General features: G+C 64.1%; 99 protein-coding genes and 3 tRNA genes (2 of these 102 running past the window's edge). 34 read left to right on the top strand and 68 right to left on the bottom strand.

Annotated features, from left to right (window positions below):
* On the bottom strand, positions 1–831 hold the 5' portion of the coding sequence (locus RIT73_RS02240) for a metallophosphoesterase (RefSeq protein WP_309130422.1). 816 nt of this gene lie to the left of the window's left edge; only the first 831 of its 1647 coding nucleotides appear in the window; it begins with the start codon at positions 829–831; the stop codon falls past the left edge of the window.
* Positions 832–922: 91 nt separating this feature from the next.
* On the opposite strand from RIT73_RS02240, the gene RIT73_RS02245 reads away from it, so the two are divergent.
* Positions 923–1945 (top strand): adenosine deaminase, encoded by a 1023-nt coding sequence (locus RIT73_RS02245; protein ID WP_309130423.1) that lies wholly within the window; start codon positions 923–925, stop codon positions 1943–1945.
* A 38-nt stretch (positions 1946–1983) separates the two neighbouring features.
* Here the strand turns inward: RIT73_RS02245 and RIT73_RS02250 are convergent, their stop codons facing one another.
* Genes RIT73_RS02250 through RIT73_RS02260 form a run of 3 tightly spaced genes read right to left on the bottom strand, consistent with a single transcriptional unit; the run spans position 1984 to position 3937 of the window.
* On the bottom strand, positions 1984–3057 hold the full coding sequence (locus RIT73_RS02250; RefSeq protein WP_309130424.1) for a UDP-N-acetylmuramate dehydrogenase: 1074 nt from the start codon (positions 3055–3057) through the stop codon (positions 1984–1986).
* Complete coding sequence (locus RIT73_RS02255) at positions 3054–3491, bottom strand: MaoC family dehydratase (RefSeq protein WP_309130425.1); 438 nt, start codon at positions 3489–3491, stop codon at positions 3054–3056. The genes RIT73_RS02250 and RIT73_RS02255 overlap by 4 nt, the downstream gene beginning before the upstream one ends.
* Positions 3488–3937, bottom strand: coding sequence for a MaoC family dehydratase N-terminal domain-containing protein (locus RIT73_RS02260; protein ID WP_309130426.1), 450 nt, complete (start codon positions 3935–3937; stop codon positions 3488–3490). The genes RIT73_RS02255 and RIT73_RS02260 overlap by 4 nt, the downstream gene beginning before the upstream one ends.
* Positions 3938–4269: 332 nt before the next feature.
* Between RIT73_RS02260 and RIT73_RS02265 the strand changes: the two genes are divergently transcribed.
* Together RIT73_RS02265 and RIT73_RS02270 are read left to right on the top strand one after the other, a co-directional pair.
* Complete coding sequence (locus tag RIT73_RS02265; RefSeq protein WP_309130427.1) at positions 4270–6321, top strand: biotin carboxylase; 2052 nt, start codon at positions 4270–4272, stop codon at positions 6319–6321.
* 173 nt (positions 6322–6494) lie between these two features.
* Complete coding sequence (locus tag RIT73_RS02270) at positions 6495–7733, top strand: serine hydrolase (RefSeq protein ID WP_309130428.1); 1239 nt, start codon at positions 6495–6497, stop codon at positions 7731–7733.
* Here RIT73_RS02270 and RIT73_RS02275 read toward each other — a convergent pair.
* From RIT73_RS02275 to RIT73_RS02335, 13 genes are all read right to left on the bottom strand, one after another.
* Complete coding sequence (locus RIT73_RS02275) at positions 7705–8841, bottom strand: FAD-dependent oxidoreductase (protein WP_309130429.1); 1137 nt, start codon at positions 8839–8841, stop codon at positions 7705–7707. The two genes, RIT73_RS02270 and RIT73_RS02275, sit on opposite strands and share 29 nt — an antisense overlap.
* Positions 8842–8851: 10 nt before the next feature.
* Positions 8852–10252, bottom strand: a complete 1401-nt coding sequence (locus tag RIT73_RS02280; RefSeq protein WP_309130430.1) for an FAD-dependent oxidoreductase — start codon at positions 10250–10252, stop codon at positions 8852–8854.
* A gap of 9 nt (positions 10253–10261) precedes the next feature.
* On the bottom strand, positions 10262–10582 hold the full coding sequence (gene fdxA, locus RIT73_RS02285) for a ferredoxin (RefSeq protein ID WP_309130431.1): 321 nt from the start codon (positions 10580–10582) through the stop codon (positions 10262–10264).
* A complete protein-coding gene (gene cobA, locus RIT73_RS02290) occupies positions 10579–11400 on the bottom strand; it encodes a uroporphyrinogen-III C-methyltransferase (RefSeq protein ID WP_309130432.1) in 822 nt (273 codons plus the stop codon). Before cobA ends, fdxA begins: the two co-directional genes overlap by 4 nt.
* Before the next feature lie 12 nt (positions 11401–11412).
* Positions 11413–12279 carry an ABC transporter permease gene (locus tag RIT73_RS02295; protein ID WP_309130433.1) on the bottom strand — a complete coding sequence of 289 codons (867 nt, stop codon included), beginning with the start codon at positions 12277–12279 and terminating at the stop codon, positions 11413–11415.
* The gene (locus tag RIT73_RS02300; RefSeq protein ID WP_309130434.1) at positions 12266–13018 is read right to left on the bottom strand and encodes an ABC transporter ATP-binding protein; all 753 of its coding nucleotides are present in this window, start codon (positions 13016–13018) and stop codon (positions 12266–12268) included. Before RIT73_RS02300 ends, RIT73_RS02295 begins: the two co-directional genes overlap by 14 nt.
* The gene (locus tag RIT73_RS02305; protein WP_309130435.1) at positions 13018–14040 is read right to left on the bottom strand and encodes an ABC transporter substrate-binding protein; all 1023 of its coding nucleotides are present in this window, start codon (positions 14038–14040) and stop codon (positions 13018–13020) included. The genes RIT73_RS02300 and RIT73_RS02305 overlap by 1 nt, the downstream gene beginning before the upstream one ends.
* A gap of 1 nt (position 14041) precedes the next feature.
* Complete coding sequence (locus RIT73_RS02310) at positions 14042–15352, bottom strand: GTP-binding protein (protein WP_309130436.1); 1311 nt, start codon at positions 15350–15352, stop codon at positions 14042–14044.
* Positions 15352–16272: a sulfate adenylyltransferase subunit CysD gene (gene cysD / locus RIT73_RS02315; RefSeq protein WP_309130437.1), complete on the bottom strand. Its 921-nt coding sequence runs from the start codon at positions 16270–16272 to the stop codon at positions 15352–15354. Before cysD ends, RIT73_RS02310 begins: the two co-directional genes overlap by 1 nt.
* The gene (locus RIT73_RS02320; RefSeq protein WP_309130438.1) at positions 16269–16985 is read right to left on the bottom strand and encodes a phosphoadenylyl-sulfate reductase; all 717 of its coding nucleotides are present in this window, start codon (positions 16983–16985) and stop codon (positions 16269–16271) included. The genes cysD and RIT73_RS02320 overlap by 4 nt, the downstream gene beginning before the upstream one ends.
* Complete coding sequence (locus RIT73_RS02325; protein ID WP_309130439.1) at positions 16982–18697, bottom strand: nitrite/sulfite reductase; 1716 nt, start codon at positions 18695–18697, stop codon at positions 16982–16984. Before RIT73_RS02325 ends, RIT73_RS02320 begins: the two co-directional genes overlap by 4 nt.
* Before the next feature lie 155 nt (positions 18698–18852).
* Positions 18853–19590: a sirohydrochlorin chelatase gene (locus RIT73_RS02330; protein ID WP_309130440.1), complete on the bottom strand. Its 738-nt coding sequence runs from the start codon at positions 19588–19590 to the stop codon at positions 18853–18855.
* Positions 19590–20417: an aldo/keto reductase gene (locus RIT73_RS02335; protein ID WP_309130441.1), complete on the bottom strand. Its 828-nt coding sequence runs from the start codon at positions 20415–20417 to the stop codon at positions 19590–19592. Before RIT73_RS02335 ends, RIT73_RS02330 begins: the two co-directional genes overlap by 1 nt.
* 39 nt (positions 20418–20456) lie before the next feature.
* Here RIT73_RS02335 and RIT73_RS02340 point away from each other — a divergent pair, with 39 nt between their 5' ends.
* A complete protein-coding gene (locus RIT73_RS02340; protein ID WP_309130442.1) occupies positions 20457–20831 on the top strand; it encodes a TraR/DksA C4-type zinc finger protein in 375 nt (124 codons plus the stop codon).
* 48 nt (positions 20832–20879) lie between these two features.
* Here RIT73_RS02340 and RIT73_RS02345 read toward each other — a convergent pair whose 3' ends face one another.
* Positions 20880–21227 (bottom strand): metalloregulator ArsR/SmtB family transcription factor, encoded by a 348-nt coding sequence (locus RIT73_RS02345; RefSeq protein ID WP_309130443.1) that lies wholly within the window; start codon positions 21225–21227, stop codon positions 20880–20882.
* A gap of 87 nt (positions 21228–21314) precedes the next feature.
* Here RIT73_RS02345 and RIT73_RS02350 point away from each other — a divergent pair, with 87 nt between their 5' ends.
* Positions 21315–22670 (top strand): FAD-dependent oxidoreductase, encoded by a 1356-nt coding sequence (locus RIT73_RS02350; RefSeq protein WP_375294968.1) that lies wholly within the window; start codon positions 21315–21317, stop codon positions 22668–22670.
* A complete protein-coding gene (locus tag RIT73_RS02355) occupies positions 22667–23764 on the top strand; it encodes an NAD(P)/FAD-dependent oxidoreductase (RefSeq protein ID WP_309130445.1) in 1098 nt (365 codons plus the stop codon). The genes RIT73_RS02350 and RIT73_RS02355 overlap by 4 nt, the downstream gene beginning before the upstream one ends.
* A gap of 61 nt (positions 23765–23825) precedes the next feature.
* Here RIT73_RS02355 and RIT73_RS02360 read toward each other — a convergent pair.
* The 3 genes from RIT73_RS02360 to RIT73_RS02370 form a co-directional block, all read right to left on the bottom strand.
* Positions 23826–23899, bottom strand: a tRNA-Met gene (locus tag RIT73_RS02360).
* A gap of 33 nt (positions 23900–23932) precedes the next feature.
* Positions 23933–24005 (bottom strand) — tRNA-Thr (locus RIT73_RS02365).
* A 113-nt stretch (positions 24006–24118) separates the two neighbouring features.
* Entirely contained in the window at positions 24119–24919 is an 801-nt protein-coding gene (locus RIT73_RS02370) for a glycerophosphodiester phosphodiesterase family protein (protein WP_309130446.1), read from the bottom strand.
* A gap of 241 nt (positions 24920–25160) precedes the next feature.
* Between RIT73_RS02370 and RIT73_RS02375 the strand changes: the two genes are divergently transcribed.
* The 3 genes from RIT73_RS02375 (at position 25161) to RIT73_RS02385 (ending at position 28617) form a co-directional block, all read left to right on the top strand.
* Positions 25161–26333, top strand: coding sequence for a hypothetical protein (locus tag RIT73_RS02375; RefSeq protein ID WP_309130447.1), 1173 nt, complete (start codon positions 25161–25163; stop codon positions 26331–26333).
* Positions 26330–27553, top strand: coding sequence for a M20 family metallopeptidase (locus tag RIT73_RS02380; protein WP_309130448.1), 1224 nt, complete (start codon positions 26330–26332; stop codon positions 27551–27553). The genes RIT73_RS02375 and RIT73_RS02380 overlap by 4 nt, the downstream gene beginning before the upstream one ends.
* 101 nt (positions 27554–27654) lie before the next feature.
* Complete coding sequence (locus tag RIT73_RS02385; RefSeq protein ID WP_309130449.1) at positions 27655–28617, top strand: alpha/beta hydrolase; 963 nt, start codon at positions 27655–27657, stop codon at positions 28615–28617.
* A gap of 109 nt (positions 28618–28726) precedes the next feature.
* Here RIT73_RS02385 and RIT73_RS02390 read toward each other — a convergent pair.
* A tRNA-Tyr gene (locus RIT73_RS02390) sits at positions 28727–28808 on the bottom strand.
* Positions 28809–28972: 164 nt separating this feature from the next.
* Between RIT73_RS02390 and RIT73_RS02395 the strand changes: the two genes are divergently transcribed.
* The gene (locus tag RIT73_RS02395) at positions 28973–29464 is read left to right on the top strand and encodes a YajQ family cyclic di-GMP-binding protein (protein WP_309130450.1); all 492 of its coding nucleotides are present in this window, start codon (positions 28973–28975) and stop codon (positions 29462–29464) included.
* On the opposite strand, the gene RIT73_RS02400 is transcribed toward RIT73_RS02395, so the two are convergent.
* Genes RIT73_RS02400 through RIT73_RS02410 form a run of 3 tightly spaced genes read right to left on the bottom strand, consistent with a single transcriptional unit; the run spans position 29455 to position 32483 of the window.
* Entirely contained in the window at positions 29455–30978 is a 1524-nt protein-coding gene (locus RIT73_RS02400; protein WP_309130451.1) for a tripartite tricarboxylate transporter permease, read from the bottom strand. The genes RIT73_RS02395 and RIT73_RS02400 overlap by 10 nt on opposite strands.
* Positions 30979–31467, bottom strand: coding sequence for a tripartite tricarboxylate transporter TctB family protein (locus RIT73_RS02405; RefSeq protein ID WP_309130452.1), 489 nt, complete (start codon positions 31465–31467; stop codon positions 30979–30981). It abuts the gene before it with no gap.
* Positions 31468–31475: 8 nt separating this feature from the next.
* Positions 31476–32483, bottom strand: a complete 1008-nt coding sequence (locus RIT73_RS02410) for a tripartite tricarboxylate transporter substrate binding protein (RefSeq protein WP_309130453.1) — start codon at positions 32481–32483, stop codon at positions 31476–31478.
* Positions 32484–32695: 212 nt separating this feature from the next.
* Here RIT73_RS02410 and RIT73_RS02415 point away from each other — a divergent pair, with 212 nt between their 5' ends.
* From RIT73_RS02415 to RIT73_RS02435, 5 genes are all read left to right on the top strand, one after another.
* Entirely contained in the window at positions 32696–34405 is a 1710-nt protein-coding gene (locus RIT73_RS02415; protein WP_309130454.1) for a sensor histidine kinase, read from the top strand.
* A complete protein-coding gene (locus tag RIT73_RS02420) occupies positions 34402–35073 on the top strand; it encodes a response regulator (RefSeq protein WP_309130455.1) in 672 nt (223 codons plus the stop codon). The genes RIT73_RS02415 and RIT73_RS02420 overlap by 4 nt, the downstream gene beginning before the upstream one ends.
* A 174-nt stretch (positions 35074–35247) precedes the next feature.
* A complete protein-coding gene (locus RIT73_RS02425) occupies positions 35248–36279 on the top strand; it encodes a methylenetetrahydrofolate reductase (protein WP_309130456.1) in 1032 nt (343 codons plus the stop codon).
* 92 nt (positions 36280–36371) lie between these two features.
* Entirely contained in the window at positions 36372–38693 is a 2322-nt protein-coding gene (metE, locus tag RIT73_RS02430; protein WP_309130457.1) for a 5-methyltetrahydropteroyltriglutamate--homocysteine S-methyltransferase, read from the top strand.
* A 251-nt stretch (positions 38694–38944) separates the two neighbouring features.
* Positions 38945–40462, top strand: coding sequence for an MFS transporter (locus RIT73_RS02435; protein ID WP_309130458.1), 1518 nt, complete (start codon positions 38945–38947; stop codon positions 40460–40462).
* Positions 40463–40535: 73 nt separating this feature from the next.
* On the opposite strand, the gene RIT73_RS02440 is transcribed toward RIT73_RS02435, so the two are convergent.
* The 8 genes from RIT73_RS02440 to RIT73_RS02475 all read right to left on the bottom strand — a co-directional run bounded on the left by RIT73_RS02440 (position 40536) and on the right by RIT73_RS02475 (position 49525).
* Positions 40536–42062 carry a LuxR C-terminal-related transcriptional regulator gene (locus tag RIT73_RS02440; RefSeq protein ID WP_309130459.1) on the bottom strand — a complete coding sequence of 509 codons (1527 nt, stop codon included), beginning with the start codon at positions 42060–42062 and terminating at the stop codon, positions 40536–40538.
* Positions 42063–42258: 196 nt separating this feature from the next.
* On the bottom strand, positions 42259–43092 hold the full coding sequence (locus RIT73_RS02445; RefSeq protein ID WP_309130460.1) for a polysaccharide deacetylase: 834 nt from the start codon (positions 43090–43092) through the stop codon (positions 42259–42261).
* Positions 43089–44288, bottom strand: a complete 1200-nt coding sequence (locus RIT73_RS02450; RefSeq protein ID WP_309130461.1) for a C45 family peptidase — start codon at positions 44286–44288, stop codon at positions 43089–43091. The genes RIT73_RS02445 and RIT73_RS02450 overlap by 4 nt, the downstream gene beginning before the upstream one ends.
* Complete coding sequence (locus RIT73_RS02455) at positions 44285–45589, bottom strand: MFS transporter (protein ID WP_309130462.1); 1305 nt, start codon at positions 45587–45589, stop codon at positions 44285–44287. The genes RIT73_RS02450 and RIT73_RS02455 overlap by 4 nt, the downstream gene beginning before the upstream one ends.
* Positions 45590–45718: 129 nt before the next feature.
* Positions 45719–46795, bottom strand: a complete 1077-nt coding sequence (locus RIT73_RS02460; RefSeq protein WP_309130463.1) for a tartrate dehydrogenase — start codon at positions 46793–46795, stop codon at positions 45719–45721.
* Between the two features lie 76 nt (positions 46796–46871).
* Positions 46872–47258, bottom strand: a complete 387-nt coding sequence (locus tag RIT73_RS02465) for a thioesterase family protein (protein ID WP_309130464.1) — start codon at positions 47256–47258, stop codon at positions 46872–46874.
* Positions 47259–47292: 34 nt separating this feature from the next.
* Positions 47293–48186, bottom strand: coding sequence for a nitrilase-related carbon-nitrogen hydrolase (locus RIT73_RS02470; RefSeq protein ID WP_309130465.1), 894 nt, complete (start codon positions 48184–48186; stop codon positions 47293–47295).
* Positions 48187–48337: 151 nt separating this feature from the next.
* Entirely contained in the window at positions 48338–49525 is a 1188-nt protein-coding gene (locus RIT73_RS02475) for an FAD-dependent oxidoreductase (RefSeq protein WP_309130466.1), read from the bottom strand.
* 181 nt (positions 49526–49706) lie between these two features.
* Here RIT73_RS02475 and RIT73_RS02480 point away from each other — a divergent pair, with 181 nt between their 5' ends.
* A complete protein-coding gene (locus RIT73_RS02480) occupies positions 49707–51380 on the top strand; it encodes a helix-turn-helix domain-containing protein (RefSeq protein ID WP_309130467.1) in 1674 nt (557 codons plus the stop codon).
* 59 nt (positions 51381–51439) lie between these two features.
* Here the strand turns inward: RIT73_RS02480 and RIT73_RS02485 are convergent, their stop codons facing one another.
* The 3 genes from RIT73_RS02485 to RIT73_RS02495 are packed head-to-tail and all read right to left on the bottom strand — an operon-like array spanning position 51440 to position 54919.
* Positions 51440–52960: a class I adenylate-forming enzyme family protein gene (locus RIT73_RS02485; protein ID WP_309130468.1), complete on the bottom strand. Its 1521-nt coding sequence runs from the start codon at positions 52958–52960 to the stop codon at positions 51440–51442.
* Positions 52961–52997: 37 nt separating this feature from the next.
* Positions 52998–54053, bottom strand: a complete 1056-nt coding sequence (locus RIT73_RS02490) for a nitronate monooxygenase (RefSeq protein WP_309130469.1) — start codon at positions 54051–54053, stop codon at positions 52998–53000.
* Positions 54050–54919, bottom strand: coding sequence for a citryl-CoA lyase (locus tag RIT73_RS02495; protein WP_309130470.1), 870 nt, complete (start codon positions 54917–54919; stop codon positions 54050–54052). Before RIT73_RS02495 ends, RIT73_RS02490 begins: the two co-directional genes overlap by 4 nt.
* A gap of 233 nt (positions 54920–55152) precedes the next feature.
* Between RIT73_RS02495 and RIT73_RS02500 the strand changes: the two genes are divergently transcribed.
* A complete protein-coding gene (locus tag RIT73_RS02500; RefSeq protein WP_309130471.1) occupies positions 55153–55647 on the top strand; it encodes a MaoC/PaaZ C-terminal domain-containing protein in 495 nt (164 codons plus the stop codon).
* Between the two features lie 12 nt (positions 55648–55659).
* Positions 55660–56502: a polysaccharide deacetylase gene (locus RIT73_RS02505; RefSeq protein ID WP_309130472.1), complete on the top strand. Its 843-nt coding sequence runs from the start codon at positions 55660–55662 to the stop codon at positions 56500–56502.
* A gap of 87 nt (positions 56503–56589) precedes the next feature.
* Here RIT73_RS02505 and RIT73_RS02510 read toward each other — a convergent pair whose 3' ends face one another.
* The gene (locus tag RIT73_RS02510; RefSeq protein WP_309130608.1) at positions 56590–57864 is read right to left on the bottom strand and encodes an FAD-dependent oxidoreductase; all 1275 of its coding nucleotides are present in this window, start codon (positions 57862–57864) and stop codon (positions 56590–56592) included.
* A gap of 219 nt (positions 57865–58083) precedes the next feature.
* Here RIT73_RS02510 and RIT73_RS02515 point away from each other — a divergent pair, with 219 nt between their 5' ends.
* Positions 58084–58866, top strand: coding sequence for an SDR family NAD(P)-dependent oxidoreductase (locus RIT73_RS02515; RefSeq protein ID WP_309130473.1), 783 nt, complete (start codon positions 58084–58086; stop codon positions 58864–58866).
* A 107-nt stretch (positions 58867–58973) separates the two neighbouring features.
* Here the strand turns inward: RIT73_RS02515 and RIT73_RS02520 are convergent, their stop codons facing one another.
* The 5 genes from RIT73_RS02520 to RIT73_RS02540 all read right to left on the bottom strand — a co-directional run bounded on the left by RIT73_RS02520 (position 58974) and on the right by RIT73_RS02540 (position 64752).
* Entirely contained in the window at positions 58974–59351 is a 378-nt protein-coding gene (locus tag RIT73_RS02520) for an MmcQ/YjbR family DNA-binding protein (protein ID WP_309130474.1), read from the bottom strand.
* Between the two features lie 4 nt (positions 59352–59355).
* Positions 59356–60414 (bottom strand): alpha/beta hydrolase fold domain-containing protein, encoded by a 1059-nt coding sequence (locus RIT73_RS02525; RefSeq protein ID WP_309130475.1) that lies wholly within the window; start codon positions 60412–60414, stop codon positions 59356–59358.
* A gap of 5 nt (positions 60415–60419) precedes the next feature.
* Positions 60420–61640: a betaine/proline/choline family ABC transporter ATP-binding protein gene (locus RIT73_RS02530; protein ID WP_309130476.1), complete on the bottom strand. Its 1221-nt coding sequence runs from the start codon at positions 61638–61640 to the stop codon at positions 60420–60422.
* Between the two features lie 9 nt (positions 61641–61649).
* Positions 61650–63305, bottom strand: a complete 1656-nt coding sequence (locus RIT73_RS02535) for an ABC transporter permease subunit (protein WP_309130477.1) — start codon at positions 63303–63305, stop codon at positions 61650–61652.
* A gap of 418 nt (positions 63306–63723) precedes the next feature.
* Positions 63724–64752, bottom strand: a complete 1029-nt coding sequence (locus tag RIT73_RS02540; RefSeq protein ID WP_309130478.1) for a glycine betaine ABC transporter substrate-binding protein — start codon at positions 64750–64752, stop codon at positions 63724–63726.
* Positions 64753–65004: 252 nt separating this feature from the next.
* On the opposite strand from RIT73_RS02540, the gene RIT73_RS02545 reads away from it, so the two are divergent.
* Positions 65005–67311 (top strand): molybdopterin-dependent oxidoreductase, encoded by a 2307-nt coding sequence (locus RIT73_RS02545; RefSeq protein WP_309130479.1) that lies wholly within the window; start codon positions 65005–65007, stop codon positions 67309–67311.
* A gap of 27 nt (positions 67312–67338) precedes the next feature.
* On the opposite strand, the gene RIT73_RS02550 is transcribed toward RIT73_RS02545, so the two are convergent.
* The 19 genes from RIT73_RS02550 to RIT73_RS02640 form a co-directional block, all read right to left on the bottom strand.
* A complete protein-coding gene (locus tag RIT73_RS02550) occupies positions 67339–68121 on the bottom strand; it encodes a tyrosine-protein phosphatase (RefSeq protein ID WP_309130480.1) in 783 nt (260 codons plus the stop codon).
* Positions 68122–68174: 53 nt separating this feature from the next.
* Positions 68175–69320, bottom strand: coding sequence for an ABC transporter ATP-binding protein (locus RIT73_RS02555; protein WP_309130481.1), 1146 nt, complete (start codon positions 69318–69320; stop codon positions 68175–68177).
* Complete coding sequence (locus RIT73_RS02560) at positions 69298–70956, bottom strand: iron ABC transporter permease (RefSeq protein WP_309130482.1); 1659 nt, start codon at positions 70954–70956, stop codon at positions 69298–69300. The genes RIT73_RS02555 and RIT73_RS02560 overlap by 23 nt, the downstream gene beginning before the upstream one ends.
* A gap of 137 nt (positions 70957–71093) precedes the next feature.
* Positions 71094–72233, bottom strand: coding sequence for an ABC transporter substrate-binding protein (locus tag RIT73_RS02565; protein ID WP_309130483.1), 1140 nt, complete (start codon positions 72231–72233; stop codon positions 71094–71096).
* A gap of 91 nt (positions 72234–72324) precedes the next feature.
* Positions 72325–73041: a response regulator transcription factor gene (locus tag RIT73_RS02570; protein WP_309130484.1), complete on the bottom strand. Its 717-nt coding sequence runs from the start codon at positions 73039–73041 to the stop codon at positions 72325–72327.
* Positions 73034–73840 carry a HAMP domain-containing sensor histidine kinase gene (locus tag RIT73_RS02575; RefSeq protein ID WP_309130485.1) on the bottom strand — a complete coding sequence of 269 codons (807 nt, stop codon included), beginning with the start codon at positions 73838–73840 and terminating at the stop codon, positions 73034–73036. Before RIT73_RS02575 ends, RIT73_RS02570 begins: the two co-directional genes overlap by 8 nt.
* Positions 73841–73908: 68 nt before the next feature.
* The gene (locus tag RIT73_RS02580) at positions 73909–75459 is read right to left on the bottom strand and encodes an APC family permease (RefSeq protein WP_309130486.1); all 1551 of its coding nucleotides are present in this window, start codon (positions 75457–75459) and stop codon (positions 73909–73911) included.
* 96 nt (positions 75460–75555) lie between these two features.
* Positions 75556–76350: an alpha/beta hydrolase gene (locus RIT73_RS02585; RefSeq protein WP_309130487.1), complete on the bottom strand. Its 795-nt coding sequence runs from the start codon at positions 76348–76350 to the stop codon at positions 75556–75558.
* A gap of 167 nt (positions 76351–76517) precedes the next feature.
* On the bottom strand, positions 76518–77771 hold the full coding sequence (locus RIT73_RS02590; RefSeq protein ID WP_309130488.1) for an alcohol dehydrogenase family protein: 1254 nt from the start codon (positions 77769–77771) through the stop codon (positions 76518–76520).
* The gene (locus tag RIT73_RS02595; RefSeq protein ID WP_309130489.1) at positions 77674–79122 is read right to left on the bottom strand and encodes an aldehyde dehydrogenase family protein; all 1449 of its coding nucleotides are present in this window, start codon (positions 79120–79122) and stop codon (positions 77674–77676) included. Before RIT73_RS02595 ends, RIT73_RS02590 begins: the two co-directional genes overlap by 98 nt.
* 159 nt (positions 79123–79281) lie before the next feature.
* A complete protein-coding gene (locus RIT73_RS02600) occupies positions 79282–80070 on the bottom strand; it encodes an SDR family NAD(P)-dependent oxidoreductase (protein ID WP_309130490.1) in 789 nt (262 codons plus the stop codon).
* A 49-nt stretch (positions 80071–80119) separates the two neighbouring features.
* Complete coding sequence (locus tag RIT73_RS02605; protein ID WP_309130491.1) at positions 80120–80875, bottom strand: SDR family NAD(P)-dependent oxidoreductase; 756 nt, start codon at positions 80873–80875, stop codon at positions 80120–80122.
* Positions 80876–81036: 161 nt separating this feature from the next.
* Complete coding sequence (locus tag RIT73_RS02610) at positions 81037–82290, bottom strand: helix-turn-helix domain-containing protein (protein ID WP_309130492.1); 1254 nt, start codon at positions 82288–82290, stop codon at positions 81037–81039.
* Between the two features lie 326 nt (positions 82291–82616).
* Positions 82617–83483 (bottom strand): alpha/beta fold hydrolase, encoded by an 867-nt coding sequence (locus RIT73_RS02615; protein WP_309130493.1) that lies wholly within the window; start codon positions 83481–83483, stop codon positions 82617–82619.
* 40 nt (positions 83484–83523) lie between these two features.
* Positions 83524–84492 carry a zinc-binding dehydrogenase gene (locus RIT73_RS02620; protein WP_309130494.1) on the bottom strand — a complete coding sequence of 323 codons (969 nt, stop codon included), beginning with the start codon at positions 84490–84492 and terminating at the stop codon, positions 83524–83526.
* Positions 84493–84497: 5 nt separating this feature from the next.
* On the bottom strand, positions 84498–85763 hold the full coding sequence (locus RIT73_RS02625; protein ID WP_309130495.1) for an ATP-binding cassette domain-containing protein: 1266 nt from the start codon (positions 85761–85763) through the stop codon (positions 84498–84500).
* The gene (locus RIT73_RS02630) at positions 85760–87667 is read right to left on the bottom strand and encodes a dipeptide/oligopeptide/nickel ABC transporter permease/ATP-binding protein (protein ID WP_309130496.1); all 1908 of its coding nucleotides are present in this window, start codon (positions 87665–87667) and stop codon (positions 85760–85762) included. Before RIT73_RS02630 ends, RIT73_RS02625 begins: the two co-directional genes overlap by 4 nt.
* 59 nt (positions 87668–87726) lie before the next feature.
* On the bottom strand, positions 87727–88668 hold the full coding sequence (locus tag RIT73_RS02635) for an ABC transporter permease (RefSeq protein WP_309130497.1): 942 nt from the start codon (positions 88666–88668) through the stop codon (positions 87727–87729).
* A 67-nt stretch (positions 88669–88735) separates the two neighbouring features.
* Entirely contained in the window at positions 88736–90313 is a 1578-nt protein-coding gene (locus RIT73_RS02640) for an ABC transporter substrate-binding protein (RefSeq protein WP_309130498.1), read from the bottom strand.
* 321 nt (positions 90314–90634) lie between these two features.
* Here RIT73_RS02640 and RIT73_RS02645 point away from each other — a divergent pair, with 321 nt between their 5' ends.
* From RIT73_RS02645 to RIT73_RS02670, 6 genes are all read left to right on the top strand, one after another.
* Positions 90635–91627, top strand: a complete 993-nt coding sequence (locus RIT73_RS02645) for a thiamine pyrophosphate-dependent dehydrogenase E1 component subunit alpha (RefSeq protein ID WP_309130499.1) — start codon at positions 90635–90637, stop codon at positions 91625–91627.
* A complete protein-coding gene (locus RIT73_RS02650; protein ID WP_309130500.1) occupies positions 91627–92634 on the top strand; it encodes an alpha-ketoacid dehydrogenase subunit beta in 1008 nt (335 codons plus the stop codon). Before RIT73_RS02645 ends, RIT73_RS02650 begins: the two co-directional genes overlap by 1 nt.
* Positions 92631–94349 (top strand): thiamine pyrophosphate-binding protein, encoded by a 1719-nt coding sequence (locus RIT73_RS02655; RefSeq protein WP_309130501.1) that lies wholly within the window; start codon positions 92631–92633, stop codon positions 94347–94349. Before RIT73_RS02650 ends, RIT73_RS02655 begins: the two co-directional genes overlap by 4 nt.
* Before the next feature lie 107 nt (positions 94350–94456).
* Positions 94457–95161 (top strand): hypothetical protein, encoded by a 705-nt coding sequence (locus tag RIT73_RS02660; RefSeq protein WP_309130502.1) that lies wholly within the window; start codon positions 94457–94459, stop codon positions 95159–95161.
* Positions 95162–95279: 118 nt separating this feature from the next.
* Positions 95280–96959: a choline dehydrogenase gene (locus tag RIT73_RS02665; protein ID WP_309130503.1), complete on the top strand. Its 1680-nt coding sequence runs from the start codon at positions 95280–95282 to the stop codon at positions 96957–96959.
* A 51-nt stretch (positions 96960–97010) separates the two neighbouring features.
* On the top strand, positions 97011–97391 hold the full coding sequence (locus tag RIT73_RS02670; RefSeq protein ID WP_309130504.1) for a RidA family protein: 381 nt from the start codon (positions 97011–97013) through the stop codon (positions 97389–97391).
* Positions 97392–97430: 39 nt separating this feature from the next.
* On the opposite strand, the gene RIT73_RS02675 is transcribed toward RIT73_RS02670, so the two are convergent.
* Together RIT73_RS02675 and RIT73_RS02680 are read right to left on the bottom strand one after the other, a co-directional pair.
* Positions 97431–98345 carry a RelA/SpoT domain-containing protein gene (locus RIT73_RS02675; RefSeq protein WP_309130505.1) on the bottom strand — a complete coding sequence of 305 codons (915 nt, stop codon included), beginning with the start codon at positions 98343–98345 and terminating at the stop codon, positions 97431–97433.
* A gap of 129 nt (positions 98346–98474) precedes the next feature.
* Entirely contained in the window at positions 98475–99890 is a 1416-nt protein-coding gene (locus RIT73_RS02680; protein WP_309130506.1) for an FAD-dependent oxidoreductase, read from the bottom strand.
* Between the two features lie 93 nt (positions 99891–99983).
* On the opposite strand from RIT73_RS02680, the gene rarD reads away from it, so the two are divergent.
* Complete coding sequence (gene rarD, locus RIT73_RS02685; protein ID WP_309130507.1) at positions 99984–100904, top strand: EamA family transporter RarD; 921 nt, start codon at positions 99984–99986, stop codon at positions 100902–100904.
* Between the two features lie 39 nt (positions 100905–100943).
* On the opposite strand, the gene RIT73_RS02690 is transcribed toward rarD, so the two are convergent.
* Genes RIT73_RS02690 through RIT73_RS02700 form a run of 3 tightly spaced genes read right to left on the bottom strand, consistent with a single transcriptional unit; the run spans position 100944 to position 104002 of the window.
* A complete protein-coding gene (locus RIT73_RS02690) occupies positions 100944–101954 on the bottom strand; it encodes a polyprenyl synthetase family protein (RefSeq protein WP_375294970.1) in 1011 nt (336 codons plus the stop codon).
* A gap of 54 nt (positions 101955–102008) precedes the next feature.
* Complete coding sequence (locus tag RIT73_RS02695) at positions 102009–103313, bottom strand: geranylgeranyl reductase family protein (protein WP_309130509.1); 1305 nt, start codon at positions 103311–103313, stop codon at positions 102009–102011.
* Positions 103310–104002: a demethylmenaquinone methyltransferase gene (locus RIT73_RS02700; protein WP_309130510.1), complete on the bottom strand. Its 693-nt coding sequence runs from the start codon at positions 104000–104002 to the stop codon at positions 103310–103312. Before RIT73_RS02700 ends, RIT73_RS02695 begins: the two co-directional genes overlap by 4 nt.
* 149 nt (positions 104003–104151) lie before the next feature.
* On the opposite strand from RIT73_RS02700, the gene RIT73_RS02705 reads away from it, so the two are divergent.
* Both RIT73_RS02705 and RIT73_RS02710 read left to right on the top strand, forming a co-directional pair.
* Complete coding sequence (locus tag RIT73_RS02705) at positions 104152–105516, top strand: isochorismate synthase (RefSeq protein ID WP_309130511.1); 1365 nt, start codon at positions 104152–104154, stop codon at positions 105514–105516.
* Positions 105517–105703: 187 nt separating this feature from the next.
* Positions 105704–107200: an HNH endonuclease gene (locus tag RIT73_RS02710; protein WP_309130512.1), complete on the top strand. Its 1497-nt coding sequence runs from the start codon at positions 105704–105706 to the stop codon at positions 107198–107200.
* Positions 107201–107226: 26 nt separating this feature from the next.
* Here RIT73_RS02710 and RIT73_RS02715 read toward each other — a convergent pair whose 3' ends face one another.
* Positions 107227–109278: a thiamine pyrophosphate-binding protein gene (locus RIT73_RS02715; protein ID WP_309130513.1), complete on the bottom strand. Its 2052-nt coding sequence runs from the start codon at positions 109276–109278 to the stop codon at positions 107227–107229.
* A gap of 59 nt (positions 109279–109337) precedes the next feature.
* Here RIT73_RS02715 and RIT73_RS02720 point away from each other — a divergent pair, with 59 nt between their 5' ends.
* Together RIT73_RS02720 and RIT73_RS02725 are read left to right on the top strand one after the other, a co-directional pair.
* Positions 109338–111032, top strand: a complete 1695-nt coding sequence (locus RIT73_RS02720; RefSeq protein ID WP_309130514.1) for an alpha/beta hydrolase family protein — start codon at positions 109338–109340, stop codon at positions 111030–111032.
* Entirely contained in the window at positions 111029–111745 is a 717-nt protein-coding gene (locus RIT73_RS02725; protein WP_309130515.1) for a hypothetical protein, read from the top strand. The genes RIT73_RS02720 and RIT73_RS02725 overlap by 4 nt, the downstream gene beginning before the upstream one ends.
* Positions 111746–111838: 93 nt before the next feature.
* Here the strand turns inward: RIT73_RS02725 and RIT73_RS02730 are convergent, their stop codons facing one another.
* Entirely contained in the window at positions 111839–112942 is a 1104-nt protein-coding gene (locus RIT73_RS02730) for an o-succinylbenzoate synthase (protein ID WP_309130516.1), read from the bottom strand.
* A 43-nt stretch (positions 112943–112985) separates the two neighbouring features.
* Here RIT73_RS02730 and RIT73_RS02735 point away from each other — a divergent pair, with 43 nt between their 5' ends.
* The 3 genes in view from RIT73_RS02735 to RIT73_RS02745 are tightly spaced (at most 36 nt apart) and all read left to right on the top strand, a layout consistent with a single transcriptional unit that may run on beyond the window.
* Positions 112986–113903 (top strand): 1,4-dihydroxy-2-naphthoyl-CoA synthase, encoded by a 918-nt coding sequence (locus RIT73_RS02735; protein ID WP_309130517.1) that lies wholly within the window; start codon positions 112986–112988, stop codon positions 113901–113903.
* Between the two features lie 19 nt (positions 113904–113922).
* Complete coding sequence (locus tag RIT73_RS02740) at positions 113923–115179, top strand: AMP-binding protein (RefSeq protein WP_309130518.1); 1257 nt, start codon at positions 113923–113925, stop codon at positions 115177–115179.
* A 36-nt stretch (positions 115180–115215) separates the two neighbouring features.
* Positions 115216–115343: the beginning of a 1,4-dihydroxy-2-naphthoate polyprenyltransferase gene (locus RIT73_RS02745; RefSeq protein ID WP_309130519.1), read on the top strand. Its footprint extends 805 nt past the window's final position; 128 of the gene's 933 nt are visible here — the first part of the coding sequence; the start codon lies at positions 115216–115218; its stop codon lies off the right edge, out of view.

Below are 115343 nucleotides of genomic sequence, written 5' to 3' on the forward strand. Positions count from 1 at the left end.
CAGACCGCGGGCCGACCAGTTGCCGGTCAGCGGTCGCTCGTCCCATTGGGCGTGGAGGTCGGTGATCGCCCCGCCGTAGAACTCGTCGTTCTTCGCGGCGAAGTCCTCGACCGCTTTGACGCCCGTGTCGATCACCCCGCCGAGGCGGCCGGTGAGCTGTCCGCCCTCGAGCGGAGTCCCGGCGAAGGCAGGATCGGGCACGAGCGGGTCGGGCCGGTTGAGGGCGGCGACGCCGAGACCTCCGAAGGCGAGGACTGTGACGACTCCGATCGCGATGAGCTCGCGGCCTGCCAGCACCCGCCAGACATCACCGGGGCGGATGGGGCCGAAGGCGAAGGCGAGCGCCACCCCGACGCCGCTGAGGACGGCCACCGCCAACGCCCAGCGGGTGAGGACATCGCGAGTGAGCCCCTCGACGATCTGGTCGATCTGAGTCTGCGGGGAGGAGAAGAGCAGCGCATAGGAGGCGACGTCGCCGCCGAGGGCGTCGAGGGTTCCTCCGCTCGGGTCGTCCGGTCCGGCGTCCTTCGCGGTTCGACGCTCGGAGGCGGCGGCCGGCGATTCCTTGTCCGAATCCCCGGCGACGGGGATCTCACCGACCTCGATCGCCAGCCCGAGACCGGCCGGCAGATGCTTCTCGGCGGGCAGGAGCAGCTTGCCCAAGGGGCCGAAGTCGAGCGTCAGCCGCGAATCCGCGGTGACCTCGTAATGCGCTTCGTGCGGGCCGAAGGTGAGATCGGCTTCCGCACTCAGCACCGCCCAGGGGAGGCTGATGACGGCCGTCGTGGCGAGCAGGACGAGCAGGGCTGAAAGTCTCCGTGGAACCGACACGGGCGCCATTCTAGAGATGTCGCTCGAGACGTGGCCATGCCGTCCGGGACGTGACCGTGTCCACCGGGACGTGACCGCTAAGGTTGGAGTGATGACGGATCACATCGAGTCTCTGCCCAAAGCGCACCTGCACCTGCACTTCACCGGGTCAATGGCCGTCGACACGTTGCGCGAGCTCGCCGCCGAGGCGGGTGTGTCGATGCCCGAGCAGCTGCTGGGCTCCACCCCTCTGGACCTCAGCCCCGACGAGCGCGGATGGTTCCGCTTCCAGCGCCTCTACGACATGGCTCGCGGGGTCGTGCGCGGGGAGGACGTCATGCGCAGGCTGGTCCGGGAGGCCGCCGCGGCCGATCGCGCGGAGGGTTCTCGGTGGCTCGAGCTGCAGGTCGACCCGACCTCGTATGCCCCGTTCGTCGGAGGCATCACCCCGGGCCTGGAGATCATCCTCGACGAGGCGGCCGCGGTCAGCGACGCCGATTTCGGGATGGCGATCATCGTCGCCGCGTCACGCACGCGCCATCCCCTCGATGCCCGGACGCTGGCCCGCTTGGCCGTTCGGTTCGCCGGCGAGGGCCCGGGCAGCGTGGTCGGATTCGGTCTGTCCAACGATGAGCGGCGCGGGGTCACAGCAGAGTTCTCCCGCGCGTTCGCCATCGCTCGCCGAGGCGGCCTGCGGTCTGTGCCTCACGGTGGCGAGCTTCTCGGTCCCACCCATATCCGCGAGGTCGTCGCGGCGCTGGATCCGCACCGCCTCGGGCACGGGGTCCGCGCCGTCGAGGATCCGCGGCTGCTCGCCGAACTGGTCGAGGCCGACGTCGGGTTCGAGGTCTGTCCCGGCTCGAACGTGTCCCTCGGCGTGTACCCGGACATCACCGAGGTGCCGCTCTCGGCTCTGATGAGGGCGGGTGCGAAGGTGGCGCTCGGGGCCGATGACCCGCTCATCTTCCGATCGCGCCTGGCCGATCAGTATCGGTTCGCACAACGGCTGGGGCTGGGCCCGTCCGATCTGGCCCGGCTGGCCTCGGAGTCGTTCGACATCTCCGCCGCGCCCTGGGACATCAGGGCCCGGGCACGGCGGGACCTCGACGACTGGCTGCGCACCGCCGGCGCTTGAGTCGGACAGGCGCTGAGCGCACCCGATCAGCGACCCTCTCAGAGTGAGCAGGCGATGAGCGTCGGCTCGGGTTCGAGGGTGATGGCGTATTTGTCCTCGACCCCGGCGACGATCGTGCGCGCGAGTTCGAGCACATCCTCGGTGCTCGCCCGGCCGCGGTTCGTCAGCGCCAGCGTGTGCTTGGTCGACAGGCTCGCGCGGCCCTCACCGACGCTGTGGCCCTTGGAGAATCCCGCGTGCTCGATCAGCCACGCGGCCGAGGTCTTCGTCTTCCCCTCGATCGTCGCTCCGCTCAGGGGGTCGATGACGGGATAGCGGGGAGCCTCGACGGGCAGGACGTCGGCGTCGGAGACGATGGGGTTGGTGAAGAACGACCCGGCCGACCAGGTGTCGTGGTCCGCCTCCTCGAGCACCATGCCCTTGGACTTCCGGAGCGCGATCACGGTGTCGCGGACGAGGGAGGCGGGCGCCGTCTGACCGATCTCCAGGTCCAATGCGGAGGCGAGCTGGGCGTAGCGGACCGGCAGCGACTGCGCATCTCGGCGGAGTCCGAAGCTCACGGAGAGCACCAGGTACTGAGTCATGCCCGAGGTCTGCTGAGCACGCTTGAGCGCCGAGGTGCGGTAGCCGAACTCCAGCTCGGCGGCGGTCAGGGTGCGCACCTGACCGGCGATCCGGTCGTAGACCTCGATGGAGATGATGAGCTCTCCGACCTCGGTGCCGTAGGCTCCGACGTTCTGGATCGGGGTGGCACCGACCGAGCCGGGGATCCCGGACAGGGCCTCGAGGCCGCTGAGTCCGCGGGCCAGCGTCAGCGCCACGATCTCGTCCCAGTTCTCCCCCGCCTCCACGGTGACGATGGCTTCGGTCTCCGAGGTCTCCTCGACGACGACTCCGGTGGTGGCCACGAGGCACACGTGTCCGTCGAAGCCGGCATCGGAGATGAGCAGGTTCGATCCGCCGCCGATGAAGAGCACGTCGGTGTCGCTCGGCGTCGACAGGCCGAGAGGGTGGGCACGGCAGAACTCGATCAGCTCGCCGCGGGTCCGCGCGGGGGTGAGGCTCTGCGGCGGGCCGCCGAGGTGGAAGGTCGTGAGTTCGGCCAGTCTCACCGGGCGGCTCGAATCTGTGTGCGGCTGAGCACTTCCGACTCTCCTGCCCGCACCGTGGCGTCGATGCGCAGGGTGCCGGCCTCGGCGTCGACGGCGCCGATCTTCGCCTCGAGGGTGAGCGAGGCGGTGGGGGTGGCGGGCGAGCCCGATTCGGCGTCGGGGACGAGCACGGGGGCGGAGAACCGGGTGCGGTAGTCGACGATCGCGCCGGGATCGCCGAGCCAGTCGGCGATGGGGGCGACGACGAGCGCCATGGAGAGCATTCCGTGCGCGATGACCCCGTCGAGCCCGACTTCGGTGGCGAACCGCTCCGACCAGTGGATGGGGTTGTGGTCGCCGGAGGCGGCGGCATAGTCGATGAGGGAGGCGCGGGACAGCGGGATCTCCTCGGTGAGGATGGTGTCGCCGACGCTCAGCGTCGTCAGGTCATTCATGCGGCGTCTCCTCTCACGACGATGGTCGAGGTCACGGTGACCACCGGCGCCTCGGCGTCGTCCGTGATCTCCGTGCGGGTGGTGATCATGGCGTTGGTGCCCGCTGCCCGCACGCCGTCGACGTGGGTCGTCGCCCTCAGCCGATCGCCGGCGACGATGGGGCGGGTGAAGCTGAACTGCTCGGAGCCGTGGACGACCTTGGAGAAGTCGATGCCCGATTCCGGGTCGGTGATGTAAGCGGATTCGCTCTTCTGCGCGATGATCACGGCGAAGGTGGTCGGGGCGATGACGTCCGCGTAGCCGAGGGCGGCGGCCGCCTCGGCGTCGAAATGGCAGCTGGCGCCTGCTCCGGTGGCGTGCGCGAATTCCGCGATCGCCTCCCGCGACACTTCGTAGGGTCGAGGCAGGGAGTAGCTGGCCCCCTGCTTGTCCGTGTTCACCGGCATCGTCGTACTCTCCTTCGCAGATCTGGGTGGCTCCAAGCCTAGCCGCCCCTCCCCCGCGCCCGGGAATCGGCGCCGACTGCCGGGCGCGGTCGCCACCGCTGCCGGGCGCAGGCCGCAGCTGTGCTGATCAGAGGTCGGGAGAACACCAGGTGTCATGGTCCGCAACATTCGGTGGAGCGTCGTGCACGGGTGGGGGAACTGGTATATGTTGTCCACTACACATCTTTTGAGGTGCCGAAGCGCTCTCACGCAGCGCTGCGGAACCGGGAGCGGATGTGGACGCGGACATCAATGAGGATGAGACGCTTGACGTCTTCACAAGGAGAAGTGCGATGACGAACGACTCGTCGGCCCCTGCCCCAACGACCACTGCCCCCGAGACGACAGCGAGCCGCGGTGGAACACCGCCGAAGAAGACCGGCACCCCCGCATCGACCTCGACCTTCGGACCGGCCGTGACCGTCGCTGCGCCGAACAAGAACTCCGCACCGAGCAGCGGATCGGGTGCGAGCAAGGGCTCTGTCCCGACCAAGAGCTCTGCGTCGGGCAAGAAGGCCGATGGCAAGAAGGCAGACGGCAAGAAGGCAGTGAAGGCCGCCGAGGTGAAGAAGGCCGCGGCCGCCAAGCCGGAGACGAAGAAGCCCGACGCGAAGAAGCCCGACTCGAAGAAGCCTGCGGCATCCGCACCCGCCGCGTCCGCCGGACCAGCACCTGCCCCCGCGGCATCCGCACCCGCCGCGACCTCGGCCCCTGTCGAGACCCCCGCGACCCGCGCGGCCCAGGCAGCCACTCTTGTCTCTGCCGCGACGCCGAGCGCACCGGTCCCGGTCGCCGGCCAGCCGGTCACCGCCGGTGAGGTGGCAGTGGGCACCGATGCCGCCTACACGGGCGAGGAGGCGGATCGGGTCCAGCTCAAGCGACCGCTGCGCAATGTCTCCGAGGTCCGGCACTTCTTCCGCACCAACCAGACGCCGATCTACTTCATCGGGGCGACCCCGTTCAACCTCCTCGGCCTCGACCGCTGGGTCCGCAACTTCTCCTATGTCACGTACTATGACGGCTGGGACGGTGCGCATCCGCGCGTGTTCTCGCCCCGGTACAAGCCCTTCGTCGAGTTCGACAGCGGTGAGGCGATCAACAACTGGCTGCTGCTCAACGCCGAGGTGCGCGCGCACATGACCCGCAACGTCCCGCATGGCGAGCGGCCCAAGGTCGCGATGGTCTTCTTCGACGAGGAGACCGAGAGGATCTGCCGCGAGCTCGGATACGATCTCATCCTGCCCTCGGCCAAGCTGCGCAATCTGCTCGACTCGAAGATCGAGACGACGAAGCTCGGCAACGAGGCCGGAGCCTTCTCCGTCCCCAACGTGCTCACGACCGCGGACACCTATGAGGAGCTCAACGCCGAGGCCACGAAGGCCGGCCTGGGCACCGATCTCGTCGTCCAGACCCCCTACGGGGACTCCGGCAAGACCACCTTCTTCATCTCCTCCGAGGCGGATTGGGACCGCCACATCGAGGACATCATCGGCGAACAGCTGAAGATCATGAAGCGGATCAACAACACGCCGGTCGCCGTCGAGGCGGTGCTCACCTCAAGCGGCACCGTCGTCGGACCGTTCCTCACCGAGCTCGCGGGCTTCCCCGAACTGACCCCGTACAAGGGCGGCTGGTGCGGCAACGAGATGACCCCCGACGTGCTCACCTCCGACCAGCGGCATCGCGCCCGCGACCTCGTCCGGCGCGTCGGTGACGGCCTGCGCAGCCGCGGGTACCGCGGGTTCTTCGAGGTCGACGTGCTCGTCGACCTCGACTCCGACGACGTCTACCTGGGCGAGCTCAACCCGCGCATCTCCGGCGCCAGTGCCATCACCAACGTCACCGCCGGCGCCTACGCCGATGTGCCGCTGTTCCTCTTCCACCTGCTCGAGTACCTCGACGTCGAATTCGATCTCGACATCGACGAGATCAACGAACGGTGGGAGGAGCTCTCCGGCGCCGACGAGTGGAGCCAGATGATCATCAAGGAGACGGCTCCGATCACCGAGTACATCACCCACTCGCCGATGACCGGTCAGTACTACCTCGATCAGTACGGCACGCTGACCTACAAGCGGGCTGCCCTCGACTGGCACCCGCTGCAGAACGGCAACGAGGTCTTCTTCCTGCGCATCTACGGAGCCGGTGAGTACCGCTGGAAGGGCGCCGACCTCGGCGTGCTCGTGACGAAGAACCCGCTGCAGACGAGCAACGGCGATTCGAAGGCGCTGAGCATCAGGGCCAAGCACTTCATCGATTCGATCAGGGCGATGTACGCCGGTGTCCCCGTCACCGCGGAGGATCCGTCTCCGGCGATCGGCGGGCCCGGCGCCAAGGGCGACTGACCCGACCTCCTGCGGACCCCCGGCGGCTGTGCCGTCCGGGGGTCCGAACGATTCCAACCGCGTGATCCTCGGCACCGGACGCATCGCGGTGATAATCTGCAACGAACCGCACACCCGGGCCGGCACGAGTTCCCGGGCCATCGAGCACACTTCCACGATCAAGAGGGCAGACCGTGACTGAGACTTCGTCGGCGCAGGCCGTGAGCATCATCGACAAGGACAACTGGCAGGATGCCGACAACGTCCGGTGGTCGTTCCAGAACCTGTCGCAGATCCTGCCCACCACTCCGATCTCCCGCGGCGCCGGACCTGTCGCCGAGCTTCCGGTCGCTCTCCAGGACCTCGGGGAGATCGAGATCCCGAAGACTCCCTACAGCGAGCCCCGCAGCGTCCGCAGCGTCATCGAGTCCACCGACACGGACGGTTGGCTGGTGCTGCACAGGGGAACCGTTCTCGCCGAGGAGTACTTCGCCTCGATGCGGCCCGACTCGCAGCACCTCCTCATGTCGGTGAGCAAGTCACTCGTCGGAACCGTCGCCGGGATCCTGGTCGGGGCCGGCGATCTCGACCCCGAACGGCCCATCACCGACTACATCCCCGAGATGGCGGGGTCCGGCTATGCCGGCGCCACGGTCCGTCATCTCCTCGACATGCGGTCGGGAATCCGGTTCTCGGAGAACTACCTCGACCCGAACTCCGAGGTCCGGCAGATCGAGGCCTCGATCGGGTGGTCCGAGGACGAACCGGAATCCCCCGGCCTCGGCATGTACCGCTACCTCACCACTCTGGAGAAGAAGTCGGAGCACGGCGGTCCCTTCGAATACCGCTCCTGCGAGACCGATGTGCTCGGGTGGGTGTGTGAGAAGGTCGCCGGGGAGCCGATGCAGACGCTGATGTCGCGCGTGCTCTGGGCCCGCATCGGCGCGGAGCACGATGCCCTCATCGCCACCGACCAGTACGGGGTGGGGATGTTCGACGGCGGGATCAATACGACCTTGCGCGATCTCGCCCGGTTCGGCTACCTCTATGCGAATCGGGGCCTGTCCCTGACCGGCGAGCAGGCGGTTCCGACCTCCTGGATCGGCGACACGCTGACCGGCAGCGCGGACACGCGGCAGGCATTCGCCGACAGCCCCGGAGACAACCGGATGCCCGGCGGCATGTACCGCAACCAGTTCTGGTTCCCCTACCCGGATTCCCACGCGTTCCTCGCGCTCGGAATCCACGGGCAGATGATCTACATGAATCCGGGCGCCAGCTTCGTCGGGGTCAAGCTCTCCTCCTGGGGTCTGCCGCAGGATGCGACGAAGCTGTTCCCCACCATCCGCGCCTTCGATGCGATCGCGAACGCCGTCTCCGGCACCGTCGCGAAGTCGGGGCCCCTCAAGCAGACGTCGAAGGTGACGGGCTGAGCCCCAGCGCCGCGATCTCCGGGGCCGGTTCGCCGAGGAGTGCGCAGGCGATGCCGTCCCCGATGAGTGGTCCCATCGTCAGTCCCCCGGCGCCGAATCCCGACGCCAGCCACAGCCCGGGCGAGCCTGGCACCTGACCGGCGAACGGCAGACCCGATGAACGCAGGGACATCGGTCGGATCCCGACTCTGGTCTCGAGCAGGGTGGCGTCGGCGAGTCCGGGAGCGATCGACAGCGCGTCGTCGAGCACCTGCTTCTGCCCTGCCGCGGTGGGCCGCACGTCGAACCCGGTGCCGTCCTCACGGGTGGCTCCGATGACGATCCGACCGGAGTCGAAGGGCGTGATGTAGTGGTGGCCGAGCGGGTGCACCGTCGGCCACACCGCGGTGTTCGCCCCGCGCAGGGACAGATGGATCAGCTGCCCGCGCTGTGGGCTGATCGCCACGGTGTGGCCCAGCCGCGCGAGGATCTCGGCACTGCAGGCCCCCGCCGCGACGACGACGGCGTCGACCCCGATCCTCGCCGAGGTGGTGGTCACCGTCCATGTTCCCTGCGACGGCGTGAGACCGACGACCGAGTCGCGGACGAGCTCGGCCCCGCACACCACCGCTGCGGTGAGCAGTCCGTCGCACAGCATCCGTCCGTCGACGCGCCCTCCCCCGGTGACGAGCAGCCCCGACATCTCGCGGTCGATGGGAGGGAAGGCGAGCCGGAGATCGGACGGGTCCAGTTCCACGACGTCACCGGCTACCCGGCCTGCGGCCGCTGCCCTCTCGCGGACGAGCACGGCCGCCTCGGCGAGCTTCCCGGGGTCCCGGTCGACGATGATCGCTCCGGTCCTGCGGTAGCCGACGTCGGTGACGCCGAACTCCGCCAGGCGGCGCAGCAGCTCCGGATAGAAGCTGCCGCCGGCCGCGTACGCCTCGTAGTAGGCGCCGGTGCTCGTCGACACCCAGGGGGCGACGATGCCGGCACCGGCGGCGGTCGCCTGTCCGGACATGCTGTCGTCGATGACAGTGACCCCCGCCCCGCGGGAGGCGAGGCCGAAGGCCACTGCGGCACCGGCGATCCCGCTGCCGATGACGGCGACGCGTGAAGTGGGTGACATAGAAGTCACCTTACTGGGAATCGGCTCCGATCCGCGTCCGGGCCTCGGCGAGCATTCCCTCGCGGGTCGGGATCTTCTTCCGCTCCCGGCCTTCGGCCTCGCCGAGGGCGATCTCGGCTGCTTCGAGCAGCCGGTAGCCGTCCCAGTCGACGTATTCGACGCCACGATCCTCGAGCAGTTCGACGATCGCCGACTCCTCGGGGTACACCGGTTCGGTCAGCGCCCCGGCGGCGCGGTCCTCGAGGATGTGGGTGATCGTCTCCAGGGCATCGCCCTTCGTGTGCCCGATCAGCCCGACAGGTCCGCGCTTGATCCAGCCCGTCGCGTACACGCCCTGGACGACGTCGGCCTCAGGAGCTTCGGCCTGGTCGACCGAGTCGACGACCCGTCCTTCGTGGTTGGTGATCACACCGCGGCGCGGGTCGAAGGGCAGCTGCGGCAGGGCCGTGCCGGTGTAGCCAACAGCGCGGTAGATCTCGTCGATCTCCCAGTGGACGAACTCGCCCGTGCCCTCCACTCCGCCGTTGCCGTCGAGGCGCTGCCTCTCGGTCCGCAGGCCGGTCACCTTGTCGGATCCGAGGACCTCGACGGGGGCGTGGAGGAAGTGCAGGTGCAGGCGCCGAGGTGCGCCCTTGGGATCGCGCAGCGTGAAGTCGGTCAGGGTCTTCGTCACCTGCTTGACCTGGTTGTTCGAGTGGATCGAGGTCATCGAGGCCTCGTCGAACTCGAAGTCCTCCGGGTAGACGATGATGTCGACGTCCTTGACATGTCCGAGCTCGCGCAGCTCCAGGGGCGTGAACTTCGCCTGCGCAGGCCCACGCCGGCCGAAGACGTGGACATCGGTGACCCTCGACGACTTCAGACCCTGATAGACGTGATCGGGGATCTCGGTGGTGAGCAGGTCGTCGGCCTGCTTCGCCAGCACCCGGGCGACGTCGAGGGCGACGTTGCCATTGCCGATGACAGCGACCTTCTCGTTCTCCAGCGGCCAGGTCTGAGGCACATCAGGGTGGGCGTCGTACCAATTGACGAAATCAGCGGCGCCGTAGGAGCCGGGCAGATCGATTCCGTCGATGGCGAGGTCGGCGTCCCTGATGCAGCCGGTGGAGAAGATCACCGCGTCGTAGCGGTCGGTGAGGTCTTCGAGATGCAGGTCGGTGCCGTAGTCGACGTTGGAGAAGAGGCGGATGTCGCCGCGGTCGAGGACCTTGATCAAGGCATTGATGATGCCCTTGATCCGCGGGTGATCGGGGGCGACGCCATAGCGGACGAGGCCGAAGGGAGCGGGCAGCCGCTCGAACAGGTCGATGCTGAGCTCGAAGTCGCGCTCGGCCTTCGTCAGGAGGTCGGCGGCATAGATTCCGGCGGGTCCGGCTCCGATGATGGCGACACGGAATGGGTGGGTGGTCATGGGTGATCCTTACGTGTTCTGGGGCGGAAGCTTGGCAATGAACGGGTGGTCGAAGTCGCTGACTCCGTGGGCGGCGGCGCCCCCGGGCGATCCGATCGTGTCGAAGAACTCCACGTTGGCCGAGTAGTAGCTCTCCCACTCCTCTGGCACATCGTCTTCGTAGTAGATCGCCTCAACGGGGCACACCGGTTCGCAGGCGCCGCAGTCGACGCACTCGTCCGGGTGGATGTAAAGCGAACGCTGGCCCTCGTAGATGCAGTCGACCGGGCACTCTTCGATGCACGCGCGGTCCTTCACGTCGACGCAGGGCTGGGCGATGATGTAGGTCATGGATTCCTCGTGAGTACTGGACTGGTGGTGGCAGGGGCCGTCTCCGGGATCTGCTGGGTCTCGAAGACGCCGTTCGCGTAGGGGCTCAGGGTGACGACCTCACCGACGACGACAACGGCCGGTGAGCGCACCTGCCGGCGTGCGGCCTGGAACGCTATCGTCTCCAGGGTTCCGATCGTCACTCGCTGGTCGGGTCCGTACCCGTCCTCGATGATCGCCACCGGGCAGTCGCCGCGCCGGGCGCCGCGGGCGAGGATCATCGCCGAATGGGCGAGCGTCCCGATCCCCATGAGCACGACGACGGTGTGGTCGCGGCCGCCGCCGAGTTCGGTGAGCTGATCGTGGCCGGTGATGACGGTGTACGTCGTCGCCAGTCCCCGGTGGGTGAGCGGGATCCCGGCCACAGCGGGCACCGAGTTCGCGCTCGTCACCCCGGGCACGACCTGGACGTCGACGCCTGCGGCATGGCAGTGGGCCACTTCCTCGCCGCCGCGGCCGAACACGAAGGGGTCTCCGCCCTTGAGCCGGACCACGCGGCGTCCGGCCTTCGCCTGTTCGACGAGGATCTCGTTGATCCGCTGCTGCGGCACCGGGTGGTGGCCGGGCAGTTTGCCGACGTCGATGATCTCAGCGTCGAGCGGGCGTCCGCGTTCGGCCTCGAGCTGGTCGATGACTGATCTGGCGCCGAGGCGGTCCGCCACGATGACCTCGGCCGACTCGAGGGCGCGCAGTCCCTTGACGGTGAGCAGCCCCAGATCGCCGGGGCCGGCTCCGACGAGCAGCACGCTGCCGTCAGCGGTGTGGGTGAAGATGCTCATGTTGTGCCTTTCTTAACGCAGTCCGCGGCGCACCGCGACGAATCGTTCGAGGGGGCCGAAGACGGCGATCTCGATGAGGACCCCGACGACGAGGATGAGGACGATGGCGGTGAAGACCCCGGCCATGTCGGCCAGCTGCCGCCCCTGGTCGAGCAGGGCGCCGAGGCCGAAGCCCAGTGTCCCGCCGGTGGCGATGATCTCCGCCGCCATCAGCGAGCGCCACGCGAATGCCCACCCCTGTTTGAGTCCGCCGATGAAGTTGGGCAGGGCCGCCGGGATGACGATGAGCTGGAGGCGCTCGCGACGGCTCGCACCCAGGACCCGGGCCACCTGATTGAACTGCGGCGGCACCTGGGACATGCCGGTGACGAGTCCGTTGATGATCGAGGGCACGGCGCCGAGGAGGATGACCGTGAAGACGGTGGCGTCCGTGAGGCCGAACCAGATGATCGCGACCGGCACCCATGCCACCGAGGGGAGCACCTGCAGGCCCGTGACGAAGGGGCCGAATGCCCGCCGCAGCCAGGGGGTCTCGGCGAGCACGAGTCCGATCGGGACCGCGATGAGCACGGACAGTCCGAATCCAAGAACCCCCCGCTGCAGGCTGGTCGTCACGGCCTCGGTGATCGTGCCCGCTTCCCAGGCGCTGACGAAGGCGGCCACTGCCTCGGCCGGCCCCGGGTACAGGTCCGGGCGCGGGTCGATGAGCAGCACGAACACCTGCCACAGCGCGATGAGGCCTGCGAACACGAGCACCGGCGGCAGCAGCACCGAAAGGATCCGCGAGCGCCGGGTGCCCTGGTCCCGCCCGGGGGTCGTCACCTCGGCGAGGATCCGGTCCGGGGCACTCGGCGCCCGATCGAGTTCAGTGGCGCTCATGTCCCATCTCCTTTCGCAGTCTGTCTGTGATCTCGGCGGTGGTCGACACCACCCGGGGGTCGTCGGCCGCGCGGGGGCGGTCGATGTCGATGCGCCATTCGGCGACCACTCCGCCGGGCGTGGGCGCCATGAGGAGGATCCGGTCGCCGAGGCGCATCGCCTCGCGCACATTGTGGGTGACGAACACGATCGTCCGGCCGGTCTCCTTCCACACCCGTTCGAGTTCGGAGTGCAGGGAGTCGCGGGTGATCGCGTCGAGGGCGGCGAACGGTTCGTCCATCAGCAGCACCGAACGCTCCTGCGCCAGGGCCCGGGCGAGCGCGACTCGCTGCCGCATCCCGCCGGAGAGCTCGTGCGGTCGGCGATCGGCGGCCGCGCTGAGGTGGACCATGTCGAGCAGCTCATCCGCGATCGCCCTCCGGTCCCGCTTGGGCACGCCGCGCAGCCGCAGCGCGAGCTCGACGTTGTGGCGGGCGCTCAGCCAGGGCATGAGCGCCGAGTCCTGGAACATCATGGCCGCCCCGTCACCGGGCAGCATCAGGGTCCCACCGGTGGGCAGGTCGATGCCGGCGATGAGGTTGAGCAGGGTCGACTTGCCGCAGCCGGAGCCGCCGAGGAGGCAGACGAATTCGCCCGGCTCGACGTCGAAGCTGACGGAGTCGAGGACACGCGGTCCGCCCGGGACGAAGGTCTTGTCGACGTTCGTCGCGGAGATGATGGGCGCCGAGGCGGTTCTCATCACTGACCTTCCCGTTGCGTCGAGCGGACCTGGTCCAGCGGTGCGGTGACGGTGAGACCGGCCAGCGAGCCTTCCGGCTGCAGCCGGGTTCGGACCGCTTGGTGGTGGTAGGCCTCCAGACCGGCGGTCGGGATGTCGGCGTCGAAGTCGAGGTTCTTCCAGGCCCGTGAGAGGACCTCGGCGCTCAGGGCGGCTCCCGTGTCCGTCTCCAACTTGTGGTTGGCTGTGTCCGCGGCCGCCTCGGGTTGGGTGTGGATGAAGTCGATGGCGGTCAGGTGCGCGCGCAGCAGGGCGGCCACCTGCTCCGGCTGCTCGCGGAGGAAGTCCTGGTTGACGGCGAGGACCGCCGAGGGGTGGGTGCCGCCGGGCCAGAGCTCGGCTTCGTCGAGCAGCTGTGTGCCGCCGCCGTCGACGACGAGCCGCGACGCCCAGGGTTCGGCCAGCCAGGCCGCATCGATCGAACCGGTGGTGAAGAGGGTGAAGATCTGGGAGTTGGACATCGGTGCGATCGACACGTCCCCGTGCCCGGTCAATGACGGTTCGAGGCGCTGATCGGCCAGCCAGGAGCGCAGGGCCACGTCCTGGGTGTTGCCCAGCCCGGGGGTGGCGAAGCGGAGGTCGCGAAGCGCTGTCCTCCCGGCTTCGAGGTCCTCGGCCCGGCCGGGGTCGACGACGAGTCCCGCTCCCCCGTTCGTCGCTCCCGCCACGACGACGGCCGACCGCCCCTCGCTGCGGACGTAGCTGTTCGCGATCGGGGCGGCCCCGATGTAGGCGGCGTCCACGGCTCCCGCCGAGAGCGCCTCGATCGCGGCGGGACCGGCGGTGAATCGCTGCTCGCTCACCGGTCCGTCGAGCTCGTCGGAGTAGAGTCCCTGCTCCAGTCCGATGAGGGCCGGTGCATGCGTGAGATTCGCGAAATACCCCAGGCGCAGACCACCGTGCGCCTCGGCGGCAGGGGTGCACGCCGAGGCGAGGCCGACCACGGCGGCCAGCCACACAGCGAGGATGACATGGGTGCGCATGTCAGTCGGCAGGGGTGTGGATGCCGGCGGCCAGGGTGCCGCCGGTCTGCGGGTCGATGACGAGGAATCCGCCGCTGCGGCCATGGGTGCGGTAGTCGGCCAGAGGCAGTTCGGCGCTCAGCTTCACCTCGGCGATGCCGATGTCGTTGCCGGCGAGCACCTCGGCGGCTTCCGGTTCGGAGGTGTCGAGATTGCGCTTCGACTCCACGGTGACGATGCCCTTGACCGTGGCGGTGCCGGCCTTGACCAGCACCCGGTCCCCGGTCCGCAGACCTTCGGCGGTGAAGGGGAACACCTCGGCGCGGATGATCCGCCGGGGTACCGGGAGGGTGCCGGCCGCGGCCAGCACGCTGCCCCGGGAGGTGTCGATGTCGTCGGCCAGACGCAGGGCCACCGACAGTGGCACCCCGGCGGTCTCGAGCGGGCCGTCGGCGGTGTCGATGCCGACGACGGTGGTCCGCAGGCCGGCCGGGTGGACATCGATCTCGTCACCGACGCTGACCCGGCCCGCGGTCACCTGCCCGGCCACGGCCCGGTAGTCCCGGAACTTCTCCGGGTCCAGGCCCGGGGCCAGCCCGCCCTGCGGGCGGATCACGGTCTGGACGTCGAGGCGGAACGGTTCGAGGTCGGCGGTGTCCTCCTCGCTGCTCGGCAGGGTCTCGAGGAGCTCGAGCAGTGCCGGACCGTGGTACCAGGGGGTGTTGGCCGAGGGTTCGACGATGTTGTCCCCGGCCAGGGCCGAGACGGGAATGAGATGAGCGGTGTCGAGGCCGATCTCGGCAGTCAGGGATTCGACCTCCGCTTCGACGGCCGCGAACGCGTTCCGGTCGTAGTCGAGGAGATCGATCTTGTTGATCGCGACGATGACGTGCCGGATGCCGAGGCGGTGGACCACGGTGAGGTGCCGGCGCGTCTGCTCGGTGACCCCGTTGCGGGCGTCGATGAGGACGACGACGGCATCGGCGGTGGTGGCCCCGGTGACCATGTTGCGGGTGTACTGAACGTGGCCGGGGCAGTCGGCGAGGATGAACGAGCGCCGGTCGGTGGAGAAGTACCGGTAGGCGACGTCGATCGTGATGCCCTGTTCGCGTTCGGCCCGCAGGCCGTCGGTGAGCAGCGCGAAGTCGAAGGCTCCGCCGAGGAAGCCGCGCTCGGCACTGGTCCGGGTGACGGACTCGAGCTGGTCGGCCAGGATCGCTTTGGCGTCGTGGAGCAGGCGGCCCACGAGCGTCGACTTCCCGTCGTCGACGGAGCCGGCAGTGGCGAAGCGCAGCAGCGTCTTCGTCTGGGTGGTCGTCGGTGTCGTCGTCATCAGAAGTATCCGTCCTTCTTCCGGTCCTCCATCGCGGCGGCGGAGATCCTGTCATCGGCGCGGGTGGCGCCACGTTCGGTCACGGTGGTCACAGCCACCTCGGCGAGGACGGCATCGATGTCGGCCGCCTCGGACGCCACGGCTCCGGTGCAGCTCATGTCGCCGACCGTGCGGTAGCGCACCGACTTGGTCACGACGGTCTCGTCCTCCCGCGGCGCGGAGAACTCCCCCGTCGCCCACCACATGCCGTCGCGTTCGAAGACCTCGCGTTCATGGGCGTAGTAGAGCGAGGGGAGTTCGATGTTCTCCCGGGCGATGTAGCTCCACACGTCGAGCTCGGTGAAGTTCGAGATCGGGAACACGCGCACGTGCTCGCCGGGAACGTGGCGGCCGTTGTAGAGGTTCCACAGTTCGGGGCGCTGGTTGTTCGGATCCCACTGGCCGAATTCGTCGCGCAGGGACAGGATGCGCTCCTTGGCGCGGGCCTTGTCCTCGTCGCGGCGGGCTCCTCCGAATACGGCGTCGTAGCCGCCCGCGGCGATCGCGTCGATGAGGGGCTGGGTCTGCAGGACGTTGCGGGTGCCGTCCGGGCGTTCGCGCAGCCGTCCGTCGTCGATGTAGTCCTGGACCTTGGCCACGCTCAGGTCGATGCCGTACTTCTGCGCCGTGCGGTCGCGGAAGTCGAGGATCTCGTCGAAGTTGTGCCCCGAATCGACGTGGAGGAGCCCGAACGGGACCTTGGCGGGCCAGAATGCCTTGGCTGCCAGGTGGAGGACCGTGACGGAGTCCTTGCCGCCGGAGAACAGGAGGACCGGCTTCTCGAACTCGGCGACGACTTCACGGATGATGTGGATCGCCTCGGATTCGAGGGCGTCGAGGGTGGACAGTGGTGCTCGGGTGTCGATCTGATCGATGCTCATACGTGAAGTCCGCATTCTGTCTTGGAGGAGCCTGCCCACCGGCCGGCCCGGGGATCTTCTCCTTCGGCCACGGGGCGGGTGCAGGGTTGGCAGCCGATGGACGGGTAACCCTGGCTGAGCAGGGGATTGACCGGCACATCGAAGGCGCGTGAGTAGTCGAGGAGGTCGTCGAAGGTCCATGCCGCCAGTGGGTTGATCTTGACCAGGCCGTTCTTGGCGTCGAAGGTCACGAGCGGAGTGTTCGCCCGGGTGGGCGCCTCCTCCCGGCGAACCCCGGTGAACCAGAGTTCGTAGCCGGCCAGGGACTTCTGCAGGGGTGCGACCTTGCGGCGCGCGCAGCACAGCCCCGGGTCGCGGGCGAAGAGCTCGGAGCCGAACTCGGCGTCCTGGTCTGCGACCGTCTGCTCGGGCAGGACGTCGACGATGCGCACCTCGAGGCTCTGTGCCACGACGTCACGGGTCCGGTAGGTCTCCGGGAAGTGATAGCCGGTGTCGAGGAAGAGCACGTCGACGCCGGGCAGGTACTGGGCGACGAAGTGAGGCAGCGCGGCGTCGGCCATCGAGCAGGCGACGGCGCAGGCGGACGTGTCGAAGTTCTGCGACACCCAGCGGATGACGTCGGCCGGGCTCGCCTCGGCGTCAGTGTCCCCGGAGAGTTCCCGCGCGCCTGCCTCGGCGATGGCCTTGAGCTCATCGATGCTTCGCTTGGTCATACCAGCTCCTCGTCCTCGACCCGGTGGGCCCACTGGGAGAACGTCTCGTCGTCGCCGCGTCCGGCGAGGAAGCGACGGACGAGCTTCTCGACATAGTCATTGAGCTCGTCGACCGTGACCTTGAGTCCGCGCACGGTACGGCCGAGGCCGGCTTCGTCCCGGTCGCTCGACGCCAGTCCCCCGCCGACGTGGACCTGGAACCCGGGCACCTGCTCCCCCTCGGCCGTGGTCACGAGCTGACCCTTGAGCCCGATGTCAGCGGTCTGGATGCGGGCGCAGGAGTTCGGGCAGCCGTTGAGGTGGAGGCTGATCGGGTGCGGCAGGTCGATGCCGGCCAGCCGTTCCTCGAGGACGGCCACGGCGTCGGCGGCGGTCTGCTTCGTCTCGACGATCGCGAGCTTGCAGAATTCGATGCCCGTGCATGCCATCGTCGACCGGCGGAACAGGTCCTTGCGGCTCGAGAGCCCGAGCGCGTCGAGCCCGGCGACGACCGCATCGAGGTCTTTCTCCTCGATGTCGAGCAGCAGCACCTTCTGGTGCGGAGTGGTGCGCAGCCGGGTGGACCCGAACCGCTCCGCCAGGTCCGCGAGCTGGGACAGGAGAGTGCCCGAGGCGCGGCCGGCGATGAGGCTGACGCCGATGTAGTACCTTCCGTCGACCTGCCGGTGGATGCCGACGTGGTCACCGGCGGTGACGGGCTTCGTCGGCGCCGGGCCGTCGGCGAGGCGATAGCCGAGGTATTCGGTCTCGAGGATGTCGCGGAACTTCTCCGGACCCCAGTCGGCGAGGAGGAACTTCAGCCTGGCCTTGTTGCGCAGGCGCCGGTAGCCGTAGTCACGGAAGATCTCGGTGACGCCCAGCCAGGTCTCGACGACTTGGTCGGGGGCGACCCAGGCGCCGAGGCGCTCGGCGAAGCGGGGCACCGTCGAGAGCGCGCCTCCGACCCAGAGGTCGTAGCCGATGCCGTGCTCGGGGTGCTCGACGGCGACGAAGGAGCAGTCGTTGATCTCGTGGACGACGTCCTGGCTGGGGTGGCCGGTGATCGCGGTCTTGTACTTCCGCGGCAGGTTCGCGAGGCTCTCATCGCCGATGTAGCGACGGGAGATCTCCTCGATCGCGGGAGTCGGGTCGATGAGCTCGTCGGCGGCGATTCCTGCCACCGGGGAGCCGAGGATGACACGGGGGACATCGCCGCAGGCTTCGGTCGTCTGCAGGCCGACGGCTTCGAGGCGGCGCCAGATCTCGGGCACGTTCTCGATCTCGACCCAGTGGAGCTGGATGTTCTGCCGGTCGGTGAGGTCCGCGGTGCCGCGGGCGAAGTCATTGGAGATCTCGGCGATCGTCCGCAGCTGTTCGGTGGTGAGCTTGCCACCGTCGATGCGGACGCGGAGCATGAAGTACTCGTCCTCGAGCTCGTGGGGTTCGAGGGTGGCGGTGCGTCCGCCGTCGATGCCGGGTTTGCGCTGGGTGTAGAGGCCCCACCACCGGAAGCGACCGTGCAGGTCGTCGGGGTCGATCGAGGCGAATCCGCCCTTCGCGTAGACCTCCTCGATCCGGGCGCGCACGTTGAGTCCGTTGTCCTCGGCCTTGTCGATCTCATTTTTGTTCAACGGTTCAGTGCCGTCGACCTTCCATTGCCCATTGGACTTCTTGGGGCGGGGAGGACGCTTGTCCCTTGTCTTTGGGGGTATCTCTTCCACGGATGTGGCCATGGTCGTCTCCAAACGCTGCGGTGAAGCTTTGAAACGACACGCTACAAGAAGAACGGATTGCTCAACAACTCCATCTCGAAAAATGCGTCACTTGATGACATGAGAAGCGATGTGAACGTGGATGACGAATCGAGACGGCCGGCTTGACGCAGACGTCAGAGAGATGTCAGGACACGATCGCGGGCGATGTCGACCAGCAATGGCGGGGTTCCCGTGCCCTCATGCAGAAGCGGGAGGGTCAGGACGTCGTCCGAATCGGCGATGATCCGCTGCGCCAGATCCTGGAAGAAGCCGGGGGCGAGCAGGTAGCTCGAGAGCACGACGCGCCCGCCGAGCGCCCGTTTTTGTTCAACAATATCGGCCAATCGGGCTCCCCCGCCGGCGTGGAAGCCGGTGGCGACGGTCCGGTCGAGCTCGTCGGCGAGCGAATCGGCGAGTTCGAGGCAGGCGAGGTTGGCCCTCTCATCGCTCGACCCTGCCGCAGCGAGGACCACGTGGTCGTCCTCGTGCAGCTCGGGCAGCCGGTCGGCGAGTATCCGGGCCAGCCGGGGGTCGGGACCGAGCGTCGGGCTCATCCTGATGTCGCGGGCACCGGGCTGCCCGGTCGCCCCTGCTGCGGTCAGGGCCTCGGTCAGGTCGACGTGGACATGGTAGCCCGGGGAAAGCAGGAGGGGCACGAGAATCACAGGACGATCGGCCGGCAGCGCGGAGAGCACCTCGGCGACATCGGGAGTCTGGACGTCCACGTGACCGAGCATGACCTCCTCGGCGATGCCGCGCTGCCTGAGGTCGACGGTGACGGCTGCGGCGAGCGCCTCGATGACCCTCTGGCCCTCCGGCGACGCGGTTCCGTGCGAGATCAGGGCCACCGACGGCTGCGGAGACGTTGGCATCAGAGGATCTCGAGCGGCTGGGGCGAGCTCGGTGCGGGGAATGCGCGGTCGATGTCGGCGAGGTCGTCAGCGCTCAGCCGCAGTGCCGCCGCCTCGGCGTTGGCCTCGACGTGCGCGACGGAGGAGGCCTTCGGGATCGCGACGACGTCGCCGCTGCGGATGGCCCAGGCCAGCAGGATCTGAGCGACGGTGGCGTCGTGGCGGTGCGCCACCTCGGCGAGAGCGGGATGATCGAGCAGGCGGCCCTGTTCGATCGGCGAGTACGCCATGGTGGTGATCGGCGGGCGTGAGTGCCGATGGGCGGGGATGAGGTCGAATTCGGGCCCGCGCCGGGAGGGGTTGTAGAGGATCTGGTTGACCTGCGGCGCGGTGGGCAGGGCGACGATCTCATCGGCGTCGAAATTGCTCACACCCCAGGCGCCGATGAGGCCGCGGCCGATGAGTTCCTCGAAGGCCTCGATCGTCTCGTCCTCCGGGTGGGGGCCGGGCCAGTGGAGGAGGTAGAGGTCGATGAAGTCGGTGCCGAGGACGTCGAGGGACCGCTGGCAGGCTTCGATCGTGCCGCGCTTCGCCGCGTTCATCGGCAGGACCTTGTCGACGAGGAAGACCTCGTCGCGCACCGGCGCGATGGCCTCGCCGACGAGGTTCTCCGAGCGCCCCGAACCGTACATCTCCGCGGTGTCGACCAGCGTCATGCCCGCCTCGATGCCCGCCCGGATGGCAGCGATCTCTTCGGACCGGCGCCCAGGGTCGTCGCCGATGTGCCAGGTCCCCTGGCCGAGGACGGGAATGCTCGCGCCGGATGCCACAGTGGTCGTCGGAATCATCCGGCCATGATAACGGCTTCCGGGCTAGGCTTGAGGGCTATGGCGACTCCCGACGACATACTGCCCCACCTCGGTGAACTCCGCCACCTCCTCGTCGAGGCGCGCCGGACCACCGAGGCCCGGATCGCCGCGCTCGAGCGCGACTTCGGCTCGATCGTCGAGGCGACAAGGGAGACGGCGACCGACGACGAGCACGACCCGGAAGGGTCGACGATCGCCTATGAGCGGGCCCAGGTCCAGACCCTGGCCGCCGAGGCGCATGAGCAGCTGGCCGAGATCGCCGCGGCCGAGCAGCGGTTCGCAGACGACGACTTCGGTCGCTGCGAAACCTGCGGCGAGGCGATCGCCCTGGTTCGCCTGCAGGCCCGGCCGATGGCGAGAACCTGCATCAGGTGCGCGAGCGAGCGACGATGAGGGCGCGGGAACCTGTGAGGGTGCGGGAGCCGGAAACCCTGACGTCGATCAGGAGATGATCGCCTTCACGGCCTCGGCGAGAACTCCGGTGGTGGGCCGGTAGTAGGCCCATCGTCCCCGCTGCTCCCTGGCCACGAGGCCGGCTTCGACGAGCAGCTTCATATGATGCGAGACAGTCGGCTGCGACAGACCCACCGGGCCCGTCAGGTCGCACACGCACATTTCGCCGGTGCCGCTGCCGACGATCATCGACATCAGCTTGACCCGGGTCGGGTCTCCCATCGCCTTGAATACGCGCGCCAGATCGCGGGCGACATCGTCATCGAGGACCTCACCGGAAGCACAGCACGATGAGGTGGAGGGCGCGGCCTGAGCGGTGTGGTCGACAGCATTCATGCTGCCATTCTCTCCCATCCATTGACATTTGTCGATACGTCGGAGAGACTTCAATCCATTGAAGAACATCAATGTATGGAGGTTGACATGAAACGCGTCGTCGTCATCGGGGCCGGACCCCAAGGCCTGGCAGCTGCTGCCCATCTGCTCGAGCGCGGGCTCACCCCGCTCGTCCTCGAAGCGGGCCCGAGCCCGGCGTCGGCCGTGGCCGAATGGGCTCATGTGCGGCTGTTCTCCCCGTGGCCGGAGCTCACGGACGCCGCATCCCGGCGCCTGCTGGAGCAGTCGGGGTGGTTGGAGCCGACCGGCGCCATTCCGACCGGAAGGCAATGGATCGACAACTACCTCGCTCCACTCGCCGACGCCCTCGGTGAGCACGTCCATTACGGGACGAGGGTCGTCGGCGTCGGCCGGAAGAGTCGCGATCTCACTGTCGACTCGGGACGCGCCAAGCAGCCGTTCACCATCCACCTCGACCGCGATGGTGGTGGCGAGGAGCGGATCGAGGCCGACGCGGTCATCGACGCGTCCGGCACCTGGGGCTCCCCCAACCCTGCGGGCGCCGACGGGCTTCCCGCACTGGGCGAGACGGCCGCCGCCGCTGCCGGTGTGCTCGTTTCCGCGATTCCAACGATCGACGACGCAGCGCAGCTGTCGGGGCGGCACTCGGTCGTCATCGGAAGCGGCCACTCGGCGGCAACTGCCATCGGCCTGTTCGCCCGTGCGGTCGAGCGCGATCCTCACACGCGGGTGACGTGGGTTCTCCGCCGCGAATCGGTCGCCACTGCCTTCGGCGGCGGCGCCGCCGACGAGCTGCCCGAGCGCGGCGCACTGGGGCAGCGGGCGAAGAAGGCCGTCGACGACGGCCTCGTGGACCTGGTCACCGGTTTCCGCACCGCGGAGGTCGAGCTCGCCGGTGAGCGCGCCGTCATGGTCGCCGAGGACGGCCGCAGGATCGCTGAAGCCGACAAAGTCTTCGCACTGACAGGATTCCGACCGGACCTGTCCTTCCTGTCCGAAGTGCGCCTGAACCTCGATCCCCGACTCCAGGCGCCGCCGAAGGTGGCCCTCGAAGTCGACCCGAACATGCACTCCTGCGGATCGGTTCGCGCGACCGGCGCCGCCGATCTCGCCCACCCGGAGCCGGGCTTCTACATCGTCGGGGCGAAATCCTACGGACGAGCACCGACATTCCTCGCCCTCACCGGGTACGAGCAGGTGCGCAGCGTCGTCGCGGAGCTCGCCGGCGATCGGGAAGCGGCCGAACGCGTCGACCTCGTCCTCCCCGACACCGGCGTCTGTGGCGGCTCCGGCCAGTTCGACGCGCCGACGGAGTCCCTCGCCGCCCCGACGGAGGTCCTGGACGCCCCGACGGAGATCGAGAGCTCATGCTGCACACCGGGACCTCGGACCATCCGGCTCGATTCGGGGAGGCCACGATGAGTCGCGGCCGCCTTCTCATCATCGGCGGCGGCCAGTCGGGGCTGGCTGCGGCCCGCGCCGGGCTCGAGAGCGGGTGGGATCCCCTGGTCCTCGAAGCGGGACCGGCGACCGAGGGCTCGTGGCCACGCTATTACGACAGTCTGCGGCTGTTCTCGCCCCGTCGCTTCTGCGGCTTTCCCGGGCGCCCCTTCCCGGGTGATCCCGCAGGGTATCCGAGCCGCGACGAGGTCGCCGCATTCCTGCGCGGCTATGCCGATCGGCTCGGCATCGAGGTGCGCACCGGTGCTCGCGTCCTTGCAGTCACCGTCGATGGCCCCGGCTTCGTCGCCGAACTCGCCGACGGCGGACAGGTGACAGGCGACGCGGTGATCGCAGCGACCGGGTCATTCGCCCGCCCCCATCTTCCACACCTTCCCGGACAGGACTCCTATGGCGGGAGGCTTCTGCACGTCGCCGACTACCGCTCCCCCGAGAGATTCGCCGGGCAGCGAGTGCTGGTGGTGGGAGCCGGCAACTCCGCCGTCCAGGTCGGCTGCGAGCTCGCCGAGGTCGCTCGAACGTCGCTGGCGGTGCGCAGCCCGATCCGATTCGCACCCCAGGTGATCGGCGGCCGTGATCTGCACTGGTGGTTGGCGCGCACCCGCGCCGACTTCCTGCCGCCGGTGGTGATCAATCGCCTGGCACCCGGCGTTCCGGTGATCGATTCCGGACGGCTGCGCGAATCGGTGGACGCCGGGAGACCGGACCAGCGCCGACTGTTCTCCTCGTTCACCTCGGATGGCGTGGTTTGGGACGACGGTGCAGACGAACGAGTCGATTCGGTGGTCTTCGCGACCGGCTACCGACCGCATCTGCCCTATCTGTCCGCTCTCGGGGTCCTCGACGAGTACGGCCTGCCACGACATCGCCACGGAATCTCAACCGACCGCCCCGGGCTGGGATACCTCGGCCTGGAGTTCCAACGGTCGATCTCGTCGAACACGCTGCGCGGCGTCCATCGCGATGCGTTCGGCGTCATCGGCGCGTTGACCGGCCAACGGCGGCGGACGAGGATCGGCCAGCCATTGCGGATGAGGACCGGCCGGTTCCGGTGACCGGAGAGATCGTGAATGAGAAGAACCCCCACCCATTGGGTGGAGGTTCTTCCGACTCGAGTAGCGGGAGGGAGGCTCGATCTCCCGACCTCACGATTATGAGTCGTGCGCTCTAACCAGCTGAGCTACCCCGCCTCGATATCGTGTGCCGTTTTCACGCGGCACGAGAGCCCCGAAAGGGAATCGAACCCTTGACCTTCTCCTTACCATGGAGATGCTCTGCCGACTGAGCTATCGGGGCAACAGGTAAGAATTTACACGCTCGGATGCGAACAGGGCAAATCGGTCTCCGGTGACGTCCGTCACAGGTTCGCCGATGTCCGCAGCACCGCCTGGCGCACCGGGTCGAAGCGGTCAGCGCACCGGGTCGAAGCGGCTCGCGAGGTACCCCTGGAGCCTGCCCGGATGATTGGTGATGACACCGTCGACCTCGGCGTCGAGGAGCTCGCGCCATTTGTTCATCGCATCGACGGTCCAGACGAACACGCCGAGGTCGTTGTCCCGGATCTCGGAGACGACGGACTTGCGCATCGTGAATCCCTTGTACGAGGGGTTGACTGCCACGGCGCCGAGTTCCCTGGCGATCTCGATGTCCTCGGGCCGTGGCACCATCCGGAGCAGGAACCGGGCGACCATGGGCAGGAGGTCGCGACAGGCGGCCAGGGTCTCGGTGCGGAACGACTGGACCACCATCCGGTCGGCGGTCCCCGTCTCGACAACGAGCTCGGAGATCCGGGCCACCGCACCTGGCGACCACTCCCCTTTGAGCTCGAGGAGGAGCTCACCGCCGTGGTGCTGGAAGCTGCGCATCACGGCGGCCAGCGTCGGGATCCTGATCCCGGTGTAGCCTGGCCCCATCCACGAGCCCGCGTCGACGAAGGAGAGCTCCTCGGCGGTGAGGTTGACGACGGGACCCTTCCGGTTCGTCGTCCGGTCGAGGTCGGGGTCATGAAGGACGATCGGCACGCCGTCGGCGCTCGTCGAGGCGTCGATCTCGATGAAGTCGACATCCAGTGCTCGCGCGGCGTCGACGGCGGCCAGACTGTTCTCGGGAACCACCGCCGAATAGCCCCGATGGGCGATGACGAGCGGGCGGGTGGTCGTGCCGGGCCGCTCGCTGATTCCTCGTTCGAGCAGGAACTGACGAAAACTCATACACCCACACTATGCCCTGCCGGTTCGCCCCTGCGCTGCTCTGCCGCTTCATCTCTGTGATGCCCTCAGAACCTCCCCTCCCGCGTCTTGGATTCTGAGAAGCACATGGTCATATGGCGTATGCAGGCAATAGCCTCTACCCCAACGAGTTTCTTCTCCTCTTCCAGCGAAGCCTGGGAATCTTGCCGGTGAAGCCAGGGAACCGAGACTTGCGACCAATGACTTCTTCGAAAGGTCACCCATGGAAGCGATATTCGCCGCCGCCGTCATCCTCGCCTTCATCGCCCTCGGCGAACTGGTGTCGATCTGGTCCAAGGCCCGCATCCCCAGCCTGCTCGTGGCGATGCTGGGAATCTTCATCTTCGCCAAGATCGGCGTCGTCCCGACCTCGGTCGTCGACGATTCGATGCTCGTGCAGATCTACACGATCCTCGTGGCGCCGCTGCTCTTCCACATGGGGTCGCTGATCCCCCTGCGCACAATGCTCAAGCAGTGGCGCTCCGTGATCATCACGGTCTCCGGCATGCTCGTCGCCGTCCTCCTGCTCCTCCTCGTCGTCGCCCCGCTGTTCGGCTTCGAGACCTTCGTCGCCGGGGCCGGGCCCTTGGCCGGCGGCATCGTCGCAACCAGCCTGACCACGGAGGGCCTGACCGCCACAGGAGCGGCCTCGGCGGTCATCGTCCTCCCGGCGCTGGTGCTCATGCTCCAGTCCCTGCCGTCGATGCCGCTGACGAACTTCCTCCTCCGCCGGTTCGCCACGAAGCTGCGCGACAGCGGCGAGCTCCACGCCCTCGCCCTCCAGCATCACCGGGACGAGGAGGTGGCTGCGAGCAAGAAGAAACTCGTCACCCTCCCCCACTATCTCGTCGACAACCAGCTGTTCATGCTCTTCGCGATCCTCGTCGGCGGTTCGGCCGCCACACTTCTGGCGATCCCGACCCACATTCCCGCCTCGATCCTCGCCCTCATCCTCGGCATCGCCTCGACGACCATCGGACTGACGCCGGAACGGGTGATGGAGAAGTCGAGCTCCTTCGGCATCGCCATGGCCGGCGTCATCGCCATCGTCATGGCTCCCCTGGTCACCGCCTCGGTGCAGGACGTCATCACTGCGTTCCTGCCCACGCTCACGATCCTCGTCATCGGCGGCACGGGCATCGTCATCGGTGGTCTCCTCGCGACGAAGCTGCTGCACTGGAGAGCTCCCCTGGGCATGTCTGTGGCACTGACGGCGATGTACGGCTTCCCCGCCGACTACCTGCTCACCCATGAGGTCGCCCGCTCGGTGGGCCGCGACCGGGACGAGAAGGAAGCCCTCCTCAACGTCATGCTGCCACCGATGCTCGTCGGCGGCTTCACCGCCGTCAGCAGCGGCTCCATCGTCATCGCCAGCGTCCTGGTCGGATTGCTGTGAGACCGGATCTCCTCGCCGAGGCGGCCGAACTCCTGCCCGAACTGCAGACCCTGCGCCGGCAGCTCCACGCGGAGCCCGAAGTCGGCCTCGACCTCCCCCGCACCCAGGCGATGGTCCTTGAGGCGCTCACCGGACTGGATCTCGAAGTGAGCACGGGGACGGGGACCACCTCGGTGGTGGCGGTGCTGCGGGGCACACATCCAGCACGAGCCCGCGCGGGGGCACCGGCGGTGCTGCTGCGCGGAGACATGGACGCGCTGCCCGTCGAAGAGCTCACGGACGAGCCGTTCCGGGCGAGGAACGGGATGATGCACGCCTGCGGCCACGACCTGCACACGGCAGGGCTCGTCGGTGCGGCCAGGCTCCTCCACGCCCGGCGCGCAGAGCTCACCGGTGACATCGTGTTCATGTTCCAGCCCGGCGAGGAGGGGTACAACGGTGCCTCGGTGATGATCGCGGAGGGAGTCCTCGACGCCGCCGGTCCACGCGTGAGCGCGGCCTATGGAGTGCACGTCCACGTCGGCGAGCGCGGAGTCGTGTCGACGAAGCCGGGCACACTGCAAGCCGGGGCGAACGAACTGCACGTCACCATCCACGGCCGCGGCGGGCACGGATCCCAGCCGCAGACCGCCGTCGACCCTGTCCCCGCGCTGGCCGAACTCGTCACGGCCCTGCAGAACATGGTCAGCCGGCGCATCGACGTCTTCGATCCGATCGCCCTGTCCGTCACCCAGCTGCGAGCTGGTGACGCGATCAACGTCATCCCCGCCTCGGCGTCCCTGGGGGCCACGGTCCGCACCCTCTCGCCGGAGTCCGTCGACATCGTGCGCACGCAGTCGCAGCGTCTGGCCCGGGGCATCGCGGAGGCCCATGGCTGCACCGCCGAGGTGGACTTCGAGGTGAAGTACCCGGTGACGGTCAACGACGACGCCGAGACCGCATGGGTGCTCGAGGAGCTGCGAGGGCTGCTCGGTCCCGAGAGGGTTGAGGTCGCCGCGCAGCCGATCATGCCCAGCGAGGACTTCTCGTTCGTCCTCCAGGAGGTGCCGGGCACGTACATGATGCTCGGGGCCGAGCGCACGGACGTGCCCGCGGAGAGGCAGGGGAACAACCACTCCCCGTTCGTCGTCTTCGACGACTCCGTGCTCGGCGATCAGGCCGCGCTGCTGGCGCACCTGGCGATCGAGCGGCTGCGCCGCACAGGTCCGGCCGGCGCCTGAGGCGCGGTTCAGTTCACTCCCTGCGTCGCTCGCGCCAGTGCGCCACCTCCGCCTCGACAATGCGAGGCGGGGTGAAGACGGGAGGACCTTGGCGCAGGTCAATGGCTGCCGCCCGCACGCGTGCGTTGAAGCCGGCGAAGTCGCCGCGGACGATGGCGTCCTCGAGCGCGGAGAGGACGATCGCATTCCTCCCTTCCGAGCGACGACGGGCTGCGAGTCTGGCCCCAGAGGAGTCGTTGTGGACATGGGGCGATCATGATGTCCACATCGCGCGGGCACGGCGGCCGCAGGCCGCGGCACGGCTGCTCGTCGTCCACGGCGCGGGCGGTCACAGCGGCGCCCTGTGGCCCCTGGCTGCGCTGCTGGCCGAGGACGGTCTCGATGTCACAACGCTCGATCTGCCCTTGTACGGCCGCACGATCTCGCGGGATCCGCGGGGAGTGCGTTACGACGACTGGGTCCGGCTGCTCGGCGACCTGGTTGCCGCCGAGAACGACGGCCGGCCGCTGATTCTGCTCGGTGCGAGCATGGGTGGGATGCTCGCGTATGAAGTCGCCGCACGGTCCTCCCACGTGGCCGCAGTCGTCGCCACCTGCCTGCTCGATCCCAGGGACCCTCGGGCCCGAGCGCACATGACCCGCTACGGACGGCTGGGGGCCGCGGCCGGTCCGTTGGCGTCCCTCGTCCGCGGTCCACTGAGGGGGGCGATGGTTCCGATGGCGCTGGTGGCGAAGATGTCGAAGATGAGCCGAGATCCCCAACTGTCGAAGCTCTGCGCCGCCGACCCAGCGGGAGGCGGAGCGCGTGTCCCGCTGGGATTCCTCGCCTCGTACCTGCAGTATCGGCATGTCGCTCCCGAGAAGATGCGAACACCTCTCACCCTTGCCCACCCGGAGCTGGATGACTGGACGCCGCTGTCCCTCAGCCTGCGCGTGGCGCAGCGAACATCGGATGGGAGCACTGTCGTCGTCCTCCGCGAATGCGGTCACTTTCCGATCGAAGAGCCTGGGATCTCGGACCTCCGTGAGGCCATCTCGGAAGTTGCGAACCAGCTGGCGGAATGACGACCGCTCACTCCCGCCGAGGGCACAGTGCCTTGGATATGGAAGAAGCAGACATGAAAGAAGCCCTGTGATCAACGTTTCCGCCGATCACAGGGCTTCTTCGTTCCCGTGGCAGATGCAGGATTCGAACCTGCGAAGGCAATGCCGGCTGATTTACAGTCAGCTCCCTTTGGCCGCTCGGGCAATCTGCCGGGATTCGTGCGCTGGGCACTCGAAAAAGAATACTAGGACTTTCGCCGATTTCCAAAAGAGAATCCGGGCCCCACGCCATTTTTGGACGCAGATCACATTTGCGGGTCTCGACTAGACTTGAGGACCAGAAATGCAAGAGGTCCGCCCAATCGAAGGAGTATCCGTGGCCAGCGAGTCATCGTTCGACATCGTCAGCAAGGTCGACCGGCAGGAGGCCGACAACGCGCTCAACCAGGCAGCCAAGGAGATCAACTCCCGCTACGACTTCCGTGGCACGGATGCCTCGATCGCCTGGAGCGGCGAGAAGGTGCTGATGAAGGCCAGCAGCGACGACCGGGTCGCAGCGATCCTCGACGTGTTCCAGTCGAAGCTGGTCAAGCGAGGCATCTCACTCAAGTCCCTCGACCTCGGTGATCCCTATCCCTCCGGCAAGGAGTACCGCCAGGAGGCGACCATCAAGGAGGGCATCGACAAAGAGAACGCGAAGAAGATCTCGAAGATCATCCGCGACGAGGGACCCAAGGGAGTCAAGGCCCAGATCCAGGGCGATGAGCTGCGCGTGAGCTCGAAGAAGCGCGACGACCTCCAGGAGGTCATCGCGCTTCTCAAGGGCAAGGATCTCGACGTCGACCTGCAGTTCACGAACTACCGCTGAGACACCTCGGCGGACGCAGGCGACGACGCCGGACGGTAGCGGCGGACCAGTTTCCAGACCAGCGGGAACGCGAGCACCAGCACGACGATGAGGTAGACGACCACGGCCACCGGCTCACTCCACAGACCGGAGACGCTGCCGGCTGACAGCTGCAGGCTCTGCCGCAGCTGGGTCTCGATCATCGGCCCGAGGATGACGCCGAGGATGAGCGGAAGCACCGGCAGCCCGAAGCGCCGGAGCGCGAAACCGAGGATTCCGATGCCGAGCAGCAGCACCAGGTCCGCCGTCTGCAGGTTGACCGCGTACGCCCCGAGAGTCGCGAAGAACAGGATCCCCGCGTAGAGGAACGGGCGCGGGATCTTCAGCAGCTTCGCCCAGGCCGGGGCCAGGGGCAGGTTGATGAGCAGCAGCATCGTGTTGCCGATGAACAGACTGGCGATCATCGTCCAGACGAGGGCCGGCTCGTTCTCGAACAGCAGCGGTCCCGGCTGGATCCCGTACTGGACGAGAGCTGCCAGCATGACAGCGGCCGTCGCATTGGTCGGCAGACCCAAGGTGAGCATCGGAGTCAGCGTGCCGGCGGCCGAGGCGTTGTTGGCCGCTTCCGGTCCAGCCACGCCTTCGATGGCCCCGTGCCCGAATTCCTCGGGATGCTTCGACAGCTTCTTCTCGGTCACGTAGGACAGGAACGTCGGGACTTCTGCCCCGCCAGCCGGCAGCGCACCGAATGGGAACCCGAAGGCGGTGCCGCGCAGCCAGGGTTTCCACGACCGCTTCCAGTCCTCCTTGCCCATCCACGGACGGCCGACCGGAATGGTGCGCATCGGAGTCCTGCGCAGGTGAGCGGCGATCCACAGGGCCTCCCCGATCGCGAAGATCGCGACAGCCACGACGACGATGTCGAGTCCATCGACCAGCGGCGCCCACCCGAAGGTGAGGCGGTTCTGGCCCGAGACGGGATCCATGCCGACGAGACCGAGCGCAAGCCCCAGCCCCAAGGCAGCGAATCCCCGGATCTTCGACGACCCGAGCACCGCGGTCACCGCGATCAGCGCCAGGACCATGATCGCCAGGTAGCTGGGAGCGCCGAGGCTGACCGCGAACTTCACGACGAGCGGAGCGAATGCCACGAGCAGCGCGGTGCCGATGGTCCCGGCGATGAATGAACCGATCGCCGCGGTCGCCAGTGCCTGCGCGGCTCGTCCGGCCTTCGCCATCTTGTGGCCCTCGATGGCTGTGATGACGGTCGCGGACTCACCGGGAGTGTTGAGCAGGATCGAGGTCGTCGACCCGCCGTACATTCCGCCGTAGTAGATGCCGGCGAACATGATGAGCGCACCCGTCGGCTCCATCCCGTATGTCAGCGGCAGCAGCAGCGCCACAGCCATGGCCGGGCCGATGCCGGGCAGGACACCGACAGCGGTTCCCAGCATGACGCCGACGAAGGCGAACAGCAGGTTGAGCGGCGTCAGCGCCGAGGCGAATCCCTCGGCGAGGAGATTGAGAGTGTCCATCTAGAGCACTCCTTCCAGGAGTCCCGCCGGCAGCGCGATGCCCAGTCCCAGGTAGAAGCCGTAGAAGGACCCCAGCGCCAGGAGCAGGGAGATGACGAGGGTGAGCACATAGCGCCTGCCTCCCAGAGCGACGACGCATCCGAAGAACAGGATCGTCCCCGAGATCACCCAGCCGGCCCAGTCGATGAGGAGGATGTTGACGATGACGATCGCCACCAGGGGCACCAGAGTCTTCCAGTCCGACGGGTGGCTGAGGTCCACGTCCTCACCCTCCTCCCCCTGCGCGAGGTTGCCGCGCATCACGGTGACCGCCAGAGCGAGGCTCGAGACGACCAGGAGCCCGGCCACCAGATACGGGACTGCCTTGGGCCCGACCGGATCGGCTTGGGAGTAGGACACCTCGAGTGTCGAGGCGTTGAGGAACACGACGATGCCCACGATGAGAAGAAACGCGGCGAACAGAAGTTCGACGCGCTTCTTCGGTGTCACTGCCTGATTCACGCCAGTCCCAGGGACTTGAGCGTCTTCGCCACGCGGTCATCCTGTTCGGAGAGGAAGGTGGAGAACTCGTCGCCGGTGAGGAATGCATCGGTCCACGCATTCGTCTTCAGCGCTTCCTCCCACTCCGGAGTTCCGTGCATCCGGGCCACGGCGTCGATCCACTTGGCCTTGTCCTCCTCGGAGATCCCGGGCGGAGCGACGAGACCGCGCCAGTTGGAGAAGACCAGATCGATGTCCGATTCCTTCAGGGTCGGAGCATCGACACCCTCGAGGGGCTTCTCGCCGCTGGTCGCGAGCACCCGGATCTCACCGGATTCGATCTGCTGCATGAATTCGCCGGCTCCGGAGGCGGCGAAGTCGAGCTTGCTGCCGAGGATCGCGGGGAGAAGGTCGCCTCCACCGTCGTAGGACACGAAGTTCACGTCCTTCGGATCGATCCCGACCGCCTCGGCGAGCTGCATCGGCAGGAGGTGATCGGGTCCGCCCGGGGACGATCCTCCACCCACCGAGAGCTTGCTCGGATCCTTCTTCCACGCGGCGACGAGGTCGTCGATCGTCTTGTACGGGGAGTCCTTGGGCACCATGATCGCTCCCGGCTCCTCGATGAGCTTCGCGATCGGGGTGGTGTCGGTGAGTTTGGCCTCGGACTCATTCGTGTAGCTGGCTCCGACCACGCCGAGGCCCATGAGCATCGCCAGGTCTCCATTGCCCTTTTCGTTGACGAGGCGGGCCAGGCCGACGGTTCCCCCGGCACCGGCGAGGTTGTAGACCTCGGGGCTGGTGGCGATCTCCGTGTCTTCCATGACCTTTGCGGCCACTCGCGCCGTCGTGTCGTATCCGCCGCCCGCGGTGTTGGGGACCATGATCCGCAGCCCGGATACGGGTCCGCTGGCTTCGGATTCGCTGGGGGCCGACTCCGAGCCGGTCACTCCGCAGCCGGCCAGGGTCAGAGCCGCAGCCGTCATCGCCGCCGCGACCATCGTCAGGGGTTTGAGAGTTCTCATTGATTCCTGCCTCATTGCTTTCATCAGTGTTCAGGTGCTCTGGAGCCTAGGGGCCGCGGGGAGGATCCGTCACCCTTGTGTACGCAGAGTAAATAGTGTTCATTGTGTAACCGGCCGCATCGGCGCGGAGGCGGTGGAAACTTCGTTAGTCTTGGATCTGCCCCAAGGCACTGCCGACCTCGGCAGGCTCGACGATGAGCGGATGAACGGACATGGAGAAGACTGAGAACCGGATGACGACAGCGCTGCCCCAGCGGCGCAGGTTCCGCAGGCATCTGTCACTCGCCGGGCAGTACCTGGTCATGCAGCTGCTGATCATCGGAATCGTGCTCACCGGAGTCATCGTCGTCTCCGTCCACCAGGCCACGGAGAGCTTCGAGACGGTCGAGAGCCGCCGCAGTCTGTCGGCGGCGGAATCGCTGGCTGCGAACGGTCTCCTGCGCACTCTGCTGCCCGACGCCGCACCGGAGATGGGTGCAGCCCTTCCGGCGATGGCGGAATCGGTGCGCAGCGTCTCGGGGCTCAGCGTCGTCGCCATCGCCGATGCCGACGGGACGATCGTCACGTCCAGCCACCCCGCCGAGGTGGGCACCTCGATCCTGCACGAGGGCACGACCGTGATGCAGGGCCGTGCGTGGCGAGGAGTCGTCGATCACGACGGCACGAAAGCCCTCCAGGCGCAGGTCCCGGTCCTCGACGACGGCGGGGACATGATCGGCGTCGTCGCAGCCGGTCAGACCTATCCCTCGACGGCCGAGATCGTCCGCGACATCGCCCCGAACGCCCTGTTCACGCTCCTCGTCTGCGTGATCCTCGGGGCCACCGGTTCGGTCCTGCTCGCCCGCCGGGTCAAACGCCAGACGCGCGGGCTGGAACCACGCGAGATCGCCGAGCTCTTCGACCACCGCGAAGCTCTGCTCCACGGAGTCAAGGAGGGCATCATCGCGATCGGACCCGATGGCCGGGTCTCACTGGCCAACGACGTCGCCAAGGAGCTCCTGCACCTTCCCGACGACTGCCTCGGCAGGACGCTGCCCGAACTCGCGGTGGAGCCGCAGGTCACGCATGCTCTGATGACAGCCCAGCCCGACCCCGACCGCCAGTTCCTCATCGGCGAGAAGGTCCTCGTGTTCAACCGGATGTCGGTCACCAGCGACGGCCTCGACCTCGGATCCGTGACGACCTTCCGCGATCGCACCGAGCTGACGCTGCTCGAGCAGGAGCTGGGAGACACGAAGGCCACGAGCGACATGCTGCGCGCCCAGACCCACGAGTTCGCGAACCAGCTGCACACCATCTCCGGGCTCATCCAACTCGGCCATCATGACGACGTGGTCGGATTCATCGATGGGGTCAGCTTCAGCCGGAGCAGGATCTTCGGCGACGTGTCGAGCCAGGTCTCCGACCCGACGATCTCTGCTCTCCTCATCGCCAAGGCCAGCGTCGCCGCGGAGAGGGGGATCGCGCTCAACCTGTCGGCCAATTCGCATCTGCCGCCCTGCGACGACCCGCTTGCCCGCGACCTGACCACGGTGCTCGGCAACCTCGTCGACAATGCGATCGACGCCGTCGCCGGGACTCCGACGCCGAGCATCACCGCCACCGTCAGAGACGATCGGGGAACGATCACGGTCATCGTCGACGACAACGGTCCCGGAATCGACGACGCGGTCATCGAGGAGATCTTCACCCAGGGCTTCTCCACCAAGGACTCGGCGGTGTCGGGCGGTCGGGGCTTCGGCCTGGCCCTGACCCGGCTCGTGTGCAACCGCCGGTTCGGTGACGTCCACGCCGTCAACGAGGACGGCGCCCGATTCATCGCCACACTCAAGCGCGACGAGGCGATGCCGACCGATCATCCCGCTGCCGTCCCGCACTTCGATGAGCGGTCGACCATCCTGGTGGATGGAGGCAGTCGATGATCTCGGTCCTCGTCATCGATGACGACTTCATGGTGGCCAAGGTCAATTGCGGCTTCGTCAACAGCGTCGAGGGCTTCTCCGTCGTGGGCGCAGCCCAAACGGCCGCCGAGGCGATCGCGGCGGTGCGGGATCATGACCCCGATCTCGTGCTGCTCGACATCCACCTGCCCGACATGAATGGCCTCGACCTGCTCCAGCGCCTGCGGGAGATCAAGCCGGACCTCGACGTACTCGTCATCAGCGCGGCCAGGGAGATGGAGACCGTGCGACGGGCGCTGCGCGGAGGCATCGTCCACTATCTGATGAAGCCGTTCTCCCATGCTGACCTGCACGAGCGGCTCGAGCACTATCGCCAGACGTACGCACCGCTGGGCGCCGCGGACAAACAGCTGGAGCAGGCAGACGTCAATCGCCTCCTGGGGGTGAGCAGCCAGGACCGGCGCCCCCTGCCCAAGGGCTGCAGCGTGGAGACCCTCGACCGGGTCACAGTGATCGTTCGCAGCGCGAGTGGGCCGATCTCCGCGACGGAGACGGCGGAGAAGCTCGGCACCTCGCGAGTCAGCGCGCGCCGCTACCTCGAGTACCTCGCCGAGGAGAAACAGGTCAATGTGGTCCTCAAATATGGTGGAGTCGGGCGCCCCGAACGACGTTACGAATGGTCGGCGTAACGGACCCGGACTTTCCCCGGCCCCATACACCCACCTCCACCAGAATCGGCCATGATGACGAAAACAGTCGTCGATTGACCTCCGCGAACGGCGGTTGACCGCTCCATGACGGGCCGTGACGCAAACCGGCTACTTCTGGCGTCCTGCATCTCGGACTGAGAACAGGATGGGCGCATGTCCACCACCACCGTTCCCAGAAAAGCCGCAGTTCCCAAGAACGCGGCGAGCCCCCGGATCTCCGCCTCGGCGCCGGCGAGCGCATCCGACTCACCCGGGAGTGCCGCGGAGTCAGCGGCTCCGCGACATCGGCTGCGGCGAGCCCTGTCCTTCGAGGTCATCCCTCCTCGCTCCGAGGCGCAGGCCGCGCGCATGCCCGAATTCCTCGCCAACCTCGACTCTCTCGGACCCGACTATCTGGCAGTGACGAGTTCGGCGAACAGCAGGTGGCTGCACGGCACCGCGGAGCTCATCCGCTTCATCGCCGAGCACACCTCCCTCAAGCCGCTCGCCCACCTGGCCTGCACGGCCGGAACCGAAGCCGAGCTCATCTCGTGGATCGACCACCTCCTCGGCGTCGGTGTGCGCGGGTTCCTCGCCATCCGCGGGGACTTCCCCGACGGCACCACGCGTGCCCCGGCCGGGCACCTCGCCCATGCCGATGAGCTCGTCAGCCTGCTGCGGCGGATCGAGTCCGACAACGTCGCTCGGCTGGCCGCCGGCCGGCTCGGCATCGGGGTCGCGGCGTATCCGTCGGGCCATCCGGAATCGGCGGGTCCCCACGAGGACCTTGACGTGCTCGCCGCCAAGCAGCGCAATGGGGCGGACTTCGCGATCACCCAGCTCTTCTTCGACCCCGCCGCCTATGCCCGGCTCCGCCTGCGAGCCGAGCACGCGGGCATCCGGATTCCGATCATCCCCGGCATCCTGCCCATCACCAGTCTCAAGCGTCTGCACACGATGGGCCGGCTCTCAGGGCTCCCGGTTCCCGATGGGCTCCTGCGCCGGTTCGACGGCGTCTCCAGCGAGGAGAGCATTCGCCGAGTCGGCCTCGAGATCACCGCCGAGCACACGGCCGCGATCCTCGACTCGGGCGCCGACGGCCTCCATTTCTACACCTTCAACGACCAGGCGACGACGTTCGATCTGCTCGCCGCCCTCGACACCGCGGGCGTCACCCTCAGTTCGCTGCAGCCGCGGCCCCGCTGAGCAGCCGCGGCCCGGCTGAGCAGCCGCCGCCCCACTGAGCAGCCGTAATCCACCCGACCATCCAGACCAACCACCACCGAAGGAGAAGCACCATGACCACGCCGTTTCCCACCGCCACGATCACCGGCTACCCCCGCATCGGCCCCAACCGCGAACTGAAGAAGGCCCTCGAGAGCCTCTGGGCGGGACGCATCGACCCAGGCGAGTTCGCCCAGTCCGTCCACACGCTCCGCCTCGACACCTATCACCGACTGCGCGAGCTCGGCCTGAGCGAGGACTATGCGATCCCCGCCTCCTACAGCCACTACGATCACCTCCTCGACACCGCGTTGACCGTGGGCCTCATCGAGTCGAAGACCACCGGGACCGACTTCGACCTCGATGAGTACTTCGCCCTGGCCCGCGGCACGACCGACCGGTCTCCCCTGGAGATGACCAAGTGGTTCGACACCAACTACCACTATCTCGTCCCCGAGATCGAGGATGCGACCGCCTTCCGTGCCCACCCGCAGCACCTGCTCTCCCTCGTCGCCGAGGCGAAGGCCGCCGGTCACCGCATCCGTCCCGTTCTCGTCGGCCCCGTCACCCTGCTCGCGCTGGCGAAGTCCGCGCCGGGCACCGCGACCTCGCCGCTCGAGCGTCTCGAGGAGCTCACTGCCGTCTACGTCGACGTGCTCGGCGTGCTCGCCGCTGCCGGGGTCGACTGGGTCCAGTTCGACGAGCCGGCGCTCGTCGCCGATCTCGCGGGCTTCACCGATGAGCAGCTCGCCGAGGCGGCAGCGAGCGCCTATGCGACGCTGACGGCGCCGAGCACCCGTCCGCAGATCGTCGTCGCCGCCCCCTACGGCACACTGCAGGCGGGTCTGCCGGCCCTGGCGCACTCCGGCGTCGAGGCCCTCTCCGTCGACCTCTCCGCAGCGACCCGCGCTCTCGACCCGGGCTATGTGCAGAGGCTGCGCGAGCACGTTCCCGCCTCCGTCCACCTCGTCGCCGGGGTCATCGACGGGCGCACCATCTGGGCCGATGATCTCAGCGGCAGCCTGTCCGTGCTCGCCGAGCTGGATCGGGAGAACCTGAGCGTGTCGACGTCGACGACCCTGCTCCATGTTCCCTACACGGTGGCCAGTGAGACGAAGCTGCCCGTCGATGTCGCCTCCTGGCTCTCCTTCGCCGAGGAGAAGGTCGTCGAGGTCGAAGCACTCGCGGCCGCCCGCACTCACGGCGCCGAGGCCCGCACGGAGGCCTTCGCCCGTGCCGAGCGGGCCCGGCGCACCCGCGCGGAGTCGACCCGCGTCCACAGCGCCGAGGTGAAGGCCCGGACCGCGGCCCTGGCCGGCCACGACGGGTTCCGGGAGGATTTTGAGACCCGCAGGCAGGCTCAGCTGTCCCTCGGCATCCCCCGGCTGCCGACGACGACGATCGGGTCGTTCCCGCAGACGCCTCAGGTGCGCAGAGCGCGGGCCGACCACCGCGCCGGTCACATCGGCGACGCGGCATACACGGCCGCGATGAGGGCCGAGATCGACCGCGTGGTGCGACTGCAGGAGGATCTGGGACTCGACGTCATCGTCCACGGAGAACCCGAACGCAACGACATGGTCCAGTACTTCGCCGAGAACCTCGACGGATTCGCCACCACCGAGGCCGGTTGGGTTCAGTCCTACGGCTCACGCTGCACCCGCCCGCCGATCCTCTTCGGCGACGTCTCCCGCCCGGAACCGATCACGGTTGGCTGGTCGGCGTACACGGCGGAGCGGACCAGCCGCCCCGTCAAGGGCATGCTGACCGGACCCGTGACGATCCTCGCCTGGTCGTTCACCCGTGACGATGTGCCGTTGGCGGAGTCGGCGAACCAGATCGCCCTGGCCCTGGCCGACGAGGTGCGCGACCTCGAGGCCGCAGGCATCGGCATCATCCAGGTCGATGAGCCGGCGCTGCGCGAACTCCTGCCTCTGCGGGAGGTCCATCGACCCGACTACCTCGAATGGTCCGTGCGTTCGTTCCGGCTCGTCTCCACCGAGGTGGCTCCGGCGACGCAGATCCACACTCATCTGTGCTATTCCGAGTTCGGTCAGATCATCGATGCGATCAACGCCCTCGACGCCGATGTCACCAGCATCGAAGCCGCTCGGTCCCGGATGGAGGTGCTCGACGACATCGCCGACTTCGACTTCGTCCGCGGAATCGGACCCGGACTCTACGACATCCACTCCCCCAGGGTGCCCTCGGTCGCGGAGCTCACCGAGCTCATCGAGGCTGCACTGGTCAACGTCCCGGCCGAGCGCCTGTGGGTCAACCCCGATTGCGGTCTCAAGACCCGTGGCTACGCCGAGGTGACCGCAGCGCTCGCCAATCTCGTCACAGCCCGCGACGCGGTGCTCGCTGCGAGAACCACCATAGCGGCACTGGTCTGAGATGAACCGTCATGGAACTCTCCACCACGAACGGTCGTGGTGGAGAGTTCCTTTGTGGAGACCGACATGAATGTGTTCGTCCTGTCTCACTAACTCCAATGTGTCACATCCTTTCACTCCCTTAGCGTGACATTCACGGTTGCCTGGGCCGGAACGAACGAAAGGGGATCTGAATAATGGTTCGAGGATCATCAAGCAGACACAGCACAGCGGCTATCATCGCCGGAGACATTGAGTTCCGCCGAGCGAGATTGAGTACCGAGGATGTTCGGATTGTCCACCCGGAGCGTCTCGGCAGAGCGCTTCGTGGATCGGCCGTCGGCAACATCATCGAATGGTACGAGTTCGGAGTGTTCGGCTTCCTCATCACTGTCATGGGCCCGGTGTTCCTTCCTCAAGCGGACCCCACGGTGCAGTCCTTGTACCTCTTCGGGACGTTCGCGGTCACTTTCGTCGCACGTCCTCTGGGAGGTGTCTTCTTCGGCTGGCTCGGCGATCGTCTGGGGCGTCGAAAGGTCCTCACCCTCACCCTGCTTCTCATGTCGTTCGCAACGCTGCTCACGGGGCTTCTCCCGGGTTACGCCCAAATCGGAATCTGGGCACCGATCCTCCTCGTCCTGTTGCGCTTGATCCAGGGATTCTCCGCCAGCGGTGAATACACCAGTGCGGCGACCTTCCTCAGCGAGTTCGCTCCAGATCGCGAACGCGGGCGATACACGGGAATCCTGGCGTCCATGATCTACATCGGCTTCGCCTTCGGTGCGGGACTTGTCGGTGTCCTGCAGCTGAGCACCTCGGCGGAATTCATGCAGGGATGGGGGTGGCGGATTCCCTTCCTCGTTTCGCTTCCGATGACCGCCATTGCGCTCTACATTCGATACCGCGTCGAGGAATCTCCTGCCTTCGTGGCAGTGATGAGAGACCGAGAGGCCCTCGAACGCAAGCTTCAACAGACCGAACGGAATCCGGGAATCGTCGCGGTCGTTGCCACCCAATGGCGAGCGCTGCTTCCTGTCATCGGCATCGCCGCCGCGGGCAATGTCATCGCCTATACGATGTTCAGCTATGTCCCGACATACCTGAGCCAGACGCTCGGATTCGCCTCGGAGGTAAGCAACCTCGTCTTGTTCCCACTCTACGTCGTCGCTGTGTTCTGCACGATCGGCGCCGGAATGCTCTCCGATCGGATCGGTCGCCGGCGCACGCTGCTCATCGGCGCCACCATCGCCCTGCTGTTCGCGGTCCCGGCCTTCCTTCTCATGGGCACCGGCCTCGCCTGGTTGGCCATGATCGGCGCTCTTTTCGTCATGGTCGCTTCGTCGTTCTTCTCCCAAAGTTATGCCTCGACTCTGCCCGAGCAGTTCCCGACTGCATCTCGCAATACCGCCCTGGGATTCGCGTACAACATCGGCAACGCTGCCCTCGGAGGCACCGCTCCAATAGTGATCGCGGCGATCGTGGCTGCGACCGGCAGCACTCTCGCTCCTGCGTACTACCTCGTCGGTGCCGCTGTGCTCGGGCTGGTCGCCACCCTCGGCATCAAGGAGACCAGTCGTCGACCGCTTCGAGGTTCGATGCCCAATGTCCGCACCTTGCCCGAGGCGCAGAAGCTCGTCGCCGAACAGAGTGAGACACCGCTGCTCGCATTGGTTGGGCTTCCGTTGCCCTATGCTGCCTACGCAGATGCTACGGGCGAGCGCTTGTCCTCCTCAGATCCTCGCGTCGTGGCCGCCGCGAAGTCGGTGGGCATCAACCACGAGCGACAATGATCGCCTGGTACTTGTCCGGGCATCTGAGCTCATGGATCTCTCGCCGCCCACGAATTCTCCCCCGTTGCTGTGCTCACGCGTGCTGAGCAGGCGGCCGGAATCGGTACTGGGCAGCACCGGTCGGTCCGATCAAGCGATTTCTTCCGCCCTGGATCTGAAAGACAAGGTGCGTGTGGGCGATCGAGGGGTCCGCAGAATCCTCGGGAAATGAGAGTGCTGTCTGTCCGGGGCCGCCGAAGTGAATGGGACCTGTCGCTCCGCCGACCACTGCTGTGCGCAGTACTTTGAGCACCCTCGCGTAGTCCCACGGTCGCGCCATCTCGCTCCACGCAAGGTTGAGCACGCGAACGATGTCATAGTGGATCGCCGAAGCGCCGATTCCCGGATCGTCGTCGAACTTGTTCCGGAAATCGGCCTGGAATCTCCTCGCGATCGGGCCGGTGTAGGCCCCGACGATGGTGGACCAGACGACACCTTCGAGCGAGTGTCCCGACCGTTCCAAGAAGTTGGGCGCGGACGGACGCCAATCCACGTAGATCATTGGGTGACAGTCCTGCACATCGAGGTGGGCGGTGAATTCGCTGAGTTCGAATTCCGACATGATCGGCAAGTGAACCGCCTCGGGTCGACGCTCCGCGATTCGGGCCGCGATGCGGGCGACTTCCTCGGCACCACCTGTGAACACGAGGTAGTCGTTGAGCTGCCAGCCCGCTTCGATCGAGATCTCCCCGAGCATCGTCTCGCTCATCACCTCCCACACGGTGCTGCGTACGACGACGACGGCTCGCCTGCGCGGTGGAGACCAACTCCCGAGCGCGACGATGTCCTTCAACGTCCGGAAGAACCCGCGTACGTAGGCGATCTCCGTGCCGGCTACTTGAAAGACGTTGAGCAGCGCTGCGCCGCTATCCGCCACGGTTCGGCTGAGCTGCGGGGCAACCATGGAGTGCAGGATCGGCCCGCCCCAGTCGGAAGCAGTCACCATCGCGCTGGTCGTCTCGCGGGCAGGGAAGCTGCCCAGCATTATCGCATCGGGTTCGGATCGGACCGCTTCGATGATCGCAGTGGACAGAGTCTCAGGGGTGACGAAGCTCGACAGCAAGAGGGTCCCTCGTCCTGTGTCGTGCCCAGCGACATTCGACCGGTCAACGGCGAGTTCGGCCCCGCGCAGCATCGCAGCGGATTCTTCCGCCTGCCCTTCGCACGCTGGGTAGAGCGCGTGGATGCGAATCGAGCGTTTCTTCGCGACCTGCGCGACCGAGAATCCCTGACGAGGACGGGAAAGGTCAAGGATCAGGTCACTCGCGGTCTGTGCCGCTTCGTCGTCTCGGTCGAGCGGCAGGGTGATCAATCCGAAGCGTTGTACGAGCAGTGCGACCTCCAACCGGTTCCGGATCCCGAGCTTCTCGAGGATGCGCTCGATATGGGTCGACACAGTGCTCCGGGAGCAATACAGCAGCCCAGCGATTTCGACATTCGACTTGCCTGCAGTGATCGCAGTCGCCACCTCGAGTTCACGCGTCGAGAGTCCGAGCTGCTCATCGATATGCTCGACGAACAGCTCACCCGACCCGTGCCGAGTCTCGAGTGTCGCTCGCATCACACGCCGTTCCACAACTGCGGTGAACACGGCCTGACAGCTCTCCAGCTCGCAAGCGCGCTCGAGAAGTCGAGAAGCAGATGGCAGCGACGTCGCGAGATTCAGCTCGGATTCGGACACGCCTCCGTAGAACCGGCGGAGGCGGAACGGAACCTCGAAAGCTGCTCTTCGCATCATCGACATCCTCTCTCGCGCTTCAGGTCGCTGTGAGGTCGTGAAGCCGATCGAGGGCAACGGCATCACAGCGACGGAACTCTGCTCCCAGATCCATTGTGCGGACAATGAACTCATCGAGTGCACGCAGCCTGGCGCCTCTTCCGACGACTTCAGGATGGAGAGTGACCGTGACGACGGGATCCTCGAATTCTTCGTGGGCGAAGCGGACATCCTCGAAGAAGACATCGAACATTCCGCGAGGATCCTGGAGTCCGGGCATGACCCAATCCACCGAACGGTAGAACTCGAGATGCGGGTAGTCGTCCAGTGTCCAGGAGACTGGCAGTTCGACGACTGTGGTCGGCTCTCCGAACTCGTATGCTGATCCGATCCAGTCTGTTCCCCCACCGCGCAGCAGGTACGGGAAGAAGTCGGAACCCATCAGCGAGGAATCGTAGGTGATTCCGATCTCCTCGAGGACCGGCACAGTGTGCGGCGAAAAATCGAAGCTCGGGGTGCGGTGTCCGAGCGGCCTGGTCCCTGTGAGTTGGGTAATCAGCGCGATGCTCTTCTCATTGATTCCGAGTTCCTCACGATAGTCAAGGGTCGAGACATTCTCGTGGCGGTCGCCGTGGAGTCCGATCTCATGTCCTGCGTCGACAATCGCCCTGCAGGAATCGGGATACGTCTGGACCGTGTGCGCGGGGACGAAGAACGTCGCCTTCACACGTCGGCGCTCGAGCAGTCCGAGGATTCGGTCGACTGCCTCCGCAGCGAACTCACCGCGCGAAAGCGGTCCCGGCGTCGTCGCACCTCGCGCCAACCACAATGAAAGAGCGTCGAAGTCGAAAGTTAAGCAAACCTGTACCGTCATGAGCGCTCCTCCGTCCCAGCGGGAAAGAGCCCCACTCTGGGCTCTGGGTGATCGAACACTGTATCGAGATTCCATTCGAAATACGGGCTCCGGTCCACGGGAAAACCGGCGATCCAGAACTCACGGGCGTCGAGGTCCATGATCACAGAGAAGATCGTCGCCAGCTGCTCGTACTCGGGCAGGTCCGGATCTGGGTACCGGCAGAGTGCATCTGGCGATGAGTACCCGTCGCGCAATGCCGTGGCGATGTCGTGCGTCGTCACCGATGCATCGATCGCCTTCGCTTCCAGAAGCCTCCGGAGGCGAGGGGAACGCAGAAGCGTCAAAGCGAAGGTGGAACGCTTGAGATCACGCACCGGCACCTCGGTCTCGAAGTGATTGGCATGCACGATCAGGTGATTTTTCGGATAGATCACCCCGAAATCATCGGGAACCAGTTCGAAATCAATCGCTTCCCCGCCACCGTCCGCGAGCAAGACGTTCGCGGAGGAGCTCCGTGCCGTGGGTAGCAGTTTTCTATGAGCAAGGCTCATTCGGGGCTGATCGACCACCCCTCGGATCGCCAGATGCATCGGGACCGTACCCTCGAGCGAACCATCGCGATCCGAAACGAGAAGGTTGTTGCAGAGGCCGATTCCGGAGGAATTGAAACCCGACTTCATGAGCATCCCTGCCTCGGTGAGTACGATCGAGGCGAAACCGTTCTCATCCCGGGTCGCAAGAACGAACGCATTGCGCTGCTGCTCCATACGCCAGTCCCAGTTCTGCGCGAGCAGCGTATGACCGGATGCGGTTCCCTGGGGAAGCACCGCGACCGAGGTGCACCCGTTCTCATGTGAGGGCGCGCCGTACAACAGCTCGGTGCGCGCATTCAATGCCACCAGCAGTTCGAATTCCTGATCGGAGGTGTTCGCCATGCCCTCGAGTGTTCGCGCGATGCGCGGATCCCATTCGCGCAGGGCGCTCCCGTACTGCTGCCCGAGCTCTCGAACGCGTGCCGGCGTGTGCCCGGCATCCCGTTGAAACCGGTTCATATAGGTGTTCAGGCTCTCCGCTATGAGGTTCGCGGTCTGCGACCCGATCTCATTCCCGATCTGGAAGGGATCGCCCATTGCGCGGACAAGCCGGGGCGGTTCTGAAGCGGACAGGGTGTCGAGCTCAATGTGGTTCATGACGTGATCGGCCTTATCGTTCATCGGAGGGGAAGGTGGGAGGACTCGGGTGAGCGCGCCACAACCAGGAAAGTCACGATCGCGGCGAGGATCGGGAGGATCGCGACTGTCTGTGGCGCTCCCGTGGCTCCCACGATCGCAGTCGCGATGAATGGCGCGGTCCCACCGAATCCCATGACCGAGAAGTTGTATCCGATGCCCAGTGCCGAGTAGCGGACGTTGGTCGGGAACAGTTCCGCCAAAGCTGCCGGGCCCGCGCCCGAGAACACGGCAAGGACGAGCACCACCACGAGCTGGCCGATGTAGACGGCTGCCACGCTCCCGGAGTTGAACAAGAGAAGGACCGGCCACGTGAGGAGGATGAATCCACCCATGCCGGTGAGGAGCAGGGGCTTCCGTCCGACCTTGTCGGAGAGAGCACCGAAGACCGCGACTGCAACAGTCATCACGACCAGCGCTACCAGGTTCGAGGAACGTGCCACACTGGGGTCGACGCCGGCGATGTTCGTCAGGTAGGACGGGATGTACGTGAGGAAGAAGAAATAGGCAACAGTCCAGCCGACGTTGAAGCCGAATCCCCGGAGAATTGCCCGCTTCTGGCTTCGCAGTGATTCACGAAGGGGGTTCTGAACCGTCGTCCCTTCGCGCTGCTGCTTCTTGAAGGACGGAGTGTCCTCGAGTCCCAGACGAAGGAGGACGGCCACCGCCAGGGTGAGGATCCCGAGCAGGAAGGGGAAGCGCCAGGCGTACTCATTGATCGCCTCCTCGCCGAAGAGGAACGAGTTCAGCGCGACGACTGCGGAGGCGAGGAGGAAGCCGCCCGCGGTGGTCACCTGGTTGAAACTGCCGAACAGTCCCCGGCGGTTCTTCGGGGCGAACTCGACGAGCATGGCGGTCGATCCGGTCCATTCCCCGGCAATGGCGAATCCCTGAAGCAGACGCAGCACGACCAGCAGCACCGGGGCGATGACACCTACTTGCTCGAAAGTGGGGAGGATGCCGACACCAACGGTCGCAAGACCCATGAGGATCACACTGAAGATCATCGCCTTCCGCCGACCGTACTTATCGCCGAAATGCCCGAACACCAGAGTTCCGACAGGACGGGCGAGGAATCCGACAGCGAACACGGCGAAGGTTGACAGGAGCTGGGTCACCGGATCCTCACCGGGGAAGAAGAGCAAGCCGATCGTCACGGCAGAATAGGCATAGATCAGGTTGTCGTACTGTTCCATCAGGTTGCCGAAGCTCCCTGCCAGCACGGCGCGTGAAAGCACCTTCTTGGATGGCTTCAGATCATTTATCCGGGCGACAGTGTCCGTCATGAGTGTGCACCTTGTGTAGTCAGCTGGAATGTGTGAGGTCTCGGTGCCGACTCTGGCAACTGCCTCTCGAGAAGAATATTCCTGCGCCCCTTCCTCCGGTATCGGTCATATGACCGAAACATCGATCGCTCAGTCGGTCGGCAAATTCGAGGCATCCCGCTCGATGCGCAGCAGCACCTCGTCGACGAACTCGTCCGTCGAGGCGCCGCCACCGAGGTCTCTGGTGGAGATCCCGTCGGCCAGCACCGCCTCGAAGTCGGCTTGCAAATCCCGTGCGGCGTCGGCCTCTCCGATGTGCTCGAGCAGCATCGCTCCCGCCCAGAGCGCGCCGACAGGATTGGCAAGGTTCTTTCCGACGATGTCCGGGGCTGTGCCATGCACCGGCTCGAACATGGACGGTTTCGATCGGTCCGGATTGATATTCGCCGATGGGGCGATGCCGATCGACCCGGCTGTGGCCGCGACCAGATCGGAGAGGATGTCGCCAAGCAGATTCGATGCCACGACGACGTCGAGGCTGTTCGGTGCCAGAACCGCACGAGCGGCGAGCGCATCGATGAGCACGCTCTCGAGTTCGACCTCGGGGAAGGCGCCGACCACCTCCGCCACCACTTCGTCCCAGAACGGCATGGAGTGGATCAGGCCGTTGGACTTCGTCGCCGAGGTGACGATCCCACGGCGAGAACCAGCCAGAACAGCCGCGTACTCCGCAACTCGCGACACACCTCGGCGGGTGAAAAGTGCCTGTTGGAAGGCCATCTCCTCCGGAGTGCCCTGGTAGGCCCGGCCTCCGACCTCCGAGTACTCCCCCTCGACGTTCTCCCGAACTACGATCATGTCGATGTCGGCGTTCTTTGTGACCCGTGGCGCGATGCCTGGAAGCAATCGCATCGGTCGGATATTCAGGTACAGATCGAAGGCGCGGCGGATCGGAATGAGCAGACCCCAGAGCGTCACATGATCGTCGATTTCGGGGTGACCGACCGCACCGAGGAAGATGCCGTCACCTGTGGCAAGTTCGTCGATCCCGTTCTCGGGCATCATTCGTCCATCGCGCAGGTAACGGCTCGACCCCCAGTCCCGCACTCTCCAGGACACGGAGAATCCATGCTTACCGGCGATGGCGTCGATGCATCGAGCGGCGGCCGGAGCGACCTCCTGGCCGATGCCGTCGCCGGGAATCAGATCAATGGTGTACTGCTGCATTCTGGTCGCCTCTCGATCAGTGAAGTGTGCATGTGCTGAAATCATCGTTCGTCACCAGCTGCCGCGTGCTGTCTTATCAGGTCCGATGTGCTGCATCGGCCATCAATTCCAGGAACTCGATCAAGGCCTGAGGAATCGCCCGTGAGCGGTCGGCCCTTGCATCGACATTGACATAAGCGGTGTCGATCTCGGTCACCGTTTCCTCGTCCCGAACGATCTCGAACGACATGCCGAAGCTGCTGGTGCCGACTCGAGTGCAGACGGTGCGAACCGAAAGAAGCTCGTCCAGCCGCACAGGCGCTCGGTACCTCAAGGTCGTCTCCACGACCGAAGGGTCGAAACCCTCGGTCTGCAGCGCGGCGAGGGTGAAGCCGCCGGCGCGGAAGAACTCTGTGAGAGCCGCATCCGCGATCTCGAGGTAGCGGCTGTTGAACATGTATCCCTGGTTGTCGATCTCCGGCACTCGAACTCGGTGCGTGTGGATTGTCACCGCCGGACTATTCCGCCAGGAGCTTTGCGTAGACATCAGGGCGTTGCAGCGCTAGCCCCGGGGCTTCGGGCTTGGCTCTCGACGTGGCGAGCAGCTCGAAATCGAGGTCACCGTACAGAACCGTCTCTTCTCGTCGGTTCCCCGAGATGCCGAGCAGTCCGTCGTTGAGACCGAAGGTTTTGTCCACCGGCGTGGCGATGACCGCTTCTCCGACGGCGTGCATCGGCGCGTCCGCCGGCAGCCCCGAGGAGCCGACGAGGGGTGACAACACGACGAACAGCTGGTTCTCCATGGCACGCGCACGACAGCCGGTGCGGACCCGGTGCTCGCCTCTCGAATTCCAGGTCAGCGATGGGCAGAAGATGACCTCGGCACCCTTGGCGGAGAGGTACCTGGACAGTTCCGGGAACTGGATGTCTGCACAGATCAGCATCCCTGCCTTGTGCCCGACAGTCTCGATCACAGTGACGCTGTCGCCTCCTTGCATTCCGAGCTCATGCTCCTGAGGAGTGAGATGGATCTTGTCCTGAGTGAATTGCCGGCCGTCACGCGTCGTGAAGTACGCAGTGTTCCTCAAGTGACCTTCCGCGTCGATGCGCAACAGGCTACCGCCGAGGATGTCGATCCTGTGCCTGTTCGCCATCTCCGCTTGAGCCGCGACGATTTCGTCCGTGAAAGCCGGAAGCGTGTTCCAGTAGTGGTCTCGCAGTGATGCCGCAATCACGGGGGCGCCCTCGATCGTTCCGAGCAGACCGGTGTCGACGAGCTCCGGGAAGATCACGACCTCGGCTCCACCTGCGGCTGCCTGTGCCGCTAGTGTGTCCATGTGCTCGATCAACTGTGGGCAGGAATTCTCCGCACGCAGTTCGAGCTGAGTCGTTGCGACTCGAAGTGTCGGCATGGCCATACTCCTCAATAGTCATCGGGTCTTCCGTCGACAGTCCCCGAGCCGGGGACTGTGGTGACCTCCAAGCTAGCGCGCTTGCCGAGTGATCCGGTGTGGAAGATTCCCGAATCGGACGTCACAGGATTGTGGGCGCAACGAAGCCGATTCAGAGGCCTGTCAGAGATGTCCTGGCCAGCGACACCGAGTTGAGGAGCTCAGAACGAGCGCCGGAGATGAGCTCTGCCATCAGCTGTCCGCAGATGGGGCCGCTGAGAGCGCCCCAGGCATGCCCAGCGTTGACGAAGACTCCATCGGCCCGGTCGACGATGGGCAGACCGTCCGCCGTGGAGCCGGAGAGCCCCGCCCAGAGGCCGGTGATTCCGAGCCCGCCGAATCTGGCGTACCTCTCCCCTGCGATCTCCAGCATCGCCCGGGACGCATCGAGGGTGATATGCGGATTGAGCGAATTCAGACCATCGACGCTGTGTCCGACATAGATCGACCCTCCGCGGTTCTGGACCAGGGTGTCATCGTATCCGAGCAGATCACCCCGCAGCGGCGCCGTCGTGGTCGTACTGGCCCAGGGTTCGAGAGCACTGGCGCCAAAGGTCCCCCTCAGCCCCCGCAGGATCGGACCGTTCTCGCCGGGCACCCGCTGGGTCATCACCTGTCCGTAGCGAAGGGTCTGCATCGGCAGCGCGATCCCTTCCAGATTGAGAATCGTGGCCCAGGCACCTGTTGCCCAGACAACTCCTCCGGCATTGACCCGACCGCGCAGGGTCTGCACACCGAGCACCTGATCTCCGGATCTGATCGTCGAGAGCACGGGAGTGTGCTCGAAGACCTGGATCCCACGTCTGGCGCAGGCGGCCGTGAGCGCGGTGAGGAACTGGTGCGGATCGATCTGGGAATCCTCATCGCAGAAGACCCCGGCGACCGCACCATCAGGCATGATGTTCGAGGCTTCGTCGAGTGCCCTGCCTTTGAGCAGACTGACTTCGAGTCCCGCAGACGCTCGTTCGCGGGCGTACTCCTCGAGACCGTTCGCCCCCTCGGCATCCTCGGCGAAGACGATGCCTCCTTTCTGGGTGAAACCGAACACATCCCCGAGGTCGTCTCGATACTCGTGGTATTTCGCCACACCCGATCGAGACAGTTCAAGCTCTGCACCACTGCGCTTGGTCTGGACCCACAGTGCCCCGGGATTCCGACTCGTCGCACCGAATCCGACGAATCGCTGCTCCACCACGACGACGTCGAACCCTCGCTTCGAGAGTTCCCAGGCTGTGCAGAGACCGACGATTCCGGCTCCGACGACGACTATGTCCGCAGTGGCCAGTGAATCTTCGGACATGAGCCCTCCTGGAGGTTGTGTGTGTTCCGACGCCGAGTCGACGTCGGTTCAGTCTGACAACCCATACTGTGTCAAGACGAATTCTGAAGCAATGGCACATCTTCAGTAACTTTTCCAATGGCTCCGTAGATTTACCAACGGTACGGTGGTTGCTACTCAGCATGGAGGGAGACAATCAGAGGTGTCGCACGCAGACGAAGAAGTCACCATTGCCGATCTGCTCACCGCCTTCGCGGATGGATTCGGCCTCCGGCCTCGTGGGCAGTGGAAGCAGAACAGACCCGTCACTCAGGTCGCCCTGTTCCAGGACAGCGCGAACGAGGACATTACGGCATCCACTCTGGTGATTGCCGCATCGTGCGATGGCTCCAATCTTCGAGATGCAGCACAGACGTGGACTGATTCGTTCCCCATCCTGATCCTCACCGAGTCGTCGGCAGCGGACTTCGGTCCGAATTCCTCCGGGGACCTGCCGATCATTCTCGCCCCCGAGACTTTCTCCGCGACGAACTTCATCGCCGAGGTCTCCCGCTGGCTCGATCCGTCTGAAACGGTCACCGCCCGCAGGCTCGCCGGCATTCAAGCCAGGTTCAATCTCGCGCTCACGCATGTGGACCCGATGCAGGATCTGTTCAAACGGGTGAGCCGACAGCTGGGGGGAACAGTCGCCCTGATCGACGATACGAAGAGGATCCTTTCGAGTTCTGGTCCGCTCCCCATGTCACAGGTCACTCCTGCCCTTGAGGACAACGCCGCACCGGTGGTGAAGATCGAGTCCGAGCAGTGGAGCGGCGCAGCCATTCGGGTGAGCTTGGGGACGAAGCCCGGCTCGCAGGGTTCCGGATGGCTCATCGGTCTGGTGCCGGCCCCGCACAGATTCGACACCACACAACTGGCGGCACTCCAACTGGCCGCACCCCTCTTCGACACGATCCTCCTTCTCCGAAGCGCAACTCAGGAGCAGGAGCACGCGGTGAACTCGGCCCTGCTCGTCGAAACTCTGGCCTTCCGTCCGCAACGACACGATGCGGAACTGCAGGGCAAGCTGCTCGGCACCGGAATCGCCTTCAAGGACGATCTGCATGTGGTCGTGCTCCAGCCCAAGACAGCACATCTTCCGACCTTTCGACGGCAGCTCAAGCAGCTCCTCCCCGAGCTCAAGCAGGCTCTCGATTCTTCGGGTATTCGCAGTCTTGTCACGGGTCAGGACCAACAGGTCGTGGTTCTGGCGCAAGCGAGTCTCGGCGAAATCAGGCGAATCCTCACGGCGACGGGGAACAAGCTCGGTGAGGTGCGCATGGGTGCAGGCCGCACCGTCCGGTCCGTGGCAGACATCGCAGCCTCCTATCAGGACGGAATGCTCGCGCTGCGCATCGATGGAATGTCTCAGTCGCCCCGTTCGTTCGTCGCGGTGGCGAACTTCGATTATGCATTCCGTCTGTTCTCCGAGGTCGGCCTCGACCAGATGATCGAATGGGCGACCTCATTCTTCGCACCTCTGTGGGAACGTGACACCCTTCTCACCGGTCTCCAGGCATACTTCGCCTTCGACCAGAACATGAACGCAGCTGCAAAGGCCCTCGGGATCCACCACAATTCACTCCGCTATCGCATCGCGAAGGCGGAAGAGGGATTGGGGCTCTCCCTTCGTTCTCCGTCCGCCATCACCTCGGTGTTCCTGGCCATCACGGCACTCGAACTCGGGCATCAGCTGCGACAGTTCGCTCCCAGAGGCGCGGTAAAGAGCTCAACGGAACAGATCGCCACCGGTGAGACGATCGCACCCAGAAGCCCCGACGGCCAGACTCATCCGAACCCCAGTTCCCCGGGCGTGGTCATCAGCGGGGATCAATGAGCCGAGGGAGGACCTCCCTCGGTGCAAGCGGCTCGGCTCGGTGCGAAAAGCCCAACAGCTCAGTCTGCGCCCAGGTCCTCAGCCAGCATGCGTCTGTTGACTTTCAGAGTCGTTGGATTCACGGGCAGTTCCGGGATGAGGACGATCTCTCCGGGAACCTTATAGGCTGACAGACGCTCGGCGGCATAGGTCCTCAGCTCCTCGAGATCGACATCATCGTCGTCCGCAGTCACGGCGGCGACGACTCGCTGACCGTAGATATCATCGGGAAGTCCGACGACAGCGGCTCGGACAACAGTTGGGTGGCTGTTGAGAACGGTTTCGATCTCCGCCGGAGAGATATTGGTCCCACCACGGATGATGACGTCGGAGAGTCGTCCCACCACGTAGATGTATCCCTTCTCATCCATTCTGACGAGATCCTTCATCCGATACCAGCCATCGGGGGTGATCACCTCCGAGGTCAGCTCCGGGTTCCCCCAGTATCCGAGCATCAGGCCCGGGCCGCTCGCCAGCGCCTCTCCCACCTCTCCTCGTGGCACCTCGTCGCCGTCGGCATCGACGATCTTCAGCCGCTGCCGTGGCACAAGTTGACCCGCGGACCCCGGAATCGGCTTCTCATCGACATGAGGATCGTAGGTCACGAGGGGAATGCATTCGGAGGCGCAATAGGCGTCGAGCACAGCGCTGCCGCTCAGTTCATACCACTGATCGAAGACTGCTTCGTTCCGCGGCTCTCCCCCCGAGATCGACAGCCTCAAGTCTGCGAAGGCCTCTCGCACCTCCGACTGCGGCTGGTGTCGTATGAGCTTGGCATAGGTGACGGTGACACCGGCGATGAAGGTGATGCGGTGCCGCCGGGCAAGGTCCACGAGGACTTCTGGTCTGCCTCGCCTGGCGATGACCACGGTTCCACCCCGGTAGAGAACCGCCAGCGTGGTGCTTGCGAGTCCGTACAGCCACGCCATCGGCAGGCTGATCAATGCGCGATCCGTCTCCGTCAGATGCCAGAGCTCTGCATAGGTCTCGGCAGCGTTGTCGACCGTGGTGGCCGCGAGCATCACGGCCTTGGGATCGCTCGTCGTTCCCGAGGAGAAGCAGATCAATGACAGAGGCTCCCGGAGGTCGTCCGGGTTCGGACGCACCGCCTGCTTCAGCGTCGTCGCAGCGAAGTCCTCGATTCCCGAGACCGGCAAGTCAGGGATCGTCTCCTCGATGAGCGCCGCGTGTGCCTCGTCGGAGACGATCGCCAGGCTCGGATCGCTGATCTCCAGGGCCTTGAGGATGTCCGCATCACCCGAGGACGGGTAGACCGTGACCAGCACGGCTCGCAGCTTCCAGATCGCCAACACGGTCGCCACGTAGAGAGCCGAACTCTCCGCGACGAGCGCTATCCGCGCCCCCGGTTCTGCTCCGGCGCGAGCGAGGCGACCGGCTCGCTCATCGGCGATCTCGAGGAGCTCCCGGTAGGTGATATGCCGGGAATCGTCGATGAGGGCGATGTTCTCGGGGTGAATCCTCGCGACCTCGCGGATTCGTTCACAGCAGTTCACTGTCTGCCTCGATGCGGAGTCTCCCACTCTCGTCCGTCCTTTCTGTGCGTCCTGGGTCGATCGGTCAGCGAAGTCGTTCATGAAGTGCGCTGATGATCTGATCGGCTTCCGCCGACATGTTCCGCACGACCTCGCCCGCCGGCTTCATCTCATGCACCAAGCCGAGCGTCTGACCGACGGGCATCATGCCCTCAGTGAGGTCACCGTCCTGGTATCCGGTTTCGACCCGGGTCCCGGCAACTCCGTACTGTGCGGGGAATCCTGAAGCACCGTCTTCACCGCTCGACTCCCACTGCTGGGTCCAATCGTTGGAAAAGGCACGCATGCGCTTGCCGCTGTAGGAGAAGGTGATGGTCGTGTCCTGGAACCTGCCGTCGATCACTCTCTGTTTGAAGGCATCGTGGCCATAAGCCTCGGGAGTCGCGATGAAGCGGGTCCCCACCCAGGCGCCGCAGGCGCCGAGCGAGAGAGCTGATGCCAGCCCTCGGCCGTCTGCGATGCCGCCGGCGGCGATCACCGGCACATCGACGGCGTCCACTACGGCGGGAATCAGAGTCATGCTGGTCACATAGCCGGTGTGGCCACCTGCTTCGGTGCCCTGAGCGACGATGAAGTCCACTCCCGCCTCGGCGTATTCACGCGCCTTGCCCACGGAACCGGCCAGAGCGATCGTTGCGATATCGCGCTTCCTGCACTCCTCCATGAACCAATCGGGAACGGCGAAGGTCAGAGTCACCGCAGCCGGCGCTGCGTCGAGCACGATCTCGACCTGATCGGCAACGGCGCCCTTCGTCAGCAGCGCTTCCACACCGGCCATCTTGCCGCGTTCCTCTTCGGAGAGACGGCCCCAGAGTTCACGCACAGGCCTCCATGCCTCTTCGTCCTCGGTCGTCAGTGAGGCCGGCAACAACAGATTGATGGCATAGGGTTTGTCGGTCAGCGATTCGATCTTCTCGATCTCCGCCGTCAGAGCCTCCGGCATGTAGCTCACCCCACCGAGGCAGCCCATGCCTCCCGCGTTGCTCACCGCTGCCGTGAGCTCCGCCTGGGCGACCCGGGCCATGCCAGCGGAGAAGATCGGATGCTCGATGCCGAATCGTTCGGTCAGGATGGTTTTCATAGGACGTTCCTTTCAGTGGGAAGCACGGAGGATGCCGTCGCCGGACGAGCCGGTGGCCACCCCAGCGCCTGCTGGGCGTTCGCAAGATTCTTGATTTCGTCAGGGTCGGGATAGTCGACATCATTACGGGGAATGATGCGAATTGGGACACGTGCCGCCATCTCCTCCGAGATGTGGGCGATGAGTCCAGGGAAGGTCGAGAGAAGTGCCAGCCCGGTCCCCTCCTCCGGAGTGAATCCGAGGGAGTCGATGACTGCGGCGAGCGCGCCGACATCGTTGATTGGAGTCATCTCCCGTCCGGGCAGGGCAGTGAAGGCTCGATGAACGGCTTCGTAGACTTCCGCGGCATCGCTCCACAGCCCTTCCTCGACGGCAATCGACCTAATCTTCTGGGCTCTGGGATCGACGCCCTTGAAGACAGGATGGCCGAATCCGGGGATCCGGCGCTTTTCGTTGCGCAACTGGGCCATCTTGGTCCGAGCGAATTCCTCGATGCCCGATTCCGAGCCGAGGAATTCCTGGTGTGTCTCCCGGATGAACCGCCCCGCATACTCGGTCGCCAGAGTGTTCTCACCGACGGCAAGGCAGGCGCTCGCCAGCCCGGCCGCCATTGACCGGTTGGCCGCCACGGAGAATCGCGCGGCAACCGTTCCCGGCTTCTCCAGGCCGTAGTCGAGCACGGAGTTGAGCACCGCGTCGAGAACACGTGCCTGTTGTGGGGTCGGAAGCTCTCCTCTGATGAGCAGAAAAACGGCTTCGGTGAAGCCGGCACCTCCGATCAGATCATCGAGCAGGAAGCCCCGTATGCTGACATGTTCGTCTGCCAGTGCGGACACCTGTGTTCGCCAGTAATTTTCCGACTCCACGGATTCACCTCCAGGGCAGATAAGAAACAATTCGAAAGGGTCCATGTCGCCGAATTGTCCCTGCATGCAGGACCCTCCGACATCCATGATGTTCCGCGCTTACTCCTACGGCTCTGGAAGATTCACAACGGATGTGCATGTGTTTGAGCTTATTCACAGTAGGTGGCATGACCTCCACTCCGTAATTTGATGGGACACGTTTCCCTCGAGCCTGAGTCAAGAAGGATCACACTATGCATACACTCACCCCAGTCAGTCCATCGGTGAAGTATTTTGAAGACCTCGAGGTCGGCAATTCATGGCAGTCCGAAGGGCGAACGGTCACGGAAACCGACGTCGTCACCTTTGCCACGTGGTCAGGGGACATGCACCCGCTGCACACCAATGCCGAATACGCGAAGTCGACGCAGTTCGGCGAGCGCATCTTCCACGGGCCGGGAGCACTCGCTCTCGCTTTCGGCCTCGAGATGCGGATCGGCTGGAAGATGGGGTCTGCCGTGGCATTCCTCGGCGTCAGCGACTGGCGGATGTCCTCACCCATTTTCATCGGAGACACGATCACCGTCCGAGAAGAGGTCGTCGACCTGCGAGCATCCGCGTCGAACCCGGACCGCGGTATCGTGCGGACCCGCGTCGAGATCGTCAATCAGCAGGGGCAAACGTGCCACCATGGCGAATGGGCCGTGCTTCTGTTCAAGAATGCCGCGGCCGCGCTGACTCCGCAGTAGGGAGAACAGAGCATGCCTTTGAGACTGCCCGACGGCAAGCGCTTCGCCGTCGTCCTCAGCCCGGATTTCGATGCCCAGAGCGTCTGGATGGGCACGTTCAGATCGAGCTCTCAGACCAACCTCTCCCGTGGAGAGTTCGGCGCGAAGGTCGGTGCCCCGCGTCTCCTCGAGGCACTGCGCAATGCGGGCATCACAACGACCTGGTGCGTGCCGACACACACCATGCAGACGTTCCCAGAGGCGGTGGAAGCCATCGTCAGCGCTGGCCATGAGATCGCCGCCCACGGCGTTTATCACGAGTTCGTTCCGAAGCTCGACGAATCCGAGGAGCGCCGGCTGCTCGAACTCCAGCTCGATCTGCATGAGAAGGTCATCGGCACGGTGCCGCGCGGATATCGTTCACCCGCACTCGACATCACGGTGAACACGATCTCCCTGCTGGAAGAGCTGGGATTCCAGTGGGACTCCTCGCTCATGGGTCGCGACTTCGAACCGTACCATCCGCAGATCGTCACAGAGCTCAATCTTGAATCGGCGAACGTGTTCGCGGCACCCTCCACTATCCTCGAATTTCCCGTGTACTGGGCGCTCGACGACTTCCCGGAACTCGAATCCTTCAAAGGCAGCGGACTGATGCAGAGCAACGAAGCCGTCCTCGACAGATGGCTTCGCTCCTTCGACTTCGGCTATGAGCGGTGCCCGGGCGGAGCCATGACGATCACCATCCACCCGCAGACAATCGGGCGAGCTCACAATCTACTCATGCTCGAATCATTCATCGAGTACGTCTCCTCACGCTCGGAAGTGTGGTTCCCGACCTTGTCCCAACTGGCTGATGTGTGGGAGTACCACTGACTTCTCTGGTCTCGTTCTTCGCGGCACCCAGAAGGGCCGCTCAAGTGACATCGCTTGAGCGGCCCTTCTCGTGGTGCGATGCTGGTGTTACCAGCGGATCACGTCATCGGCGTTCGCGAGTGCAGGCCGATCCAGCGCCAGTTCGTCGATCGGCAGACTGAGTTCATCACCCGAGATGAGCTCGGAGACGAGCTTTCCGGTGATGGGCCCGGCGAGGTTGCCGAACACATGCCCGGTCGCAAGCACGAGACCTGGCAGGGCATCGACCTCGTCGAGGATGGGCATCGCATCGGCGGTTGCCGGGATGAGACCGGTCCACGTCCCTTCCACTCCCAGAGACCTGTAATTCGGGAACTGCTCGAGTAGCGCATCGATCGCCATCTTCAATCCGCCCAGTGGCATTCGATCATCCAACTGATCCGGGTAGTCCATCGGACAGCCGATGAAGAGGTTTCCGTTCTCAGTTTTAGACACGACCTCGAGATGCTCGATGCCATGACCGGAGTCTTCGTTCGGTGAGGTGAAGTACTCATCCTTATAGCTTGGAAGGTCGCGGTAGAACGAGTACTGTTTGACCGCCAGCGGACCGTTGAGAATCTTATCGAGTTGTTCCTCGACCTCACCCATCATGATGGCACCGAGGCGCTCCGTCCGGATCGGGACGTCGAGACCTTCAGCTTTGAGCATCGTGCTCCACACACCTCCGCACCAGACAACGCGATCAGCAGGGATGTCGCCGTAAAGAGTCCTGACTCCCTTGACGGCATCTCTCGATTTCAGCAACCCGAGAGCAGGTGTGTTCTCCCGAATGCGAACTCCCCGGCGAATACTCTCCTGCGCGAGTGAACGCACGAACTTGGGAGTACGGATCTGACCATCTTCGGGCGAGAACGTCGCTCCGATGACATCCGGAGACAGAATCGGTGCTGCTTCGCGTGCCTGCTCGGCGTCGAGTAGTTCCATCCCGACCCCCTGACCTCGCCTCATGTCGACGAATTCCTTGAACACCTGACGCTGCTCGTCGGTATAGAAGTACGTCATGGCCCCATTTGTCTGGAATTCGAAGCTGGGGCCGAGCAGTTCGGAGAACTCATCGTAAAGGGCACGACCTGCACGTGCCAGTTCGAGCTGAAACCCCGCAGCGCGGTTGTGCATGTGCAAGAATCCCATGTTCCGACCCGAAGCCCCGAACGCTACTTCCCGGGCCTCGGCGACCACGACATCATGGCCCTTCGACGCCAGGAAGAATGCCGTCGAAATGCCCACTGTTCCCCCGCCGACAACGACGACATCGGCCTTGTCCAGAATCATCTGCTGCGCTCCATTCGTTCTCAAGTCTCCGCGCCTCGGCGACCACTGCACATCCAAGTGCCGGACACCTGTTGCGCGTTTCAATCGTCTCTCATGAGACGTTCGTTTATCGGGACGACATGGAGATCAGGCACATCCGGCACGTCGTTCCCATGATCAAGAATCGACGGCTTCGTCCTCGAGCGCTTCGTAAGATTTCACATGTCTGTGCAGTGGGGATGTCAATTCGCACCATTGGCCCGTGGGCTGCGGGGACCTAGTCTGATGGGCATGACGAATAGGAATGCAGTAGTAACAGGGGCCGGCTCAGGTATCGGTCGTGGAATCGTCGAAGCCTTCTTGGCCGACGGCTATACCGTCTGGGCCAGCGATCTGTCAGATGATCGTCTCGCAGAGACCCGTGAAGCCCTGAATAATTCCGAAGCATTGCGCACTCGTGCAGTTGATGTCACCGACTACGCCGGACTCGAGGGCCTGGCCGATACGGTCATCGGCGAAGGCGGCAGTCTCGACGCGTGGGTCAACTGTGCAGGCATCTTCGACGGGTACGCCGATGTTCTCGAAACCTCCCCCGAGCTCTGGGACAAGGTGCTGACAATCAACCTGACCGGTTCCTTCTACGGCGCTCGCATCGCAGCAGCGCGGATGACGGAGCAGAAGTCCGGCCGAATCATCACAGTCGGGTCCGTGGCAGGCCAGCGCGGTGCCGCCGACGGGATCGCCTATGCGGCGTCGAAGGCCGGCATTGAAGGCATGACACGGCGACTGGCTGTTGATGTCGGTCATGCGGGAGTGACAGCCAATGTCGTGGCGCCCGGAGTGATCCGCACGAATCTCCGCGCCACCTCGGAGGAGATCCTGGGAGACCTGGTCTCCTCCCAGCAACGCGGCATCGGGGTGTCGAACCCGGAATTCCTCGACTTCCTCATCCCTGCGAAGCGTTCCGGTCTGATCAGCGAGGTCGCCGCCGTCGTGGTCTTCCTTGCCTCTGACGGCGCCGGATACGTCAATGGTCAGGTGCTGCCGGTCGACGGGGGCTGGACAGCCTCGTAGGTCGAGCCCTGAAATCACCGAAACAGGCTGGACGAGTCGATGACTCGTCCAGCCTCTTTTCCGTCTGTTCATGATGCTCGTGAGCGCAAGTGCAATCAGGACCGGTCTTATCCGAAGGCGCTCGGATCCACCGGACGCTCCTTCTTGGGGATGTTCTTCTCGATCACGAGCAGATAAGACTCCGTCACGATGTCCTTGATCAACTGAGCATCGATCTTCTCTCCGGTGTGGAGGGTGATCCAGTGCCGCTTGTTCATGTGGTAACCCTTGGTGATCTCCGGATAGGCCTCTCGGAGCGCAGTTCCGTCATCGGGATCGGCTTTGACGATCACGAGCGGTTCCCCATCGAGGACAGTCTGGAGCATGAACACCTTCCCTCTCACCTTGTAGACGTCCCATTCGGGACCGAAGGGATGCTCGAGTGACGCCCCGGGAAGCTCCTCGGCTCGGTCCGCGGCATGTTGCTGGATGGCGGTGCCGTCCATGTCACTACCTCCTGAGTTCGAATTCAATGGAGTCGTCCACACTACGTGTCATCGTCCTCTGATCAGAGGTCAATGTGCTTTCCGTGGTGCTGACGAGGACATCTGGAACTGCGGGCGACTGCCGGATACTTTGAATCGCGCGGATTCGGCCGGGCAGCCAGCGCTCAGTGTAATCGGACTCGAAGGCAAACCAATCGTAGCCATGCGGCGCGCCCGGAAGCAGGTGAAATTCGACATCCACTCCGCCCTGAACAAGGGAATGGGCATAACGTAGGCATTCATCGCGGAAGATGTCGAGGCTGCCGACTTCGATGTAGGTCGGCGCAAGCCCTCCGAAGTCGATATTATCTGCAGGGCTCACCAACGGGGTCAGATCTTCCTCGCCGATACGCGCTCGCCAGGCGACCGCATTGTCCGCAGAGGTCCAACTCGCAGCTGGCTCGAGCCCGGGATCAGGGGTCGTGTTCCGGGCATCGAGCATCGGACAGATGAGGATCGTGCTTGTCGGTCTGAAACCACGATCTCGCGCCAGAATCGCGGCACTGGCGGCGACTCCGCCACCCCCTGAATCGCCCATGAAGCCGATGCGAGACGAATCGATGCCGAGTTGAATCGCGTTGCGGATCATCCAGCCATATGCGTCGAGGAAGTCTCTGGCCGGCCTGTCTCCGGTAGCTTCTGGAGCAAGTCGGTAATCCACGGAGAAGAACGGAACTCCGGTCGCAAGCGCATAGAATCTCAGCACCGGATCGTACAGTGCGGTGCTGCCTGCAATCATTCCACCGCCGTGAGCATATAGGACTGCGGCGTCGATATCTGCGCCTTCACTGATCGAACTTCGGGCGTAGCGGTGGACATCGAGCAGATGGCCGTCATCGGTGAGCACCCTGAACGTGCTCTTCACGACTCCGGGGGAACGCGGCACAGATTGGAAATCGTCGATCAGGGCTGCATCGATGGCTGCACGAAGCTCCAGCGGGCCGGATGCAGCGTCTCTGCCTCCCCACCCGTCTTCAATCGTCGCGAAGGCGCGCGCAAGAGTCGGGTCGATGCCAAGAAACATGTGCCTCACTCACCTGAAGCCGGCACTGACAACGCCCGCACTGTTGCGGCGTCATCGATGACTCCGAGGCACTCCCCCGCGGGCGAGGTGACGATCGCCGGCCGACCAGTCTCGATGAGCTTCTTCATCACGTCCGTCAGCAGAGCATCCGCATCGACGGTCGCGGTGTCGGCGCCGATGTCGCCCAGCTCACGCTCCGAGGGGTCCGCTGTCAGCAGATCCTGCGCAGTCACGGTGTACGGCGCCCGCGTATCTGGTCGCGCAATGGCCACTCCCTGTCCGCTCTGGACGAGTTGAGTGAGCACAGCGGACGCCGAGGTGTCGGCCGAGAACTCGGGGGCACTGCGTGCAATGGTCTCTGCCCTCACGACCTTGGCTCGCGGGGCTTCGACAGCGAAACGTCGCACGTAATCGTCTGTCGGTCGCAGGACGATCTCTTCGGGAGTTCCGACCTGCACCAGAACGCCGTCGCGCATGATCGCGATTCTGTCTCCCACCTTGAGCGCCTCTGTCAGGTCGTGGGTGATGAAGATCGAGGTCTGGGAGCCGACCCGGGCCAATCGCATGAGCTCGTCCTGCAGATCCGTACGGATCAGCGGATCAAGTGCACTGAATGGTTCGTCGAGCAAGAGCAGACGTGGATTCTGCACCAACGCGCGCGCCAAGCCCACTCGTTGACGCATTCCACCACTGAGCTCATTCGGATACTTGTTCTCGGTACCCGACAAACCGACGGTTTCGACCATCTGCTGTGCCCGTTCCTCGCGCTCCCGCTGAGCCACACCGGAGACTTCGAGCCCATAGGCGACATTCTGGAGAACCCGTCGGTGCGGGAGCAGCCCGAAGTGCTGGAACACCATCGCCCAGTCATTGCGCCTCTGATCGGCGAGTCGGGCATTCGACAGGGTGAGAACATCGTTGCCGTCGATGTCGACATGTCCGGCCGTCGGTTCGATGAGCCTCGTCAGGCACCGGATCAGCGTCGATTTGCCGCTGCCGGACAGTCCCATCACAACGAACGTCTCGCCGGGGTTGACGTCGAAGGACACACCGCGAACCGCGGTCATGTGTTCGGGAACGGTATCGGAGCCGCCGCGATATTCAGCGAGAGCACGCCGTGGATGCGGTCCGTACACCTTCCACAGGTCGTTCACGTGGATCGAGGATCCACCGCCAGTGGGCAGAGCGGTCTCCGCCACGACCTGAGTTGCGGGGTTATTCGTCATTGACTTACCTCACTGATTGTTCGTTGTTGAATGCTGTGCAGAGGCGACGACCTGGGCACATCCGCTGAAGAGACGATCGAGAGTGACTGCGAGCAGGAACATTGCCAGTCCTGCTTCAATACCCAAACCGAGCAGTGCTCGATTCACCGCGGTGAGGATGTCGGCACCGAGCCCTGGAGCTCCGATCATGGCACTGACTACGGCCATTGCCAGCGCGAGTAGGAGCGCTTGATTGAGACCGACCACAATGGTCGGCAGTCCCATCGGCACCCGGATCTGACGGAGGATCTGTCCAGACGTCGCCCCGGAGATCTGTGCCGCCTCGATCGCTTCACCGTCGACCTCTCGCAGTGCTGTATTCGTGAATCTGATCATCGGCGGAATCGCTGCGATGAAGGTCGCGAGCACGGCGCCGACTTCTCCCACTCCGAGGAGCATGACCGCAGGAATGATGAGCAGATAGATCGGCAGGGTCTGCATGACGTCGAGGATCGGTCGAAGCACGGCAGCCGCCCGATCGTTCAAGGCCATGAGCACACCGAGAGGAAAACCGACGAGGATCACCAACCCGAGCGCGACGGTGACGACTGCCATCGTCTCCACCGCGGGTCCCCACATTCCGAGGCTTCCGATGAGCAGCACTCCAAGTCCGAGCAGCAGGCCCTGAAGCTTTCCGAGTGTGAGGATTCCGATCACTGCGGCAGTCGCGACGACCAATGCCCAGGGAATTCCCGAGTAGATGTCACCGAGGAAGTTGAGTCCATAGAGCTGAATTCCCGTGCTCACTCCGTCGAGGAACGGCCCCCATTCGGTGGTGATCCAAATCACACCTGCTTCCACGGGTTCCCTCAGGCTCAAAGGCGCACCCCACGGAGGATCGGGAAAATACTGCCACGAGCTGCGGATAGTCTGCGAGGCGATGACAACGAGAAGGAACAGCGCGAGATACGCATGCGCACGACCGAATGGAGGCCGGGCGAACTGTGCCAGCTTCGGCCAAATGCCCCGCGGAACGTCGTCGCCATGGGCACGTTCCCATTTCCGGCCCCGGCTTCTCGACGTGGCACGATCGAGGATGACGGCGAAGAGCACCAGCGCAATTCCGCCCTGCAGGGCGTCTCCGAGTGCCAGACGACTCAGTCCGCTCCAGATGGGTGCGCCGAGCCCTGCCGCTCCGATCATTGCGGCCATCGTCGCCATGCTGATGGAGTACATGATGAGCTGGTTGGTGCCGGCACTGATGCTGGGCGCGGCCATGGGCAGCTTGACATCGAAGAGCAGACGGCGTCGACTCACGCCGAGGGAGACAGCCGACTCCACGGTGTCCGGGGATACGTTGCGCAATCCAACACTGACCATCCTGGCCAGCGGAGGCAATGCCCAGATCACGGTGACGACAAGTGCCGCCGCGTTCCCCAGACCGAAGAGGACGACCACGGGCACCAGGTAGGCGAATGCCGGAAAAGCCTGCATCGCGTCGAGGGCAATGCGAACCACCGCATTGGTCTTCGGACCGATGGAGCCGATGAGACCTACCACGATTCCGAGGATGAAGGCCGCGCCACCCGCAACCAGCATGAACGCAATGGTCTCCACAGTGTATTCCCAGAGGCCGGACAGCACTACCCAGGCAACCAATATCACGGCGAGGCCTGCCAGCTTCACTCCTCGATAGTAGGCGAGGGCGAAGACAACCCCTGCAGCCAGGACCGCCGGCGAAAACGAATTGAGGAAATCGAGCAGAACCCTGAACAACCCCTCGAGGAATCCTGCCAACGGTTCGTACAACCACGGAGAGCTATCGGTGATGTTGGTGAAGCCTGACTCGAAGGCTTCACCGAATGTGAACCGGAGCGCTGAAGGAAATCCCTGAGGCTCCCAAAGCACAGCGGCGATCGCAGCCAGGCTTATGACGATGATCAGGGCATTGGAATTGAGGCGAGTCCGACGTGTACGTGACTTCTCCGGTGATCGCTCACGCTCTGCCTTGGAACGCTCAGTTCGGAGCATGGACCCGGTTGGGTCGCCTCCCGTCGTGGTCGGCGTGATTGTCTGGCTTGAACTTCTCAGTTCACTCATCGGATCACACCCACCCTGTCCAGACATCACGATTGTCGTCCATCCAAAGCTCTACGGCTTCCTGGGGGGAGAGTCCCTCGTCGATCACCAGGGACTGCATGTCCTGCAGCTGTTCATTGTTGAGGTTGTAATTGCGTGCGAGATTCCAGACAGTCGGATGGTCTTCCTCGATCACTGTGGAAGCCAATTGGTAGATGATGGTCTCTGGCCACTGACAGGCATACGTGTCGCCCCAGCACTCTTCGGTATATTCGGGGAATTCGACCCGGGTCAGGTCGTACTTCTGTGTCATGTAGTTGGGTCTCCACATCAGTCCGAGCCACGGCTCACCCTGCTCATAGGCCCGAGTGAGATCGGCATACAGGGCCGCTTCCGATCCGGCGAACACCATCTCGTAGTCGAGACCGAGATTCTCGATGCGCTGCGGGTCACCATAAGCGAATGCCCAGGACTCGGCACCTGACATGTACTGACCTTTGTCGCCCGATTTAGCAGTCGAGAAGACTTCCACGCATTTGTTCAGAGCCTCCCAGTCCGGCAGCTCGGGACATGCCGGTTTGATTCCTCGCGCCGCGTCGCCTTCGATGACATATGTCGGCACATACCAACCTTCCTCGCCGGGGTAGTCGGCCGTACCGAGTTCGACGATCGTGCCTTCCTCCTCGACATACTTGTCCCAGATCTCCGGCATCTGCCATCTCCAGAACACCATCGAGACCACCGGTTGGCCCTTGGCCATGGCAGCCATCGTCTCGGTCGTCGCGCCCTGGAGCACCTCGGCGTCACCACCGAGCTCATTGACCACTTCGGTCATCAGATTGGCCTGGATGTCCTGTTCGAGATCGCCGACTGATGCGAATTGAACGTTGCCTTCACCCTGGAGCGCCTCCGCAATTGCAGGATCGATCTCCTTGGCTGCGGGACCTTTGGCTTCTGCGGGAAGGCAACCCGTCAGCAGTCCCATCGTGCTGAGTCCGGCGATTCCCGCCATCAGCCAGCGGACTCGCCGCGCTTTCCGAGATCTGCTCAGCATCTCTGCCTCCTGGTGATTGATTCATCGTCGTTGAGTGAGTCTCACTGGCCTGTCGTACAGTCAAGTTGCCGACGCGACAACTCACTACTGGGAGGATTCCAGGCGGGAATTCGTCATTCGTGAAAACTCCAACCGACAGGCAGGTCACGTTTCCGGCATAGTGATCAGTGCCGGATCGCGAGCCCCCTTGGTCACTTCCACCCGCCTCAAGGAATGATGCGACGGCAAGTCACGAGAGGACGGTCCGGAATCATGCAGTCAACTCACCTCACCCACTTCGGTGTTCTAGAGGCCGAATCGGATGGGAAGTCGCTGCGCTCACGGCCCTGGCGAGGGGATCCCGATCCGCGCCGGATCATCGACAACGTCGCTAGCAGTCAGCACCATCCGACCAGGATCCTTCGCCCTGCGATACGCCAGGGTTGGTTGGAGCACGGACCAGGTGGAACCGGCCGTGGTGACGAGCCGTTCGTCGAGATCGAATGGGACGAAGCTCTTCACCTCGTCGCCGAGGAGCTGAAGCGGGTTTACGCAGAACGCGGTTCCTCAGGTGTCTACGGGGGATCCTACGGCTGGTCGAGTGCCGGTCGCTTCCACCACGGACAGAGCCAAATACACCGATTCCTCAACTGCCTCGGCGGCTATGTCTCCGCTGTAGGCGACTACAGCTACGGAACCTCCGGGGCGATCCTGCCGCACGTCGTTGGGGCGTCACCGGCGGATGTCATGGTCAACGGCACCACCTGGGAGGTGATCGCCGATCACACCGAGCTTTTCATCTCCTTCGGCGGACTGTCGGAGAAGAACTCAGCCGTGGGCCCGGGAGGGATCGGTCGTCACAGCACACGCGGCAGCGTGAAGACGGCTCGCGAGTCTGGATGCCAGTTCATCGACATCACTCCCATTCGTGATGATGCGTTCGCCATCGCCGATTCCGAATGGATCGCTCCGATCCCCGGATCCGACACGGCACTCATGCTCGCACTCGCGTATGTGCTCGACGCCGAGGATGCCGTCGATTCGGATTTCATCGAGAAGTACACGGTCGGCTACGACCGGTTCCTCCCTTACCTCCGCGGCTCATCGGATGGAATCCCGAAGACACCGGTTTGGGCTGAGCCGATCACGGGAATCGATTCCGAGCTCATCATTGATCTGGCACGTCGCATGGCGCGCAGCCGCACCATGATCAACCTCAGCTGGTCCATGCAGCGGCAGGATCATGGAGAGCAGCCGATTTGGATGGGTGTGACCCTGGCGGCGATGCTCGGACAGATCGGGCTTCCAGGAGGCGGATTCCAGCACGGATACGGGTCTTCCGCCGACGTCGGGCTCGCGAAGAGAGTGTCGAGTCCACCGTCTCTTCCACGGGGAAAGAATCGCGAAACCGCGTTCATCCCCGTCGCCCGGATCTCCGACATGCTGCTCGAACCGGGAAAGGTCATTGACTTCAACGGCCACGAGATCACTCTCCCCGACATCGATCTCGTGTATTGGGTTGGCGGGAACCCATTCCATCACCATCAGGACCTTGCCAGACTCAGGCGCGCGTTCCAGCAGCCCTCGACAGTCATCGTCCATGAGATGTTCTGGACCAGCACCGCCCGGCATGCGGACATCGTCCTGCCTGCAACCATGACCATCGAACGCGACGACTACGGAGCAGGTCGGAACGATCCGCAGTTCTTTCCGATGCCGACCCTGACCGCTCCAGCAGGTGAAGCGAAGGACGATTACGCGATCTTCGCCGAGCTCGAACGGCGACTGACGATGCTCAAGTCGTTCTCCGAGGACAGAACCCCCCAGCAGTGGTTGCGCCACCTGTACGATGAGTGGCAGGAGCGGTTGCGGGCTCGCGGGTCACGAGTCCCCGACTTCGACGAGTTCTGGTCAAGCGAGCACATCGACATTCCCCTCGTCGACGAACGACAGGTGCTCTTCTCCGAGTTTCGAACGGATCCGGAGAAGAATCCCCTCCGCACCCCTTCAGGCCGGATCGAGATCTTCTCCGAGGTGGTCGATTCCTTCGCCTATGACGACTGCCCCGGTCACCCTGTCTGGCTCGAGCCGCGTGAATGGCTGGGCTCCCGGAATTCCCGACACCCGTTGCATCTCATCTCGAATCAGCCGAAGACCCGACTGCACAGTCAACTCGACGTGGGCGACACGAGCAAGACAAGCAAAGTCCACGACCGCGAACCAGCTCGGATGAACCCGGAGGACGCTGCGGCACGAGATCTCAAAGACGGCGATGTGATCCGAATCGTCAACGATCGAGGATCCTGCCTTGCGGGCCTCGTCATCTCGAATGCACTCCGCCCGGGGATCGTACAGCTGGCCACCGGTGCCTGGTACGATCCCGATCCGGACGACCCATCATTCTGCCGTCATGGCAACCCCAATGTGCTCAGCGCCGACCTCCCGTCGTCGCGTCTGTCGCAGGGAACCACGGCCCAGCATGCACTTGTCGACGTGGAGAAATGGAATGGGCCGCTGCCTCCACTGACTGTGGACAAGCCACCCACATTCGTTCCGGGCCGCACGCGTCCTCACCGCTGAGGACCTGTTCCGTTCCCATCGTCTCGATCAGTTGTGCTGCTGCACGAGTCTGGTTCGAAGACCGACCCGGAGATCGTCGTCGAGCCCCGCGGATCTGAGGTGTCCGACGAGTCCGGGGGCGCCTCCAACGAGGTTAAGCATCGCAATCATCGAATCCCTGCATGCGCCCAGCATCGCGTGGTTCGGATCAGCCCTACGCAGTTCGTCCTCCTCCGCCGCAATTGCGGGGTTCGTCAAGCGCAGACGGGCGAAGATGCGTTCTATGTTGGCCGCTGTGGCGCTGTAGTCATCGATGATCGTCTTCTCGTCGGCGCCGACTACTGCCAGCACGGCTGCTGCCAGCACACCGGTCCTGTCCTTGCCTGCCGCACAATGGAAGAGGACCCCGCCTTCGCTCGACACGATCTGCCTGAAGATCAGCACCAGGTTCTCAGCCTGCTGCTCGAGCAGCTGCACGTACCACCGGCCGGCACCTGCAGGTGTCCGGCTGTCCTCGACGATCATCGCGATGGTCCCAGGATCCGCTGCGGTCGGCGTCAGCGGAAAATGCTGGTGCGCCAATCCGAGCTCGTCGGAGAACCCGATACCGATCGCCCGGTGCTCCTGCTCCGAGCGAAGGTCGAGGATCGTCCTCAGCCCCGCCTGCCTAAGCTCGTCGACTTCCCATTTCGGCGAGTGGGAGATGTCGTCTGCCCGCCAGAGCGTCGAGAACCGGATCCGTCCGCCGTCGGCCGGCAGTCCTCCCAGATCTCTGAGGTTGGCGAGGGGACTGCGGAGGAACGCCACCTTCGAATCTTTCGTGTCGGTCATCGTGTGGTCCCTTCATGGTATGGAGGGTTCGGAGGCGATTGCGGCATCGATGGTCAAGCGTGGAGGTCGGGGAGGAGCCAGGTTCGATTCTCTTCGAGCCTGATCGAGACTTCGCACCCGGTGGGAATGAGTCTGTCAACGTCGGGGTCAGCGATCGATACCAGCAGATTCCCCGACTCGGTCTCAATCTCGTACTCCACACTGGAGCCGTAGAACACAGACCCGAGCACGGTGCCGACTCCTGCTCGTCGCGAGTCCGGCGATCCGATGGTGATGCGCACCGACTCCGGTCGCACGAGGAGCTGCACCGGGTCTTCCTTCCGGACGTCCTCGTGCGATGGCACGCGAACCGTCACTCCCAGCACCTGTACTTCCGCGGTTCCATCGTCGTGCATCCGCTGCACTTCCACATCGAGAAAGTTCGCCTTACCGACGAAGTCCGCGACGAACATGGACTCGGGATGTCTATAGACCACGCTCGGCTCCGCCACCTGTTCGATCCTGCCCTTGCTCATCACGACGATGCGGTCGGACATGTTCATCGCCTCGTCCTGGTCGTGCGTGACAAAGATGCTCGTGATCCCGAGTCGCCGCTGGAGTTGTCGAATCTCGAGCCGCATCTGCTCTCTCAGCTTGGCGTCGAGATTCGACAGCGGTTCGTCGAAAAGAAGGATCTTGGGCCTCATGACTAGAGCACGCGCCAAGGCGACGCGCTGCTGCTGGCCACCCGAGAGTTCGCGAGGAGAGCGATCTGCGAGTCCGCTGAGGTTCATGATGGCGAGAATGCTCTCAATGTCATCCGCGATGCGAGCCGCGGGCATCTTCTTGATCTTCAGCCCATAGGCGATATTCTCTCGAACGCTGAGGTGGGGGAACAGAGCGTAGGACTGGAACACCATCGACATAGGACGCATGTTGGGAGGTACGCTTGTCATGTCCAGGCCGTCGACCTCGATACTCCCGCTCGAAATGCTTTCAAACCCGGCGATCATGCGAAGCGTCGTGGTCTTTCCGCATCCGGAGGGCCCAAGGAATGTGATGAACTCACCCGGTTCGATATCGAGGTCGAAATCGGCGACGGCCGCCGGAGTCGACGTCTTGGTTCCGTATCGCTTCGTGACCTTGCGAAGTATGACGCCACCAGTATTCACCGGCTCGACAGCTGAACGTGTTGACTCAAGCATCGAATTGATTGCCACGATGCACTACCTTTCTGAGCAGGAAATTCACGAGAGTGATCAGGAGCAGCACGATGATGACCAGCACCGTGCAGTAGGCGAACGCATTTCCGTAACGTCCGTTGTCCACTTCCGCCAAGATCTGCGAAGTGAGAATCTTGATCTCGGGAGTGGTCAGGAAGATGATCGGCGACAACGAAGTCATCGATCGGGCTGTAGCAAAGGTCAGAGCCGTCGCAAAGGCCGGTCGGATCAGGGGCAGCGTCACTCGGCGGAACGTCGTCGCAGATCCGGCCCCCAGTGAAGTGGATGCTTCATCGATGGACGAGTCGATCTGCGACAAGGCCGCAATCCCCGTTCTCTGACCAGGTGGAAGGGATCTGACGGTGAACACCATCACGATGGCAATCGCACCGCCGAATGCGGCCGCGCCGCCTGCCAGTGGAGGAAGAATCTCGATGCCGAGAACCGTGGTCGGCACGAGGAACGCAATCGCATAACCGATACCCAGGACAGTACCGGGGAAGGCTGTCCCGAGCATGCCAGCGAAATCCAACAGGCCGGCGAAACGTTTGAGCTTACGAGTCACCAACCATCCGATGAGCATTCCCAGAACTCCGGCCACGGGGGCTGCGATGAGGGCCAATGTGATCGTATCGCGCATCGCCTGCGACCCGATGCCGGTCAACACGAACTCGAAGTGGTCGAGCGTGAGTTCATTGTTGACTCCAGGCACCCTCTGGAATCCACCGAGGATGACCGTGAGGTACACCAAAGCGATCACCGCGACGATTCCGGCTGTCAGAATCAGGGAGGGGATGCGCACCGAGGGCGCCGAAATGGCCTGCATTCGCCCGCTGGGCTTTCCGGTCACCGCTGTGACCTTCTTGCGGTTCAGCCAATAGCGCTGGACGAGGAAGACCAGCAGCGCAGGCAGCACCAACATCAACGAATACGCGGCGCCCGCTCCGATGTTGAAGTCTCCGGTCATTGCGAAATATGCCCGAGTCGAGAGCACAGCGTAGTCGCCGCCGAGCACGAGCGGATTCGAGAGGTCGGCGATCCCCTCGACGAACAGAACAAGAAAGGAGGCGGCGAATCCTGGCAGAAGCATCGGAAACGTCACAGTGAGCAGGATTTTCAGCTTCCCTGCGCCGAGCCCACTCGCAGCCTCCTCGAGCGAGGGGTCGAGGTTCTCTAGCATGCCCTTGAAATTCATGTAGGCCACAGGGAAGAAGGAAAGGGTGTAGACGAACACCAGCCCGTGAAGTCCGTAGATATCTCCCTGTATACCGAGCAAGTTCGACGAGATGTAGCCGTTTCTCCCGAACAGCGTGATTGCGGCCGTGGCCACCGCGAAGGGAGGCGAGACGATGGGAATCAGAGCAATGAGGTGCAGTGCTCGTTTCCCCCGAAACTTCACGCGAACCTGAGTGAAAGCGACGATGAATCCGACAGCGGTGCCTGTCACGCCGACGATCGCTCCGAGCATCAGGGAGTTGGCGAGAACCGCACGATGGTTAGGATCGGTGAAGAAACCGAGGAGCACTTCCCTGCCGTCGGGGCCGAGTGCCCTCGTCACCAGTTGGCTCAGGGGCAAGCCGAGCAGAAGCAGCAGGATCAGGACGATGATCCCGACAATCACCTTGGAGGTCACGTCGTCTCTGACACCCCGAGCGCGAGACATTCGCCTCGCTTCCGGACCTCGCCGGAACTGCGCCCTCGATTCAGTCGTGGGGGCTGACATCGGATTCCTTTCCCGATTGGACCAACATGGAATTCATCTCGTTCCGCTCAGTCCTTGGGCTGGGGAGCGACTTCGGATTCGAAGCGATTGATGAGCCTGTCCTTCGCCTGCCCAGAAGCGGTCATATCGTGCGGCAGAACCGTGAGTTCCTTCCGGTTCGCCATGCCATCGACCAATGGCACCTCCGGATTCGTCGGCACCGAGTACGTCGGCGCATTCTCATCGAACTCCTGCCCCTCGACGGTGAGCGCCCAGTCGATGAACGCCTTCGCAGCATCGGGGTTGGGCGCGTCCTTCACCATCGCCACGGTCTGAACGTCCAACAAGGACCCGTCCGACGGAAGTGTCAGTTCAAGGTTCGTGAACCCCTCTTCGATCACCTTTGTGCAGTCGGGCGCTCCCAATACTCCTACTGCGATCTCGCCTCGGCCCGCCATCTGACCGGGGGCTCCTCCGGACTTCGGGTATTGGAGGATGTTGTTGTGCAGGCTCTTGAAGTAGTCGATTGCCTTGTCTTCGTCACCTTTGTTGATCGCCACCAAGTTCCATAGTGCGGCGTATGCGGAGCTCGAAGTCATCGGATGAGCGATGCTGACGTTCTGTCTCAACTTGGGATCCAGGAGATCGTTCCAGGATGTTGGAGCGTCGACACCCAGCTCTTCCAGCACATCGGTGTTCGAACAGAATCCGAGTGTGCCCCAGAGCACACCGCTCCAGATACCATCAGGATGCATGAACTCATCCGGGATCTGATCGGCATTCTCCGAGATGTATGGCTCGATCAGATCGAGTTCGTGCGCAGAGATCACGTTGGCTGCCGGTGCTCCGTACCACGCGTCGAATTCAGGGTTCTTACTCGCTGCGCTCAGCCTGGCCACCGTCTCACCACCACCGAGCTGCACGAAGTTCGCTTGGTTGCCGGTGTCTTCCGTGAATCGCTGTGCGATGCTTCGGCACTGGTCTTCGAACTGTACGCATGCGAAGGTGAGTGATCCGCCGGTAGACTCGGCGTCCGATTCCTCCGGGCTGCAGGCCGCGACCAACAGGGTGATGGCGGCGATGGCGATGGTGCCGAATGACTTCCGAAAATGCATCTCTGAACTCCTTTGTCGTGAGATTGCCCCTAGTGCGAGGTTCAGGAGCAGTGATTCAAAGTTAGAGTGAACATGGGCACAGATCGGTGACACTTCATCTGCCGACAGTGACGGTTATGTCACCATGTCTGGCACTGACTACCACTAGAACTGCCGTTGACTCTTATGACAGGTCGCGCCTGGATTACACGCCGTGTTCTCCCGTGATGCTGTCTGGTTCGGTGAACACGTATCCTCGGCCACGCACACTGTGGATGAGTGCCCCGGCGTCGGGTCGAGCCGCTTCGAGCTTCTTCCGTAGGCGGTAGATCGCGGTTTTGAGCAGGTCTCGATTCCCTCCGCGTTCGATGTCGCCCCAGACCTTCGCGATCAGCTGTCCGAATGTCAGAAGCGTTCCCTGCTGCGATACAAGAACGTGCAGAAGTGCGTACTCGATCGGGGTGAGAACGACTTGGTGAGTTCCCACGAAAACGGCAGACTGTGCAGGATCCAGGCGGAGGTCGCCACTTGACACCTCGGCTCCGAGCTTCGCACGACTTCGCTCCACAAGGCGCTCGGCGCGGAGCGCGAGCTCTCGTGGATGAAAGGGTTTGACTACGTAGTCGTCGGCGCCTGCTTCCAATCCCGCGATTCGGTCGCGGGTTTCTCCTTTGGCGGTGAGCATCAGGATCGGAACGGTAGTCGAATCGCGAATCCGCCGGCAGAACTCCATTCCGGATAAGTCCGGAAGCATGACATCGAGCACGAGGAGCTGTGGGATCTCCTCTCGCAGTGCCGTCCACACAGGTCGAGCAGCTCCGAAGCTCCGACAGCGGAAGCCCTGAGTCTCAAGCGCGAAGGAGACGACGTCGACAATCGCGGACTCGTCATCGACAATCCAGACGAGGGGAAGATCATTCACCGTAGTCGTCCTCCTGTAACGGCAATGTGAACATCACGGTGGTGCCCTTCCGATCGATCGTATCCACGAAGATCCTTCCTCCATGCAGAACGACGATGTGCTTCGAAACGAAGAGGCCCAGCCCGGTGCCCTCTCCACGTCGCGTATTCGTCGAGAAGGGCTCGAACAGATGAAGGCGCTGGTCAGAGGACATCCCTGTTCCTTCGTCGTGCACGGAAATCAGAACATCGGTGTCCCGCTTGAGTAGCCGTACCGTGACGACGGAACTGCCGCAGCTGCGCACTGCGTTCGTCACCAGGTTGACGACCACCTGTTTGATGAGCAGCGGATCCACCGAGACGTACATCGGAGGGTCGAATACCGCTAATCGGACGGTTGCACCGCAGAGCTGGCGCAACTCGGCCACAGTCTCCCTGAGCATCGACCGCAGATTCACCCGCTGCCGGTGCACGTCGAATATTCCGGCTTCGATGCGGGTCTGCACAAGCAGGTTTTCGCTCAGTTCGATGACCTGACCTGTATTGTCGATGATTCGCCTGACGAAACGTCGCTGGTGATCGTTCAGTACTCCGGGTCGTTCTTCAGCGAGCAGTTCCGCGGCGCCTCGTACGACGGCAAGAGGGGTTCTGATCTCATGGCTGAGGATGGCTATTCGATCCGCCCTCTGCTCAGCAGTCTCGGCACTACGCGCCGATAGTGCGGCCAGAGCTCTCTTCCGCTGGTCGACGAGCCACCACGCGAAGCAGGAAAAAGTTGCGGCGCTCACAGCCACTGCGGCGAACACCATCCACAGTGGCACTAACAAGTGTCCATCATTCTTGTCCCGACCCTCGTCCGTATATCGTTTGCAACAATCACACGGTTGATCTACTGGCGCCCGATCCGTGCGTACACCTCTGGCTTGGTTCGTTTGTACGCAGCGGCCATCAGGATCCCTCCGACGAACACGGCGCCGAGGAAGACCATCAAAGCCGTGGAGAGCGTTTGCGACCCACCGGTCAAGGAATTGAAATTCGTGATGGCGAGATAGGCGCAGATTCCGAGACCTATCGCTGCGAGGCCGGGAGCGATCACGCGGGGGAAGAATGAGAATCGGCTGCGCCCATTCTTGTGAAGAAAGGCGAGAATCGCACCGTTGCAGATGAAGAGGATGACAATCAGCACGAGGCTCGTCATACCCAGCATTGCCGCGTAGAAGGAAGTCGGATCCACGTTCGCGAGGATCGCGGGAATGTTCACGGCCAGACAGGCGAGGCTTGCTACTAGCGATGCACGGTATGGAGAACCCTGTTTCGCATGGACCTTGCTCAGTTGCTTCGGAAGGATCCCGTCTGCTCCGAGGTTGAAGAGATAGCGCGAGACGATGTTGTGTCCGGCGAGGATCACGGCGAAGGTGCTGGTGAACACGAGTGCCGATGAGATGTCGAAGAGCAGTTTCCCACCGAACGCCAGGAATGTCGCATGCATCGTTCCTGTGGGGTCTTCCGCCGCCAGGGCAACAGCCTCGTTCAATCCGGCCGCATTGATGAACGCCCATGAAGTGAGCGCGTACATGAGCGTCGCTACGATGACGACCATATACGTCGCAGCCGGCACCGTTCGCTCCGGGTTTCGCACTTCGGAACGAAAAAGCGCCGTGATCTCAAATCCTCCGAACATACCGATTGCGAACAACATTGCCATGGCAACCGATCCGTCGGTCCAAGTGGTCGGCAACAGTGGTTCCGCGGATATTGTTCCGGCGGCGCCGCCCTGCACGAACACCGCGATGTCATAGATCACGATGATGAGCACTTCGAGTCCGAGGAACACGGTGAGAAGCGTCGCTGAGAGTGAGAACTTCAGAAGTCCGAGGACGGCGACGATCAGCCAGAGGATGGTCCCCCAGAGATACCACGGCAGTTCAGGTAGACCTAACGTGTCGTGAAACAGCTGATTAGACACTATCCCGCCGAAGGCGAACGTTCCGGAATATGCGGCGAAGTAGCCGACCAGAGTCAGCAGCCCTGAACCCAGACCGAGCCTCTTTCCCAAGCCAGCCGTAATGTAGGCGTAGAATGCGCCCGGTGACGGTAGGATCTTCGTCATTCGCGTGAATCCGATGGCGAATAGTCCGATGGTGGCACCAGCGGCGATGAAAGCACCTGCCGCACCGATTCCGTTACCGTAACCGACAATGATCGGAATCGCCGCGAACACGATTACGAGCGGTGCATTCCACGCCATCACGGTGAAGAACAGATGGAACAGCCCGAGATTGCCTTTGAGCTCCGGCTGAATGTTAGCAGCCTGCTGTGTTGTAAGGGACATCATGTCGTCCTCTCTGACGAAATGAACTGTGACGTCATGCAAAGGTAGGCGGGAGAGGAGGCCCGCTCCATCGACACTTTTCTCAAGCGCGGCTTCGGTGACTGGCAATCGGCCAATTCCGAGTGGCCTCATCGCACTCGAACCGGAGCACAGACCCGGATAGTTGCACCTGTCAGCTGAATCGCTCGGGCCCTGCTCTGGAATTTACCGAAGGAAGTCGGACACGCACCGATTGAACTTCCGATAGGCGGTCTGACAGAGATCGTGTCCGCCGAACTCCTCCTCGCTGAATCGGATCCAGGTGCAATCCCTGACCGTCTCCTGCACCCATTCATTGCATTCGAGTGTCGTGGCATGAGCCGCGTCGCCCGTCAGGAGGAGCACTGGCTTCTCGATCAGCGGAAACACACCGCGCCAATCGCTCCAAATATGGTTCCGCACGAGTTCGGCGAGGAACTCCCTGTGAGCCTTGTCGACGACTGGTGGTTCGGGAATCATCGAGATCAGCCTTGCAAAGTCATCTGGGATCCGGTCGATGCTCTCGGCTGTGACCTCCAGGTTAGGGACCTCGAAGTACGAAGACAGAATCGGCCAAGCTGTGTAGAAATCCCTGTTGTAGACACGCTTCACATGCCACAGGTCGATGTGCTGGCCGCCATGGCGTCGTCGCTCCTCGGTCGTCTCGTAAGGGTCAGCGATGAGCATCGGCGGTTGATCTACGAAGACGAGCTTCTCGACCTTCGACTGACCAAACAGGTCGATGAAGGCCCAGAGCACGGCAGCCCCCATCGACCAGCCAAGCAGACTGACCTTCGGCGCCCCGATGAAATCGATGAACTCGTTGACGTCGGCCGCCAGACGTTGGACGGTTCGCCCATGGGTCGGTGCGTCAGAGTACCCGTGCCCTCTCTGTTCGAGGATGTACACCGGTCGTTCGGTGGACAGCTCCGGAGCATTCAGCGAATAGGCATCGGCCGGACAGTCGAACGCCGGCACCATGACCAGCGGTATTCCTCCTTCGCCCCTGTGCAGAAAGCGCAGACGTGTGCCATCACCGCACAAGAACCAATCCTCGACGAACCCGTCCAACAAGGGGTTCTCGGGCTTTGTCTCAACAGCATTCATTGGATTCTCCGTTTCTCCCGCCGGCTCACCGAGCCGACGCCTCAGGCGCCGTCAGGAATGACGACGATCTTGCCGATATGTGTCCGCTTCAGCAGAGTCTCCTGCGCTTCACGGAGCTGAGACAGCGGGAAGACCGCCTCGACGAGTGGCTTGATCCGACCATCATCGACAAGACCGACCAGACGTGAAAATGTCTCGGGGGTCGGATTCGTGATTCCGTACAGTTCCAGATCCTTGTAGATGAGCTCACGAAGGTCGATACGACTGATCGGACCGCCGATGGCCCCTGCACTGGCGTACCTGCCTCCACGTCTGAGCATGAGAAGCAGACTCTCGAACATGGTTCCTCCGACGACATCGATGACGACATCGGCACCCCGCTCGCCGATGAGCGAAGCCACGGCAGCCACCAGATCCGAATTCGATCGGGAGACGAAACCGTCGACGCTGAGTTCGCGCAGGCGTGACTCCTTCGATGAGCTCGCGATCGCAATCACTTGAGCGCCCCTGGCCTGAGCTAGCTGGATGGTCGCTGTACCGACGCCCCCAGCCGCGCCGGTGATGACGACTGTCTCCCCCTCAGCGAGGCCTGTCCGCGCGAGCATCTCCTCCGCCGTGTCATAGGAGCAGGGGAACGTGGCGAGTTCCGCATCGCTGAGCTCTGAATTCACCACGTGCGCGTTCGCCGCCGGCACCACGACATACTCCGCGAATCCTCCATCGCGGTCACCTCCGAGGTACTCGACGATCTGTGCCCGAGGCGGGAGGTTCGGGTCCCGGACCGACGGATCGACGACGACCCGGGTTCCGATGAGATTCTCGTCCGCACTGTCGCCGACCGCCACGACCGTACCCGCTACCGAGGCTCCCTGAATCCGGGGGAAGGTCATCGCCGTGCTGTTCCACGTGGCCCCAGCACCGTCGTCACGTCCCGACCGGCCGAGTTCCTCGGAGACGGAATCCTCGACCACTCGGTCGTACCAACCGGTACGGGTGTTGATTTCGGTATTGTTGAGCGCACAGGCTCCTACCTTGACAAGCACTTCGCCGGAACCAGCCCGTGGTGTTGGCACACCCGTGCGATAGACCAATTGGTCGAGCCCACCGTGTCCGTTCAGCTGGACTGCTGCCATTGACGCAGGGGCATCCGCGATTGGGTCCACAGGGATCTCTCCTTCTATTGGCTTGGTGTCGAATCTAGGCGTCGAGCTCGGGCTTGACCATGACATGCTTGAGCTGCGAGTACTCATCCAGGCCCTGCAACGAGAGTTCCCGGCCGTAACCCGACTCTCCATATCCGCCGAAAGGTGCCTCGGCCACATTGGGAGTGTGCTGATTCACCCACACGGTGCCGAAGTGGAGTTCTCTGCTGAAGCGCAGAGTCCGCGCCAGATCTTTCGTCCACAGGCTCGCCGACAGGCCATAGTTGACGTCATTGGCGAACTGCAGCATCTCGTCGTCGTCACGTGCTGATTGGATGCTGACCACCGGGCCGAACGCCTCTTTCTGAACGATCTCATCCGTCTGAGCGACATCGGTGATCACAGTGGGTTCGATGAACCACCCAGGTCGGTCGGCTCGTCGTCCGCCCGATCTGATCGTATTGCCCGCGGCTCGTGCCCGCTCGATGAATCCGAGAACGGATTCGAGCTGCTTCTCGGAGATTACAGGTCCCAGCGTCGTGGCCGGATCGGAAGGATCCCCGAGGACCAGTTTGTCGACCTCTTCGACGTATGCTTCGACGAACTCCTCATACGCGGACTCTTCGACGATGATGCGGCATGCGGCAGTGCAGTCCTGCCCTGCTCCTGAGAATCCGAAGGCCACGAGGTCTCTGGCTGTCTCACGGATGGGACTGTCGGCGAACACCAGCACGGGCGCCTTGCCACCGAGCTCGAGGCCCATCTTCTTCACGGTATGAGCGGCGACTGATGCCACGTACTTACCGGTCTCGGTCGATCCGGTGAACGCGATCTTGCGGATGGCAGGATGCTCAGCCATCGAAGTCCCCGCAGCACCGCTGCCCAAAATCAGATTGATCACGCCTTCTGGCAGGAACCGATTGGCGATTTCGACGAGCTTGATGGTGCTCAGCGGCGTCACCGATGCAGGTTTGAGGAGCATGGTGTTGCCTGCGGCAAGTGCCGGAGCAATTTTCCACGCACCCATGAGCAGAGGATAGTTCCACGGAGTGATCAGCCCGACGACTCCGAGTGGTTCCCGGCGCACCCAGGAGGTGCTTTCATTGTCGTATTCATCGACGGCAGGAACAGCGGAGATGCGAGCGGCACCGGCGAAGAATCGGAGAACGTCTGCAACAGTCGGCACAACGAATTCGCGCACGTCCCCGATCGGAAGACCGACATTCACGCTTTCGATCTGAGTGAGTTCCTCCGCTTCCTGTTCGACCGCATCGGCGATCTTCAGCAGCGCGGCAGCACGCTCGGCGGGCGATGTGCGTCCCCACGTCGTGAAAGCCGCAGAGGCTCGTTGAGCCGCCTCGTCGACGTCGTCAGCAGTCGCTACGGGGAACCGGGCGATCACTTCTCCGGTCGCAGGGTTGAACACCTTGGACGCACTCTCGTCGTTCTCATCGGCGAGGTAGGCATTCGCGAAGGCACAGAGATCCGAGTTGGTGTCAGTCATGTGTCTTTTGCTCCATTTCCATATGTGCGGTCAGTCCGACCGAGGTCTGTTCGGTGGTGCCCGATCGTGGTTCCAAGTCTCCGCATTCTCCAAGGATTGCGGTCTCGTAGATTTTCCGAACCGCAGGTGGAAAATGGGCCAAGTCACAAAATTGATCGATCAGCGGATACAACTCATCGACAGGCCGCCGTCGACCGGCAGGCAGACACCGTTGATATATGACGCCTTGTCCGAGGCCAGGAACACTGCCGCATTCGCGATGTCCTCAGGTGAGCCCATCCGCCCGGTTGGACTCATCTCATGCCGGGCCGCCAGAGCCTGAGCATCCTCGGTGATCTGCTGAGTCACCAGAGGAGTGTTGATGAGCCCGGGCAGAATCGCGTTGGCTCGAATCCCCTGCTTGGCGTAGGCGAGGGCAAGAGATACTGTCAGCTGATTCAACCCCGCCTTGGCTGCGTTATAGGCAGGGTAGACATAGCCGGTATCGCGAATGCTGGCGAGAGAAGAGACGTTGATGATCACGCCTCGCCTGGCCTCCAACATGTGCGGAAGCGTTTCTCTGCATGTCAGGTAAGCACTGGTGAGATTCAGTTCGACGGAGGCTCGCCACGCATCCGGTTCCGTTTCGAGGATGGATCCCAATCGTGGGGACCCCACATTGTTGTGCAGCACGTCCGGTATTCCGAGCTTGTGGACGACCGTAGCGACAGCCCGCGCGACTTCGGAACTTTTCGTCACATCGGCCTCGACACCGAGGCTGCTCACTCCGACGTCGGCGATACGGGCAGCCACCCGCTCGGCTTCGTGACGGTTCACATCGATGGCGGCCACTGATGCTCCTGCGTCAGCGTAGGCGAGGGCAGTTGCTTCGCCATTGCTGAGTCCAACACCGCTGGAGCCGGCGCCAAAGACTAGGACGACTTTACCTTCCAGTTCACACGATTTCATTGGTTCTCCTCTTCCTTGAGCAGTTCCGGGGAGCTCTCCCCGATGGATGTCAGGCATCGAGCAGGCCGACAGCGACGAAGCCCCCGTCGACCGGCAGTGTGTGCCCGTTGATGTACCCGGCTTCGTCGGAGGAAAGGAACGCCACCGCGTGGGCAATGTCTTCCACCGTTCCGTAACGCCGAAGCGGAATATGGCGGCGGTAGGCGTCGCGAGTCGCTTCGGTGTGAACAACAGTCGTGAGCGGAGTCTCGATGGGTCCGGGGGCAACTGCATTGGTAGTGATCCCCAGAGCGCCGAGGTCGGCGGCGAACTGCCTCGTGAGACCGTCGACTCCGGCTTTCGAAGGACCGTAGGCCCCACGACCGACTCCGGCGCGGATTCCGCTGATCGAACTGATGTTGACGATTCTTCCCCAGTGTTCCCGAGCCATCAGTCGTGCAGCGTGCTGACTGCATCGAAATGTTCCGATCAGATTAATCTGGATCGTTGATCCGAACAGGTCATCGTCAAAGTCGAGGAGATCCTTGATCTGAGACACGCCGGCATTATTGACGAGGATGTCGCAGCGGTGGTGCTCCTTGTCGATGCGTTCGAACAGAGATGCAATGGAATCATGAGAGCCGATGTCGACATGTTCAGCCTGTGCACTCAGCCCCTGCTCAATAAGAAAGCCAGCGACTTGGTCAGCCGCATCGACATCTCGATCGGCGACGATCACATGCTCACCTCTACCAGCCAGCACTTCGGCGGCGGCCCTTCCGATACCGGAACCAGCACCGGTGACAACTGCGATTCTGGACGCCATTGACGTTCCTCCCTCAAGTAATCGTGGAACGCCGCACGGGCGATGCCACTCGTTGATCAGCGGACCAAGTCGCCTGCGGCGGCCGGTTCGGATTTCAGCCTTTCAGGACGATGCAAAATTCAACAGAGACAGGGAGCGGAAAAGAGCGTCCGGTCTTCCGACTAAATGTCGGAAGAACGGGTGAGAATGACGATGTGCAATAGGCGCAAACCGACGTGCAGCTCAAGGCGCTTGCGACCGTCGTCGAGGTCGAGTCTGGTCACTTTCCGGATCTGATCCAGCCGGTAGTAGAGCGAGGTCCGGTGGAGGTGGAGTGCGCGTGCCGTCTCGGCGATCGATCCCCCGTGGTCGAGAAACACGCTGAGCGTGTGGATGAGTGTTCCATTACGGTCGCGGCCGTACAGTGCACGGACTGGCCCGGGCACGCTGTCCCAGGTGCGGTCGGCATCGGGGAGACGCAAGAGCAGTGAGTCGATGCCCAGATCCGTCCAGTGTGTAGTCACACCGCCTTCAGAGTCCTGCCGCAACTGGACTGCATGCAACGCGGTCTCGGCACGTCGATTGGCAAGCCACGCTGAATCCAGGCCACCCTCATGGGTGCCGATACCGACGTCGATTCGGCACTGCTGACCCACGGAACGTCTGAGTTCGACAATGACACCATCAGCGATTCGTTGCAGCTCAGTACGCTGGGTCTCGATCGAACTCGGTTGAATTATCACCGCCCGAGAACCTTCGACAAGGTGAAGTGAGCGTCGGTTGCAGGCGCGATCGAGCGCCTCGAGGGCGAAATCCAAAGCCACCTCAAGTGACGTCGGCGCAGAACTGAATCGCGTCAGCTCAATCATGAACACAGCAACGTACGAGGCCCCGACCGCATTAGTTTCATTGCGGTAATGCGTCAGCGCCTCTTGTCGGATGAGTTCGTTCTCGTCGATCAGTGCACGGATCATTTGCTGCTGTTTGAGGTGCTCTGGGTCGGAAGCCAAGCGATCAACATGGAGTTGGGCTGCGGCCTCGTTCCCCACGCGTACGATGAGCTCCCGCTCGTCGGAAGTGAGGGATTGGTCGACATCGATGATCATCATGTGGCCCAGCGTCCATCCGGAAACCAAAAGCGGAACGCAAAAACGCGCTTGCATTCCGAAATCGGCATTCGCCGGCAGAATATGCGGTTCGCGCCATTCATCGATGCCCTGGGCTCGGATCCAACCAGCCAGTTCGGATCCGCCGTCGCCATAGAGCACAGCTTGAATACGGGCCTGGTCTTCGTCCCCATAGTGTGGGCTCGCATAGATCAGACGCACGGCTCGGTCATTGACCACGACTGAACGTTGCAGGTACCTCGACAGATCGTCCACGAGCAGCTGTAGTCCCCTGCCGGCCGTAATCCTCGCCGTCATCGATTGATCCATTCGCTTCCTGCACTGCTTGGACACCCCGAGTATAGGCGAACCGGGTCAGGGGTTCAGCGGCGATGCAGGAGCCCGAAAGTCGACGCCCTGACCATTGAGTGAATGGTGATGCTCGGGACATTGACTCGAATTGGTCCGCTCGCGTGCCCACGGCGAGCTCCGACCTTCAGAACCAGCGATGATCGACCGGGTTGTGGCCAAGGACCTTCCCTATGTCGGAGACATGGCGAACGATCATTCCTGCATCCGAACCCAGCGCAGCGATTGAGTCAGCAGGTTGGGATGTCGACAGTTCGATACCCCAAACCTGCTGTCTCCAATTCGGTTCAGACTCGGTGCCAGTCAGCGACAAAGCTATCGATCGCCCCAGCGATCAGTTCGATGTTCTCCCGACTGTCCCAGTGCGGACTGTGTGAGGCACCGTCGATCGGCAGGAATCGCACCGTTGTGCCGCTGAGACCTGAGCGCAGGACCTCTTGGTCGTCCGCGTCGAAGACATCGTCCTCGGTCCCCCAGATCAACTGGACAGGACACCTGATTTCGCCGAGATGGCTCCGCGTGTCGATGTGGCGCACACCGTTGAGGACTTTGGCCCAGGACTCCACCGGCATCTGGAAGACGTAGGAGCGGATCGCTTCCACGAATGCCGGCTCGTCGAGGTCACATCGAGCCCATGCTTCGAGGAATTCCTCGTCCATTGCCTCGTTCGGATCGATCTCAACCCTGGAGAACGCCTTGACGAGCGCTCCCGAGGCGATGAGCGTCACCGATTTCACCTTCTGTGGTGCGGTGAACGCCACTGTCTGAGACGTGATGCTCCCGAGGCTGTGTCCGACCAGATGCACGGCCGGGAAGCCGAGTTCATCGATCAACCCCTCGATGTCCGCCGCATAATCAGTGTTGAGATAGTAACCCAACGCGGTCTCCGGCACCTCGGTTCCACCATGACCGCGCAACTCGGGGACGATGATTCGATATCCCGCCTCGGCGAGGATCGGCGCCACATATGACCACGACACGCGGCAATCGCCGCCTCCGTGGATGAGTACGATGGGCTCCCCCGATGTGGGACCGAGCTCCTGAATGCAGATCCTGACGCCAGACGAAACCGTGACAATGCGTTCCTTCCATACGACCTCGACCATCTCGTACCACTGCGCTGTTCGATCGGACTGTGCTGTTCGCTGTTCCATCTTTTCTCTACCATTCTTCTTGTTGTTCAGTCCAAGTGGCTCAGAATTCAACGACGATCTTTCCTTGGAGCTCACCTGCGATCATTCGCCGATATCCGTCGACGACTTCGTCGAGCGAAATCCTTGAATCGACCGACGGCCTGATTCCGGTCACGTCGAGCATCCGCAGCATCTGCTCGAACTCCGTGCGTGTGGCCATCACCGAACCAACGATGGAGAGCTGTCGATAGAAGATTCTCTGCAGGTCCGCCGGAGGCATCCCGCCCGTCGTCGCGCCGGCGACGACGATGATTCCGCCATCTCGCACGCACCGCATTGAATGCGACCATGTGGCCTCTCCCACGGTCTCGATTACCAGGTCGACCTTCTCGGGAACATGCCGGCCGGGTTCAAGCGCCTCGTGAGCTCCCATGGACAGCGCGTACTCCCGCTTCTCGACGGTTCGTCCGGTTGCACAGACATGTGCTCCAGCAGCAGCCGCCATACGAATCGCCGCTCCCGCGACGCCTCCGCTCGCGCCCTGGACCAGGACCCGACTGCCGGGCTGCAGGCAACCACGGGTGAAGATCATTCGATAGGCCGTAGCCCAGGCTGCTCCCAATGCAGCGCATTCTGCGAAGTCCAGCTGTTTCGGTTTCGGAACGAGATTGGCCGTCGGAACGAGCACATATTCGGCGAGGACCCCATCCACCCGTTCCGAGAAGATCGACCGTGCGGGATCCAGCGTCTCATCGCCGTACCCCTGAGCAGGATCTCCGAGCACCGGATAGATGATCACCTCACGGCCGTCGTCAGTGACTCCGGCGCCATCGCAGCCGAGAACGATCGGAATCCTCTCCGCAGGATGCCCGACTCCGCGCAAGGTCCACACATCGTGTGGGTTCAAGGTTGCTGCTCTGACCTTGACTCGAGTCCAACCTGGCTCTGGTTCTGGATAGGGAACATCCGCGATTCGCAGTCCCTCGAGAGGTTCATCGGAGTTCTGTGAGACTGCCAGGGCTACCCGCATGTGCCTCACTCCCGCTGACCTCGGCTGCTGCCCTGTCGAATCGGGGCGGAATCATCCGAATCATCGAGCACCGCCACGAGATCCATCGCCCGCTCCCGGTCGCCCGACTTGATCGCGCTCGAGAGTGCGCGGCAGCGATCAGCGAAGCCTTCCGTCCGGCCGTTCCGAGTCAATTCGGCGCACAGATCCAGTCGCGCCGTGTCCGCTGCCGAACGCGCCGAATCCGGAATGCCGTCGAATCGAGTCCGTGCGGCCATCTCGGGAATTGCGGCGCGCAACTCCACCACTCGTGCACTGTCGACAGGTTCGGCCTCAAGGCGGGTGAGTGCGGTTTCGAAGACCGTCGTGTCGATAGCACTGGTCTCTGCCATCGACTCAGCGACGGCTTGGGATTCGAGCGCACGCAGGATGTCCACTCCAGAAACTGGCCCCGCCGCAGACGCACCAGACAATCCGGCGATTGCTCTCCTCGTTCGTCGACGGGCGTCCTGAACATCCGGGTCCGACTGGGGCGAGGCCCGGAGGAGACGACGAGTATACGGCTGAGTGGGAAAGTCCGTCACGCCGATTGCATCGCCGTGCTCGACGAGCGTCCCGTGTTCGAGCACCGCGATCTGGTTGCTCATATGCCTGACGACCGCTAGATCGTGGGTGATGAAGAGGTAGGCGACCCCGAGCTCACGCTGCAGTTCGAGCAGCAGATTGAGCACCTGGGCTTGAACCGACAGGTCGAGCGCGGACACCGATTCGTCGCAGACGACGAGCCGCGGCTCCGGCAGAAGCGCTCGAGCGATAGCGATTCGCTGACGTTGGCCGCCGGAGAACTGTGGCGGGAACTTCGGAAGAGCCGTGCGGTCCAGACCGACTCGCTCCAGCATCGACACGACGCGGCTGCGGAGCTCGCCCCGAGACAATCTGGGCACGCTGGTCAGCGACTCCCCGACACTTTGCTCAATGGTCCGATGAGGGTTGAAGGAGCTGTACGGGTCTTGGAAGACGGCCTGGATTTGAGTGCTCAGTTCCCGCCGCACCTTGCCCGAAGCTCGAGTGATGTCCTGCCCGTCGAAGATGACGGCGCCCTGAGCGGGTTGCACGAGTCCAAGGACGCACGAGCCAAGGGTGGATTTCCCCGAACCCGACTCCCCGACCAAGCCAAGAGTCTCACCCGCCTGGATGCTCACGCTCACACCATCAAGGGCGACCTTGTCCGTGCGCCGCCCACGTCCCTTGTAGACGACGCCGAGGTCGTTGATCTCGAGAAGCAGCTTCATTTCACTCCCTGCAGGATCGGGGTGACACGGACACACCGCGCACTCGTGTCGTCAGCGGTGTGCACGAGGCGGATCGGAGCTGAAGTGCACCGCTCCTCGACGAACTCGCACCTGTCTGCGAAACGGCAGCCATTCGGCCAGGACCCCGGAGGCGGGACCGCGCCGGGGATAACTGGCAGCAGCTCACGCGGCGCAGTGCCGACGGATGAGGAGCGAAGCAGTGCCTGCGCATAGGGATGCTTCGGCTTGCGCACGAGAGTTCGCACATCTGCGTTCTCGACGACCTCACCGGCGTACATGACGACGGCACGGTCACACGCCTCGGCGACGACGCCCCAGTCATGGGTGACGAGGATCAGCGCCATCCCGCTCTGTTCGCGAAGGTCGCTCAGAAGATCGAGGATCTCGGCCTGAACCGAGACATCGAGGGCAGTGGTGGGCTCGTCGGCGATGAGGAGTTTCGGCTCACCTGCAAGCGCGCGGGCGATAGCGATGCGCTGCGCCATTCCTCCCGACAGCTCGTGAGGATACTTGTTCGCCACGACCTCCGGTTCAGGCAGACGCACCCGAGTCATGAGTTCGAGAGCAATGCGCCGAGCATGTGCTCTGCCGACCTTTCGATGCAACTGCACGGCCTCCGTCAATTGGTGGCCGACCGTGTAGGCCGGATTGAGACTGGAGATGGGTTCCTGGGAGATGAAGCCAATCCCGGTTCCCCGATAGGCATTCATGCCTTCCTCGCTCAATGACGTCAGTTCGGTCCCATTGAATGCGATCGACGCGGCAGAGATGTGCGCACCAAGCGGCGGCACTCTCAACACGCCCGAGATCGTCATCGACTTCCCGCAGCCCGACTCGCCGACGATGCCCAGCGATTCACCCGGAGCGACAGAGAAACTCACCCCATCGACTATTTTGACCTCGTCGCCGCCTTTAGGAAGAGCCACGGACAGGGAATCCACCTCGAGAACCGCGGAAGCACGGTGGATTTCAGTCGATGTTTCGGTCTCCCGTGGCTCGATTGTCTCCTTCTGGGTGACCCGAGCAAGCAGAGCACGCCAGTTGAACGCACTGGTCGAGCCGCTGGACCGGCCTGCATAAGCATCGCGGATGCCATTGCCCATCAGCGTCAGGGACAACGCGACGACCGCGATGATGCCCCCCGTGGGAACGAGCATCCACGGGTTGAGGACGATCGCCATCTGAGCATCATTAACCATATTGCCCCAGGTCGGGTTCGGTGGAGCGACGCCCAGGCCGAGGAAACCGATCGCTGCTCCCGCCAGGCAGGACACTGCGGCGACGATGCTGATCTGCGTGAGCGCCGGACCAGCGATGGCGGGGAGCAGATGCCGTGTCATGATCTGACGGCTGGTCAGGCCGGCAACACGGGCACCGGCGACATAGAGCTCCTCGCGCACTGCAACCGTCGCAGAGTAGACGACCCGGATGAGCGTCGGCGACATGATGATGCCGAAGGTGATCATTGCCGCAGATTCGTTCTGCCCGAAGATGGCCAGGACGACGAGAAGAATGACGAGACCGGGGACCGCGAGCAGGATGTCGCAAATCCTCATCGTCGCCACTTCCACCCAGCCGCCGAGTGCCCCAGCGGCAACTCCGAGCACCATACCGATCACCGTGCACACCACAACCGACTGGAACACTCCGAGCAGAGTGACCTGACCTCCATAGAGGAGTCTGCTGAAGATGTCGCGTCCGAGCTGATCGGTGCCGAGCAGATTCTGCGCCGATGGACCCGAGTGGGCATTGAGCAGGTCCTGCTCCAAGGGTCCGAATGGAGCGATGACCGGCGCGAGCACCGTCGAGAAGACGATGATCACGAGTGCGACGGAGCACACTGCGGTCACCGGCTGCTTGAGCATACGCCGGACGAAACTCACGTTGCGGTCCACAGTCCCGCCTGCGTCTGATCGACTCGGCACACTCTCGACTACGGCACTCATTTGGCCACCACCTTGGGATTGAGGATTCCATGGACGACATCGGTGAGAAGGAACACCACCACGACCATCGCCGTGTAGAACACTGCCAGACCCTGAATGACCGGGAGATCGTGCGTCTGCGTCGACGCAACCATTTGTGCCCCGAGACCCGGCATCGCGAAGATCTGCTCGATGAGAATGGTTCCACCGAGCAGGCCGACGAACACGAGGCTCGTCATGGTCATCACCGGACCGCCAGCATTCTTGCCGATGTGCTTGAAGACGATCCGTTTCCACGGATAGCCGTTCGCCCTCACACTGCGCACATAGTCGCTGCGCATCGCCGACAGCATCTCCGCCCGCGTGACGATTGCGATCAATGCTGCCTCGGACAGGCCAAGCACGGCGACGGGAAGCACCAGGGCATGCGCCCACTCGATCGGCGATTCACCGAAGCTCACATATCCGGAGACCGGAACCCACATGAGGGTCACTCCGAAGAAGAGCACCGCAATCATTGCCAGCCAGAAGTTCGGAAGGCCGCGAACCAAGACCGAGAGAACTTCCACGGCCCGACCGATGAGGCCTCCTCTGACTGCCGCGAGCACTCCGATGCTGATTCCCAGCAGAAGAGCCACGAGCAGAGCGCCTACGGCGAGTGAGAGCGTGACGGCCATTCGCGACGCCAGAATCTCCACTACTGGCCGTCCACCCGAGATCGACATGCCGAGATCTCCGGTCACGGCCCCCTGCAACCACGCCGCGTACTGCACCAGCACTGGTCTGTCGACGCCCAACTGCCGGTTGAGCTCTGCGACAGCCTCCGGAGTTGCACTCGATCCCAGCATTGATTCCGCAACGCTCCCGGGCGCCAGTGTTCCCAGCACGAAGACGATCAACGAGATGATCAGCATCAACGGGATCGCCAGCAGCAACCGACGGACAATAACTCCGATCATGATGTGCCTCCCTATCCAGAATCCTGTAGTTTCGAGCCCAGAACGTCGCCGAGACGATCAGCCGTGTTCAATCTTTCGGAGTCCAGCCCGCGTAGTCGTAGTTGCCGATCGGACTCGACTGGCCGATCTCGACACCGGTCGAGTACACGTGAAGGGGCGAAGAGGTGAGCGGGATGTACCACGCCTTCTCCGTCATCACCTCGTTGAACTGCATCGCTGCCTCCTCCAGCCCGGAGTCGTCGGAGCTCTGAAGCTCTTCGTAGGCGGCCTCGAGATCCGGGTCGACCGATTCGAACGGGTTCAGCGGTGCCGAATAAGGAAGCTTGTAGAGGCGGTCCGACTGGTAGAGCATGTCGCCCATGAAAGTCCACGAGGCGAACCCCAAGGGAAATTCTTTGGATGTGATGTCCGTGAAGAAGGTCGACTCAGGTGAGGATTTGATCTCGATCTCCACGCCGATCTGCCGAAGCTGCTCCACCGCGGCGACAAGGACGTTCTGGGCCTCGACATCATCGTGATTGGACAGCAGGGTCACGGAGAATCCGTCGGGGTACCCCGCATCATCCAGCAGCTGCTTCGCTCGATCCACGTCATAGCTGTATTTGGACTTCAGGTCGGCGTCCCAGCCCAGCAGAGCCGGCGAGGCGAACTGATCCTGAGGCTTGGTGCCCGGCGTAGCCGCGCTCACCAGGCTGTCGCGGTCCATGGCCAGTGCCACTGCCTGCCGGACTCGCTCATCGGCGAGCGGTTTCGAGATCTCGCCCTCTCGATCCCAGACGAATATTCCTGCGCCCCACAGAACTCTCTCATCAACGTCCAGTCCCTTCTCCTCGGCCTGACTGAGGAGCTGGGCTCCGCCGGTCAGGCTCGCCTGCACTTGACCTGTGGTCAGCGCGTTGAAGGCGGTATTGGGATCACCGATGACCGACAGTTCGACCTTTTCCCAGCTCTGACGCGTCTTGTCGAAGTAGTGCTCATTCGGGACATAGGTGTAGTGATCACCCGGTTCACTCTCCTCCGGGGAATAGACATAGGGCCCGGCGCCGAACATCTCGGTCTTCATCTTCTCGGGCTCGGCGAGGCCGGCCTCACTGATGATCAGGCCGTTGTTACAGAGTTCCGTTGAAAAGAGATCCTCCATTCCACGGGTGGGAGTCTCGGATGTCACCTGTACCGAATCGCTCCCCTTCGCCTCGATGGTCAGCGGCGAGAAGTAGGCCTCGGTGTTGAGTCCCGGTGTCTTCTTGTAATAGTTGAGGGTGTCCACGACTGACTCGACAGTAAGGTCGGTACCGTCCGCGAACTTGACTCCGTCTCGGATCTTCATCGTGAAAATGGTGTTGCCCTCCGAATAATCCCACGACGCCGCGATCCCGGGAGCAAAACCGCCGTCGTCGGAGATTCGGATGAGAGGCTCGTACGCAAAGTCGAAAATCGGACTCGTGCAATTGGTAGGCAGATCGAAGTTCACGGGACTCCATCCTGGCAACGCCATCTTCAAAGTGTCGGTGGACCCGGCCGCTTTGCCGCCTGACCCACCGCATGCCGTGAGCGCCGCTACGAGCAACCCCGCACCGAGTGCAGCGGCGAGCTTACTTCTCCTGTGCGCCGAGGCGCCCGTGCGCCCTTCCTTCAATGACTTCATGAGTTCTCCTTCGAACGAATCCGCCACCACGGTTCAGCTTTGGCTTCAGGACCGACGGATGTGAAGAATCTTAGGAAGACCCGGATCACACAAAGATGGGGATTGTCCGAAATGCAGGTTCAGGATTCGGGAGATCTCCAACCTCGCTCACCGCAAATCTTTGGGGTCGATCAACCGAAATTGCCGCCTCGGAAAGGCGGTTTCGTTCGATAGACGAAGCCCGCACTGACAGTTCGTCAATCGCACAAGCCGTCGGATTCCCCGACTGGATAGCGTCGAAAGTCCGCGACCCTCCATGTCATTCGTCAGAGAGGACGATCCATGAACGCAGCTCAACCCGGGCCTGACGGCCTGATCGACGGCTATCTCACAATGCTGCGGATCCGTGAGTTCGAACTCGCCGCGATCAGAGCTCACGGAGAGAAGCTGGTGCACGGCACCCTCCATCCCTACATCGGACAGGAGGCGATCGCCACCGGCATGTGTGCTCATCTCCGCCAAGACGATCTGATGCTCTCGACTCACCGCGGCCATGGTCATTGCATCGCCAAGGGTGCCCCGCTGGCGCCCATGATGTCCGAGCTCTTCGGACGTGAGAACGGCCTCTGCGGGGGCAAAGGTGGTTCCATGCATGTCGCCGATTTCAGCGTGGGAATGCTCGGGGCAAATGGTGTCGTCGGCGCGAACATCGTGCTCGCTGCGGGAGCTGCCCACGAGGTCAAGCGACGGGGCGAGGACAGAGTTGTTGTCTGCTTCTTCGGCGATGGCGCAGTCAACCGCGGTCCCTTCCTCGAGGGCCTCAATTGGGCTCAGGTGTTCGATCTTCCGGTCATCTTCGTCTGCGAGGACAATCAGCACTCAGCATCGACTCGGACATCGACGATGACCGGAGGAGAAGGCGGAGGCGCTCGGGCCCGCAGCATCGGACTGACGACCATTGACGTCGATGGCAATTCCCTCCCCGACATGCTTGCTGCCGGCAAAGAGGCCGTCTCCATCGTTCGGAGCGGTCAGGGGCCGGTGTTCATTCACGCGCGCACCTTCCGAGTCACGGGGCACACCGCCACTGACCTGGCTCAGTGGCGCGACACCGAGGAGGTCGAACGTCATGCCGCTGCCGACCCCCTCCCTTTGCTGCGCGCGCGAATCCTCTCAGAAGGTCACAGAGAAGACGAGCTCTTGGCAGAAGAACGGCGCGTACGCACCGATGTTCAGCTCGCCTACGACAAAGCACTCGCATCAGCATTGCCTCCGGCTACCCGCGCATTCGAGGACGTACAGGTTACCGGCAATCCGCAGATCGGAGCATTCTGATGACGAACCTCATCGCCATGACCGCAGCCGAAGCGTCGACCTTGGCGCTTCGTGAGGAATTCGCGCTGGACGAGAACGTGTGGGCACTCGGCGAAGACATCGGCCGCGGCGGAGTCTTCGGCCAGTATGCCGGTCTGCAGGACGAATTCGGTCCCCAACGCGTCGTCGATACACCGATCTCGGAAGCCGCAATCCTCGGAGTAGCCGTCGGAGCGGCGATGGTCGGATCCCGGCCAGTCGTCGAAATGCGCTTCAGCGACTTCGCCTTATGCGCCATGGACGAGATGATCAATCAGGCCGCGAAGGCACGGTACATGTTCGGCGGACAGTCGAAAGTTCCGATCGTAGTGAGGGAACCCACCGGCCTCTGGCGTTCGGCCGCAGCACAGCACTCACAGTCACTCGAAGCCTGGTATGCCCATATGCCTGGACTCATCGTGGTATGTCCATCCACTCCCGCAGATATAAGGGGGCTCCTCAAGGCCTCGATCCGCGCGGACGACCCCGTCGTGTTCATGGAGCCCAAGGGGCAATGGCAGCGGACTGGAGAGGTCGACCTCGACGATCAGGAACCCTATGAGCTCGGCAAGGCTGCGGGGCGCCGTGAAGGCGATGACGTGACGATAGTGTCCTGGTCGACTCAGGTGCACGTCGCCCTGGAGGCTGCGGAACGACTGGCCGAACAGAGCATCGAATCGGACGTCATTGATCTTCGCACCATCTTTCCCTGGGACAAGGATTCTGTGTCCCAGAGCGTTCGACGAACCGGTCGATTGCTGGTCGTGCACGAAGCCGTCGCAGTCGGAGGATTCGGCGGCGAAATCGCATCGTGGATCTCCGAACACGAGTTCCACCACTTGAAAGGACCGGTGGCCCGACTGGGCGCCCCGCGCATTCCGGTCGGCTATGCCCCGAATCTCGAGGACCAGATCCGCGTCACGGCCGAGAACATTGTCGATCGCGTCATCCGAATGATCAACGAAGGAGAAGAGGAAACTCAGGTATGAATATCACAGCAGGTGAAGCACTCGCGAGGACCGTTGCCGCGTTCAAACCGGGCCTGATGCTCGGAATGGGTGGGTTCCAGCTCCTTCCTTTCTATGATGCCGCTCGTCGGCTCGGGCTACCCCACCATCTGATCAACGATGAACGAGCGGCGATCTTCGCTGCCGACGCCTATGCCAAGGCCACAGGACGTGTGGGAGTCGTCGACGCGACCCTCGGCCCGGGAGCCACCAATTTGGTGACGGGACTCGTCGAATCGCTGAATGCCGGAGTGCCGATCGTCGCAATAGTGGGTGACACCCATCGGGATCACTCGTGGAAGAACATGACGCAGGAATCGCGTCAGTGCGAGATCCTGCGTCCCGCGGTGAAAGAACTCCTCGACGTCACTACACCCCTGCGCGTCCCCGAACTCGTCAAACGCGCTTTCGCGATTGCCACGAGCGGTCGCCCCGGCCCGGTCGTCATCAACATCCCCGAAAGCGTCACTCATGCCGAATGGGACTATGACGAGACCGAATTCGAAGTGAACGAGGCATTCGCCTCCATTCCCGCGTATCGCACTCGTCCTGCTTCCGCCGCGCTGCTGCAGGCAGCCCACCTCGTCGCTGAGTCCGAACGACCGATCATCCTCGCCGGCGGTGGCGTTCACCTGAGCGGAGCTTGGTCGGAACTCACCGAGTTCGCGGAGGCGCTCAACATCCCAGTGGCGCACACGATGACCGGAAAGGGCGCGATCAGCGATGACAATCCCCTCAGCGCCGGGCTGTTCGGGCGATATGATCGCATCGCGAACACCCTGATCGCGGAGTCGGATCTGGTCATCACCATCGGCTGCAAACTCGGCGAGATCGCCACCAAACGCTACACAGTGCCGCCGGCGAATTCCCGTGTCATTCAGATCGACTCGGTGGCCGAGGAGATTGGCCGAACCCGTGAGATCGAACTCGGCCTCTGGGGCGACGCGCGGGAAACCCTGGTCGCGCTGCACGAGGAACTCAGCGAGCAGGCCGAGGGAATCCGGCAGAAGAATGCAGCTTATACGGGGGCGATTCCAGAGAAGATGGCTGCTTGGAAGACCTCTGTGCGTGCGCGTCTGGAATCGACCGAAGTGCCCATCAACATGGCACGCGCGCTCAACGAGATCAATGAGATCCTGCCGGCGGATGGATATCTCATCGCCGATGGCGGATTCGCGGCGCACTGGGGTGCCCTGCTGTTCGATGCCAAGCAGGCCGGTCGACAGTTTCTGCCCGACCGCGGTTTCGCGTCGATCGGCTACGGACTGCCCGGGGCCATCGGCGCATCGCTCGCTTCCCCCGAGACTGCGGTTCTCGCCATCACCGGCGATGGCGGTTTCAACATGATGCTGGGCGAACTCGAAACCGCCCGTCGTCTCGGGACGAACGCAACGATCATGATCGTCAACAATGCCGCCTCCGGGTATATCAAGGCACTCCAGCACCTCATGTACGGGGAGGAAGGCTACCATGCCTCCGATCTCGAGGAGACGAACTTCGCCGAGGTGGCCCAGGCCATGGGCGTGCACGGTGTGCGGGTCGAGGACCCAGATGCCTTCGGGGATTCCCTCCGTGAGTGCCTCGCCACCCCCGGAATCTCGGTGCTCGATGTTGTGGTGACTCGTGACCCTGCGAAGATGCTTCCAGGAGTGGACTCCCGTGCCGCGAAATTCAAGAAGGGAGATCGAATCGCATGAGCCTCGGGCCCGATGTCGTGTCGGCCCCCACGATCACTTCGATCCCGGAAGACGTGGCCGGACGGATACTCCTCACCGGATCGCATGCGGGTGCATACACTGGACGGTTGGCTGCCCGACTCGGTCTGCGTGGTGGAGTGTTCCACGATGCGGGCCGAGGCCTCAATGATGCGGGTGTAGCCGGCTTGGTGGTCCTCACCGAGGTGGGAGTTCCTGCAGCAGCACTGGACCATCGCACCTGCCGCATTGGTGACACCTCGGACATGTTCGAACGAGGTCGTGTGAGCGTCGTCAACGATGCCGCCCGGACCCTCGGCGCTGCCGAAGGAATGTCGACCGAAGAGATCCTCACTGTTCTTGCGAGGAGCGACCCTCACGATCCAGTACGGCTTCCGGCAGCCGAGTCCCGGGTCGAACTCTTCACCCGCGAAGGGGCCGACCGCGCCATAGTGCTTGTCGACTCCGCGGCACTGGTCGAGCCCGGGGACGACGACGGAAAGATCATCGTCACCGGCTCGCATGGTGGCCTCATCGGAGGCGACCCGAGGAAGGCCCTGAAGGCCATTGGATTCGCTGCGGTGTTCAACGATGCCGGAATCGGCATCGACGATGCCGGAATCGGTAGGCTCGCGGCTCTCGACGCCCGCGGAATCCCCGCACTCACGGTCGATGCGAGAACGGCACGGATCGGCGAGGCTTTCTCCACCCTCGGCGGAATCATCTCGCGGGCGAATGACCGTGCGAGATCGCTCGGGGCAGCCCCAGGCGAAACGGCGGCGAGTCGAGTGCTCGAATGGGCGAGAGAAGCGTGACTTCGAAGACCTATAGCAGGTCACAATTCCATCATCTGACTTCGTAATCTTCCCAATCACGACACAACCGCTCATGCAGGAGAGTGTTCTTCAACCTGCCAGTCAAAGGAGAGAAGCAGTGAAGCTTGACACTTATGACCACATCATCGTCGGCGGAGGATCAGCCGGTTGCGTGCTCGCCAACCGGCTGAGCGAAGATCCGGAGACCAAGGTACTCGTCATCGAGGCGGGACATCGCTATTCCTGGTTCGACGTTCCGATCCGGATTCCCGCGGCATTTCTCTTTCTCATGGGACACCCCCTCTATGACTGGCGTACCAAGTCAGAACCAGAGGCAGGGCTGGGCGGTCGCCGGATCGACCACTACCACGGCAAGGTCATGGGTGGGAGCAGCTCGATCAACGGCATGTTCTACCAGCGTGGTAATCCCCTCGTCTATGAACGGTGGGCGCACGAGACGGGATCGCAGGTGTGGGACTATGCTCATGTTCTCCCCTACTTCAAACGCATCGAGAGCTTCGACGGTCCCGATCCCAGTGGCCAGTATCGAGGACGCAAAGGCCCAATTCCTGTTCACCGACACCATTATGACGGCCCACCGAATCCTCTGTTCGACGCGCTCTTCCAAGCCGCAGTGCAGTCCGACTACGAACTTGTCGACGATGTCAACGGCTACCGGCAGGAGGGATTCGCCTCCTTCGATTCCAATATCAAGGACGGCGAACGATACAACGCGGCTCGCACCTATTTGGCTCCTGTGAAGAATCGGAAGAATCTCGACGTGGTCACAGGGGCCCACGCCACACGAGTGATATTCGAGGGAACACGCGCAGTCGGAGTCGAGTTCGCCTCGGGTCCTCGCAAGAAGCGGACGATCGTCAAGGGTGCAGAGGTCATCCTCAGCGGCGGCGCTTACAACTCCCCTCAGCTCCTGCAATTGTCGGGGATCGGCAACGCTGCCGAGCTCAGCAAACACGGCATCCGGTCGATCGTCGATCTTCCCGGCGTCGGTGAGAACCTCCAGGACCATCTCGAAGCGTTCATCATGTACGAGTGCACACAGCCAGTCTCCAACCAGAGCATCGTGAGGAAGCGCAGCTACCCGTTGACTGGGCTCAAATGGATTATCGGGAAGAAGGGACCGGCGGCATCGAACCATTTCGAAGGCGGCGGGTTCGTCCGTTCGTTTCCCGATGCTCCGATGCCGAACCTCATGCTCACCATGCTCACACTCGGTGTCCGCAATGATGGAACCCCCGCACCGACACCTCATGCCTACCAGATCAACCTCGGTCCCCAGCAGCCCGAATCGAGGGGTCACATCAAGCTGCGCAATCGCAACCCGTTTGAACAGCCGGTGGCGACCTTCAATTACCTCTCCACGGAACGCGACCGGCAGGAATGGATTGACGGAGTGCGAGCGACCAGGGAGTTGATGAACCAACCGGCCTTTGCAGAATTCAACGGCGGCGAACTCTCACCCGGCCCCGAGGTGGAGTCCGACGAAGAGATCCTTGATTGGGTCTCCCGGGATGCGGAGACCACCTACCATCCGTGCGGCACCTGCAAGATGGGCACCGACAGCGAGGCGGTCGTCGACCCCAATGACTTCCGGGTTCACGGTGTTCAGGGGCTGCGTGTCGTCGATGCCTCGGTGATGCCATCGATTCCGAACGCCAATCTTTACGCGCCGGTGATGATGATTGCCGAGAAGGCCGCCGACGTCATTCTCGGCCAGGACCCCCTGCCTGCCGAAAAAGTCGACTTCTATCGGCATTCGACAACTCAAGCTCACTGACCGAATCAGCACGAGAACAGCGTTAAACACCCACCTCTCATCGGAGTCCACATGACCCGTACCAATGTCAACCTCACCAAGCCCTCAGGCACTCAGCTGTATTCGGACGCCGTTGTGGTCAACGGCCTCGTCCACACGACCGGTCAGATGCCCATCGACGACAACGGGAACCTGGTGTCCGAAGATCTCGTCGAGCAGGTTCAATTCGTCTTCGATCGGCTGAAAAGACTGCTCGAAGCCTGCGATTCCTCTCCTTCCAAGATCGTGCGCCTGACCGTCTATCTCACGGACATCACATCAGTCGGACGGCTCACCGACCTGCGACGTGAGTTCCTCGGCGAGTCCCGTCCAGCCAGTGTCATGGTCGAAGTCCGTCGATTCGGCGTACCGGGCATGCAGGTCGAGGTCGAGGCGGTGGCCACCACACACTGATCCCGTCCCGAGGTCGAAGCGGACGCCATCGTCCGCGTCTCAGGGCAGCTCACGGGGAATGTAGTACACGCCCTTCGAGTCCTCTTCGACGGCCACGCGCAGGACGTCATCGACGGCGACATAGTCGTTGACCTTGATCGTGCCGGTCTGCGGACTGAGCTCGCGCACGGCGAAGGCAGGGATGAGGCCTTGGCGCCCGTCGCTGTCGACGGCGAGAGCGTACTTGGGACCGGTGGCGCGGACCTTGACCTCGATGACACCGTGCTCGTCCGCTCCGGCGAGGCGCTCGGGCTCGGGGTTGGTCAGGGCGGAGAGCTCGACGGCGAGGACGTCGGCCATGTCGTCGACGGTCGCGAGCATGTTCGCCATCGCCCGGGCGAACTCCCCGTGGAGCTCGCTGGGCTTCATCGCCGCACCCGGCTTGTACATGTCCTCGTGTGTGAGCTCGCTCCAGGCATCCTGCAGCCGCGTCTTCACCTGGATCTCCGCATAGACGGGATCGGTGTCGTCGACGGGGATCTGCAGGGTGACGTGGGCGGCTCGGTAACCGCTGGGCTTGGGCGGATCGACGTAGTTCTTCTCCTCGACGAGGACGAAGGACCCGAGCTGCTGCGGGTCACGCAGGGCGTCGAACATCATCACCTGGTCGCGCGGGGATTTGCACAGCACCTTGACGCCGACGATGTCACGGACCTGGTCCTCGACATCTCGCCAGGAGGTGATGACTGCCGCGGGATCCTCGGCGGCTCTCTCAGTGAGTTTGGCCAGGGTCCTGGCCGGGTCCTTGATCCGGTGCCCGTTGATGTCGAGGCGGGAGATGTCCTGGGCCTTGAGCAGGTCACGCTGCTGCTGTTTGAGCCACAGCTTCATCTGCAGCGCGGCCGACTCCCATGCCTCGCGTCGATGCTCATAGGCCTGCTCGACGAACCGTCGCAATGCCGAATCCGCGCTCACCGTGTCTCCTGAAGAAGTTCTCGTCTGACCTGACCATCAAACCACGAGCGCGCCACCACAACGGTGACGCGCTCGTGAAAGCTGTGCTGAATCCTCAGTGTCCAGCCGAGTGGCCCGCGGACTCTCGGCTCAGTGACCGGCTCCCGTGGAGCCGACTTCCGAGCAGGCCAGGACGCGTGCCTCGGAGAGCATTCCCTCGCGGGTCGCGATCTTCTTCCGCTCGCGGCCTTCGGCCTCACCGAGTGCCTTCTCCGCGGCGTCGAGGCGGTGGTAGCCCTCCCAGTCCGTGTAGTCGACGCCCTTCGATTCGAGCAGTTCGACGATCGAGCTCTCGTCGGGGTACACGGGATCCGTGAGGACTCCGGCGGCGCGATCCTCGAGGATATGCGTGATCGTCTCCAGGGCATCGCCCTTCGTATGCCCGATCAGCCCGACCGGTCCGCGCTTGATCCAGCCCGTCGCGTACACACCCTGGACGACATCTGCCGCAGCGGCCTCGGCCTGGTCCAAGGTGTCGACGACGCGGCCCTCGTGATTCGGGATGACTCCCTTGCGAGGGTCGAAGGGCAGCTGCGGAAGAGCAGTTCCGGCATAGCCGACGGCGCGGTAGACGGCGTCCATCTCCCAGTCGACGAATTCTCCGGTGCCGTTGACACCGCCGTTGCCGTCGAGCTCCTGACGCTCCGTGCGCAGACCGGTGACCTTGTCCTCACCGAGGACTTCGACGGGGGCGTGGAGGAAGTGCAGATGCAGGCGCCGAGGTGCGCCCTTGGGATCGCGCAGCGTGAAGTCGGTCAGCGTCTTCGTCACCTGCTTGACCTGGTTGTTCGAGTGGATCGAGGTCATCGAGGCCTCATCGAACTCGAAGTCCTCCGGGTAGACGATGATGTCGACGTCCTTGACATGGCCCAGCTCGCGCAGCTCCAGGGGCGTGAACTTCGCCTGCGCAGGCCCACGCCGGCCGAAGACGTGGACATCGGTGACCTTCGACGACTTCAAACCCTGATAGACGTGATCGGGGATCTCGGTGGTGAGCAGGTCGTCGGCCTGCTTCGCCAGCACCCGGGCGACGTCGAGGGCGACGTTTCCGTTGCCGATGACAGCGACCTTCTCGTTCTCCAGCGGCCAGGTCTGAGGCACATCAGGGTGGGCGTCGTACCAGTTGACGAAGTCGGCGGCGCCGTATGAACCCGGGAGGTCGACGCCAGGAATGTCGAGCGAGGCGTCCTTGACACAGCCCGTGGAGAAGATCACCGCATCGTAACGATCGGTGAGCTCCTCCAAAGTGACGTCGGTGCCGTAGTCGACGTTGGAGAACAGGCGGATGTCGCCGCGGTCGAGGACCTTGATCAGCGCATTGATGATGCCCTTGATCCGCGGGTGATCGGGGGCGACGCCGTAGCGGACGAGGCCGAACGGAGTCGGCAGCCGATCGAAGAGGTCGATGCTGAGGTCGAAGTCGCGCTCGGCCTTCGTCAGAAGATCGGCCGCGTAGATGCCTGCAGGGCCGGCACCGATGATGGCCACCCGGAAGGGACGAGTCATTCTCACACCTTTCTAGTCAGTGGCTTCCAATTCTATCGCTTGGGTAGGGCATCCTTACTCAATCGTGATGAACCTCGCACTTAAGCTTCATCTGTGAGCCTGAATATCTCCCCCGACGACAGCGCCCGACGTCGAACAGGGCTGGGCTACGGAATCTCCGCCTATCTGATGTGGGGATTCCTCCCTCTCCTCTTCGTCATCGCCGCCCCCACCGGCGCCTTCGAACTCGTCGCCCACCGAGTCATCTGGTCGCTGCTCTTCTGTGCGATCCTGCTGGCCTTCACCGGCGGCTTCAAACGCACCTGGGACGTCATCACCTCGGGCAGAACCTTCTGGCTGCTCGCCCTGGCATCGGTCCTCATCGCCGTCAACTGGACGACATTCATCTACGGGGTCGAGACCCATCAGCTCGTCGAGGTGTCGCTGGGCTACTATCTCAACCCGCTCATCTCGATCGGACTCGGCGTCATCTTCCTCGGTGAGAGACTGCGGCCGCTGCAGTGGGCGGCTGTCGGCTTCGGCCTGCTCGCCGTCGTCATCGTCGGGATGGGCATCGGACGAGTGCCCTTCATCGCCTTCGGTGTGGCGGTGTCATTCGGCCTCTACGGGCTCGTGAAGAACAGGGTCGGCGGCAAGGTCGGTGCCCTCGAATCGATGACGGTCGAAACAGCCGTGCTGACCATCCCCAGTCTCGCCCTGATCGGCTATCTGGCCATCGTCGATCTCAACACCTTCACCGGATTCGGGCCCGGTCACGTCCTCGTCCTCATCCTCACCGGCCCGGCGACGGCGATCCCGCTCATCTTCTTCGGAGCCGCCGCCCGCCGCATCCCGCTGTCCTGGGTGGGCCTGCTGCAGTACATCGCACCGACGATGCAGTTCATCATCGGCGTCGCCCTGCTCGGTGAGGTGATGTCGACGACCCGCTGGATCGGCTTCTTCGTCATCTGGATCGCTGTGATCCTGCTCAGCGTCGACCTCGCCGCCACGACGAACCGCCGCCGGAAGCTGTAGGGACGCCAGACACGAACAAGCCCGCCGTCGACGCGAACCTCAGCTCGTGCGCGAGACCACGGAGTCGGCGAAGGCGAACAGGGAGTCCTTGACGATGCCCTCGGGCAGGGGTGCGAGGGCCGACTTCGCGTCCTCGGCCCAGCGCACCGCCTCGGCGCGGGCCCGCTCGGTCACCGGGTGGGAGGCCAGGGCCGCACGCGCGGACTCGAGGGCCTCATCGGAGGTGAGGTCGGCATCGAGGAGCTCGACCACCTCGGCGGCGGAGACGTCACCATCGGCTGCCGCGGCACGGGCGTAGAGCACGGGCAGGGTCGGGACCCGCTCTCGCAGGTCCGTGCCCGGGGTCTTGCCCGAGGACTGCGAGGAGGCGGTGAGGTCGATGATGTCGTCGGCGAGCTGGAAGGCGATGCCGACGCGCTCACCGAAGAGCCGCACGGGCTCGGCCAGGGACTGGTCGGCCTGCGAGAACATGACCCCGAACTGCGCCGAGGTGGCGATGAGCGACCCGGTCTTGTCCGCGAGCACATGGAGGTAGTGATCGATCGGGTCCGCGTCCTCCGGGGGGCCCGCGAACTCGTTGAGCTGTCCGAGGACGAGTCGCTCGAAGGTCTCGGACTCGATGCGCACCGCTTCGGGCCCGAGGCCGGCGGTGACGAGGGAGGCCTTGGAGAACAGGAGGTCGCCGGTGAGGATCGCCACCGAATTGCCCCACACCTCATGGGCGGCGGGCGCACCTCGGCGCACGGGAGCGTCGTCCATCACGTCGTCGTGATAGAGGGAGGCGAGGTGGATGAGTTCGACCGCCACGGCCGCCTCGATGATCTCATCGCGATCGGGCTCACCGAGGCGGGCGGTGAGCAGGAGGAGATTGGGACGGGCGCGCTTGCCCCCGGCCGCCAGCAGATGCTTGGAGGCGGTGTCGGGCAGCTTGCGGGTCTGCTCGGTCACCTCATAGAGCCGGCGCTCCACGGCCTCCAGCTGGGTTGAGATATCCGCCGCGAGCTGGGCATCGGCACCGGTGAGGGTCGCCGGAGATGCTAGGTGGCTCATGTCCTCGTCATTCATCGTCGTCATGGTCGTGGGGTGCTCAGGCATTGCTGGTGCTCAGGCATTGCTGGTGGCCGGCACGATCCGGGTGAGAGTGGAGATCACCCGGTCGATGAGATCAGCCTCGGACACCGTGGAGTCGCGGTAGAGGTTCGCCAGCAGTTTCACGACGAATTCCATCACAACGTCAACACCCATACCGTACTTGATTCCGAAGTGCATCAGGGTGGGGTGGCCGATAATGGCGGAGAAAACACGGCCCAGGGTGAAGTAGCTGCCGAGCGAGTCGCCGATGAGCTGCGGGTACTCGGCGAGCCTCTGCCGCATCACATGCTGCGGGTAACGGGCATAGGTGGAGATCACCTCGGCGGCCAGGCGAGCGGACTCCAGCGCGTAGTCGATGCCTTCGCCGTTGAACGGGTTGACCATTCCCCCGGCGTCGCCGAGGAGCAGGAGGCCCTGGTGGAAGTGCGGGGTGCGGTTGAAGGCCATCGGCAGGGCAGCGGACTTGATCGGGCCCAGCGCTGTCGACTCGTCGATGCCCCATTCGCCGCCCATGTCGGCGATCCACTGGCCCATCACGGAGCGCAGGTCGACGGAGCCGAACTGGGGTGAGGAGTCGAGGAGGCCGGTGCCGATGTTGATAGTGCCGTCGCCCATCGGGAACAGCCAGCCGTAGCCGGGCAGCACCTCGGACTGGCCGTCTGCGTTCGTCGACCGCATCTCGACCCAGCTCTCGATGTAATCGTCGGCGTGCCTCGGCGAGGTGTGATAGCTGCGCACGGCCACGCCCATCGGACGGTCGTCGCGCTTGGACAGGCCCATGGACACGCCGAGGCGGGAGGAGACTCCGTCCGCGGCGATGACGATGGGGGCCCGGAAGTGGGCGTCGGGGCCGACCCGCCGGCCCCGGTGATCAGTGCCGGTGGCGTGCACTCCCCGGATCCAGCCGTCCTCGCCGATGTCCGGGGACAGGGCTTTGACCTGCTCGAACAGTCTGGCGCCAGAGCGCTGGGCGTGACGGGCGAAGGCCTCGTCCATGCCCATGCGCGGTTTCGTCAGCCCATAGTCGGGGGTGCCGTCGATGTCGGGCCAGTCGATTTCGAGGCGGTGACCGCCGCCGATGAGGCGCAGTCCGCGATTGCGATGCCACCCCTCGGACTCCGGGGTGTCGAGGCCGAGATGGCCGATCTCCCTGACCGCGCGCGGGGTCAGGGCGTCGCCGCAGATCTTGTCCCGCGGGAACCCGGACTTCTCGAGGATGACGACGTCGTGTCCGGCACCGGCCAGGTAGGCGCCGACGGCCGAGCCCGCGGGACCGGCACCGACGACGATGACGTCGGCGTCGAAGTCGCTGCTCACGGCTTGAGGGCGTGGTGGATCGCGACGATGCCGCCGGAGAGGTTGCGGTACTTCACCTGGTCGAAACCGGCGTCAAGGACCTGGTGGGCGAATTCGTCCTGGTCCGGCCAGGCGCGGATCGATTCGGCGAGATAGACGTACGCCTCCGGGTTCGACGACACGATCTTCGTCATCGCCGGAATCGCTCGCATCAGGTACTCCTTGTACACGGTGCTGAACGGGGGGAACGTCGGAGTGGAGAACTCGCACACGACGAGGCGGCCGCCCGGCTTGAGTACGCGCAGCATCTCCGTCAGCGCCACATCCACGTCCTGGACGTTGCGGATGCCGAAGGAGATCGTGACGACGTCGAAGCTGGCGTCGGAGAACGGCAGATCCATCGCGTCGGCGTAGATGAAGTCGATCTCCGGGTGACGCCTGCGCCCCTCGGCGAGCATGCCCTCCGAGATGTCCCCGGCGACCACCTCGGCGCCGTGATGGGTGAACGTCATCGACGAGGTGCCGGTGCCGGCAGCGAGGTCGAGGACGCGCTCGCCGGGACGGGCGGCCACAGCGTGGGCCACGGTGCGTCGCCACGCTCGGGCCAGGCCGAAGGTCATCACATCGTTGGTGAGGTCATAGCGGGAGGCGACGTCGTCGAACATTGCGGCGACATCAGCGGGCTGCTTGTCCAGCTGAGCACGATTCATGGCTTCATTGTCTCAACAGCGACTCGTCCGGAGCGAATCCTCTGGTGCCGATTCTCCGCACCCGCCGCTGTGGAACTCGCCACAGTCGCCGCAGTCGGTCTTTTCCCGCCGCTCCGCGCGGCGAGGACCTGGTCTAAAGTGGGCCTGAAATGACTGACACTTACGGTTCCGCGGACATCGCGGCCAACACTCCGCACCTGCAGGTGAGCTCGCGCTTCGTCGATGACGTGGACCCCGGCCCCGGGTTCCCCTTCGAATCCGGACTACCCACGACCGTGGAGCAGACGCTGACTCTCCTGCCCACCTCGGCGTTCTCCTGCTGGGTGCGCGACACCTCTGGTCTCATCGGCTTCGGTCGGACCCTGCGGATCCGGGCCCGCGGCCAGGACCGGTTCGCCGAGCTCTCCGACGCCTGGAGGGCGATCACCGCCGCCGCAGACGTCGAGGACGAAGTCGATCTGCTCGGCTCGGGCCTGATGTGCTTCGCCACCGTCGCGTTCTCCGGGGAGTCCGAGGTCGACTCCCTCCTCCACATCCCCGAGTTCGTGCTCGGCCGTCGCGGTGGGCGCGTGTGGATGACCACCATCGCCGAGGCGGGGGCGAACCCGGCGCCGCCCGTGCTGCATCCGGAACCGCTGCGCCCGGTCACCTCGGCGAAGGCGACCCCGGGTGATCTCGACGCCGACTCCTGGACGCGGCTCGTCGAGAGGGTCTCTGCCATGCTCACCCCGGTGGGCAACTCCGCCGAGGTGGATGCCTTCTCCGACGATCCCACCCTGCGCAAAGTCGTCCTCGCCCGCGATGAGCTCGTCACCACGGACGAGGACATCGACGTCCGCTCAGTGCTCGGCGCTCTCAACCGCAGCTACCCCAGCTGCTGGACCTTCGACGTCGCCGGGCTCATCGGCTCGACCCCGGAGCTACTCATCGGGGTCGAGAACTCACGCGTCGTCTCCCGGGTGCTCGCGGGCACTTACCGGGTGGAGCAGGATCCGGCGACGGAGCTGGCCGCGGCGCGGAAGCTGCTCAGCGCGCACAAGGACAGCACTGAGCACGCGTTCGCGATCGCGTCCCTGCAGCGCAGCCTCAGCCGCGTCGCCGATGACGTCAGCGTCGATGAGCGCCCGCATCTGCTGCCGCTGGCCACCGTCATCCACTCGGCCTCCGACGCGACCGCGCACCTCGGTTCCGAGACCACGCTCAACGCCCTCGACGTCGCCGCGGCGGTGCACCCGACCGCGGCCGTCGGCGGATACCCGCAGTCGAGCGCGCTCACACACATCGACAGTCTGGAGCCGCTCGATCGCGGTCGGTACTCGGGCCCTGTGGGCTGGATGGATGGGCGCGGCAATGGTCAGTTCGGGATCGCTCTGCGGTGCGGTCAGCTCGAGGACCGGAACCGGATCCGCCTCTTCGCCGGCGCCGGGATCATGCCCGATTCCGACCCCCTCGCCGAGGTGGCCGAGACCGAGGCGAAATTCGCCCCGATGCGCCGGGCGCTGGGTCTGGGTTGAGAGCGGCGCCGGCTTCGGGTTGACCGCGGCGCTGGGTCCCGGGTCCGCGCGGCGCTGATGCCATTGTCAGGGAGGAAAAGGTCGAATTCTTCCCCGATTCTCGACCTTTTCATTCCTGACAATCGCGCTGACCCGGCCAGATGGCCGTGGCCGACCTCGTGTCAGGGGCGAGGTCTAGTGTGTGAACATGGAAGCACAACCCGTGCAGGGCACTCCGACAGCAGATGTCGGGGAGTCGGAGACGCTGGCCGAAGTCTCTCGGCTCAGCGCTCTTCTGTGCGGCTTGTCTCCTGCTTCCACTGAATGCGAGGCCCTTGACCGGATCACGGCCTTCGAAGAGCTCAAAGCCACCCTCGCGGCTGCCCAGAGTCGCGAAGCCGTCGGGTTCGAACAGCTGCGCATCCGACGTGACGCTCTCAACAACGTCCCCGCGGCGAGGCAGGGAGTGCGCGCCGGCGACGAGATCGGCTTCGCGAGGAAGTCGAGTCCCGGTTCAGGACGGAAGTTCCTCACCACTGCCCGCACACTGACGGACTTACCGGACACTTTCGAGGCGCTGACTCGAGGCACCATCAGCGAGGCGAAGGCGAACGTCATCGCGGACGAAACCGCCGATCTCTCCGGCGATGAAAGACGCCGCGTCGACCGTCGGATCCGGAACAGCCTCAGCGACTCCGGAATCAAGAGCCTGCGCCATGAAGCGCGCGCCCTCGCGGCCGAAATCGCCGCTGACACAGCTGCGGACAGGGCCGCTCGAGCTGCCGCCAACAGACGCGTGACGATGACGCCACTGCCTCACGGAATGGGACGAGTCTCCGCCATTCTTCCGATGATCCAAGCAGTCGCCGTCTCCGAGGCGCTGAAGTCCGGTGCCGATTCCGCCATCGCCCAGGGCAAGGCCTTGGGACGCAGACATGCGCAGGTGATGGCCGACCTGCTCGTCGAACGCACAACGGGGCTGACGAAGGCCAAGGACGTGCCGGTCGAGGTCCACGTCGTCATCGAGGTCGAATCGCTGCTGTCCAGAGGCGCCGTGCCCGCCTGGCTGCCCGGGTATGGGCCATTGCCCGCGAAGGAAGCCCGGAACTTCATCGCCGCGAACAGAGCGCAGGTTCTTCTCCGTCGCCTGTTCACCACACCCCACGAGGGGCAGCTGGTGGGGATGGAGTCCAAAGCTCGGGTCTTCTCAGGGCTGCTGCGGCGAATGGTGGTGTTCCGTGACGATGTCTGTCGCAGTCCGTGGTGCGATGCTCCGATCAAGCATGCCGATCACGTCAATCCTGCGGCGGCTGGCGGACCCACCACCTGGGAGAACGCTTCTGGCCTCTGCGCGAGCTGCAATTTCGCGAAGGAGCATCCGGGCTGGGGGCACGAAACGATCGAAGTCGGACTCATCGTGCGGACTCCAACCGGTCGCCGGTACTCCGTGAGCAAGCGCCCCTTGGTGACGAAGATGCGGCAGCCCCGCCGATCTCCTGAGTGCCCGCCGGGCAAGCGGGATTGGCGCCAAGCATTGGCCGGTTTCATGGAGCCATCGGCACAACCACCACCGCAGATTCCGCCTTCTCCACGACAGATTCCGCCGCCAACGGGGTCCCCGGCCGGTCCAGACAGCCGCGCTGCAGATGCCTTGAGCCCCGTCGAAGAGCTGCTCCGCTCGAGACTCTTCGCCGACAGCGGCTGAGGTGCCGGCACTTCCTGCCGCCTGACTCACTCCCGGCCCAGCGGCTCCAATGTGATCTCGATGATCCGTCGATGCGCCCCTGCCGATGCGGCTGTGTCTTCGATGGCTGTGACGAACTCGGCGAAGCTCGAGGCTTGAGAATAGTCCCACCCGTAGGCTGTGGCCAGGTCGGAGAAGTCCATGCCGTGCCCGACGGTGAAGTACCGCTGCAGATACGGAGTGACATGGTTCTGGGAGTGTTCGAGCCCGGAGAAGATCGCGCCACCGTCGTCGTTGAGAACGACGATCACCACGTCGCCGGCTTGCTCATCACTCGGGGTGAGGAGGCCGCCGACGTCGTGGAGCAGAGCGATGTCGCCGATGACGAGCACGACGGTGTCCTCGAGTGCCAAGGACAGTCCTATTGCCGTGGACACGAGCCCGTCGATACCGGCCAGTCCGCGGGAAGCGTGGATCTCGGCTTTCACCTCGGAGACGGCGCTGAGGTAGCGGACCGTGTTCGAACTGGCCGCGAACAGAGTGATCTCGGAGCCGGCCAGATACTCTGTGATCTCTGCAACCACCGTAGGAGCCGGGACCGAGGCGAGCGCCGAGCCGGCAGCTGTCCATTCCTCGAGCCACGAACGAGGACGGTCATCTGCGTTCTCGCCGCCTTCGCGATCGGCCTCCGCACCACCGCTCAAGACGAGTTCGACCTCGTCGATGTTGTCGGGCAGGCGAAGGATATCCACCGTCTCATCGGCCAGCAGTGCCGCCACCGGCCTGGTCAGCGTGGGTTTGCCGTGGACGAGGACCGTTCGGACGGCTGCACGGAGGTCGGATCGTTCGGCGAGCACTCGATCGTGCAGCGGAACGAATGTCCGCGCTGCCGTCAGTGGGCTTGACGGTTCGGCCAGCACGGGGATGCCGTACTGTTCCGCCAGCTCGATGAGCTGGTCAGCGGAGAATCCGGCCGCGTCGCCCGCGACGATGATCGTTCCTGCGCTGGTTCCCGAGGCAGCATTCGGTCCCGCGGCAGCATTCGGTCCCGAGTCAGCATTCGGTTCGGAGTCGATAGTCGGCCCCGAGCCCACAGTCGAATTGAGGGGCAACGCCACTTCGATTCGGCCGCGATCGAGGGGGCGGCTCTTCCCGCCGTCCCGGCTCTTTGCCCCGTCCTGGCTCTTTCCGCCGTCCTGGCCTTGACCGTGGTCATAGCCGAGGTCATGTTCCGGCGACTCCTCGGCGCCGGTCATTTCCTCGATCTCCGCAATCCACTCGCCCAATTCGTCCTCGGTCGGCACCAGCGGAACATCGAACTGCACATTGAACTGCACCGGCCCGGGCTGTGATCGGCTCGAATCCTGCAGGCGACCGGCGGCGGGCTGTTCGCGACCGGAGGACAATCGCTCCCCACCGGCACCGGTCTCGGCACGTCCGACGGAACGGGCGATCGCCTCGGCGAGCAGCTCATCGACGCCGCGCACCCGGTCATGGACAACCCGGTCGATGGCGGTGCCGCGGCCGAGTTCACTGCCGCAGCCCACCTGGGATCCACCGCCGACAGCCACATCGAAGGCTGCACGGACATCGGTGAGCACCTGCGACTGATCGTCGAGCGTCTGATTCGCGCCGGTCCCCCGCAGTCGTGCCGGCCGATCGGCCGTGATCGCGAGCAGTGGAAGATGACCGTAGGAGGCTTCGAGGACCGCGGGATGCAGATTCGCCACCGCCGATCCCGAGGTGGTCACCAGGACCACAGGAGCCTCACCGCGACTTCCACCGGCCTCACGCAGGCCGGACTCACGCAGGTCGGACGCACGCTCACCGGCCTCATGCAGGTCGGACGCATCCGAATCCGCCGAGGCGCGCCGCCGCGCCTCCTTCACCCGCAGTCCTCGGGCCAGCCCCAGGGCGAGGAACCCGGCATCACGTTCATCGACGCGGACGTGTGTGCGGATGAGACCCGCCTCAGCCAGCGGTGCCAGGGCGTAGACCAATGGCGCCGAGCGCGATCCGGGCGCGAAGACGACCTCCGTGACTCCAGCCGTGACCAGTCCTCGGGCAATCTGCTGCGCCACTGCGCTCGAATTCGACATCACCCGTCATTCAACCACTTACTCACCTGCGGTTCACATTGGATGCCTACGATCGGCTCATGCGTCGATCGATTCTCCTTGCCGTGGGGGCACGAGCCATCCGCACGCTGACGGCCGCGCGCTCGCACAGAGGCAGATACCCTGCCCGCGACCAGAATCGTGACTTCCTCGGTCCCGAACCGCGTGGCAAGGAGGCCCGGAAGTGGCACATCCGGGACAAGCGCAAGCTGTCGAACCGGCTCCGCGAGTTCTTCCTCTACTCGCCGGCGCTGGGGCACACCGTCGGCGTCCGGGTGCTCCTGCCGGGCGTTCCGCAGGAGGTCAGCCCCGTCATCCATCTCTATCACGGCGGCGGCGACGACTTCCGGTCGTGGACGGATTTCGGGGCGGCCGAAGAGCTCACCGACGATCTGCCCTACCTGGTCGTCATGCCCGAGGGCGGTGCCGGCACGTACTCGCGGTTGGCCGTCGGCGGCGGCGTCCACGACTGGCCGACCTTCCACACGGCCGAGATCCCGGAATTCCTGAAGAAGACGTACTCCGTGAGCTTCGAGCGCGAGGACCAGCTCCTCGCCGGCCTGTCGATGGGCGGCTACGGGGCCATGAAGTACGCCGCCTGGCATCCCGACCGCTTCGGTTCGGTCGCCGCATTCTCCTCCCCGCTCGATCCGCTGTCGGCCATTCCGGCGTTCGACATCATCGCCCTGCGCGAAGGGGCCAGAGCGATGACCTTGTTCGGCGATCCCGTCGCCGACCGCAGCGAGTGGATCGCCAATTCCCCCTACGGCCTCGCCGAGAACCTCCACGACGTCGACGTCTGGCTGAGTGCGGGTTCGGGAAGCATGTCGGAGACCAAGGATCGCGATCTCCTCGAGACGATGGTCAATCAGCAGGGCGAGCGCTTCGCCGCCCGTTTGGGCGAGCTGGGCATCAAGCACTCGTGGTTCCCCCGCTCAAGCGGCCTCCACAACTGGACGGCATGGCAGCGCGAATTGGCGGCATGGCTGGGTGCGCTGGAGCGCCGCCGCAACTACGGCGCGTCCGTCCGCCGCCGAGGCGCGGGAGACTTCGACCGCCGAGGCGCGGGAGAAAGCGAACGCCGAGGTGCGGGAGACTTCGACCCCCGAGGCGCGGGAGAAGGCGGGCGCCGAGGCGACCGTTCGGACCGCGCGATCGCCGACGGTGGCGAGTTCTCCTATCTCACGGGCCATGCCCTGTTCGAGATCCACGGCTGGCGCGTCGAGATCTCCCGGCGCCGGGCCCAGATCGTGCGGTTCGGCGACGTCAGCCCCGCCGGCTTCTCCCTGACCGGGACCGGCAGCTTCCGAGTCCGCACCCCGGGGCTGTTCCGGCCGGGCATGAAGTACGACATCTCGGTCTCAGGACCCTTGGGACCCAACGAGTACTCTCAACGGGCCGACAAGAAGGGACGCCTGACCTTCACGGGCCGTCTCGCCGCTGCGATGCATGATCCCATCATTCCCGGCAAGAGGACGAGGCATTTCTCGAGCGTGGGACAGGATGAGGTGACCACGGTGAGCATCGCCGCGACACAGGAGGAGACTGAGGCCGCATCGCTTGAGGACACGGAGCCCCTCGCCGGAGCCCCCAATGTTTCGAAACCGGCACACGCGGAGTCCGAAGCATGCCTCGACGGCGAATATAGTGAGAAAGGCCGCACGGCCCAGAACAGCTCCAGCAGCGGCTCCTCTCGATGGACCGAGGCTGACGAACCTTCGAGAGGTCAACCATGAAACGCGCACTCCCAGTCTTCGCCCTAGTCGTCGGCTTGGCCCTGACCGGCTGCTCCGGCAACGATTCCAAGCCCGCCGAATCGGGCGACAAGACCGAGGCCGGCACCTCCACCTCGGCGGCTCCGCAGGCTTCGCAGTTGAGCAAGGAACAGCTCACCACGGTCATCGAATCGACGAAGGTCGACGGCAAGACTTTCAAAGCAATGGATGCCGCCGCGGGCGGCGATGCTGCCAACACTGCGATGAAGGCCCTCGAGAGCGCCGAATTCTCCCCCGCCGAGTGCAAGGATCTGTCCTTGGCCGCCCTCAACGTCTCCCAGCAGAGCGGCGGCACCACCGTCACCGGCGTCGCAACCGACAACACGCTGAGCGTGGGACTGTCGAGCTTCGCCGACGAGGACGCGGCGGCCAAACAGCTGTCGACGGCGAGCAAGATCACCGAGAAGTGCGGCGAGGTCACCGTGAAAGCCAGCGGAATGGAGATGACCATGACCTCCGAGACTTTCGACGCCACTGTCGACGGAGCCGACGAGAGCGTCGGTGTCCGGGCCTCGATGGAGGCCGGCGGTCAGCCCGCCTTCACGACGGAGACAGTGACCAGCAGGACCGGGAACAATCTCGTCTCCGCCGTCAACCTGGCGCCCGAAGGAAAAGAGGAGGCAGCCGTGACCACTGCGCAGTCCTTCCTCGAAGCACTCAAGAACGCCGGCTGACTCAAGAACGCCGGCTGACTCAGGAACGCCGGCTGACTCAAGAACGCCGGCTGACTCAGGAACGCCGGCTGACTCAGGACCGTCGGACCACGGTCATGACCGCCGGCTGAGCAGGTGCGTCCAGCACTCCTGCAGCCGGCTCGACCACCAATCGCGGCGTCCCGGATCCACCGCCATCGTCTCCAGGCGGTCGGGGTCCGGGACGATTCGCGTGACGGGGATGCGGCCGTCCCGCGGATTGAGTCCACCCGCCGTGACATCCTCGGCGAACAGTCGGGCCGTCCCCAGCCCACATGCCGGCGAATCCCCGAGCAGCTCCCGGCTGCGTTCCGTCACCGGCAGGGTCGCCGCCAGCTTCGCTCCCGCCGCCAGGCCCACCGAGGACTCGAGTGCCGAGGACACGACTGCAGGCAGACCACAGGCCTCGACGACCGAGCGGGCGGTTGCGATTCCTCCGAGAGGCTGCACTTTGACCACGATCACCTCGGCAGCGCCCAGCTGCGCCACACGCAGAGGGTCCTCTGCCTTGCGGATCGATTCGTCCGCGGCGAGGACGATGGGGATCTCCTGTGCGGACAGAGTGGCCCGCAGTCGAGCCATGTCCTCGACCGCGGCCACCGGCTGTTCGAAGTACTGCAGGCCGAACCCGGCGAATGCCTCGCACGCCCGTTCCGCCTCGGTGAGCGAGTAGCCGGCATTGGCGTCGAGGCGCAGCGTCGTCGTCGGGAACAGGCGCCGGAACTCCCGCAGGCGGTCCAGGTCCTCCGGCAGGGAGTCTATGCCATGTTCGGCGACTTTGGCTTTGACCGTCCCGACCGAGCCGTATCGGTCGAGGATCTGCTCGACGTCGGCGACCAGACAGGCAGGCAGGGTGGCGTTGACCTCGATGCTGTTCGAGGTGTGAGGCCGGGCCGAGGTGCGATCCTCGAGCGGCGGGGCCGAGCCACCATCGGACGGCGGGGCCGCGTCCGAGTCCCCCGGCAGGAGTCCCGCGAATTCGAGTGCCGCGTGCAGCCACCGGGAGGCTTCGGGCGCCCTGTACTCGGTGAACGGTGAGAACTCCGCCCATCCGTCGGGGCCTTCGAACAGCAGCACCTCACGCTCGGTGGTTCCACGGAATCGGGTCACCATCGGCAGTCGGAGGACATGGAAGCGGGGCAGCAGATCGGTGATGTGCGTGGGCAGACTCTCGGCCATGGCCCCACCCTATCGGCTCGGGGCCAGGCGATAGGCTGGAGCAATGACGGTTTCAGACATCTTCGACCCGACCCTGTGGCGCGAAGTCTCCGGCTTCGACTTCACCGACATCACCTACCACCGCGCGGTCAATCCCGACGGCAGCGACCTCGGCTGCGTCCGCATCGCCTTCGACCGTCCGGAGGTGCGCAACGCCTTCCGCCCGCACACAGTCGACGAGCTCTACCGCGCTCTCGACCACGCCCGCCAGACCTCCGACGTCGGGACCGTGCTGCTGACCGGCAACGGTCCCAGCGAGCGCGACGGCGGCTGGGCGTTCTGCTCCGGCGGCGACCAGCGCATCCGCGGCCGCTCCGGCTACCAGTACGCCAGCGGTGAGACCCGCGAATCCGTCGATCCCGCCCGCGCCGGTCGCCTCCACATCCTCGAGGTCCAGCGCCTCATCCGCACCATGCCGAAGGTCGTCATCGCGGTCGTCCCCGGTTGGGCGGCCGGCGGTGGGCACAGTCTCCATGTCGTCTGCGACATGACCATCGCCTCCCGTCAGCACGCGAAGTTCAAGCAGACCGACGCCGATGTCGGCTCCTACGATGCCGGCTACGGCTCCGCGTACCTCGCCAAGCTCGTCGGGCAGAAGAGGGCCCGTGAGATCTTCTTCCTCGGCCGCACCTACTCCGCACAGGAGATGGCGGACATGGGTGCCGTCAACGAGGTCGTCGACCACGAACAGCTCGAGACCGCGGCACTGACCATGGCGCGGGAGATCCTCGGCAAGTCCCCCAACGCACAGCGCATGCTCAAGTTCGCGTTCAACCTCGTCGACGACGGACTGATGGGCCAGCAGGTCTTCGCCGGGGAGGCGACCCGCCTGGGCTACATGACCGACGAGGCGGTCGAGGGCCGCGACGCCTTCCTCGAGAAGCGCGACCCCGACTGGTCCCCCTTCCCCTGGTACTACTGACCAGCAGTTCACTGACCCCATGCCCCACCACAGCATCGACCCGACGGACCTGCCGAACGCCATCGACCGTGCGCTGGACGGCCGGTCGATCCTCGTCCTCCCCCGCACCCGCGAGGGCGCGATCGCCGAGGTGGACTCCCATACGTTCGCAGGCGAGCATCCGCCCGCGCTCATCCTCCGCACTTCCGGGTCGACCGGGGCGCCCAAAGCCGTCGCCCTGTCCGCAAAAGCCCTGACCACCTCGGCACGGGCGACGGAGAGATTCCTCTCCGGCCCAGGAGTCTGGTACCTGACCCTGCCGGTCAACCACATCGCGGGGTTCCAGGTCGAATTCCGCGCCCACCTTGCCGGACGCGCACCCATCCGCACCACCTCGGCGAGGTTCACGGCGGCGACCTTCACCGCCGACGTCGAGCAGCTCCTCGACTGGGCTCGGGACAGTGCCGGCCCCAGCTACACCTCGCTCGTCCCGACCCAGCTGCACCGCGTACTCGACGACCCGCGGGCGACGCGGGCGGCCGCCGGCATCGATGCGATCCTCCTCGGCGGATCCGCAGTGCCGCCGGCGCTCCTCGACCGGGCCGAGGAAGCGGGACTGCGGATCGTGCGCACCTACGGGATGAGCGAGACCGCCGGCGGCTGCGTCTACGACGGGGTCCCCTTCGACGGGGTCGACGTCACGATCACCGAGGCGGGCACGATCGACCTGCGCGGCGACGTCGTCGCGGACTCCTATGTCGAGTTCACCGACGACGGCCTCATCCGACCGGTCGCCTCCTCGGACCTGACCGTCGAGGACGGTGTCCGAACGATGCACACCAGCGACCTCGGCCGCCTCGACGTCGGCGTGCTCAGCGTGCTCGGCCGCGCCGACGACATCATCGTCTCCGGCGGCACCAACGTCTCCCCGCATGCCCTGGAGACTGAGCTGCTGAGATCGTGGCAGAACCATGCCATCGCCGAGGTGCTCGTCACCTCGGTGCCCGACGACGAGTGGGGGCAGCGGGTCGTCGCCCTCGTCCGACTCGCCGCGGAAGCCGCTGAGAGTGTCGCGGAAGCCGCAGGTCTGCCGCGGGACCCGCGGTCCCGGGCCAGGCATCTCAATGCGTTCGCGACCCGCTCCCAGGGTCAGTTCCTGCCGCATCTCGTGTTCGTGGTGCCCGAGATCCCCCTCCGCTCGATCGGCAAGCCCGACCGTCGGGCGGCAGCGGTTCTGGCTGCGAACGAGGCGGCCGAGCTGTCGAATACCGTTGACGATGATCCATCTGTACTATGAGACGGTTCTCTTCGTCCAAGGAAGGCCTCGACACCCATGGCCAGTGCTGCGCAATGGCTCTCCGGAGCCCGTCTTCGTACCTTGCCGTTGGCGATCGCTCCCGTCCTCATCGGCACCGGGGCGGCGATCGGAAGCGTCGGCGGACTCTCGGCCTTCATCATCGG

The sequence above is a fragment of the Brevibacterium sp. genome (genome assembly GCF_031179145.1).
In the GTDB taxonomy this organism is placed as follows: domain Bacteria; phylum Actinomycetota; class Actinomycetes; order Actinomycetales; family Brevibacteriaceae; genus Brevibacterium.

What these genes read in the sequence shown, in the direction of transcription:
- RIT73_RS02245 (WP_309130423.1), top strand. Translation starts at nt 923, where the DNA reads ATGACGGATCACATCGAGTCTCTGCCCAAAGCGCACCTGCACCTGCAC.
- RIT73_RS02255 (WP_309130425.1), bottom strand. Translation starts at nt 3,491, where the DNA reads ATGAATGACCTGACGACGCTGAGCGTCGGCGACACCATCCTCACCGAG.
- RIT73_RS02260 (WP_309130426.1), bottom strand. Translation starts at nt 3,937, where the DNA reads ATGCCGGTGAACACGGACAAGCAGGGGGCCAGCTACTCCCTGCCTCGA.
- RIT73_RS02265 (WP_309130427.1), top strand. Translation starts at nt 4,270, where the DNA reads ATGACGAACGACTCGTCGGCCCCTGCCCCAACGACCACTGCCCCCGAG.
- RIT73_RS02275 (WP_309130429.1), bottom strand. Translation starts at nt 8,841, where the DNA reads ATGTCACCCACTTCACGCGTCGCCGTCATCGGCAGCGGGATCGCCGGT.
- RIT73_RS02280 (WP_309130430.1), bottom strand. Translation starts at nt 10,252, where the DNA reads ATGACCACCCACCCATTCCGTGTCGCCATCATCGGAGCCGGACCCGCC.
- fdxA (WP_309130431.1), bottom strand. Translation starts at nt 10,582, where the DNA reads ATGACCTACATCATCGCCCAGCCCTGCGTCGACGTGAAGGACCGCGCG.
- cobA (WP_309130432.1), bottom strand. Translation starts at nt 11,400, where the DNA reads ATGAGCATCTTCACCCACACCGCTGACGGCAGCGTGCTGCTCGTCGGA.
- RIT73_RS02295 (WP_309130433.1), bottom strand. Translation starts at nt 12,279, where the DNA reads ATGAGCGCCACTGAACTCGATCGGGCGCCGAGTGCCCCGGACCGGATC.
- RIT73_RS02300 (WP_309130434.1), bottom strand. Translation starts at nt 13,018, where the DNA reads ATGAGAACCGCCTCGGCGCCCATCATCTCCGCGACGAACGTCGACAAG.
- RIT73_RS02305 (WP_309130435.1), bottom strand. Translation starts at nt 14,040, where the DNA reads ATGCGCACCCATGTCATCCTCGCTGTGTGGCTGGCCGCCGTGGTCGGC.
- RIT73_RS02310 (WP_309130436.1), bottom strand. Translation starts at nt 15,352, where the DNA reads ATGACGACGACACCGACGACCACCCAGACGAAGACGCTGCTGCGCTTC.
- cysD (WP_309130437.1), bottom strand. Translation starts at nt 16,272, where the DNA reads ATGAGCATCGATCAGATCGACACCCGAGCACCACTGTCCACCCTCGAC.
- RIT73_RS02320 (WP_309130438.1), bottom strand. Translation starts at nt 16,985, where the DNA reads ATGACCAAGCGAAGCATCGATGAGCTCAAGGCCATCGCCGAGGCAGGC.
- RIT73_RS02325 (WP_309130439.1), bottom strand. Translation starts at nt 18,697, where the DNA reads ATGGCCACATCCGTGGAAGAGATACCCCCAAAGACAAGGGACAAGCGT.
- RIT73_RS02330 (WP_309130440.1), bottom strand. Translation starts at nt 19,590, where the DNA reads ATGCCAACGTCTCCGCAGCCGTCGGTGGCCCTGATCTCGCACGGAACC.
- RIT73_RS02335 (WP_309130441.1), bottom strand. Translation starts at nt 20,417, where the DNA reads ATGATTCCGACGACCACTGTGGCATCCGGCGCGAGCATTCCCGTCCTC.
- RIT73_RS02340 (WP_309130442.1), top strand. Translation starts at nt 20,457, where the DNA reads ATGGCGACTCCCGACGACATACTGCCCCACCTCGGTGAACTCCGCCAC.
- RIT73_RS02345 (WP_309130443.1), bottom strand. Translation starts at nt 21,227, where the DNA reads ATGAATGCTGTCGACCACACCGCTCAGGCCGCGCCCTCCACCTCATCG.
- RIT73_RS02350 (WP_375294968.1), top strand. Translation starts at nt 21,315, where the DNA reads ATGAAACGCGTCGTCGTCATCGGGGCCGGACCCCAAGGCCTGGCAGCT.
- RIT73_RS02355 (WP_309130445.1), top strand. Translation starts at nt 22,667, where the DNA reads ATGAGTCGCGGCCGCCTTCTCATCATCGGCGGCGGCCAGTCGGGGCTG.
- RIT73_RS02370 (WP_309130446.1), bottom strand. Translation starts at nt 24,919, where the DNA reads ATGAGTTTTCGTCAGTTCCTGCTCGAACGAGGAATCAGCGAGCGGCCC.
- RIT73_RS02375 (WP_309130447.1), top strand. Translation starts at nt 25,161, where the DNA reads ATGGAAGCGATATTCGCCGCCGCCGTCATCCTCGCCTTCATCGCCCTC.
- RIT73_RS02385 (WP_309130449.1), top strand. Translation starts at nt 27,655, where the DNA reads ATGGCTGCCGCCCGCACGCGTGCGTTGAAGCCGGCGAAGTCGCCGCGG.
- RIT73_RS02400 (WP_309130451.1), bottom strand. Translation starts at nt 30,978, where the DNA reads ATGGACACTCTCAATCTCCTCGCCGAGGGATTCGCCTCGGCGCTGACG.
- RIT73_RS02410 (WP_309130453.1), bottom strand. Translation starts at nt 32,483, where the DNA reads ATGAGAACTCTCAAACCCCTGACGATGGTCGCGGCGGCGATGACGGCT.
- RIT73_RS02415 (WP_309130454.1), top strand. Translation starts at nt 32,696, where the DNA reads ATGGAGAAGACTGAGAACCGGATGACGACAGCGCTGCCCCAGCGGCGC.
- RIT73_RS02420 (WP_309130455.1), top strand. Translation starts at nt 34,402, where the DNA reads ATGATCTCGGTCCTCGTCATCGATGACGACTTCATGGTGGCCAAGGTC.
- RIT73_RS02425 (WP_309130456.1), top strand. Translation starts at nt 35,248, where the DNA reads ATGTCCACCACCACCGTTCCCAGAAAAGCCGCAGTTCCCAAGAACGCG.
- metE (WP_309130457.1), top strand. Translation starts at nt 36,372, where the DNA reads ATGACCACGCCGTTTCCCACCGCCACGATCACCGGCTACCCCCGCATC.
- RIT73_RS02440 (WP_309130459.1), bottom strand. Translation starts at nt 42,062, where the DNA reads ATGCGAGCGACACTCGAGACTCGGCACGGGTCGGGTGAGCTGTTCGTC.
- RIT73_RS02445 (WP_309130460.1), bottom strand. Translation starts at nt 43,092, where the DNA reads ATGACGGTACAGGTTTGCTTAACTTTCGACTTCGACGCTCTTTCATTG.
- RIT73_RS02450 (WP_309130461.1), bottom strand. Translation starts at nt 44,288, where the DNA reads ATGAACGATAAGGCCGATCACGTCATGAACCACATTGAGCTCGACACC.
- RIT73_RS02455 (WP_309130462.1), bottom strand. Translation starts at nt 45,589, where the DNA reads ATGACGGACACTGTCGCCCGGATAAATGATCTGAAGCCATCCAAGAAG.
- RIT73_RS02460 (WP_309130463.1), bottom strand. Translation starts at nt 46,795, where the DNA reads ATGCAGCAGTACACCATTGATCTGATTCCCGGCGACGGCATCGGCCAG.
- RIT73_RS02470 (WP_309130465.1), bottom strand. Translation starts at nt 48,186, where the DNA reads ATGCCGACACTTCGAGTCGCAACGACTCAGCTCGAACTGCGTGCGGAG.
- RIT73_RS02475 (WP_309130466.1), bottom strand. Translation starts at nt 49,525, where the DNA reads ATGTCCGAAGATTCACTGGCCACTGCGGACATAGTCGTCGTCGGAGCC.
- RIT73_RS02490 (WP_309130469.1), bottom strand. Translation starts at nt 54,053, where the DNA reads ATGAAAACCATCCTGACCGAACGATTCGGCATCGAGCATCCGATCTTC.
- RIT73_RS02500 (WP_309130471.1), top strand. Translation starts at nt 55,153, where the DNA reads ATGCATACACTCACCCCAGTCAGTCCATCGGTGAAGTATTTTGAAGAC.
- RIT73_RS02505 (WP_309130472.1), top strand. Translation starts at nt 55,660, where the DNA reads ATGCCTTTGAGACTGCCCGACGGCAAGCGCTTCGCCGTCGTCCTCAGC.
- RIT73_RS02515 (WP_309130473.1), top strand. Translation starts at nt 58,084, where the DNA reads ATGACGAATAGGAATGCAGTAGTAACAGGGGCCGGCTCAGGTATCGGT.
- RIT73_RS02520 (WP_309130474.1), bottom strand. Translation starts at nt 59,351, where the DNA reads ATGGACGGCACCGCCATCCAGCAACATGCCGCGGACCGAGCCGAGGAG.
- RIT73_RS02525 (WP_309130475.1), bottom strand. Translation starts at nt 60,414, where the DNA reads ATGTTTCTTGGCATCGACCCGACTCTTGCGCGCGCCTTCGCGACGATT.
- RIT73_RS02530 (WP_309130476.1), bottom strand. Translation starts at nt 61,640, where the DNA reads ATGACGAATAACCCCGCAACTCAGGTCGTGGCGGAGACCGCTCTGCCC.
- RIT73_RS02540 (WP_309130478.1), bottom strand. Translation starts at nt 64,752, where the DNA reads ATGCTGAGCAGATCTCGGAAAGCGCGGCGAGTCCGCTGGCTGATGGCG.
- RIT73_RS02545 (WP_309130479.1), top strand. Translation starts at nt 65,005, where the DNA reads ATGCAGTCAACTCACCTCACCCACTTCGGTGTTCTAGAGGCCGAATCG.
- RIT73_RS02550 (WP_309130480.1), bottom strand. Translation starts at nt 68,121, where the DNA reads ATGACCGACACGAAAGATTCGAAGGTGGCGTTCCTCCGCAGTCCCCTC.
- RIT73_RS02585 (WP_309130487.1), bottom strand. Translation starts at nt 76,350, where the DNA reads ATGGTGCCGGCGTTCGACTGTCCGGCCGATGCCTATTCGCTGAATGCT.
- RIT73_RS02590 (WP_309130488.1), bottom strand. Translation starts at nt 77,771, where the DNA reads ATGGAGAGTCGGGTTACGGCCGGGAACTCTCGTTGCAGGGCCTGGATG.
- RIT73_RS02595 (WP_309130489.1), bottom strand. Translation starts at nt 79,122, where the DNA reads ATGACTGACACCAACTCGGATCTCTGTGCCTTCGCGAATGCCTACCTC.
- RIT73_RS02600 (WP_309130490.1), bottom strand. Translation starts at nt 80,070, where the DNA reads ATGAAATCGTGTGAACTGGAAGGTAAAGTCGTCCTAGTCTTTGGCGCC.
- RIT73_RS02605 (WP_309130491.1), bottom strand. Translation starts at nt 80,875, where the DNA reads ATGGCGTCCAGAATCGCAGTTGTCACCGGTGCTGGTTCCGGTATCGGA.
- RIT73_RS02610 (WP_309130492.1), bottom strand. Translation starts at nt 82,290, where the DNA reads ATGGATCAATCGATGACGGCGAGGATTACGGCCGGCAGGGGACTACAG.
- RIT73_RS02615 (WP_309130493.1), bottom strand. Translation starts at nt 83,483, where the DNA reads ATGGAACAGCGAACAGCACAGTCCGATCGAACAGCGCAGTGGTACGAG.
- RIT73_RS02620 (WP_309130494.1), bottom strand. Translation starts at nt 84,492, where the DNA reads ATGCGGGTAGCCCTGGCAGTCTCACAGAACTCCGATGAACCTCTCGAG.
- RIT73_RS02625 (WP_309130495.1), bottom strand. Translation starts at nt 85,763, where the DNA reads ATGAAGCTGCTTCTCGAGATCAACGACCTCGGCGTCGTCTACAAGGGA.
- RIT73_RS02635 (WP_309130497.1), bottom strand. Translation starts at nt 88,668, where the DNA reads ATGATCGGAGTTATTGTCCGTCGGTTGCTGCTGGCGATCCCGTTGATG.
- RIT73_RS02640 (WP_309130498.1), bottom strand. Translation starts at nt 90,313, where the DNA reads ATGAAGTCATTGAAGGAAGGGCGCACGGGCGCCTCGGCGCACAGGAGA.
- RIT73_RS02645 (WP_309130499.1), top strand. Translation starts at nt 90,635, where the DNA reads ATGAACGCAGCTCAACCCGGGCCTGACGGCCTGATCGACGGCTATCTC.
- RIT73_RS02650 (WP_309130500.1), top strand. Translation starts at nt 91,627, where the DNA reads ATGACGAACCTCATCGCCATGACCGCAGCCGAAGCGTCGACCTTGGCG.
- RIT73_RS02655 (WP_309130501.1), top strand. Translation starts at nt 92,631, where the DNA reads ATGAATATCACAGCAGGTGAAGCACTCGCGAGGACCGTTGCCGCGTTC.
- RIT73_RS02670 (WP_309130504.1), top strand. Translation starts at nt 97,011, where the DNA reads ATGACCCGTACCAATGTCAACCTCACCAAGCCCTCAGGCACTCAGCTG.
- RIT73_RS02680 (WP_309130506.1), bottom strand. Translation starts at nt 99,890, where the DNA reads ATGACTCGTCCCTTCCGGGTGGCCATCATCGGTGCCGGCCCTGCAGGC.
- RIT73_RS02690 (WP_375294970.1), bottom strand. Translation starts at nt 101,954, where the DNA reads ATGAGCCACCTAGCATCTCCGGCGACCCTCACCGGTGCCGATGCCCAG.
- RIT73_RS02700 (WP_309130510.1), bottom strand. Translation starts at nt 104,002, where the DNA reads ATGAATCGTGCTCAGCTGGACAAGCAGCCCGCTGATGTCGCCGCAATG.
- RIT73_RS02705 (WP_309130511.1), top strand. Translation starts at nt 104,152, where the DNA reads ATGACTGACACTTACGGTTCCGCGGACATCGCGGCCAACACTCCGCAC.
- RIT73_RS02710 (WP_309130512.1), top strand. Translation starts at nt 105,704, where the DNA reads ATGGAAGCACAACCCGTGCAGGGCACTCCGACAGCAGATGTCGGGGAG.
- RIT73_RS02715 (WP_309130513.1), bottom strand. Translation starts at nt 109,278, where the DNA reads ATGTCGAATTCGAGCGCAGTGGCGCAGCAGATTGCCCGAGGACTGGTC.
- RIT73_RS02720 (WP_309130514.1), top strand. Translation starts at nt 109,338, where the DNA reads ATGCGTCGATCGATTCTCCTTGCCGTGGGGGCACGAGCCATCCGCACG.
- RIT73_RS02725 (WP_309130515.1), top strand. Translation starts at nt 111,029, where the DNA reads ATGAAACGCGCACTCCCAGTCTTCGCCCTAGTCGTCGGCTTGGCCCTG.
- RIT73_RS02730 (WP_309130516.1), bottom strand. Translation starts at nt 112,942, where the DNA reads ATGGCCGAGAGTCTGCCCACGCACATCACCGATCTGCTGCCCCGCTTC.
- RIT73_RS02735 (WP_309130517.1), top strand. Translation starts at nt 112,986, where the DNA reads ATGACGGTTTCAGACATCTTCGACCCGACCCTGTGGCGCGAAGTCTCC.
- RIT73_RS02740 (WP_309130518.1), top strand. Translation starts at nt 113,923, where the DNA reads ATGCCCCACCACAGCATCGACCCGACGGACCTGCCGAACGCCATCGAC.